Source organism: Streptomyces hesseae (assembly GCF_031845785.1).
GTDB classification, from domain to species: domain Bacteria; phylum Actinomycetota; class Actinomycetes; order Streptomycetales; family Streptomycetaceae; genus Streptomyces; species Streptomyces hesseae.
Window position 1 is genome coordinate 1 of sequence record NZ_JAVRFI010000015.1, and the last position, 115,343, is coordinate 115,343.

General features: G+C 71.1%; 97 protein-coding genes and 1 tRNA gene (1 of these 98 running past the window's edge). 60 read left to right on the plus strand and 38 right to left on the minus strand.

Annotated features, from left to right (window positions below):
• The first annotated feature begins 566 nt into the window (after nucleotides 1-566).
• The 4 genes from RM609_RS21820 to RM609_RS21835 all read left to right on the plus strand — a co-directional run bounded on the left by RM609_RS21820 (nucleotide 567) and on the right by RM609_RS21835 (nucleotide 5,513).
• Nucleotides 567-2,141, plus strand: a complete 1,575-nt coding sequence (locus RM609_RS21820) for a TraR/DksA family transcriptional regulator (protein WP_311613188.1) — start codon at nucleotides 567-569, stop codon at nucleotides 2,139-2,141.
• Between the two features lie 64 nt (nucleotides 2,142-2,205).
• Nucleotides 2,206-2,772, plus strand: a complete 567-nt coding sequence (gene lspA / locus RM609_RS21825) for a signal peptidase II (protein ID WP_311613189.1) — start codon at nucleotides 2,206-2,208, stop codon at nucleotides 2,770-2,772.
• Nucleotides 2,773-2,849: 77 nt separating this feature from the next.
• Nucleotides 2,850-3,791 carry an RluA family pseudouridine synthase gene (locus RM609_RS21830; RefSeq protein WP_311613190.1) on the plus strand — a complete coding sequence of 314 codons (942 nt, stop codon included), beginning with the start codon at nucleotides 2,850-2,852 and terminating at the stop codon, nucleotides 3,789-3,791.
• Nucleotides 3,792-3,920: 129 nt separating this feature from the next.
• On the plus strand, nucleotides 3,921-5,513 hold the full coding sequence (locus RM609_RS21835; protein WP_311613191.1) for a Na+/H+ antiporter: 1,593 nt from the start codon (nucleotides 3,921-3,923) through the stop codon (nucleotides 5,511-5,513).
• A gap of 30 nt (nucleotides 5,514-5,543) precedes the next feature.
• On the opposite strand, the gene RM609_RS21840 is transcribed toward RM609_RS21835, so the two are convergent.
• Nucleotides 5,544-6,647 (minus strand): mechanosensitive ion channel family protein, encoded by a 1,104-nt coding sequence (locus tag RM609_RS21840; protein WP_311613192.1) that lies wholly within the window; start codon nucleotides 6,645-6,647, stop codon nucleotides 5,544-5,546.
• Between the two features lie 79 nt (nucleotides 6,648-6,726).
• On the opposite strand from RM609_RS21840, the gene RM609_RS21845 reads away from it, so the two are divergent.
• Nucleotides 6,727-7,317 carry a dienelactone hydrolase family protein gene (locus RM609_RS21845; RefSeq protein ID WP_311613193.1) on the plus strand — a complete coding sequence of 197 codons (591 nt, stop codon included), beginning with the start codon at nucleotides 6,727-6,729 and terminating at the stop codon, nucleotides 7,315-7,317.
• A 59-nt stretch (nucleotides 7,318-7,376) separates the two neighbouring features.
• On the opposite strand, the gene RM609_RS21850 is transcribed toward RM609_RS21845, so the two are convergent.
• From RM609_RS21850 to RM609_RS21860, 3 genes are read right to left on the minus strand one after another with little or no spacing between them, the layout of a single operon-like run.
• Nucleotides 7,377-7,565, minus strand: a complete 189-nt coding sequence (locus RM609_RS21850) for a hypothetical protein (protein ID WP_311613194.1) — start codon at nucleotides 7,563-7,565, stop codon at nucleotides 7,377-7,379.
• A gap of 4 nt (nucleotides 7,566-7,569) precedes the next feature.
• Nucleotides 7,570-7,701 carry a hypothetical protein gene (locus tag RM609_RS21855; RefSeq protein WP_311613196.1) on the minus strand — a complete coding sequence of 44 codons (132 nt, stop codon included), beginning with the start codon at nucleotides 7,699-7,701 and terminating at the stop codon, nucleotides 7,570-7,572.
• A gap of 43 nt (nucleotides 7,702-7,744) precedes the next feature.
• Nucleotides 7,745-7,963, minus strand: coding sequence for a hypothetical protein (locus RM609_RS21860; protein WP_311613197.1), 219 nt, complete (start codon nucleotides 7,961-7,963; stop codon nucleotides 7,745-7,747).
• A 374-nt stretch (nucleotides 7,964-8,337) separates the two neighbouring features.
• Here RM609_RS21860 and RM609_RS21865 point away from each other — a divergent pair, with 374 nt between their 5' ends.
• Complete coding sequence (locus RM609_RS21865; protein WP_311613198.1) at nucleotides 8,338-9,546, plus strand: helix-turn-helix transcriptional regulator; 1,209 nt, start codon at nucleotides 8,338-8,340, stop codon at nucleotides 9,544-9,546.
• Between the two features lie 55 nt (nucleotides 9,547-9,601).
• Here the strand turns inward: RM609_RS21865 and RM609_RS21870 are convergent, their stop codons facing one another.
• The 6 genes from RM609_RS21870 to RM609_RS21895 form a co-directional block, all read right to left on the minus strand.
• A complete protein-coding gene (locus RM609_RS21870; RefSeq protein WP_438828503.1) occupies nucleotides 9,602-11,254 on the minus strand; it encodes an alkaline phosphatase D family protein in 1,653 nt (550 codons plus the stop codon).
• A gap of 136 nt (nucleotides 11,255-11,390) precedes the next feature.
• A complete protein-coding gene (locus tag RM609_RS21875; protein WP_311613200.1) occupies nucleotides 11,391-12,239 on the minus strand; it encodes a thioredoxin domain-containing protein in 849 nt (282 codons plus the stop codon).
• 49 nt (nucleotides 12,240-12,288) lie between these two features.
• The gene (locus tag RM609_RS21880) at nucleotides 12,289-12,942 is read right to left on the minus strand and encodes a hypothetical protein (RefSeq protein ID WP_311613201.1); all 654 of its coding nucleotides are present in this window, start codon (nucleotides 12,940-12,942) and stop codon (nucleotides 12,289-12,291) included.
• 87 nt (nucleotides 12,943-13,029) lie between these two features.
• On the minus strand, nucleotides 13,030-13,860 hold the full coding sequence (locus tag RM609_RS21885) for a thioredoxin domain-containing protein (protein ID WP_311613202.1): 831 nt from the start codon (nucleotides 13,858-13,860) through the stop codon (nucleotides 13,030-13,032).
• 90 nt (nucleotides 13,861-13,950) lie between these two features.
• On the minus strand, nucleotides 13,951-14,598 hold the full coding sequence (locus RM609_RS21890; RefSeq protein ID WP_311613203.1) for a hypothetical protein: 648 nt from the start codon (nucleotides 14,596-14,598) through the stop codon (nucleotides 13,951-13,953).
• A gap of 37 nt (nucleotides 14,599-14,635) precedes the next feature.
• Nucleotides 14,636-15,973, minus strand: a complete 1,338-nt coding sequence (locus RM609_RS21895) for a DUF2252 domain-containing protein (RefSeq protein ID WP_311613204.1) — start codon at nucleotides 15,971-15,973, stop codon at nucleotides 14,636-14,638.
• A gap of 159 nt (nucleotides 15,974-16,132) precedes the next feature.
• Here RM609_RS21895 and dnaE point away from each other — a divergent pair, with 159 nt between their 5' ends.
• A complete protein-coding gene (dnaE, locus tag RM609_RS21900) occupies nucleotides 16,133-19,678 on the plus strand; it encodes a DNA polymerase III subunit alpha (RefSeq protein ID WP_311613205.1) in 3,546 nt (1,181 codons plus the stop codon).
• 78 nt (nucleotides 19,679-19,756) lie between these two features.
• On the opposite strand, the gene RM609_RS21905 is transcribed toward dnaE, so the two are convergent.
• Entirely contained in the window at nucleotides 19,757-19,930 is a 174-nt protein-coding gene (locus RM609_RS21905; protein ID WP_311613206.1) for a hypothetical protein, read from the minus strand.
• A gap of 336 nt (nucleotides 19,931-20,266) precedes the next feature.
• Here RM609_RS21905 and RM609_RS21910 point away from each other — a divergent pair, with 336 nt between their 5' ends.
• The 4 genes from RM609_RS21910 to RM609_RS21925 all read left to right on the plus strand — a co-directional run bounded on the left by RM609_RS21910 (nucleotide 20,267) and on the right by RM609_RS21925 (nucleotide 24,263).
• A complete protein-coding gene (locus tag RM609_RS21910) occupies nucleotides 20,267-21,574 on the plus strand; it encodes an NYN domain-containing protein (RefSeq protein ID WP_311613322.1) in 1,308 nt (435 codons plus the stop codon).
• A gap of 127 nt (nucleotides 21,575-21,701) precedes the next feature.
• Nucleotides 21,702-22,676 (plus strand): ABC transporter ATP-binding protein, encoded by a 975-nt coding sequence (locus RM609_RS21915; protein ID WP_311613323.1) that lies wholly within the window; start codon nucleotides 21,702-21,704, stop codon nucleotides 22,674-22,676.
• A 31-nt stretch (nucleotides 22,677-22,707) separates the two neighbouring features.
• Complete coding sequence (locus RM609_RS21920) at nucleotides 22,708-23,562, plus strand: ABC transporter permease (RefSeq protein ID WP_311613207.1); 855 nt, start codon at nucleotides 22,708-22,710, stop codon at nucleotides 23,560-23,562.
• A 59-nt stretch (nucleotides 23,563-23,621) separates the two neighbouring features.
• Nucleotides 23,622-24,263 (plus strand): ABC transporter permease, encoded by a 642-nt coding sequence (locus RM609_RS21925; RefSeq protein WP_438828500.1) that lies wholly within the window; start codon nucleotides 23,622-23,624, stop codon nucleotides 24,261-24,263.
• 109 nt (nucleotides 24,264-24,372) lie between these two features.
• On the opposite strand, the gene RM609_RS34735 is transcribed toward RM609_RS21925, so the two are convergent.
• The 4 genes from RM609_RS34735 to RM609_RS21940 form a co-directional block, all read right to left on the minus strand.
• Nucleotides 24,373-24,447, minus strand: coding sequence for a 50S ribosomal protein bL37 (locus tag RM609_RS34735; protein WP_466319588.1), 75 nt, complete (start codon nucleotides 24,445-24,447; stop codon nucleotides 24,373-24,375).
• A 72-nt stretch (nucleotides 24,448-24,519) separates the two neighbouring features.
• Nucleotides 24,520-25,041, minus strand: coding sequence for a Cys-tRNA(Pro) deacylase (gene ybaK, locus RM609_RS21930; protein WP_311613208.1), 522 nt, complete (start codon nucleotides 25,039-25,041; stop codon nucleotides 24,520-24,522).
• A 16-nt stretch (nucleotides 25,042-25,057) separates the two neighbouring features.
• A complete protein-coding gene (locus tag RM609_RS21935) occupies nucleotides 25,058-25,795 on the minus strand; it encodes an LON peptidase substrate-binding domain-containing protein (RefSeq protein ID WP_311613209.1) in 738 nt (245 codons plus the stop codon).
• An 87-nt stretch (nucleotides 25,796-25,882) separates the two neighbouring features.
• Entirely contained in the window at nucleotides 25,883-27,484 is a 1,602-nt protein-coding gene (locus RM609_RS21940) for an oxidoreductase (RefSeq protein WP_311613210.1), read from the minus strand.
• A gap of 231 nt (nucleotides 27,485-27,715) precedes the next feature.
• Here RM609_RS21940 and hisD point away from each other — a divergent pair, with 231 nt between their 5' ends.
• From hisD to hisF, 8 genes are read left to right on the plus strand one after another with little or no spacing between them, the layout of a single operon-like run.
• Nucleotides 27,716-29,038, plus strand: a complete 1,323-nt coding sequence (hisD, locus tag RM609_RS21945) for a histidinol dehydrogenase (RefSeq protein WP_311613211.1) — start codon at nucleotides 27,716-27,718, stop codon at nucleotides 29,036-29,038.
• Nucleotides 29,035-30,141, plus strand: coding sequence for a histidinol-phosphate transaminase (locus tag RM609_RS21950; RefSeq protein ID WP_311613212.1), 1,107 nt, complete (start codon nucleotides 29,035-29,037; stop codon nucleotides 30,139-30,141). Before hisD ends, RM609_RS21950 begins: the two co-directional genes overlap by 4 nt.
• Nucleotides 30,138-30,731 (plus strand): imidazoleglycerol-phosphate dehydratase HisB, encoded by a 594-nt coding sequence (gene hisB, locus RM609_RS21955; protein ID WP_311613213.1) that lies wholly within the window; start codon nucleotides 30,138-30,140, stop codon nucleotides 30,729-30,731. Before RM609_RS21950 ends, hisB begins: the two co-directional genes overlap by 4 nt.
• Nucleotides 30,732-30,733: 2 nt before the next feature.
• Nucleotides 30,734-30,901 (plus strand): CG2302 family histidine operon protein, encoded by a 168-nt coding sequence (locus RM609_RS21960; protein ID WP_311613214.1) that lies wholly within the window; start codon nucleotides 30,734-30,736, stop codon nucleotides 30,899-30,901.
• A complete protein-coding gene (gene hisH, locus RM609_RS21965; RefSeq protein ID WP_311613215.1) occupies nucleotides 30,898-31,539 on the plus strand; it encodes an imidazole glycerol phosphate synthase subunit HisH in 642 nt (213 codons plus the stop codon). Before RM609_RS21960 ends, hisH begins: the two co-directional genes overlap by 4 nt.
• Nucleotides 31,539-32,264 carry a bifunctional 1-(5-phosphoribosyl)-5-((5-phosphoribosylamino)methylideneamino)imidazole-4-carboxamide isomerase/phosphoribosylanthranilate isomerase PriA gene (gene priA, locus RM609_RS21970; RefSeq protein ID WP_311613216.1) on the plus strand — a complete coding sequence of 242 codons (726 nt, stop codon included), beginning with the start codon at nucleotides 31,539-31,541 and terminating at the stop codon, nucleotides 32,262-32,264. The genes hisH and priA overlap by 1 nt, the downstream gene beginning before the upstream one ends.
• A complete protein-coding gene (locus tag RM609_RS21975; protein WP_311613217.1) occupies nucleotides 32,261-32,665 on the plus strand; it encodes a RidA family protein in 405 nt (134 codons plus the stop codon). Before priA ends, RM609_RS21975 begins: the two co-directional genes overlap by 4 nt.
• Complete coding sequence (gene hisF / locus RM609_RS21980) at nucleotides 32,662-33,417, plus strand: imidazole glycerol phosphate synthase subunit HisF (protein WP_311613218.1); 756 nt, start codon at nucleotides 32,662-32,664, stop codon at nucleotides 33,415-33,417. The genes RM609_RS21975 and hisF overlap by 4 nt, the downstream gene beginning before the upstream one ends.
• 33 nt (nucleotides 33,418-33,450) lie before the next feature.
• On the opposite strand, the gene RM609_RS21985 is transcribed toward hisF, so the two are convergent.
• Nucleotides 33,451-34,002: a DoxX family protein gene (locus RM609_RS21985; protein ID WP_311613219.1), complete on the minus strand. Its 552-nt coding sequence runs from the start codon at nucleotides 34,000-34,002 to the stop codon at nucleotides 33,451-33,453.
• Between the two features lie 134 nt (nucleotides 34,003-34,136).
• Nucleotides 34,137-34,769, minus strand: coding sequence for a TIGR03085 family metal-binding protein (locus RM609_RS21990; RefSeq protein ID WP_311613220.1), 633 nt, complete (start codon nucleotides 34,767-34,769; stop codon nucleotides 34,137-34,139).
• Nucleotides 34,770-34,875: 106 nt separating this feature from the next.
• On the opposite strand from RM609_RS21990, the gene hisI reads away from it, so the two are divergent.
• The 17 genes from hisI (at nucleotide 34,876) to RM609_RS22075 (ending at nucleotide 63,950) form a co-directional block, all read left to right on the plus strand.
• Nucleotides 34,876-35,244 carry a phosphoribosyl-AMP cyclohydrolase gene (gene hisI / locus RM609_RS21995; RefSeq protein WP_311613221.1) on the plus strand — a complete coding sequence of 123 codons (369 nt, stop codon included), beginning with the start codon at nucleotides 34,876-34,878 and terminating at the stop codon, nucleotides 35,242-35,244.
• 31 nt (nucleotides 35,245-35,275) lie between these two features.
• Nucleotides 35,276-36,835 (plus strand): anthranilate synthase component I, encoded by a 1,560-nt coding sequence (locus tag RM609_RS22000; protein WP_311613222.1) that lies wholly within the window; start codon nucleotides 35,276-35,278, stop codon nucleotides 36,833-36,835.
• A gap of 107 nt (nucleotides 36,836-36,942) precedes the next feature.
• Nucleotides 36,943-37,581 carry a TIGR02234 family membrane protein gene (locus tag RM609_RS22005; RefSeq protein ID WP_311613223.1) on the plus strand — a complete coding sequence of 213 codons (639 nt, stop codon included), beginning with the start codon at nucleotides 36,943-36,945 and terminating at the stop codon, nucleotides 37,579-37,581.
• Nucleotides 37,582-37,693: 112 nt separating this feature from the next.
• Nucleotides 37,694-37,927, plus strand: a complete 234-nt coding sequence (locus tag RM609_RS22010; RefSeq protein ID WP_311613224.1) for an HGxxPAAW family protein — start codon at nucleotides 37,694-37,696, stop codon at nucleotides 37,925-37,927.
• 105 nt (nucleotides 37,928-38,032) lie between these two features.
• A complete protein-coding gene (locus tag RM609_RS22015; RefSeq protein WP_438828501.1) occupies nucleotides 38,033-38,515 on the plus strand; it encodes a DUF2752 domain-containing protein in 483 nt (160 codons plus the stop codon).
• A 324-nt stretch (nucleotides 38,516-38,839) separates the two neighbouring features.
• Nucleotides 38,840-39,649 carry an indole-3-glycerol phosphate synthase TrpC gene (gene trpC, locus RM609_RS22020; protein ID WP_311613225.1) on the plus strand — a complete coding sequence of 270 codons (810 nt, stop codon included), beginning with the start codon at nucleotides 38,840-38,842 and terminating at the stop codon, nucleotides 39,647-39,649.
• Between the two features lie 9 nt (nucleotides 39,650-39,658).
• Nucleotides 39,659-39,910, plus strand: a complete 252-nt coding sequence (gene trpM / locus RM609_RS22025) for a tryptophan biosynthesis modulator TrpM (protein ID WP_311613226.1) — start codon at nucleotides 39,659-39,661, stop codon at nucleotides 39,908-39,910.
• A gap of 74 nt (nucleotides 39,911-39,984) precedes the next feature.
• Nucleotides 39,985-41,235, plus strand: a complete 1,251-nt coding sequence (gene trpB, locus RM609_RS22030; protein WP_311613227.1) for a tryptophan synthase subunit beta — start codon at nucleotides 39,985-39,987, stop codon at nucleotides 41,233-41,235.
• Nucleotides 41,235-42,050, plus strand: a complete 816-nt coding sequence (gene trpA / locus RM609_RS22035; protein WP_311613228.1) for a tryptophan synthase subunit alpha — start codon at nucleotides 41,235-41,237, stop codon at nucleotides 42,048-42,050. The genes trpB and trpA overlap by 1 nt, the downstream gene beginning before the upstream one ends.
• Nucleotides 42,051-42,115: 65 nt before the next feature.
• Nucleotides 42,116-42,904, plus strand: a complete 789-nt coding sequence (locus tag RM609_RS22040) for a DsbA family protein (protein ID WP_311613229.1) — start codon at nucleotides 42,116-42,118, stop codon at nucleotides 42,902-42,904.
• 200 nt (nucleotides 42,905-43,104) lie between these two features.
• Complete coding sequence (locus RM609_RS22045; RefSeq protein WP_311613230.1) at nucleotides 43,105-53,658, plus strand: LamG-like jellyroll fold domain-containing protein; 10,554 nt, start codon at nucleotides 43,105-43,107, stop codon at nucleotides 53,656-53,658.
• Nucleotides 53,659-53,686: 28 nt separating this feature from the next.
• Entirely contained in the window at nucleotides 53,687-54,202 is a 516-nt protein-coding gene (locus RM609_RS22050) for an SMI1/KNR4 family protein (protein WP_311613231.1), read from the plus strand.
• Between the two features lie 391 nt (nucleotides 54,203-54,593).
• A complete protein-coding gene (locus tag RM609_RS22055) occupies nucleotides 54,594-55,637 on the plus strand; it encodes a hypothetical protein (protein ID WP_311613232.1) in 1,044 nt (347 codons plus the stop codon).
• Nucleotides 55,638-55,730: 93 nt separating this feature from the next.
• Nucleotides 55,731-56,681, plus strand: coding sequence for a prolipoprotein diacylglyceryl transferase (lgt, locus tag RM609_RS22060; RefSeq protein WP_311613233.1), 951 nt, complete (start codon nucleotides 55,731-55,733; stop codon nucleotides 56,679-56,681).
• A gap of 199 nt (nucleotides 56,682-56,880) precedes the next feature.
• Complete coding sequence (locus RM609_RS22065) at nucleotides 56,881-57,612, plus strand: VIT1/CCC1 transporter family protein (protein ID WP_311613234.1); 732 nt, start codon at nucleotides 56,881-56,883, stop codon at nucleotides 57,610-57,612.
• Between the two features lie 316 nt (nucleotides 57,613-57,928).
• Complete coding sequence (gltB, locus tag RM609_RS22070) at nucleotides 57,929-62,497, plus strand: glutamate synthase large subunit (RefSeq protein ID WP_311613326.1); 4,569 nt, start codon at nucleotides 57,929-57,931, stop codon at nucleotides 62,495-62,497.
• Entirely contained in the window at nucleotides 62,490-63,950 is a 1,461-nt protein-coding gene (locus RM609_RS22075) for a glutamate synthase subunit beta (protein WP_311613235.1), read from the plus strand. The genes gltB and RM609_RS22075 overlap by 8 nt, the downstream gene beginning before the upstream one ends.
• A 46-nt stretch (nucleotides 63,951-63,996) precedes the next feature.
• On the opposite strand, the gene RM609_RS22080 is transcribed toward RM609_RS22075, so the two are convergent.
• The 4 genes from RM609_RS22080 to RM609_RS22095 all read right to left on the minus strand — a co-directional run bounded on the left by RM609_RS22080 (nucleotide 63,997) and on the right by RM609_RS22095 (nucleotide 67,337).
• Nucleotides 63,997-64,674 (minus strand): LamG domain-containing protein, encoded by a 678-nt coding sequence (locus RM609_RS22080; protein WP_311613236.1) that lies wholly within the window; start codon nucleotides 64,672-64,674, stop codon nucleotides 63,997-63,999.
• The gene (gene wecB / locus RM609_RS22085) at nucleotides 64,671-65,864 is read right to left on the minus strand and encodes a non-hydrolyzing UDP-N-acetylglucosamine 2-epimerase (RefSeq protein ID WP_311613237.1); all 1,194 of its coding nucleotides are present in this window, start codon (nucleotides 65,862-65,864) and stop codon (nucleotides 64,671-64,673) included. Before wecB ends, RM609_RS22080 begins: the two co-directional genes overlap by 4 nt.
• A 61-nt stretch (nucleotides 65,865-65,925) precedes the next feature.
• Nucleotides 65,926-67,176: a glycosyltransferase gene (locus RM609_RS22090; RefSeq protein ID WP_311613238.1), complete on the minus strand. Its 1,251-nt coding sequence runs from the start codon at nucleotides 67,174-67,176 to the stop codon at nucleotides 65,926-65,928.
• A complete protein-coding gene (locus tag RM609_RS22095; protein ID WP_311613239.1) occupies nucleotides 67,173-67,337 on the minus strand; it encodes a hypothetical protein in 165 nt (54 codons plus the stop codon). Before RM609_RS22095 ends, RM609_RS22090 begins: the two co-directional genes overlap by 4 nt.
• A 406-nt stretch (nucleotides 67,338-67,743) precedes the next feature.
• Here RM609_RS22095 and RM609_RS22100 point away from each other — a divergent pair, with 406 nt between their 5' ends.
• Together RM609_RS22100 and RM609_RS22105 are read left to right on the plus strand one after the other, a co-directional pair.
• Nucleotides 67,744-69,588, plus strand: coding sequence for a DUF2334 domain-containing protein (locus RM609_RS22100; RefSeq protein ID WP_311613240.1), 1,845 nt, complete (start codon nucleotides 67,744-67,746; stop codon nucleotides 69,586-69,588).
• 38 nt (nucleotides 69,589-69,626) lie between these two features.
• Entirely contained in the window at nucleotides 69,627-70,688 is a 1,062-nt protein-coding gene (locus tag RM609_RS22105; RefSeq protein ID WP_311613327.1) for a glycoside hydrolase family 113, read from the plus strand.
• 30 nt (nucleotides 70,689-70,718) lie between these two features.
• On the opposite strand, the gene RM609_RS22110 is transcribed toward RM609_RS22105, so the two are convergent.
• Complete coding sequence (locus RM609_RS22110) at nucleotides 70,719-71,585, minus strand: hypothetical protein (RefSeq protein ID WP_311613241.1); 867 nt, start codon at nucleotides 71,583-71,585, stop codon at nucleotides 70,719-70,721.
• 238 nt (nucleotides 71,586-71,823) lie between these two features.
• On the opposite strand from RM609_RS22110, the gene RM609_RS22115 reads away from it, so the two are divergent.
• From RM609_RS22115 to RM609_RS22135, 5 genes are all read left to right on the plus strand, one after another.
• The gene (locus RM609_RS22115) at nucleotides 71,824-72,612 is read left to right on the plus strand and encodes a S1 family peptidase (RefSeq protein ID WP_311613242.1); all 789 of its coding nucleotides are present in this window, start codon (nucleotides 71,824-71,826) and stop codon (nucleotides 72,610-72,612) included.
• Nucleotides 72,613-72,991: 379 nt separating this feature from the next.
• Nucleotides 72,992-73,816: a hypothetical protein gene (locus RM609_RS22120; RefSeq protein ID WP_311613243.1), complete on the plus strand. Its 825-nt coding sequence runs from the start codon at nucleotides 72,992-72,994 to the stop codon at nucleotides 73,814-73,816.
• Between the two features lie 206 nt (nucleotides 73,817-74,022).
• Nucleotides 74,023-74,703, plus strand: coding sequence for a response regulator (locus RM609_RS22125; RefSeq protein ID WP_311613244.1), 681 nt, complete (start codon nucleotides 74,023-74,025; stop codon nucleotides 74,701-74,703).
• A gap of 10 nt (nucleotides 74,704-74,713) precedes the next feature.
• Nucleotides 74,714-75,880 carry a sensor histidine kinase gene (locus tag RM609_RS22130; protein WP_311613245.1) on the plus strand — a complete coding sequence of 389 codons (1,167 nt, stop codon included), beginning with the start codon at nucleotides 74,714-74,716 and terminating at the stop codon, nucleotides 75,878-75,880.
• A gap of 82 nt (nucleotides 75,881-75,962) precedes the next feature.
• Nucleotides 75,963-76,688, plus strand: a complete 726-nt coding sequence (locus RM609_RS22135) for an MBL fold metallo-hydrolase (RefSeq protein WP_311613246.1) — start codon at nucleotides 75,963-75,965, stop codon at nucleotides 76,686-76,688.
• Nucleotides 76,689-76,737: 49 nt separating this feature from the next.
• Here the strand turns inward: RM609_RS22135 and RM609_RS22140 are convergent, their stop codons facing one another.
• On the minus strand, nucleotides 76,738-77,907 hold the full coding sequence (locus RM609_RS22140) for a trypsin-like serine protease (RefSeq protein WP_311613247.1): 1,170 nt from the start codon (nucleotides 77,905-77,907) through the stop codon (nucleotides 76,738-76,740).
• A gap of 129 nt (nucleotides 77,908-78,036) precedes the next feature.
• Nucleotides 78,037-78,441 carry a VOC family protein gene (locus RM609_RS22145; RefSeq protein WP_311613248.1) on the minus strand — a complete coding sequence of 135 codons (405 nt, stop codon included), beginning with the start codon at nucleotides 78,439-78,441 and terminating at the stop codon, nucleotides 78,037-78,039.
• Between the two features lie 116 nt (nucleotides 78,442-78,557).
• On the opposite strand from RM609_RS22145, the gene RM609_RS22150 reads away from it, so the two are divergent.
• Nucleotides 78,558-81,620: an endo-alpha-N-acetylgalactosaminidase family protein gene (locus tag RM609_RS22150; protein ID WP_311613249.1), complete on the plus strand. Its 3,063-nt coding sequence runs from the start codon at nucleotides 78,558-78,560 to the stop codon at nucleotides 81,618-81,620.
• Nucleotides 81,621-81,684: 64 nt separating this feature from the next.
• On the opposite strand, the gene RM609_RS22155 is transcribed toward RM609_RS22150, so the two are convergent.
• Nucleotides 81,685-83,484, minus strand: a complete 1,800-nt coding sequence (locus tag RM609_RS22155; RefSeq protein WP_311613250.1) for a glycoside hydrolase family 35 protein — start codon at nucleotides 83,482-83,484, stop codon at nucleotides 81,685-81,687.
• Between the two features lie 128 nt (nucleotides 83,485-83,612).
• Here RM609_RS22155 and RM609_RS22160 point away from each other — a divergent pair, with 128 nt between their 5' ends.
• Together RM609_RS22160 and RM609_RS22165 are read left to right on the plus strand one after the other, a co-directional pair.
• Entirely contained in the window at nucleotides 83,613-84,503 is an 891-nt protein-coding gene (locus RM609_RS22160; RefSeq protein ID WP_311613251.1) for a helix-turn-helix domain-containing protein, read from the plus strand.
• 10 nt (nucleotides 84,504-84,513) lie between these two features.
• A complete protein-coding gene (locus tag RM609_RS22165) occupies nucleotides 84,514-84,825 on the plus strand; it encodes a chorismate mutase (protein ID WP_311613252.1) in 312 nt (103 codons plus the stop codon).
• A gap of 151 nt (nucleotides 84,826-84,976) precedes the next feature.
• On the opposite strand, the gene RM609_RS22170 is transcribed toward RM609_RS22165, so the two are convergent.
• The gene (locus RM609_RS22170; protein WP_311613253.1) at nucleotides 84,977-85,531 is read right to left on the minus strand and encodes a F0F1 ATP synthase subunit B; all 555 of its coding nucleotides are present in this window, start codon (nucleotides 85,529-85,531) and stop codon (nucleotides 84,977-84,979) included.
• A gap of 245 nt (nucleotides 85,532-85,776) precedes the next feature.
• On the opposite strand from RM609_RS22170, the gene RM609_RS22175 reads away from it, so the two are divergent.
• Entirely contained in the window at nucleotides 85,777-87,216 is a 1,440-nt protein-coding gene (locus RM609_RS22175; protein WP_311613254.1) for a lysine N(6)-hydroxylase/L-ornithine N(5)-oxygenase family protein, read from the plus strand.
• Here RM609_RS22175 and RM609_RS22180 read toward each other — a convergent pair.
• Nucleotides 87,172-88,983 (minus strand): bifunctional metallophosphatase/5'-nucleotidase, encoded by a 1,812-nt coding sequence (locus RM609_RS22180; protein WP_311613255.1) that lies wholly within the window; start codon nucleotides 88,981-88,983, stop codon nucleotides 87,172-87,174. The genes RM609_RS22175 and RM609_RS22180 overlap by 45 nt on opposite strands.
• A gap of 148 nt (nucleotides 88,984-89,131) precedes the next feature.
• Here RM609_RS22180 and RM609_RS22185 point away from each other — a divergent pair, with 148 nt between their 5' ends.
• On the plus strand, nucleotides 89,132-89,821 hold the full coding sequence (locus tag RM609_RS22185) for an SIMPL domain-containing protein (protein ID WP_311613256.1): 690 nt from the start codon (nucleotides 89,132-89,134) through the stop codon (nucleotides 89,819-89,821).
• Nucleotides 89,822-89,953: 132 nt separating this feature from the next.
• Entirely contained in the window at nucleotides 89,954-91,390 is a 1,437-nt protein-coding gene (pyk, locus tag RM609_RS22190; protein ID WP_311613257.1) for a pyruvate kinase, read from the plus strand.
• A gap of 6 nt (nucleotides 91,391-91,396) precedes the next feature.
• On the opposite strand, the gene RM609_RS22195 is transcribed toward pyk, so the two are convergent.
• Nucleotides 91,397-92,185: a helix-turn-helix domain-containing protein gene (locus RM609_RS22195; protein WP_311613258.1), complete on the minus strand. Its 789-nt coding sequence runs from the start codon at nucleotides 92,183-92,185 to the stop codon at nucleotides 91,397-91,399.
• 88 nt (nucleotides 92,186-92,273) lie between these two features.
• A tRNA-Leu gene (locus tag RM609_RS22200) sits at nucleotides 92,274-92,357 on the minus strand.
• An 89-nt stretch (nucleotides 92,358-92,446) separates the two neighbouring features.
• Between RM609_RS22200 and RM609_RS22205 the strand changes: the two genes are divergently transcribed.
• Nucleotides 92,447-93,097: an ANTAR domain-containing response regulator gene (locus RM609_RS22205; RefSeq protein ID WP_311613259.1), complete on the plus strand. Its 651-nt coding sequence runs from the start codon at nucleotides 92,447-92,449 to the stop codon at nucleotides 93,095-93,097.
• A 68-nt stretch (nucleotides 93,098-93,165) separates the two neighbouring features.
• Here RM609_RS22205 and RM609_RS22210 read toward each other — a convergent pair whose 3' ends face one another.
• The 7 genes from RM609_RS22210 to RM609_RS22240 form a co-directional block, all read right to left on the minus strand.
• Nucleotides 93,166-93,882: an ABC transporter ATP-binding protein gene (locus tag RM609_RS22210; RefSeq protein WP_311613260.1), complete on the minus strand. Its 717-nt coding sequence runs from the start codon at nucleotides 93,880-93,882 to the stop codon at nucleotides 93,166-93,168.
• A complete protein-coding gene (locus tag RM609_RS22215; protein ID WP_311613261.1) occupies nucleotides 93,879-94,754 on the minus strand; it encodes an ABC transporter ATP-binding protein in 876 nt (291 codons plus the stop codon). Before RM609_RS22215 ends, RM609_RS22210 begins: the two co-directional genes overlap by 4 nt.
• Before the next feature lie 5 nt (nucleotides 94,755-94,759).
• Nucleotides 94,760-96,517, minus strand: coding sequence for a branched-chain amino acid ABC transporter permease (locus tag RM609_RS22220; RefSeq protein WP_311613262.1), 1,758 nt, complete (start codon nucleotides 96,515-96,517; stop codon nucleotides 94,760-94,762).
• A 5-nt stretch (nucleotides 96,518-96,522) separates the two neighbouring features.
• On the minus strand, nucleotides 96,523-97,455 hold the full coding sequence (locus RM609_RS22225; protein WP_311613263.1) for a branched-chain amino acid ABC transporter permease: 933 nt from the start codon (nucleotides 97,453-97,455) through the stop codon (nucleotides 96,523-96,525).
• Nucleotides 97,456-97,537: 82 nt separating this feature from the next.
• Nucleotides 97,538-98,782 (minus strand): branched-chain amino acid ABC transporter substrate-binding protein, encoded by a 1,245-nt coding sequence (locus RM609_RS22230; protein ID WP_311613264.1) that lies wholly within the window; start codon nucleotides 98,780-98,782, stop codon nucleotides 97,538-97,540.
• 311 nt (nucleotides 98,783-99,093) lie between these two features.
• Entirely contained in the window at nucleotides 99,094-99,555 is a 462-nt protein-coding gene (locus RM609_RS22235; protein WP_311613265.1) for a PaaI family thioesterase, read from the minus strand.
• A gap of 105 nt (nucleotides 99,556-99,660) precedes the next feature.
• Nucleotides 99,661-101,943, minus strand: coding sequence for an FdhF/YdeP family oxidoreductase (locus tag RM609_RS22240; protein ID WP_311613266.1), 2,283 nt, complete (start codon nucleotides 101,941-101,943; stop codon nucleotides 99,661-99,663).
• A gap of 228 nt (nucleotides 101,944-102,171) precedes the next feature.
• Here RM609_RS22240 and polA point away from each other — a divergent pair, with 228 nt between their 5' ends.
• The 4 genes from polA to RM609_RS22260 all read left to right on the plus strand — a co-directional run bounded on the left by polA (nucleotide 102,172) and on the right by RM609_RS22260 (nucleotide 106,367).
• The gene (gene polA, locus RM609_RS22245; protein ID WP_311613328.1) at nucleotides 102,172-104,829 is read left to right on the plus strand and encodes a DNA polymerase I; all 2,658 of its coding nucleotides are present in this window, start codon (nucleotides 102,172-102,174) and stop codon (nucleotides 104,827-104,829) included.
• A 177-nt stretch (nucleotides 104,830-105,006) separates the two neighbouring features.
• The gene (locus tag RM609_RS22250; protein WP_311613267.1) at nucleotides 105,007-105,141 is read left to right on the plus strand and encodes an SPW_0924 family protein; all 135 of its coding nucleotides are present in this window, start codon (nucleotides 105,007-105,009) and stop codon (nucleotides 105,139-105,141) included.
• A gap of 16 nt (nucleotides 105,142-105,157) precedes the next feature.
• Nucleotides 105,158-106,159, plus strand: coding sequence for a cell envelope lipid trafficking protein PgfA (pgfA, locus tag RM609_RS22255; protein WP_311613268.1), 1,002 nt, complete (start codon nucleotides 105,158-105,160; stop codon nucleotides 106,157-106,159).
• Nucleotides 106,160-106,175: 16 nt separating this feature from the next.
• Entirely contained in the window at nucleotides 106,176-106,367 is a 192-nt protein-coding gene (locus tag RM609_RS22260) for a hypothetical protein (protein WP_311613269.1), read from the plus strand.
• A 130-nt stretch (nucleotides 106,368-106,497) separates the two neighbouring features.
• Here RM609_RS22260 and hrpB read toward each other — a convergent pair whose 3' ends face one another.
• Together hrpB and RM609_RS22270 are read right to left on the minus strand one after the other, a co-directional pair.
• The gene (gene hrpB, locus RM609_RS22265) at nucleotides 106,498-109,029 is read right to left on the minus strand and encodes an ATP-dependent helicase HrpB (RefSeq protein ID WP_311613270.1); all 2,532 of its coding nucleotides are present in this window, start codon (nucleotides 109,027-109,029) and stop codon (nucleotides 106,498-106,500) included.
• A gap of 99 nt (nucleotides 109,030-109,128) precedes the next feature.
• The gene (locus RM609_RS22270) at nucleotides 109,129-109,932 is read right to left on the minus strand and encodes a class I SAM-dependent methyltransferase (RefSeq protein ID WP_311613271.1); all 804 of its coding nucleotides are present in this window, start codon (nucleotides 109,930-109,932) and stop codon (nucleotides 109,129-109,131) included.
• Nucleotides 109,933-110,355: 423 nt separating this feature from the next.
• On the opposite strand from RM609_RS22270, the gene rpsA reads away from it, so the two are divergent.
• The 6 genes from rpsA to RM609_RS22300 all read left to right on the plus strand — a co-directional run.
• Nucleotides 110,356-111,852, plus strand: coding sequence for a 30S ribosomal protein S1 (gene rpsA, locus RM609_RS22275; RefSeq protein WP_311613272.1), 1,497 nt, complete (start codon nucleotides 110,356-110,358; stop codon nucleotides 111,850-111,852).
• A 164-nt stretch (nucleotides 111,853-112,016) separates the two neighbouring features.
• Complete coding sequence (locus RM609_RS22280) at nucleotides 112,017-112,961, plus strand: PAC2 family protein (protein ID WP_311613273.1); 945 nt, start codon at nucleotides 112,017-112,019, stop codon at nucleotides 112,959-112,961.
• Between the two features lie 25 nt (nucleotides 112,962-112,986).
• The gene (gene coaE, locus RM609_RS22285) at nucleotides 112,987-113,595 is read left to right on the plus strand and encodes a dephospho-CoA kinase (protein WP_311613274.1); all 609 of its coding nucleotides are present in this window, start codon (nucleotides 112,987-112,989) and stop codon (nucleotides 113,593-113,595) included.
• A gap of 220 nt (nucleotides 113,596-113,815) precedes the next feature.
• Nucleotides 113,816-114,394 (plus strand): hypothetical protein, encoded by a 579-nt coding sequence (locus RM609_RS22290; protein ID WP_311613275.1) that lies wholly within the window; start codon nucleotides 113,816-113,818, stop codon nucleotides 114,392-114,394.
• A 53-nt stretch (nucleotides 114,395-114,447) separates the two neighbouring features.
• Entirely contained in the window at nucleotides 114,448-114,768 is a 321-nt protein-coding gene (locus tag RM609_RS22295) for a type VII secretion target (protein WP_311613276.1), read from the plus strand.
• A 7-nt stretch (nucleotides 114,769-114,775) separates the two neighbouring features.
• Nucleotides 114,776-115,343, plus strand: the 5' portion of a protein-coding gene (locus RM609_RS22300) for a WXG100 family type VII secretion target (protein ID WP_311613277.1). 167 nt of this gene lie beyond the right edge of the window; 568 of the gene's 735 nt are visible here — the first part of the coding sequence; its start codon is at nucleotides 114,776-114,778; its stop codon lies beyond the right edge, outside the window.

A 115,343-nucleotide genomic window follows, 5' to 3' on the forward strand; every position in this document is an offset into this window, starting at 1 on the left:
ACCCACTCGGGGCGGCCCTCGGACTGGTCGAGGGTGCGGGTGAAGGTCTTGTGCTCGCGCCAGAAGTCGAGCACCGCGTGCTCGAGGGCGGGCAGGTCGACCTGTGCGGGTACCTGGCGGTACTGCGTCATGGGCTTCCTCCGGCGGAACGTCATCGCACTGTCCGTCGGAGGGACGAGACGCGCTGCGCGCTCCCGCGGTACCACCCTCCTTGGCCGCAGACGCTCTCCGTCTCCAGCCCCCTCGTTAGGGTCGCGAAGCCGGTTCTACTGGCCCCTCGGCGGGACGTTCTTCCGGCGGCTCCGGGCTGATCCTCACTCCGCGCACACCTCCGGGCTCGCACCGTCCCCGGATCGCTGATGGCTGCGTGCGGCGCTACTGGTCCCTTCCACGCCTCTCGCTGCGCCCAGTGTACGGGGCGCGCGATGGGGCGGCCGACCGACAAGGGGCCGGAGGCGGGGCGTGGAGGGCGAGACCGGCGAGCCCCGTTGCCGAGGGGGCCCGGGCGATTTATCGTTCCCGCACGATTTGCGCCCAAGATCATAAAATGTGAAGGGATCGCGGCCATGGCGGAGAAGTCGACGGGTTCGGCTGCGTCTGCGCCTGCGCCTGCGCCTGCGGGGGAGGCGGCATCGGCCGCGAAGCCGGCCGCGAAGCCGGCTTCGGCCGGCGGGAAGGCGAACGCCTCGTCCGCGGCCGGGAAGGCGGCGAAGGCGGCGAAGGCCGCCCCGGCCAAGGGCGCTGCGGCGCCGGAGAAGACCGCTTCCGCGAAGCCAAAGGCCGCCGCGAGGACGACAGGGTCAGGGGCCGCGAAGAAGACCACGAAGAAGACCACGAAGAAGACCACGGGCGGGGCGTCCGCGCCCGGCAAGAAGCCGGCCCAGGCCAAGAAGGCCGCCAAGGCCGCCCCGGCGGGGAAGAAGAAGGCCACCGGCGGGAAGGCCGCCCCGGCGAACGGGCATGGCGCCGCCGAGGAGGGCACCCCTGCCCCGAAGGCGGCTCCCGCGAAGAAGGCTGCGAAGTCGGCGAAGTCCGCTCCGGCGAAGGGGCACGTCGCCGCCACGGAGGGTGCCCCCGTCCCGAAGGCCGCTCCCGCCAAGAAGGCCGCGAAGGCGGCGAAAGCCGCTCCCGCGAACGGGCGCGCCGCCGCCCCCAAGGCCACCCCCACCACCAAGAAGCGCGCCTCCGGCGCGAAAGCCGGGTCGGCCGCCGCGTCCAAGGCCGCGGCATCCTCCGGCGGTACGGCGGCCAAGGCGGCCGGAACGACCAAGGCCGCGGCCAAGACGGCCAAGGCCGCGAAGGCCGCCCCCTCGGGGAGCGCGCGAGGCGGCGCCGAGGCCGCTCCGGCGGGGGAGAAGGGGGCCCCGGCCAAGAAGGCGGCCGCGCCGGCGAAGGGCCGCGCCGCCGTCAAGGAGGGCACCCCAGTACCGAAGAAGGCTCCTGCCAAGAAGGCGGCGGCCGCCGCCAAGGGGCCCGCCCCGGCCAAAAAATCCAACCGCACGGGAGAAAGCGCCGCGGCGGGGAAGACTGCCACGGTGGCCACGGCCGCGGCGGCCCGTAAGGGCGGAGCCGCCGAGGTCACCGCACCAGCGAAGAAGGGCGGCCGGGCCCGGCAGGGCGCGGCCGCCGATGAGCTGTCCGCTGAGGAGACGGGAGCCAGGACGGTGGCTGCGAAGAAGACCATGGGGCAGGCCGCGAAGAAGGTGCCGGGGGCCCGCGCGGGCGCGGGCACGGCCGCGGTCGCGCCCGGCGAGCTCGCCGTACGACCGGGGGAGGAGCCCTGGTCCCCGGCGGAGGTGGCCGAGGCCCGCACCGAGCTGATGAGCGAGACGATGCGGCTGCGCAACGAGATCGAGGCCTCCCAGGCCGCGATCAGCGGCCTGATGCGCGACTCGGGCGACGGCGCGGGCGACGACCAGGCGGACACCGGCACCAAGAACATCACCCGGGAGCACGAACTGGCCCTCGCCGCCAACGCCCGGGAGATGCTGGAGCAGACCGAGCGGGCGCTGGAACGCCTGGACGCCGGTACGTACGGCCTCTGCGAGAACTGCGGCAAACCGATCGGCAAGGCCCGTATGCAGGCATTTCCCCGCGCCACGCTCTGCGTGGAGTGCAAGCAGCGACAGGAACGTCGCTGACCGGCCCCGCACCAAGTGCCGTACCCTCGTCCTCAGCCAGCAGGGACGACATCCAGGGACTCACGTGACTGAGGCGGAACAGGCCGGACGGCCCACCGAGCCCACCGGGGCGACGGCGACGGCCGGTGAAGAGAGCGCGCCCAAGGGCCCGCGGCGCATCGGGACGCTGCTGGCCGTGGCCGCCTTCGCGTTCCTCCTCGACCTGGGCAGCAAGCTCCTCGTGGTCGCCCAGCTGGAGCATCACGACCCCATCCAGGTGTTCGGCACCTGGCTCCAGTTCGAGGTGATCCGCAACCGGGGCGCGGCCTTCGGCATCGGCGAGGCGATGACGGTCGTCTTCACGGTCATCGCCGCCGCCGTGATCGTGGCGATCGCCCGGATCGCCCGCAAGCTCCACAGCATGCCGTGGGCGATCGCGCTCGGCCTGCTGCTGGGCGGTGCCTTCGGCAATCTCACCGACCGGCTGTTCCGCTCGCCCGGCGGCTTCCAGGGCGGCGTGGTGGACTTCATCGCGCCCGCCCACTTCGCCGTCTTCAACCTCGCCGACTCCGCGATCGTCTGCGGCGGTTTCCTGATCGTGATCCTCTCCTTCCGGGGCCTTGACCCGGACGGCACCGTCCACCAGGACTGAGCCCCCGGCCCACCGGGGCCGGGCCCCCGGCCGAGGCCCGGGGCGGGGATGCCGCGCCCGTCCGTCATACTCGACGGGTGAGCACCATTCCCGAGATCCGCGCCCTGCCTGTTCCCGACGGCCTTGAGGGCGAGCGCGTCGACGCCGCGATCGCCCGTATGTTCGGCTTCTCCCGCACCAAGGCGGCCGAGCTGGCGGCCGCGGGCAAGGTCCAGCTCGACGGGGCCGCGGCCGGGAAGTCCGACCGGGTCACCGGCGGCGCCTGGCTTGAGGTCGAGATGCCCGCGGCGCCCGCGCCGGTGCAGATCGTCGCCGAGCCCGTCGAGGGCATGGAGATCATCCATGACGACGACGACATCGTCGTGATCGTCAAGCCGGTGGGCGTGGCCGCGCACCCCAGCCCCGGCTGGACCGGCCCCACCGTGATCGGCGGCCTCGCCGCCGCGGGCTACCGCATCTCCACCTCGGGTGCCGCCGAGCGCCAGGGCATCGTCCACCGCCTGGACGTCGGCACCTCGGGCCTGATGGTGGTCGCCAAGTCCGAGCGCGCCTACACCCTGCTCAAGCAGCAGTTCCGCGAGCGCACGGTCGACAAGCGCTACCACTCGCTGGTCCAGGGCCACCCGGACCCGATGAGCGGCACCATCGACGCCCCCATCGGCCGGCACCCCAACCACGACTACAAGTGGGCCGTCATCGCCGACGGCAAGCCGTCGGTGACCCACTACGACCTCATCGAGGCGTTCCGGGCCGCCAGCCTGCTGGACATCAAGCTGGAGACGGGCCGCACCCACCAGATCCGTGTGCACATGTCCGCCCACCGGCACCCCTGCGTCGGCGACATGACCTACGGCGCCGACCCCACCCTCGCCAAGCGGCTGAAGCTCACCCGCCAGTGGCTGCACGCCGTGCGCCTCGGCTTCGAGCACCCCTCGGACGGCCGCTGGGTGGAGTTCGAGAGCGACTACCCCGACGATCTGCAGTACGCCCTGGACACGGTGCGCGCCGAGAGCGCGTAGCCGCCCGGACGGAGAACGGCCCGGAGAACCCCCGGAGAACGGCCCGGAGGGCGGGCGGCCGGCGGGTGAGGCAGGCTGGGGGAACGGCCCCGGCAGTCACACCCGTACCCACCCGCCCGGAGGGCATCCGTGGACCAGCTCGCCCTGCTGTTCGTCCTGCTGCTGGGTGCGCTCGTCACCGTGCCGCTGGGCGACCGGCTCGGGCTGCCGTCGCCGGTGCTGATGACGCTCGGCGGGATCGTCCTGGCGCTGCTGCCGTTCGTGCCGAACGTCGACATCCCGCCGGCGTTCATCCTCCCGCTGGTCCTGCCGCCCCTGCTCTACGCCTCCGCCCAGCGCACCTCCTGGCGGCAGTTCGCCGCCAACCGGCGGCCGATCTTCCTGCTCGCGGTCGCGCTGGTCTTCGTCACCACCGCAGCCGTCGCCGCCGTCGCCAACGCGATCGTGCCCGGGATCTCGCTGGCCGCCGCCGTGGCGCTGGGCGCGCTCGTCGCCCCGCCCGACCCCGTGGCCGCCACCGCCGTCGCGGGCTCCCTGGGGCTGCCCCGCCGCCTCGTCTCCATCCTGGAGGGGGAGGGGCTCTTCAACGACGTCACCGCCATCGTGCTCTACCACGTGGCCGTCGCGGCCGCCGTCAGCGGCAGCTTCTCGCTGCCCAGGGCGGCCGGCGAGCTGGTGTTCTCCGCCGTGGTGGCCGTCGGCGTCGGCCTGGCCCTCGGCTGGATCTGCAAGCGGCTGATGGACGTCCTCGGCGACCCCACGCTCCAGATCGGGCTCACCCTGCTCGTGCCGTTCGTCTCCTACGTCCTCGCCGAGGAGCTCAAGGGCTCCGGGGTGCTCGCCGTGCTGACCACCGCGCTCTTCCTCGCCGAGTTCGCGAGCGACGCCGACGACGTCCTGGGGCGGCTGGCGGGGCACACCTTCTGGGAGATCGTCGACACCCTCGTCACCGGCGTCGCCTTCGGCCTCGTCGGCCTCGAACTCCACAACGCCATCAGCACCGCCTACGGCCGCTGGGGCGAGATGCTCGGCATCGGCGGCGTCGTCATCGCCGTCGTGGTGGGCGTTCGCCTGGCGTGGCTCCTGCCCGCCGCCTGGCTGGCCAGGAGGCTGCACAAGGGCCGCGACATCGACGAGGAGATCCTGACGAACTGGCGGGAGACCCTCGTGATGTGGTGGTCCGGGATGCGCGGCGTGGCCTCCGTGGCCCTCGCCCTGGCCATCCCGCTGACCACGGACGACAAGTCGCCCTTCCCCGCCCGGGGCGAGATCCTCTTCATCGCTTTCGCCGTCATCGTCTCCACCCTCGTCGTCCAGGGCCTCACCCTGCCCCGGCTGGTCAAGCTGCTCGGCGTGCGCGCCGACTCCGACTGGACCCACGAGCTGGAGCGCCAGCTGGCCATCCGCGCCGCCAAGGCCGCCAAACACCGGCTGCTGGAGATCGAACGACAGGAGGAGCTTCCCGAGGACCTGGTGGAGATGCTCCACCGGCGCGCCTACGACATCGGCGCCCGCATCAGCCCCGAGATGGTCGACGAGGAACGCCGCGAGGCCCACTCCCAGCGCGTCCACCGGCTGCGCACCATCCAGACCATCCACTCCGAGCTGCTCTCGGCCGCCCGGCACGCGGTGCTCGACGCGCGCAGCGAGCCGTGGATGGACCCGGAGGTGGTGGACCGGGTGCTGCGGCAACTGGACATGCGGAGCCTGCGCGGGGCGTGAGCTGCCGTTTTACGCGTTTTTATGTCGCCTTTATGTCGTCCCCGGCCCCGGGCCGATGTCCCCCGACGTGGGCGGGGCCTGCCGGCGGTCCGGGGCCTCCTCCAGGCCGGGCGCGGGAGCGGTGTTGATCCGCGGCAGCGCGTACGGGTGCTCCCGACGCAGCCAGGCGATCAGGGCCTCGCGGACCACACAGCGCAGCGTCCAGATGTCGTCGGGGTCCTTGGCGGTGACCAGCGCCCGCACCTGGACGGTGGAGGGCGTGGTGTCGGTGACGACCAGGCTCCAGCCGCGCCCGTCCCACTCGGGGCATTCCTTGAGGACCTCGTGCAGCCGCTCGCGGATCAGGTCGATGGGGGCCGCGTGGTCCAGGTGGAGGAAGACGGTGCCGGTCATCCGGGGATTGCTCCGGGACCAGTTCTCGAAGGGCCTGCTGGTGAAGTACGACACCGGCATGGTGATGCGCCGCTCGTCCCAGGTGGTCACCACCAGATAGGTGAGGGTGATCTCCTCGACGGTGCCCCACTGGCCGTCGACCACGACGGTGTCCCCGATGCGCACCATGTCGCCGAAGGCGATCTGGAGCCCGGCGAAGATATTGCCCAGCGTCGACTGGGCGGCTATGCCCGCGACGACGCCGATCACCCCGGCCGAGGCCAGCAGGGACGTCCCCGCCGTCCGCATCGCGGGGAAGGTCAGCAGCATCGCCGCCACCGCCACGACGGACACGGCGGCCGTGACGACCCGCTGGATCAGTGTCACCTGGGTCCGTACCCGGCGCACCCGGTAGGGGTCCTGCGCGCCGGCGGCGTAGCGCGCGTAGCCGGACTCCACGACGGCGGCCGCCACCCGGACCGCCAGCCAGGCGCACGCCGCGATCAGTATCAGCGTCAGCACCTGCCCGACCGCGCCCCGGGACCCCTTCGGCAGCTCCGCCGAGGGATACCCGCCGCGCAGCAGCGCGGTGCACAGCACCAGCCGCAACGGCATCCGGCAGCGCTCCAGCAGCCCCCACAACGGTGTCTCGGGATGCAGCGCCGCCACGCGGCGCACCGCCTGGTCGGCCGCCCACCCCGCGATCAGGGTGATCAGGACCGCCCCGCCGAGCACCGCTAGGGGACGCAGTATGTGCTCCATGCAGCACCTCCGCTCCTTCGAACGTAACCGGCTGGCACGATGGGGGCACGTGATTCATGCCGTAAGGAAGTGACCTCCAGTGACGTCCCCTACCACGATTGTTCTATTCCATTCCGCATACGGCCTGCGGCCGGCCGTCCACGCCGCCGCCGACCGCCTGCGGGCCGCCGGGCACGAGGTCCATGTGCCCGACCTGTACGAGGGGCGCACGGCGGAGACCGTCGAGGACGGCATGGCCATCAAGGACGAGATCGGCCGCGAGGAGCTCTTGCGACGCGCCGTGACCGCGGCGGCCCCCCTGTCGGATCGGGGCCTGGTCTACGCGGGCTTCTCCCTCGGCGGCTCCATCGCCCAGAACCTGGCCCTGGCCGACGAGAAGGCCCGCGGCCTGCTGCTCCTCCACGGCACGTCCGACCTCCCGGAGGACGCCTCCATGGACGACCTGCCGGTACAGCTCCACGTCGCGGACCCCGACCCGTTCGAGCCGCACGACTGGCTGAACGCGTGGTACCTGCGCATGGGCCGCGCCGGCGCGGACGTGGAGGTCCACCGCTACCACGGCGCGGGGCACCTCTTCACGGACCCCGAGCTGGACGACTACGACGCGGAGGCGGCGGAGCGGACGTGGACGGTCGCGCTGGCGTTCCTGGAGGACGTCGCGGCGGGCTAGGACCCGTAATGGCGCTCAGCCCCGCCGGGGAGGTCCGGCGGGGCGGGTCGCGGGACGACTCAGACGAGGCTGATTCCGGCCTGGGCCTTGATGGTGTCCACGGCGTCACTGGTGAGCCACCGGAGCGGGACGACGGTCCAGCGGTCGCCCTTGCGCATGATCACGGCGTTGCCGTCCTTGGTGCGCCCGATGTGTACGAAGCCGTGGTCGCGCCCCAGATCTTTCGCCAGGTTCTCGCCGTGGATCACCGCGCTACTTCCCTTCGCGCTCCTCGTCGTCGGCCATGCTGCTGTAGACGTTACCGTTCTGGGAGACCTGCGTGTCGGGGTCGGTGACCTGGTCCCGGTTCTCGTTCGGGTCCCAGTCGTCGTCCTTCTTGCCCATGTCGTGCTCCTTCCTGGATGCCAGCGCTTTCGTGCGTTCCGCGCTAAACCGTGTGGTGATTCCTGCTGTGGTCCGCGAGGGCGGTGGCCTTGGCCCGCGCTCCGGTCTCGTCGCCGTGGGCCCGGCGCACGTTCCGCTCTGTGATCAGGTCCTTGCAGGTCTCGCAGGTCACGTGACCGAGGGATCCGACAGCCGACGTGTGCGGCAGGGAGATGACCGGCGGCCGGTAGGTGACCGGCATGCTGATGGGCAGGGGGATCATCACGAGCGGCCTCCGGGCGTGAGGGCCAGCACACGTGCGGCGAGGCAGCGATGCCCCGAGGTGCGCCCGCACCCGCAGGGCGGGAACCGCAACGGATCGTCCTCGATGGTCTTCGTGTCCTGTACGTAGCGCGTCGGCCCCCAGGAGCGCCCACCGTCCCGTGACACCCGCATCGTCATCCTCGCGGCATCCGGGTTCCCGTCCCGCTGTCTTGTCATGTGTTCGGGCCTCCGTGCGCCCGTGATCCGGAGCGTGTTCCCGTCCATGTGCCTGAGCCGCCTTCCGCCGACTTCTGTTGAGGTACCCAGCGTCCGCCCGCCCTTGATCTCCGACTAGCGGCCCCGTGTAGGCCAGTTGTCGGCCAGACTGGGGCTGTGGGAGGGAACATCGGGGCCAACATCCGACGCCTACGCGAACAGTGCGGGTGGAGTCAGGCACGCTTGGCCCGTGAGACGTGCCGTGCCGCCGGGATCGCGGGTGAACCGATCGGTCGCCAGGAGATCAGCCGGTACGAGACGGGGAAGCGCACACCGCGTGAGTGGCTGCCGTTCCTTGCGGCTGCCCTGAAGGTAACGGCGGAGGCGATCACCGGGCCTCCACCGGCCCTCGAACTGCCCGCACCGTCCCTGGCCGACTACCTGCCCGCCGGAGATCCGCTGGCGCTCTTGACCGCACGCGGTGGGCGCCGTATTGGTTCCGACGCTGTGGCCGGTCTCCGACAGCGGGTGCACGGGCTGAGGTTGGCCGACGACGTGATCGCGGGCGGTGATCTCATCCGGCCCGCCCTGCGGGAACTGCGCTCCGCCGTCAAGCTGTACCGCGAGACCAGTCACAGCGAAGAAGTGGGCACCGAGCTGCTGTCCCAGATCGGCGAGTTGGCCCAGATCACCGGATGGATCGCCAGTGACGCCGGTCAGTATGGCGAGGCGGAGACGGTCTACCGTCTCGGTATCGGCGCCGCACGGCAGGCAGGTGACCTGACCCTGACCGGGAACCTCGCCGGTTCGCTCGCCTATCAGCTCAGCAACACCGGGCGGGAGGCCGATGGGTTGAGCCTGGCCCGTGCCGCCCTGGAAGAGGCAGGTCCCGACGCTCCGCCGAAGGCGCGAGCCCTGTACCTGGACCGCGTCGCATGGGCGGAGACCAGGATGGGGCAGGGCCACGCCCAAGCGGCCATGCGGGTCCTCGGGCAGGCCGGCGAGGCACTGGCCAAGGACGCCGCCGGAGCCGGATCGCCGGGCTACCTCTACTGGGTGGACACTGGCGAGCTCCTGGTCATGGAGTCCCGCGTCTACACGGAACTGCGCCGCCCTCTCCGGGCCGTCCCGCTGCTCCGTGACGTGCTCGGTCGGTACGACGCGACGCATACGCGGGAACTGGCGCTCTACCTGTCGTGGCTGGCCGTCGCCTTGGCGGACGCGAACGAACCCGAGGAAGCGGCAGTCGTCGCGGAGCGCGTGATCTCCCTGTCCGCCGACGTCGCCAGCGACCGGACGACGCGGAGGGTGCGGGTCGTGCTGGACCGTCTTGCTGAGTTCCGCGACGTGCCGGAGGTCAGGTCCGTGCTCGACGGCGTGGCCTGACCGGGGCGCCGTCCCCCGGACGTGCTCCGCCCGGGGGACGGCGCCCCCGCAAACGTCAGCGCACCGGCGCGTCCACCCGCTCCACGCGCTGCGACCCCGAGCGCGTGGCGTACGAGCGCTCCCACGACGCCGTCGCCTTCGCGTCGCGCTTGTCCGACAGGACGTAGTAGTCCATCTGCGCCCGCTCCGCCGTGACGTCGAGGACGCCGTAGCCGTGGCCGTCCATGTCGAGCCACTTCACGTGCCGGTTGGAGGCCTTGATGGCCGCCGCCGCGGGCACGGACAGGGTGTGGGGGGCCACGTGCAGCAGGTCGTCGAGGTTGTCGGAGGACACGGACGTCACGACGAACTCCGTGGCGACGGACGACGACAGGGGATAGGTCGCGGCCTGCTTGGGCACGTCGTTGGCCCAGGCCATGTGGATGTCGCCGGTGAGGAAGACGGTGTTGCGGATGGCCCGTCGTTCCAGGTGGTCGATCAGCTCGCGGCGGTCCTGGGTGTAGCCGTCCCACTGGTCGGTGTTGACGGCGAGGCCGCCCGCCGGGAGGCCCAGGAGCTTGGCGATGGGCTCCAGCAGATGTGCCGGGAGGGCGCCGAAGGCGACCGGGGAGATCATGACGGGGTTGCCCACCAGCCGCCAGGTGGTGTCGGAGCTCGCGAGGCCTTCCTTGAGCCAGTCGAGCTGGGCGCGGCCGGTGATGGTGCGGCCGGGTTCGTCGACCTTGCCGCTGCCGGGCTTCGCCTGCTGCGAGCGGAAGGATCTCAGGTCCAGCAGGTGGAGGTCGGCGAGCTTGCCGAAGCGCAGCCGACGATAGGTGGTGCCCTCGACGGAGGGGCGTACGGGCATCCACTCGAAGTAGGCCTGCTTGGCCGCGGCGACGCGGTCCTTCCAGTCGCCCTCGGCGCCCGGGGTGTGGTTCTCGGCGCCCCCGGACCAGGCGTCGTTGGCGAACTCGTGGTCGTCCCAGATGGCCACCAGCGGGTGGGTGTGCTGCACGGCCTGGAGGTCGGGGTCGGTCTTGTACTGGCCGTGGCGGGTGCGGTAGTCGGCCAGGGTGATGATCTCGTGGGTGGGGGCGTGGGGGCGGACCACGTACTTGGCGGTGGGGTATTCGCCGGACCGGTACTCGTAGATGTAGTCGCCGAGGTGGAAGACCGCGTCCAGGTCCTTGCGGGCGGCCAGGTGGCGGTACGCGGAGAAGTGGCCGGACTCCCAGTTGGAGCAGGACACCACGCCGAAGCGCAGCCCGGTCGTGGCCGCGTCGTGGGCGGGGGCGGTGCGGGTGCGGGCGGTCGGGGAGGCGGTGTCCCCGGCGGTGAACCGGTAGAAGTAGGCGGTGGCCGGGCGCAGGCCGCGGACGTCCGCCTTGGCGGTGTGGTCGTGGGCGGCGGTCGCGGTGACGGTGCCCCGGGCGACGATCCGGGTGAAGCCGGCGTCCTCGGCCACCTGCCAGGCGACGTCCACGGCCGGGCCGCGCCCGGAGCCGGGCACGGCGTCGGGGGTGGGGGTGACGCGGGTCCACAGCAGGATGCCGTCGGGCAGCGGGTCACCGGAGGCGACGCCGTGGAGGAAGGCCGGGCGGGGCGGTCCGGGCGGGTCCGAGTCGGCGAGAGCGGCCGGGGCGGCGGCCAGCGGGATCAGGGCGGCGGTCGCGGTGGCGGCGACGGCCGTGACGGCGGTGCGGCGGGATATGTCGTGGGATATCACGGGGTCGTGGGATGTCACGGGCCGTCACTTTACTGCTGAGTAGAACCAGCGGTAAGTCCTGTGACAAAGGCGTGGGCGGACGATCATCGAGTGTTCGCCCGCCCGTCACCTTTATGACGGGCCGTCGGCCCGCCCGCTACTTCACGAGCGCCCCGTCGACCAGCGAGGTGAACGTCTTCGGGTCCTGCGGCGCCTGGCCGCGCTGGTCGCCCAGCACCTTGCCGTTGAGCTTCAGGCCCGGGGTGCCCTGGATGGGCTTGTTCGGGCCGACCTGCTTGTCGAAGGCGGCGGACATCTCCAGCGCCCACTTGTCGAAGGTGCCGTCCTCGACGTCCTTCTTGAAGGCGGCGTTGCCCTTGAGCGCGGGCACCTCCTGCGCGACGGACACCAGCTTGCCGTCGTCGGAGAAGGCGTCGTCCCGCTCGTCGGGGTGGTTCTTGACCGAGTAGAGCGCCTTCTTGTACTCCAGGAACGCGTCCGGGCTGACATTGAGGGCCGCGCCCAGCGCGCTCAGCGCGTTCTTGGAGCCCGAGCCCTTGATCATCGGGTTGCGGTCGAGGAAGGTGCCCACCTCGAACTGGGCCTTGTACTTGCCGTCCTTGACGTCCTTCTGGATGGTCCCGCCGACGGCCTGCTCGAAGCCGGAGCAGACCGGGCAGCGCATGTCCTCGAAGACCTCCAGGGTGTTCTTCGCGTCCTGCTTGCCGATGACGACCGTGGTGCCCTTGTCGCCGGTGGTGTTGGCGGGCTGCTTGAACTCCCGCTTCTTGGCGGCGGTCTCCCAGTCCTCGCTGCTGACCTTGGTGTTCTTGCCGCCGTCGGTGGCCTTGGAGACGGCCACGCCGATGCCGCCCGCCGCCGCCAGCACGACGACGATCGCGCCGCCGATGAGGAGCTGACGGCGGGTCTTGTCGCGCTTGGCCTGCTTCTCGCGCTCGGCGCGCAGGCGTTCGCGGGCGGCGGCCTTGTTCTGGGGGTTGCTCATGACTCGGCTCCGTGAGGAAGAAAGGTACGGAAGGGACGTGTTGCCGTGCTCAGGCGGATGCCGGGAGCGACGGCGGTCCCCGCCGTACGACGGAGTGGACGAGCAGGGGGAGCGCACGGGCGGCCAGGGTGTCGCGCACGGGCCGTACGGGCGCGGTGCCGGCGGGGCCGTACGGCCGGAGCGCGGCGGCCAGCAGCGGCGGGCGGAAGGCCAGCGCGGCCAGCGCGCGCAGCAGCCGGGCCACGGCCACCTCGCCGCGCCGCAGCCAGGCGGCCGCGATCAGCCCGACGGTGACGTGCGCGGCGAGCAGCAGCCAGGGCGTCGCGGAGCTCGTGGCGGCCGTTCCGGCGGCCAGCGGGGAGCCGAACTCGCCGCCCCGGCAGACCAGATCGACGCCCATCGAGTGGAGGGGGCCCGCGACCGGACCGCCGGCCTGGCCGTAACAGGCGTGCTGGCCGGTGGTGAAGACGGTGTCCGCCGTCAGCTCCAGCGGGACCAGCAGGGCCGCTATCGGCCAGAAGCCGCGCTCCCGGCCGGCCAGCGCGTAGGCGACGGCGAAGAAGGCGGCCGCCAGCACGGCGACCGTGGACAGCGGCAACGGGGCACGCGAGAGCAGCACATGGGCCGCCGAGGACAGCATGAGGCAGAGCGCGGTGAACAGCCCGGCGCGCATCGCCCTGAGCCGAACGCCCGTCCCCTCCATGAGGGCGAGTGTGCCACGGCGGCCGTCGGCTGTCTGGTCAAGATTCGGCATCGATGAGGGGCGGGCCGGGCCCGCCCCTCGGGGGCGCTACTTGAGCTGCGCGGCGACCAGTTCGCTGAACTTGTCGGCGGTGTTCGGGGCGCCCTCGCCGTAGGCGGTCTTCACGGACAGCTTCTTGCCGTCGAGCTTGAGCGTGGGCGTGCCGGTGACGTCCTTGTGGCCGTCGAAGGAGTCGGACATCTCCAGGGCCCACTTGTCGAAGGTGCCCTCCTTGACGTCCTTCTCGAAGGCGGCGTTGCCCTTGAGCGCGGGCACCTCCTGGGCGACCTTCAGCAGGACGTCGTCCTTGGCGAAGTCGTCCTTGGTCTCCTCGGGGTGGTTGGCCTTGGAGTAGAGGGCCTTGTTGTAGGCGCTGAAGGCCTCGGTGCTGACGTTCAGCGCGGCGCCGAGCGCGCTCAGCGCGTTCTTCGAGCCGTCGCCGCGGATCTGCGGGTTGCGGTCGAGGAAGGTGCCGATGTGGTACGAGACCTTGTACTTGCCGTCCTTGACGTCCTTGTTGATGGTGTCGCCGACGTTCTGCTCGAAGACGGAGCAGATCGGGCAGCGCATGTCCTGGAAGACCTCCAGGGTGTGCTTGGCGTCCTTCTTGCCGACGACGACCTCGGTGCCGTTGTCGCCGGCCGTGTTGGCGGGCTTGACGAGCGTCTTCTTCGCGGCGGCGGACCAGGCGGAGTCGCTCTTGCCGCCGGACTGCGTCACCGCGTAGCCGACGCCGCCGGCTATCGCGAGGACGCCGACGATCGCGCCGCCGACGAGGAGCTGGCGGCGGGTCTTGTCGCGCTTCGCCTGCTTCTCGCGCTCGGCGCGCAGCCGGTCGCGAGCGGACTGCTTGTTCTCCCAGTTGTTGCGCTTGCTCATGGTGGTCTTCTCCGTGGTACGTGTCGTGGCTGTCGAATCGCGTGCCGCCCGGCCCGCGCGGGGCCCGTCCGGGGGTGGACGGGCCTGCGGTCAGCAGGGCGTGGGCAGCGGGGCCGGCGGGCCGCGTCGTACGACGGAGTGGATCAGGAGCGGGAAGGCGTGGCGGGAGGGGGCCTCGCGGCGGGCCCGTACGGTCCGTACGGGACCGGCGCCGGCGCGGGCGCGCGCGTCCAGCACCGCGGCGGCGAGCCGCAGCGGGCGGAAGGCCACAGCAGCGGTGGCGCGCAGCAGCCCGGCGAGGGCGGCCTCGCCGCGCCGCAGCCAGGCGGCGGCCAGCAGGCCCACGGCGACGTGCCCGGCGAGCAGCAGCCAGGGGGCGGTGCCGGGGGCGGCCCAGCGGGCCAGCGGGCCGCCCATGCCGCCCTCGCACAGCCAGGTCAGCGCCCCGGCGGGGGCGGGGTGGCCGGGGCGGCCGTAGCAGGTGTCCTGCCCGGCGGTGAAGAGCGCCGCGGCGCCCAGCTCCAGCGGGACCAGGAGCGCGGCGATGCGCCCGTAGCCGCGCTCGCGGCCCGCGAGGGCGTAGGCGAGCGCGAAGACGGCGACGCCGGCCCCGGCGACGGTCGCGAGCGGCAGCGGCTTCCCGGACAGCAGCACATGGGAGGACGCGGACAGCAGTACGCACAGCGCCGCGAAGAGCGCCGCGCGCAATGCCCGCAACCGTGCCGCTGATATGTCCATGAGGGCCGAGTCTGTCATGCCGCGCGATAAACCTCGGCTAAAGCCCCGGAATGCGGCCGTTGCGGAAGAGATCGACGAAGATCTGGTGGTCCGCGCGGGCCCGGGCGCCATAAGTGTGGGCGAAGTCCACGAGGAGCTTTGCGAAGCCCTCCTCGTCGGCGGCGATCACGGCGTCGATGGCACGCTCCGTGGAGAACGGCACCAGCGAGTGACCGCTCTGGTCGTCGGCGGCCGCGTGCATGGCGGCGGTGGCCCGGCCCAGGTCGGCGACGACGGCGGCGATCTCCTCGGGGTCGTCGATGTCCGACCAGTCGAGGTCCACGGCGTAGGGCGAGACCTCGGCGACGAGCTGCCCGTGGCTGCGGCCGCCCTCCTGGAGCTCCGTCCAGCCCAGCCACGGGTCGGCGTGCGCCTGGAGCGCCCGCTGCGAGATCACCGTGCGGTGGCCCTCGTGCCGGAAGTACTCCCGTACGGCCCGGTCGGTGATGTGCCGGGAGACCGCCGGGGTCTGCGCCTGCTTCATGTAGATGACGACGTCGTTCTCCAGGGCGTCGCTGTTGCCCTCCAGGAGGATGTTGTACGAGGGCAGGCCGGCGCTGCCGATGCCGACGCCCCGGCGGCCGACGACGTCCTTGACGCGGTAGGAGTCCGGGCGGGCCAGGCTGGTGTCGGGGAGGGTCTCCAGGTAGCCGTCGAAGGCCGCGAGGATCTTGTAGCGGGTGGCGGCGTCCAGCTCGACGGTGCCGCCGCCGGGGAGGAAGCGCCGGTCGAAGTCGCGGATCTCCGTCATCGTGGCCAGCAGCCCGAAGCGGGTCAGCGAGCGGGCCTCGCGCAGGGCGCCGAGCAGCGGGCCGTCGGCGGTGTCCAGGGTGAAGGGCGGGAGGTCGTCGTCCTTGGCGCCGGTGGCCAGGGCGTGGATCCGCTCGCGGTAGGCGGCGGCGTAGATCCGCACCAGCTCGGAGATCTTCTCGTCGCTGAGGGCCTTGGCGTGGCCCAGCAGCGCCACGGAGGCGGCGAAGCGCTTGAGGTCCCAGGTGAAGGGGCCGACGTAGGCCTCGTCGAAGTCGTTGACGTTGAAGACGAGGCGGCCGTTGGCGTCCATGTACGTGCCGAAGTTCTCGGCGTGGAGGTCGCCGTGGATCCACACGCGGCTCGTGCGCTCGTCCAGGTAGGGGCCGGCGTCGCGCTCGTGCGCCAGGTCGGAGTAGAAGAGGCAGGCGGTGCCCCGGTAGAAGGCGAAGGCGGAGGCGGCCATCTTCCGGAACTTCACGCGGAAGGCCGCCGGGTCGGCCGCCAGCAGCTCACCGAAGGCGGTGTCGAAGACGGCGAGGATCTCCTCGCCGCGCTGTGCGGCCCGGTCGTGCTCGGTCGCCATCGCGGGGTCCTCCTGGGGTGGGGCATGGAACGAACGTGTGTGCTGACGTGCTCAACGCGTGAGGGTACCGGCGCGTGCCCCCGGCTGTCGGTGGGGGCCGGTAACCTTCAAAACAGTCCCGTCCGCCCCGCTGCCCGCTCCCGCCGGAGGTCTCCCACCGTGGCCAACAAGCCGCCCTTCACGCACCTGCACGTCCACACCCAGTACTCCCTGCTGGACGGTGCCGCGCGGCTCAAGGACATGTTCAATGCCTGCAATGAGATGGGCATGACACACATCGCCATGTCCGACCACGGCAATCTCCATGGGGCGTACGACTTCTTCCATTCCGCCCAGAAGGCCGGAATCACCCCGATCATCGGCATCGAGGCCTATGTCGCGCCCGAGTCCCGGCGCAACAAGCGACGCATCCAGTGGGGCCAGCCGCACCAGAAGCGCGACGACGTCTCCGGTTCGGGTGGTTACACCCACAAGACGATCTGGGCCTCCAACGCCACCGGCCTCCACAACCTCTTCCGGCTGTCCTCCGACGCCTACGCCGAGGGCTGGCTGACCAAGTGGCCCCGGATGGACAAGGAGACCATCGCCCAGTGGTCCGAGGGCCTGATCGCCTCCACCGGCTGCCCCTCGGGCGAGGTGCAGACCCGGCTCCGCCTCGGCCAGTTCGACGAGGCCGTCCAGGCCGCCAGCGACTACAAGGACATCTTCGGCGAGGGCCGGTACTTCCTGGAGCTGATGGACCACGGCATCGAGATCGAGCGCCGCGTCCGCGACGGCCTGCTGGAGATCGGCAAGAAGCTCGGCATCCCCCCGCTGGTCACCAACGACTCCCACTACACCTACGCGCACGAGGCCGAGGCCCACGACGCCCTGCTCTGCATCCAGACCGGCAAGAACCTCTCCGACCCGGACCGCTTCCGCTTCGACGGCACGGGCTACTACCTGAAGTCCACGGACGAGATGTACGCCATCGACTCCTCGGACGCCTGGCAGCAGGGCTGCGCCAACACCAGGCTGGTCGCCGAGCAGGTCGACACCGAGGGCATGTTCCAGTTCCGGAACCTGATGCCCAAGTTCGACATCCCCGAGGGCTACACCGAGGTCACCTGGTTCCGCGAGGAGACCATGCGCGGGATGCACCGCCGCTTCCCGGGCGGCATCCCCGAGGACCGCATGAAGCAGGTCGAGTACGAGATGGACACGATCATCTCGATGGGCTTCCCGGGCTACTTCCTCGTGGTCGCCGACTTCATCATGTGGGCGAAGAACCAGGGCATCGCGGTCGGCCCCGGCCGAGGCTCCGCGGCCGGCTCGATCGTCGCGTACGCCATGGGCATCACCGACCTCGACCCGATCCCGCACGGCCTGATCTTCGAGCGGTTCCTCAACCCCGAGCGCATCTCCATGCCCGATGTCGACATCGACTTCGACGAGCGCAGGCGCGCCGAGGTGATCCGGTACGTCACCGAGAAGTACGGCGCCGACAAGGTCGCCATGATCGGCACCTACGGCACCATCAAGGCCAAGAACGCGATCAAGGACTCCGCCCGCGTCCTCGGCTACCCGTACGCGATGGGCGACCGCCTCACCAAGGCGATGCCCGCCGACGTCCTCGGCAAGGGCATCCCCCTCTCCGGCATCCTCGACCCCAAGCACCCGCGCTACAGCGAGGCCGGCGAGATCCGCGGGATGTACGAGAACGAGCCGGACGTCAAGAAGGTCATCGACACCGCGCGCGGCGTCGAGGGCCTGGTCCGGCAGATGGGTGTGCACGCCGCCGGCGTGATCATGTCCAGCGAGACGATCACCGACCACGTCCCGGTCTGGGTCCGGCACACCGACGGCGTCACCATCACCCAGTGGGACTACCCGAGCTGTGAGTCGCTCGGCCTGCTGAAGATGGACTTCCTCGGCCTGCGCAACCTCACGATCATGGACGACGCCGTCAAGATGGTGAAGGCCAACAAGGGGATCGACATCGATCTCCTGGCCCTCCCGCTCGACGACCCCACGACCTTCGAGCTCCTCCAGCGCGGTGACACCCTCGGCGTCTTCCAGTTCGACGGCGGGCCCATGCGGTCCCTGCTGCGGCTGATGAAGCCCGACAACTTCGAAGACATCTCCGCCGTGTCCGCCCTGTACCGGCCGGGCCCGATGGGCATGAACTCGCACACGAACTACGCGCTGCGCAAGAACGGCCAGCAGGAGATCACCCCGATCCACAAGGAGCTGGAGGAGCCGCTCCAGGAGGTCCTCGGCGTCACCTATGGTCTGATCGTCTACCAGGAGCAGGTGCAGAAGGCCGCGCAGATCGTCGCCGGGTACTCGCTCGGCGAGGCCGACATCCTCCGCCGCGTCATGGGCAAGAAGAAGCCCGACGAGCTGGCGAAGAACTTCGTCTTCTTCCAGGAGGGTGCCCGGAAGAAGGGGTTCAGCGACGAGGCCATCCAGGCCCTGTGGGACGTGCTGGTCCCCTTCGCCGGCTACGCCTTCAACAAGGCCCACTCCGCCGCGTACGGCCTCGTCTCGTACTGGACGGCCTATCTCAAGGCCAACCACCCCGCCGAGTACATGGCCGCGCTCCTCACCTCGGTGCGCGACGACAAGGACAAGTCGGCGATCTACCTCAACGAGTGCCGCCGCATGGGCATCAAGGTGCTCCCGCCGAACGTCAACGAGTCCGAGGCCAACTTCGCCGCCCAGGGCGACGACGTGATCCTCTTCGGCCTCACCGCCGTCCGCAACGTCGGCGCCAACGTCGTCGACTCGATCATCCGCTGCCGCAAGGCCAAGGGGAAGTACACCTCCTTCCCCGACTTCCTCGACAAGGTCGAGGCCGTCGTCTGCAACAAGCGCACCGTCGAATCGCTGATCAAGGCCGGCGCCTTCGACACCATGAACCACACCCGTAAGGGCCTCACCGCCCATTACGAGCCCATGATCGACAACGTGGTGCAGGTCAAGCGCAAGGAGGCCGAGGGCCAGTTCGACCTCTTCGGCGGCATGGGCGACGACAGCGGCGACGAAGGTCCCGGCTTCGGGCTGGACGTGGAGTTCTCCGACATCGAGTGGGAGAAGTCCTATCTGCTCGCGCAGGAGCGCGAGATGCTCGGCCTCTATGTCTCCGACCACCCGCTCTTCGGTATCGAGCACGTCCTCAACGACAAGGCCGACGCCTCGATCTCCCAGCTCACCGGCGGTGAGCACGCCGACGGCGCCATCGTCACCATCGGCGGCATCATCTCCGGCCTCCAGCGCAAGATGACCAAGCAGGGCAACGCCTGGGCCATCGCCACCGTCGAGGACCTGGCCGGCGCCATCGACTGCATGTTCTTCCCCGCCACCTATCAGCTGGTCTCCACCCAGCTCGTCGAGGACGCCGTCGTCTTCGTCAAGGGACGGCTCGACAAGCGCGAGGACATCCCCCGGCTGGTGGCCATGGAGCTGATGGTCCCCGACCTCTCCAACGCCGGCACCAACGCCCCGGTGATCATCTCCATCCCCACGGTCAAGGTCACCCCGCCCCTGGTGGAGCGACTGGGCCAGGTGCTCAGCCACCACCGGGGCTCGACCGAGGTACGGATCAAGCTCCAGGGCGCCCGCAAGACGACCGTTCTGCGGCTCGACCGCCACCGGGTGACACCCGATCCGGCGCTCTTCGGCGACCTGAAGCAGTTGCTCGGCCCGTCCTGCCTGGCCGGCTGAGCCGACACCACCATGTACGCGCTTGAGGGGCGTGCCCGCTGATGCGGGCGCGCCCCTCAAACGCGTCGAAGCGCCGGATCAGTTGTGCCCGAAGCGCTTCTGCTTGCTCTTACGGGCGAGATCGCCCGGGGTCACCTGCGTCGACCGCTGCTCGCTCTGGGCCTCGATCGACGACTTCTGGGCCTGCTGCTGGCCACGTTCCGCCGCGCTGGACCGCTGCTGGCTCCGGTCCTGTTTCTTGTTCTTCGCCATTGCTGCTGTGCCTCCGGATCGGGGTGACGGCCCCCTACACGTCACCCTTGCACGCCCCCACGAAGCCCGCATTTCGGGTCATTACCTTCGGTGACAGGAGTACTTCTCCGCCGTCGCCCGTATCCGCCACGCCGAAGATCCAGTTCGGACTGATAACCCCCGCGCGGTCGGGCAGACTCCTGGCAAGCCGAGGAGACCGGGGGCACCGCCGTGCCGGGGCGACCGCACCTTGTGAACCCAGCAGAACTTTGCGAACTCAGCAGCACCGACCAGAACTCAGCCGAACCCGTCCGAACTCATTTGATGTCATTTGAACTCACGGAAAGAGGGTGGAACGTGGACCGCTGCGTCGTCCTGGTGGACGCCGGCTATCTGCTGGGCGCCGCCGCGAGCCTGCTGGCGGGGGAGCCCGCCAGGTCGCGCATCACCGTCGACCACGCGACCCTCATCCAGGGGCTGCGCGAGCGCGCCGAAGCCGACACCCAGCGTCCGCTGTTGCGGATCTACTGGTTCGACGGCGCCCCCGACCGGGTGCCCCAGCCCGAGCACCGGCGGCTGCGCGTGATGTCCCGTGTCACGGTCCGGCTGGGCGCGCTGACCCGCAGCGACGGCCGCTGGGCCCAGAAGGGCGTGGACGCGGCCATGCACGCCGAGCTCACCGAGCTCGCCCGCAACCGCGCCTGCTCGGACATCGTGCTCGTCACCGGCGACGGCGATCTGCTGCCCGGCCTGATGTCCGCCAAGGAACACGGCGTCGCCGTCCACCTATGGGCGGTCCAGGCCGCCGACGGCGACTACAACCAGTCCGAGGACCTCGTCGCCGAGGCCGACGAACGACGTGTCCTGGACCGCACCTGGATCACCCGCGCGGTACGGCCCAAGGAGCTCACCGGCCCCTGCGCCCCGCCGCCCGTGCCCCGGCCCGAGATCGCGGCGATCCTCTCCGCGCCCCTGCCCGAGACCGCCGCCGCGGCCGCTGCGGCGGCCTCCGGTCACGGAGGGGAGAACCACCCCGTCGCCGAGCGCAACGGCGACCGGCCCGCGACGGCGGCCCCGGCGGACGGCAATGACACCCCCGCCACGCGCGGCGTGCCCACCCCGAAGGACCTCGCCGGCCTCGGGCGCGGCCCGGCGGGCGCACAGCCGGCCGGCACCTCGGCGCCGGGCCCCGGCACGGGCCCGGCCAACGGGCAGTCCGGCGCCGGGGCGACCCCCAACGCGACCCTGCGCTGGTCCTCCGACAAAGGCTGGATCGACCGAGGCGCGGGCAGCGGTCTGGGGGAGTCCCCCGAGACGGCGTCCCTGCCCATGCTCGCCCTGCTCACCAGCGCCGAGCAGCGCTGGGCCGACCGCGAGGAGGACATCACCACCGTCGGCGGCGACCCCTTCGAGGTCGGCCAGGTCTTCGCCCGCCGCTGGTCCGAGCGCCTGACCGACTCCGTCCACCTCCAGCACCTCTCCACCGAGTACCCCCGCATCCCCCACCGCATCGACGGCGAGCTCCTGCGCTACGCCGCCCGCTTCGGGCTCCTCGCCCACAAGGACGACCAGATCGACGAGCACGACCGCTATGCGATCCGCGCGGGCTTCTGGCGCGAGATCGACGCCCGGACGGCGGCGGAACACGCGCAGGCGGGGGACTGACCCACAGGCCGGCGGCGGAAGCGGCCCCGCAACCGTGCCCCCGAGCGAGCCGCAGGCGTCGAGGCGCGTACCCTCATAGCTCGTGAGAACGGTCGGGAAACAGGCGGAGCGTGCCGCGGGCGCCACGGTGTGCGCCGTGCGGGGGCTCGTCAAGACCTACCCGGCCGCGCGCGGGCGCCGCGGGCGTCCGGGCGCGGATCCCGTCCGGGCCACCGACGGCATCGACCTCGACATCCGGCGCGGTGAGATCTTCGGGCTGCTCGGCCCCAACGGCGCCGGCAAGACCACGCTCGTCCGCCAGCTCACCGGGCTGCTCCGCCCCGACGCGGGCAGCGTCGACCTCCTCGGCCACGACCTCGTCCGCCACCCCGAGCGCGCCGCGCGCCTCGTCGGCTACCTCGGCCAGGAGTCGACCGCGCTGGACGAGCTGACGGTGGCCCTGGCCGCCGAGACCACCGGCCGGCTGCGCGGCCTTGACCTGGGCACGGCCCGGGCCGAGCGGGACGCCGTCCTCGACGAGCTGGGCCTCACGCCCCTGGCCGGCCGTCCGCTGAAGAAGCTCTCCGGCGGCCAGCGCCGCCTCGCCTGTTTCGCCGCCGCGCTGGTCGGCGACCGTCCCCTGCTCGTCCTGGACGAGCCGACCACCGGCATGGACCCCGTGGCCCGCCGGGCCGTGTGGGCCGCCGTGGACCGGCGCCGCGCCGAGCGGGGCACCACCGTGCTGCTGGTCACCCACAACGTCATCGAGGCCGAGACCGTGCTGGACCGGGTCGCGGTCCTGGAGCACGGGCGGATCATCGCCTGTGACACCCCGTCGGGGCTCAAGGAGCTCGTCGGCGACGAGGTCCGCGTCGATCTGGTCTGGCGCACCGAGCCGCCGCTGGACGTGCCCGAGGTCGCCGCGCTGCGGGACGCCGCCCTGGAGACCGGCCGCCGCTGGTCGCTGCGGCTCGGCCCGGCGGAGGCGCGTGCCGCCGTCGCCGCGGTGACCGGCGGCCCCGCCTTCGCCGCGCTGGACGACTTCACGCTCGCCACGCCGAGCCTGGAGGACGTCTACCTCGCGCTGGGCGGCGGCCGGGCGCAGGGGCTGGTGAAGGCGTGACGAGGTCCGTAGCGAACAGGAGCTGTGCCGCGTGAGTGCCGTATCCGCAGAGGCGGTGTCCGGGAAGGTCCGGGACCGGGATGGGGACCGGACCGGGGCCGGGGCCGGGGCCGAGGACGGCGGCGCCGTCGCCGCCCCCCTCGCGCCCGGGGCGCGGATGCTGCCCGCGCTGGCGGCCGTCTACCGGGCGCAGCTCTCGCGCGCCCGCGTGGCGCGGATCCCGCTGCTGTTCGTGGCGACCTTCCAGTCCGTCGGCATCATGGTCATGATGCGCGGCGTCGTCGACGGCGGTGCCGAGGCCCGGTCCGTCGTGGCCGGCTCCAGCGTCCTGGTCGTGGCGTTCGTCGCGCTCAACCTCCTCGCCCAGTACTTCGGCCAGCTGCGCGCCGGCGGCGGCCTCGACTACTACGCGACGCTGCCGGTGCCGCCCGCGGCGGTCGTGCTGGGGGCGGCCGGGGCGTACGCGTCCTTCACCGCGCCCGGCACCCTCGTCACGGCGGTGGTGGGCAGTGTGCTGTTCAAGCTGCCGATGGCGCATCTGTGGGTGCTGGCGGCCGTGATCCCGGTGTCGGGCGCGGCCCTCGCCGGGCTGGGCGCCGCCCTGGGGCTGCTCGCCCCGCGCCAGGAGCTCGCCACGCTGGGCGGTCAGCTGGGCATGTCGGCGGCGCTGCTGCTGGGCGTGCTGCCGGCCGCGCACATGCCGGCACCGGTCGCGTTCGCGCGGGACCTGCTGCCGTCGACTTATGGCGTGGAGGCGTTCGCGCGGTCGTTCGACGCGCACCCGGACTGGCTGCTGGTGGCGGCCGACCTCGGGGTGTGCGCGGCGGTCGGCGTGGTGTCGTTGGCCGTGGCCACCTGGGCCTACCGCCGGGCGGCCGTGCGGTGACGCGCCGCACCGACCCTCCTGGCGCCGAGGTGCCCGCGCCGACCTGGCACGATGGCGGGGTGACCGCACCGCTGACACCGCAGGACGACTCCTCCGACGACCGGGCCCCCGCGCCCGCCCCCGCCCCCGCCGAGCAGGACGACCTGGCGCGGGAGCAGGACCGCCGGCAGGCCCGGGAAGAGGCGCGCGCGGAGCTGCGGCAGGGGGCGGTGGTGCTCGTGGCGGTGACGGTGGCCGGTGTGCTGCTGGGGCTGCTGTGGGCGTGGCTGGCGCCCCGGGTGCCGCTGATCTCCGACGGCAAGGCCGTCTATCTGAAGAACACCGAGGGCGAGCAGGCCATCGGCGCGGACGGCTGGTTCGGGCTGCTGGGGCTGTGCCTCGGCGCGCTGAGCGCGGCCCTGGTGTTCCTCTTCCGCCGGGCCGGTGGCATCGCGATCGTCGTGGGCCTCGCGGTCGGCTCGTTGCTGGCCTCGCTGGTCGGCTGGCGCCTGGGCATCCGGTTCGGCCCCACCGGCGATGTGGTGGCCCACGCCCGGGCCGTCGGCAAGGGCGTCGTCTTCGACGCGCCGCTGCGGCTGGGGGCGAAGGGGATGCTGCTGGCGTGGCCGCTGGCGGCGATGGCCGCGCATCTGGGGCTGACGGCGCTGTTCGGGCCGCGGGATCCGGAGCCGGCGGTCGTGCCGCACTGGCCGGAGGCCTGACCCCAGCCCGCCCTTTCACCGTTTCGTCCTCAAGCGCCGGACGGGCTGCTGTGCTTTGTCCTCAAGCGCCGGACGGGCTGGCCCCAGCCCGTCCGGCGCTTGAACATCTCTATGCCGGCCTACGGCCGTGGTTGGCGCGGCCCTTCTTCAGCCGCCAACGCCGCTTACGGGTGCGCTTCGACACGGGCGTCCCCTCCCTCTGCGGGACGCCGGACGCGGCCCGCCCCCTCGGTCGTAGCGAAGGCCCGTAAGACCGTCAAGGGCGCGCGATCGGCGCCACCACCGCCCCCGTCAGCGCCGCCAGGTCCTCCGGCGCGAGCTCGACCTCCAGCCCGCGCCGCCCCGCCGACACACAGATCGTGGGGTGCGCCCGCGCGGACGCGTCCAGCGCGGTCGGGAGCCGTTTGCGCTGCCCGAGGGGGGAGATGCCGCCCCGGACGTACCCCGTCGTGCGCTCGGCCGCGGCCGGGTCGGCCATCGCGGCCCGCTTGCCGCCGACGGCCGTGGCGAGCGACTTGAGGTCGAGGGAGCCCGAGACCGGTACGACGGCCACGGTCAGCGCGCCGTCGACCTCGGCGACGAGGGTCTTGAAGACCCGCCCGGGCTCCACCCCCAGCGCCTGCGCGGCCTCCTCGCCGTAGGAGGGGGTGGCCGGGTCGTGCTCGTAGGCGTGGACGGTGAAGGCGGCGCCGGCCTTCTCCAGGGCGACGATCGCGGGCGTCGCGCCCGCGGCCTGTCGCTTGCCGTTGCCGCCTGCTTTGCCGTTCTTCTTCGCCAAGGACTCGTCCCGTCGGCTAGTTGGGGCTGGTGGGCCGCCGGGTGAGTTCGACGGCGGGCAGGGAGGGGAGTTTGCTCATGACGGCCGTCTCGGCGCGCAGCAGCCGCAGCTCCTCCGCGAGCCGCGAGGTGGTGTCGGGCGCCTGGAGCAGCCGCTGCTTGGCCGGGGTGTCCAGCACGGCCGCCGCCGCGACCAGGTAGGACAGCACCCGGGGCTCGCCCGGCAGATCCGCGCGGCCCGCCAGCGAGGCGTCGTTCGCCCCGGCCAGCCGCTTCTGGTAGGCGCGGAAGGCCCGGACGACGCCCGAGGCGAGCGCCCCGGCCTCCTCGCCCTGCCGCTCCTCGACGTGCTCGATCTCGGCGGTGAGATACGGGCCGGAGGAGTCGACGGACAGCAGCTTGAAGCGGGTCGTGCCGGTGGCGAGGACCTCGTACGTGCCGTTGGGCCGCTTGCGGATGGTGGCCGCGTCGGCGACGACGCCCATGGCGTAGAAGGACGCGATCGGGTCGGTGCCGAAGCCGGAGGACGGGCCCGGCTCGGGGCGGGACTCCTCCGGCAGGCCGGGGGCGCTGGGGGCCACCTCGTGGCCGTCGCGGATGGCGACGACGCCGAAGCGGCGCGGTGTGTCCTCGGGCAGCTCCGCCAGGTCGCGCATCAGCGCGCGGTACCGCCGCTCGAATACGTTCAGCGGGAGCACAAGGCCCGGGAACAGCACCGAGTTCAGCGGGAACAGGGGAAGGCGCTCGGTGGTCACGGGCGGTAAGCCTAATGGCCGGGCGGCCCACTGGAGCGGGGATTTCACCGGGGGCGGAGCGGCCGCGGCCCGCGCCGGCCGCTCCGGTCACTGCCTGCGCAGCAGCCGGGACGCGCCCGCCGCGACCGTGGTGGCGAGGATCCAGCCCAGCAGGTTGAGCATCGCGACGACCCATTGGGCGGCGCCGGTGGGCCGCCACGCCGTGCCCTGTCCCAGGTCGATGACGGGCAGCAGCAGGTCCAGGGAGTACAGCTCGGGGTTCCACGCCGGGCCCTCGCCCTCCTTCAGCGGGGGCAGCGGCCGGTAGGAGAAGTAGCAGGCGCCGATCGCCCACAGGATCGCCATCCACACGGCGGCCCGGCCCGGCCGGTAGCCGTAGGCCACCGTCCAGTCCTGGAGGTAACCCCAGGCCTTGCCCGCCGGCGGCAGCGTCTCGCGTCTGCGGCGCTGCTTGGCGAGCAGGACCTCCCGGGCGTCGGCGTCCTCGCCGCTGGCGCGCAGGGCGCCCGCCAGCCGTTCGTAGGGCTCGGGCGCGTACTCCGGGGTGGCCGCCGCCAGCCAGTCCAGGCGGCGGGCGAGGGGGAAGGAGCCCGTAGGGATCAGGTTCTCGTAGGTGAAGCCGGCCATGGCCAGCCCGCCGGGGCCGGGCCAGCTGTCGAAGCGGTCGACGAGATTGACCACGCGCGCCCCGGACAGCACCACCCGGCCGCGCTGCTGCCGCTCGCCGAGGAAGCGCAGCTCTGGCGTCTGCACCCGGCGCAGCGACAGCTCCTGGTCGGCCTCCATCACGAAGCGGGCCTCGCTGAGGTCCACGGCGTCGCCGAACCGCCCGTCGTCCAGCCGCGCCCCGCCCAGGCATTCGAAGCGCCGCTGCCGGTCCTGCTCGGGTGTGGTGGTGGCGATGCCGAACGGGGGAGTGGCGCCGCTGGTGTAGCGGGCGTAACCGAGGCCCGCCGAGGTCAGGTAGAGGGTGCGCTCGACCGTCAGCTGGGGGGCGTTGAGCGCGCGGCGGCCGAAGGGGTTGTTGAGGGTGGAGCCGCGCAGGCTCAGCGAGGCCCCGATGGTCGCGCCGCGCATGCTCAGCTCGCCGTGGGAGCGCATCATCTCGGCCTGGAGGTCCTGCCCCACGGTCATCCCGTCGGCGGCGATGGACAGCCCGCGCCGGTCGCGGCGCACCACCAGCTGGTTGAGCAGCAGGTCCGTGCCGATGTGGGCGTCGGTGAGCCGGATGCCGTGCTGGACGACGCAGCGCGGCAGATGGAGATCGCCCTCGGTGCGGATCCGGGCGGCCTCGACCCGGGGGATGGCGCAGCCGACCAGGCGCAGGGTGGAGAAGGTGCTCTCGGGCAGCAGCAGCTGCTGTTCGAACCGGCAGTTGTGGAGCTCGACGTAGGGGGTGACGGTGCCGCCGGAGAGATCCAGGGTGCCGGTGATCCGTACGCCGTTGAGCTTGAGCGCGGCCACCCGGCCGGGGTGCGGCGGAGGCCCGCTGAGCAGCAGCAGGGCCACGACCCGGGCGCGCACGGTGCGCTCGGGGCCCCAGGCGTGCTGCCCGCCGGGGTCGTTGAGCTCGGGGCGTGGGCTGCGCAGATCGAGGGTGGCGCCCTTGCGGAAGGCCTCCCACATGTCCCGCTCGGCGGTGGTGAGCTCAAGATCGGCGGGCGGTGCGCCCACGGCTCCCTCGGTCACGGTCTCCCCCCTCTCCCCACCACGGCGGCGCGCGCCCACGACGGCGCGCCGGAGTGCGCGTCCTCTGCGGCACCGCGTGTACCCGCCCCATTCCCGCCGGGTGACCGTTCGAACACCGGCGGTGAATGGCGATTGTCCGTCCACCGTCAGTCAAAGATCAACTCTTTGGCGGCATATCAGTGGGTGGTACGGGGAGCGGTGCGACAGGACGGGTCTGAGACAATTGACCGCGTGATCTCCCGAATCGATCTGCGCGGCGACGCCTTCCCTGTGAACGGCATCGACCGCGACCTGCTGCCCCGTGCCGAGCTCGACGTCGAGGCCGCCCTGGAAAAGGTGCGGCCCATCTGCGACGACGTGCATCATCGCGGCACCGCGGCCCTGATCGACTACGCGGAGCGCTTCGACGGAGTGAAGATCGACCGGGTGCGGGTCCCCGCCGAGGCGATCACCAAGGCCCTGGAGGAGCTCGACCCGGCCGTGCGCGCCGCGCTGGAGGAGTCCATCCGCCGCGCCCGCCTCGTCCACCGCGAGCAGCGCCGCACCGACACCACCGTCCAGGTCGTGCCCGGCGGCACGGTCACCGAGCGCTGGGTGCCCGTACGGCGCGTCGGCCTCTACGTCCCGGGCGGCCGGTCCGTCTACCCCTCGTCCGTCGTCATGAACGTCGTCCCGGCCCAGGAGGCCGGCGTCGGCTCCATGGCCGTCTCCTCCCCGCCCCAGAAGGAGTTCGGCGGCCTGCCGCACCCGACGATCCTGGCCGCCTGCGCGCTGCTGGGCGTCGACGAGGTGTACGCGGCCGGCGGCGCCCAGGCCGTCGCCATGTTCGCCTACGGCACCGACGAGTGCCGCCGGACCGACATGGTCACCGGCCCCGGCAACATCTGGGTCGCCGCCGCCAAGCGGCTGCTCAAGGGCCGTATCGGCATCGACGCCGAGGCCGGCCCCACCGAGATCGCCGTCCTCGCCGACGCCACCGCCGACCCTGCGCACGTCGCCGCCGACCTGATCAGCCAGGCCGAGCACGACCCGCTGGCCGCCTCCGTCCTCGTCACCGACTCCGAGGAGCTCGCGGACGCGGTGGAGAAGGAGCTCGCCGTCCAGGTCGCGGCCACCAGGCACGTCGACGACCGGATCCTCCCCGCGCTCGGCGGCCGCCAGTCCGGCATCGTGCTGGTCGACGGCGTCGAGCAGGGCCTGGAGGTCGTGGACGCCTACGCCGCCGAGCACCTGGAGATCCAGACCGCCGACGCCGCCGCCGTGGCCGCCCGCGTCCGCAACGCCGGCGCGATCTTCGTCGGCCCGTACTCCCCGGTGTCCCTGGGCGACTACGCCGCCGGCTCCAACCACGTCCTGCCCACCGGCGGCTGCGCCTGCCACTCCTCGGGGCTGTCCGTGCAGTCCTTCCTGCGCGGCATCCACGTCGTGGACTACACCCGCGAGGCGCTGGCCGACGTCGCGGGCCACGTGGTGACGCTCGCCGAGGCCGAGGACCTGCCCGCCCACGGCGCGGCGGTCAAGGCCCGCTTCGATTGGACGGTGCCGGGTACGTGACCGGAATCGACGACCTCCCCATCCGGGACGAACTGCGCGGCAAGTCCCCGTACGGCGCCCCCCAGCTCGACGTGCCCGTACGCCTGAACACCAACGAGAACCCCTACCCCCTCCCCGAGCCCCTCGTGGCCCGGATCGCCGAGCGCGTCGCCGAGGCCGCCCGGCACCTCAACCGCTACCCCGACCGGGACGCGGTCGAGCTGCGCACCGAGCTCGCCAAGTACCTCACCCGCACCACGGGCCACGAGGTCACCATGAGACACGTCTGGGCCGCCAACGGCTCCAACGAGGTCCTCCAGCAACTGCTCCAGACCTTCGGCGGACCCGGCCGCTCGGCGATGGGCTTCGAGCCCTCGTACTCGATGCACGCCCTGATCTCCCGAGGCACCGGCACCGGCTGGATCTCCGGACCCCGCCGCGCCGACTTCACCATCGATGTCGACGCCGCCGAGGCCGCCATCGCCGAGCACCGGCCCGAGGTCGTCTTCATCTGCTCGCCGAACAACCCCACGGGCACGGCGGTCGAGGAGGAGACGGTCCTGCGGCTGTACGAGGCCGCCCAGGCGGCCCGCCCGTCGCTGGTGGTCGTCGACGAGGCGTACGGCGAGTTCAGCCACCGCCCCTCGCTGCTGCCGCTGATCGAGGGCCGCCCCCACCTCGTCGTCTCCCGCACCATGTCCAAGGCCTTCGGCGCCGCCGGGCTCCGCCTCGGCTACCTCGCCGCGCACCCCGCCGTGGCCGACGCCGTCCAGCTCGTCCGGCTGCCGTACCACCTGTCGGCCGTCACCCAGGCCACGGCGCTCGCCGCCCTGGAGTACACGGACACGCTGCTCGGCTACGTCGAACAGCTCAAGGCCGAACGCGACCGTATCGTCACCGAGCTGCGCGCCATGGGCTGCGAGGTGACCGATTCCGACGCCAACTTCGTCCAGTTCGGGCGCTTCGACGACAGCCACGCCGCATGGCAGGCCATCCTCGATCAGGGTGTCCTGGTACGGGACAACGGCGTCCCCGGCCGGCTGCGGGTCACCGCGGGCACGCCCGAGGAGAACGACGCCTTCCTGGACGCAGTACGCGCCATTCGCAAGGAGAGCAACACATGAGCCGCGTTGGGCGCGTCGAGCGCACCACCAAGGAGACCTCCGTCCTGGTCGAGATAGACCTCGACGGCACCGGGCAGGTCGATGTGTCGACCGGGGTCGGCTTCTACGACCACATGCTCGACCAGCTCGGCCGGCACGGCCTCTTCGACCTCACCGTCAAGACCGACGGCGACCTCCACATCGACACCCACCACACCATCGAGGACACCGCCCTCGCGCTGGGCGCCGCCTTCAAGCAGGCCCTCGGCGACAAGGTGGGCATCTACCGCTTCGGCAACTGCACCGTGCCCCTGGACGAGTCCCTCGCCCAGGTCACCGTGGACCTCTCCGGCCGCCCCTACCTCGTGCACACCGAGCCCGAGAACATGGCGCCGATGATCGGAGCGTACGACACGACGATGACCCGGCACATCCTGGAGTCCTTCGTCGCCCAGGCGCAGATCGCCCTCCACGTCCACGTCCCGTACGGGCGCAACGCCCACCACATCGTGGAGTGCCAGTTCAAGGCCCTCGCCCGCGCCCTGCGCTACGCCAGCGAGCGCGACCCGCGCGCGGCCGGCATCCTCCCGTCGACGAAGGGCGCCCTCTAACCGTGAACGGCACCTCCACCGCGCTCATCCTCGTCGGCCTGTTCCTGGTCGGCGGCATCATCTCGTTCCTCAAGCAGGGCATGCCCAAGGGCCTGATCGTGCTGCTCGGCATAGGCGCGGCCATGTGCCTGGCCGCCGGCCTCCTGCGTGTCGAAGGGCTGTGGTCATGAGCACCCCAAAGAAGGTCGTCGTCTTCGACTACGGCTTCGGCAACGTCCGCTCCGCCGAGCGGGCCCTCGCCCACGTCGGCGCGGACGTCGAGATCACCCGCGACTACGAGACCGCCATGAACGCCGACGGGCTCCTCGTCCCCGGCGTCGGCGCGTTCGCCGCCTGTATGCAGGGCCTGCGCTCCGTCCGCGGCGACTGGATCGTCGGACGCCGGCTGTCCGGCGGCCGCCCCGTCATGGGCATCTGCGTCGGCATGCAGATCCTCTTCGAGCGCGGCATCGAGCACGGCGTCGAGACCGAGGGCCTCGACGAGTGGCCCGGCACGGTCGAGCCGCTCAAGGCCGACGTCGTCCCCCACATGGGCTGGAACACCGTCACCCCGGCCGAGGACTCCCGGCTCTTCGCCGGCCTCGACGCCGACACCCGCTACTACTTCGTGCACTCCTACGCCGTGCGCGAGTGGAGCCTGGAGGTCGGCAACGCCAACATCCGCGCCCCCAAGGTCACCTGGGCCACCCATGGCGAGCCGTTCGTCGCCGCCGTGGAGAACGGCCCGCTGTGGGCCACCCAGTTCCACCCCGAGAAGTCCGGCGACGCCGGAGCCCAGCTGCTGACCAACTGGATCGAGACCCTCTGATGCCCAAGCTCGAACTCCTTCCCGCCGTCGACGTCCGTGACGGCCAGGCCGTACGCCTGGTCCACGGCGAGTCGGGCTCGGAGACCTCCTACGGCGACCCGCTCACCGCAGCCCTCGCCTGGCAGCGGGCCGGCGCCGAGTGGCTCCACCTGGTCGACCTGGACGCCGCCTTCGGCACCGGCGACAACCGCGCCCAGGTCGCCGAGGTCGCCCGCTCCATGGACATCAAGGTCGAGCTCTCCGGCGGCATCCGCGACGACGCCTCGCTCGCCGCGGCCCTCGCCACCGGCTGCACCCGCGTCAACCTCGGCACCGCCGCCCTGGAGTCCCCCGAGTGGGTCGCCAAGGTCATCGCCGAGCACGGCGACCGCATCGCGGTCGGCCTGGACGTCCGCGGCACCACCCTGCGCGGCCGCGGCTGGACCCGCGACGGCGGCGACCTCTACGAGACCCTCGCCCGCCTCGACGCCGAGGGCTGCGCCCGCTACGTCGTCACCGACATCGCCAAGGACGGCACCCTTCAGGGCCCCAACCTGGAGCTGCTGAGAGGTGTCTGCGCCGCCACCGACCGCCCGGTCGTGGCCTCCGGCGGGGTCTCCTCTCTTGACGACCTGCGCGCGATCGCCACCCTGGTACCGGAGGGCGTCGAAGGCGCGATCGTCGGGAAGGCCCTCTACGCCAAGGCGTTCACCTTGGAAGAGGCCCTGGAGGCAGTGTCCGTATGAGCGATACCCCGGCCCGGCGGCACGTCCAGACGAACAGTCCTTGGGAAGCGGAGATCGGCTTCGCACGTGCCGTCGCGGTCGGGGACCGGGTGCATGTCGCCGGGACGATGCCGCTGGTGAACGGCGTCCTCCACGGCGAGGGCGACCCCTACGTGCAGGCCCGCACGGCCTTCGGTAACGCGCTCGCCGCGCTGGAGGAGTTCGGCCTCGGCCCGGAGTCCGTCGTCCGCACCCGGATGTATCTCACCCACGCGCGGGACGTGGACGCGGTCGGCCGCGCCCACAAGGAGCTGTTCGACGCCGTCCGGCCCGCCGCGACCCTGGTCGTGGTCTCCGGCTTCGCCGACTCCCGTGTGCTGGTCGAAGTAGAAGTAGAAGCTTTCAGAGGAGCAACGGCGTGACCCTCGCGGTCCGAGTCATCCCCTGCCTGGACGTGGACAACGGCCGGGTCGTCAAGGGCGTCAATTTCCAGAACCTGCGCGACGCGGGCGACCCCGTCGAAATGGCCAGGATCTACGGCCAGGAGGGCGCCGACGAGCTGACCTTCCTCGACATCACGGCCTCCTCCGGCAACCGCGAGACCACCTACGACGTGGTGCGCCGCACCGCCGAGCAGGTCTTCATCCCGCTGACGGTCGGCGGTGGCGTCCGCACCGCCGAGGACGTCGACAAGCTGCTGCGGGCCGGCGCCGACAAGGTCGGCGTCAACACCGCCGCGATCGAACGGCCCGAGCTGATCCGTGAGATCGCCGAGCGCTTCGGCCGCCAGGTCCTGGTCCTGTCGGTGGACGCCCGTCGTACGGCCTCCGGCTCCTTCGAGGTCACGACCCACGGCGGCCGCCGCGGCACCGGCCTGGACGCCGTGGAGTGGGCCCACCGCGCCGCCGAACTGGGCGCCGGCGAGATCCTGCTGAACTCCATGGACGCCGACGGCACCAAGGACGGCTACGACACGGAGATGATCACCGCCGTGCGCCGCCATGTCACGGTCCCCGTCATCGCCAGCGGCGGCGCGGGCCGTCTGGAGCACTTCGCCCCGGCGGTCGAGGCGGGCGCGGACGCGGTCCTGGCCGCGTCGGTCTTCCACTTCGGCGACCTGCGCATCACGGACGTGAAGCAGGCGCTGAAGGGTGCGGGGCACCCGGTCCGCTAGCGCACCGGGGGTCCGGGGGCATAGCCCCCGGACCTACTTCCGGATCAGCAAGAAGATCGCCCCGACCACCAGCGCCAGCGCGATCGCCGCCACCCCGTAAGCGACCCGGTGAGCCCGCAGCACGGGCAGATAGTGGTCGACCGCGTACGCCCCCGGCCCGGTCAGCGCCAGCGAAGCCGCCGCGACGGCCACCAGAAGCGTGAACTCCACCCCACTGGGCAGCAGGAATCCCCCCTCCCAGGTCACCCCCAGCGCGTTGACCATCGTCCCCAGCACCGCCGCCGCGGCCAGCGGTGTCAGCAGCCCCAGGAACAGCCCGGCCCCGCCGAGCGACTCACTGAGCCCGGCGATCACGGACATCGCCTTCGGTGCCGGATAACCGGCCTGCTTGAAGTACTGGGCCGTCCCGTCGATGCCCGCCCCGTCGAACCACCCGAACAGCTTCTGCGTACCGTGCGTGACCATGATGATGCCGAGCATCATGCGCAGCAGCAGGAGTCCCAAGGAATAGCCGGTCAGCGCCGACGACGGCTGGTCGCCCCCCTGCCCGGCGAAGATGTGCGTCGTTCTGCTCCGGAAAGCCATGATCGGCACCTTCTTCCACCCTCGGTACCAGTGTCACCCCGGGTCACGGGGGTCCGCCATACGCCAGGAGAAGCAAAGACGCCAGTCGGGCCCGGCGGGTGCCCGGAGCCCCAGCGGCCCAGAGCCCCAGCGGCCTAGAGCCCCAGCGATGCCGCCTTGAGCTTGGCGATCGCCGTGTCCTCGCCCGCCAGCTCCACCCGTGCCGCGTCCTGCCGCCCGAAGGCGAACAGCAGCAGCTCGCCGGGCTCCCCGGTGACCGTCACCACGGGCGCGCCCTTCTGGGCGACCGCCGTCCGCCCGTCCGGGCGCCGCAGCACCAGGCCCACCGGCGACTTCCGGCCGGCCAGCCGGGCGGTGCGCTCCAGCCGGCTCCACAGCGCGTCCGCGAAGACGGGGTCCAGGTCACGGGGCGTCCACTCCGGCTGGGCCCGGCGCACGTCCTCGGTGTGGACGTAGAACTCCACGGTGTTGGCCGCCTCGTCGACCTGCTTGAGAGCGAACGGCGAGGTGCGCGGCGGCCCGGTACGGATGAGCTGGATCAGCTCCTCGTACGGCTTGGCCGCGAATTCCGCCTGCACCCGCTCCAGCCGGCCGGCCAATGGCTTGAACACGACGCCGGCGGCGGCGTCGGGCCGTCGCTCGCGCACCACGGTGTGGGCGGCGAGATCACGGGCCCGCCAGCCCTCGCAGAGGGTGGGCGCGTCGGGGCCCACCGTCTCCAACAGATCGGCGAGGAGCAGACGTTCGCGCTGCGCATGGGTTGACATGGCGTCAGCCTACGACCACGGTCCGGCCGAAGCCACGGGGCCCGCGCCCAGGCGTGTCCGGCCACCGGCGGCGGCGCCACCGGCGCGGACGGGGGACAATGGAGCCATGACCGGCAACACCCGCCCCCTCTCCGGCCTCGACCCCGCCATCGCCGCCCGGCTCAAGCGGAGCGTCGACGGCCTGATCCCCGCCATCGCCCAGCAGTACGACACCGGTGAGGTGCTCATGCTCGGCTGGATGGACGACGAGGCCCTCCACCGCACGCTCACCACCGGCCGCTGTACGTACTGGAGCCGCAGCCGCCAGGAGTACTGGGTCAAGGGCGACACCTCGGGGCACGCCCAGCACGTCAAGTCCGTCGCCCTGGACTGCGACGCGGACACGATCCTGGTCAAGGTCGACCAGGTCGGCCCGGCCTGCCACACCGGCACCCGGACCTGTTTCGACTCCCACCAACTGCCGCTGGGCGGCTAGACGGCCGCCGCAGCCAGTAGGCTCCGCTGCCATGGCTGCCACGTCCGCACACGCTTCCCACGGCCCCGGCGGAGCCGGCGGGGATGTCACCCCCGACGCGGGGACCTTCCGCACGCTCGCCAAGGACCGCCGGGTCATCCCGGTCACCCGCCGCTTCCTCGCCGACGGCGACACACCCGTGGGCCTCTACCGCAAGCTCGCCGCCGAGCGCCCCGGCACGTTCCTGCTGGAGTCCGCTGAGAACGGCCGCACCTGGTCCCGTTACTCCTTCGTAGGCGTCCGCAGCTCGGCCGCCCTGACCGTGCGCGACGGCGAGGCCCACTGGCTGGGCACCCCGCCTGTGGGCGTCCCCACCGGCGGGGACCCGCTGGCCGCCCTGCGGGCCACCGTGGCGGCGCTGCACACCCCCCGCGACCTCATCGAGGGCACGGGACTGCCGCCCTTCACCGGCGGCATGGTCGGCTACCTGGGCTACGACATCGTGCGCCGCCTGGAGAAGATCGGCGAGCACGGCGAGGACACCCTCGGACTGCCCGAGCTGACCATGCTCCTCACCTCGGACCTCGCCGTCCTCGACCACTGGAACGGCACGGTCCTGCTGATCGCCAACGCGATCAACCACGACAACCGCGATTCCGGCATCGACGAGGCGTACGCCGACGCCGTCGCCCGCCTCGACGCCATGGCCGCCGACCTCCGCCGGTCGGTGCCCACCCAGCCCACCGTCCTGCCGCCCTCCGAGCTGCCCGAGTACACCGCCCGCTGGGGCGGCCCCGACTTCATGACGGCCGTCGAGGACATCAAGGAGCGCATCCGCGCGGGGGAGGCCTTCCAGGTCGTGCCCTCGCAGCGGTTCGAGACCCCCTGCACCGCCTCCGCCCTCGACGTCTACCGGGTGCTGCGGGCCACCAACCCCAGCCCGTACATGTACCTCTTCCGCTTCCCGGACGGCGACGGCGGCGCGTTCGACGTGGTCGGCTCCAGCCCCGAGGCCCTGGTGAAGGTCGAGGACGGGCGCGCCATGGTGCACCCCATCGCCGGCACCCGCCCGCGCGGCGCCACCCCGCAGGAGGACGCCGCCCTGGCCGAGGAGCTGCTGGCCGACCCCAAGGAGCGCGCCGAGCACCTGATGCTCGTCGACCTCGGCCGCAACGACCTGGGCCGGGTCTGCGAGCCCGGCAGCGTCGAGGTCGTCGACTTCATGTCGGTCGAGCGCTACAGCCATGTGATGCACATCGTCTCCACCGTCACGGGCCGTCTCGCACCGGGCCGCAGCGCCTTCGACGTCCTCACGGCCTGCTTCCCGGCCGGCACGCTGTCGGGCGCGCCCAAGCCGCGCGCCATGCAGATCATCGAGGAGCTGGAGCCCTCCCGCCGGGGCCTGTACGGGGGCTGTGTCGGCTACCTCGGCTTCGCCGGGGACTCCGACACCGCCATCGCCATCCGCACCGCCCTCCTCCGGAACGGCACCGCCTACGTCCAGGCCGGCGCGGGCATCGTCGCCGACTCCGACCCGGCGGCGGAAGACGCGGAATGCCGCCACAAGGCCGGCGCGGTCCTTAGGGCGGTACACACGGCGAACCGGCTGTAGGAAGGGGGGTGTGGGCAATCGTTCCGCAGGGCGGAACGGGTGGGCACACCCCACACGGCCCGCACCCGCCCACCGGCCCGCACCCCCGACAAGGGATAGTGGTACCCGTGACCGCAGCAGCACCCACCCCCCGCACCACCCCCACCCCCGGTGGACGCAAGAGCGTCGCCGCCGCCCTCGCGCTGGGCGCGCTCGGCGCCGCCCTCGTCCTCCTGGCCGGCGGCCGCACCTGGTCCACGGGCACCGCCGCCGCCGAGCGGGGCATCAGCATGGCCCAGCAGGCCAGCGGCCAGGAGGTCACGGCCCTGCCCGACGCCCTGGCCGTCGTCGGCCTCGCCGCGCTCGTCGCCGTCTTCGCCGTGCGCGGCGCGGGCCGCCGCCTCGTCGCCGGGCTGCTCGTGATGAGCGGCGCCGGCGTGGTGGGCGCGGCGATCACCGGCCTGAGCGACACCTCCGCCCTGGAGGAGAAGGCCGCCAAGGTCGCGGGCCTGACTCAGGCCTCCATCGACGACGTCGGGCACACCGCCTGGCCGTGGGTCGCCGTCGCCGGCGGCGTCCTGCTCCTCCTCGCCGGGCTGCTCGCCCTGCGCTTCGGCCGGCAGTGGCCCGCCATGTCCGGCCGCTACGAGCGCGGCGACGCCCCCGCCCCGCGCCGGGCCAAGGCCCCCGCCGACCCGGACCGGCCCGAGGAGCTGTGGAAGGCCCTCGACCGGGGCGAGGACCCCACGGGCGCCCCCGGACGGTGACACGCCCGGGCCGGACGCCAACCCCGGCGTACGGCCGCCCGGCGCGTCGGGGACAATGGCCCCGAGCGATCTCCGCGCCCGCGGGCGCGACACAGCAACGAGGAGTCAACTCATGTCGGGTAGCGACCACGGACACACCCCGGCCGCCTGGACCGGTGTCACCATCGCCTTCATCGGCTTCTGCATCTCGGGCGCGTTCGTCGTCATGGCCAAGCCCGTCGGTTTCTGGGCCGGCATGGTCGTGGTGGTCCTCGGCGGCGTCGTCGGCGGGGTCATGCGGATGATGGGCATGGGCCAGGCCCCCAAGAAGGCCCTGCGGACCCAGGCCGCCGAGAGCCGGGCCTGATCAGCCCCGTCCTTCGGCGCCGAGGCGCGGCCCGGGACCGTACGGGATACCCCGTACGGACGTCCTGAGCTGCGCCTTCGTGCTATCGGGCGGAGACTGTGCGGTGTGACGACGGATCCCGCACGGCACGGCGGCCGCGCCGCCGCCCCGCTCGAGTCCCTGCCGCAACCCCTGCCGCCCCTGCCACAGCCCTTGCCGCGCCGCCTGGCCGCGCCGCTCGGCGTCGCCGCCGGGCTGGGGGCGGCCGTCGCCTGGGTGGCCGTCCGGGACCCCAGCCGTCCCGGGTTCTATCCCACCTGCCCGTTGCTGCGCTGGACGGGGCTGTACTGCCCCGGCTGCGGCGGGCTGCGCGGCCTCCACGCGCTGGCCCACGGCGACCTCGCCACGGCGCTCGGGGCGAACGCGCTGGCCGTCGCCGGGTACGCCGCCTTCGCCGTGCTCTGGACGCTGTGGCTGGTCCGGGCGGCCCGGACGGGCGGGGGCATGCCCGTCGCGTTCCGGCCAGAACACGTCCGGGCGCTGGCCGCGCTCGTCCTGTTGTTCACGGTTGTACGCAATCTGCCGTGCGGCTCGGCACTCGTGCCGTAGATCCCACCCGTGAGCCGTACGTTCGGTGACGGATGCACTCCGGCGGCGGCACTGACCGGTGCGGATCGATATGGATCGACAGCGGCCGGTACGGACCGATGCTGATCGTTCGCGTACGGTGTGCGTAGCGTGAACACCGCGCGCAAGCCCCGCGCCACGGACCGTGGGCGCCGGAGGGTATTCCTCCGGTCGTCCGATGGGCGGGATGCGCGTCAACCGGATGCGAAACCTTCGCCCTCCGGCAAGTACCATCGCAATTGCCTGATGTGGTGAAGTCGTGCCGCATCAGACCTGACCAGCCGATTCCGGAAGGGGGCCGCTCGCGTGAGTGTGCTCGACGAGATCATCGACGGAGTCCGTGCGGACCTCGCGGAGCGGCAGGCGCGCGTCAGCCTCGACGATCTCAAGGAGCGCGCGGCCCGGGCCCCGCAGGCCAGGGACGGCGCCGCCGCCCTGAGCGGCGAGAACGTCAGCGTGATCTGCGAGGTCAAGCGGTCCAGCCCCTCCAAGGGCGCCCTCGCCGCCATCGCCGACCCGGCCGGCCTCGCCGCGGACTACGAGGCGGGCGGCGCGTCCGTCATCAGTGTCCTCACCGAGCAGCGCCGCTTCGGCGGCTCGCTCGCCGACCTGGAGGCCGTCCGCGCCCGGGTCGACATCCCGATCCTGCGCAAGGACTTCATCGTCACGGCCTACCAGCTGTGGGAGGCCCGCGCCTACGGCGCCGACCTGGCCCTGCTGATCGTCGCCGCGCTGGAGCAGGAGGCCCTCGTCTCCCTCATCGAGCGGGCCGAGTCCATCGGGCTCACCCCGCTGGTCGAGGTGCACGACGAGGAGGAGGTCCAGCGCGCCGTCGACGCCGGCGCCCGCATCATCGGCGTCAACGCCCGCAACCTCAAGACCCTCGAGGTGGACCGGGGCACCTTCGCCCGGGTGGCCCCCGAGATCCCCGACAACATCATCAAGATCGCCGAGTCCGGCGTCCGCGGCCCCCACGACCTCATCGCCTACGCCAACGACGGCGCCGACGCCGTCCTCGTGGGCGAGTCCCTGGTCACCGGCCGCGACCCCCGGACGGCCGTGGCCGACCTGGTCGCCGCCGGCGCCCACCCCGCCCTCCGGCACGGACGGGGCTGACGAGCGGAGATGACCACCCGCCGCGCACGCCACAGGGGACCGGGCCGACACCCGGCCCCCGTCGGCGTGCCCGCGGCCGGGCGGCCGGGCATCGGCCCGGACTCCCCGCAGTACTACTGCGCACGGCTGGCCCGGGGCTGCCGCCCCCGCGGCTGCCGGGCGCCCGCGCGCCGCGTCCGCGGCCGCCGGGTGCGGTACCACATCGGCTGTGAGCCGGGTCAGATCAACGGGATGCGATGGCGTCGCGGCGTTCAGCCGTAACCTTCCGTCATCACCGGGCAGGGCACCCTCAAGGCGCCGCACCCGGAACTTCCGCACATCCCAGGAGTGCTCACATGTCCTCCGGCTTCTTCGTACCCGACCCCGAGGGCCAGGTGCCGAACGCGTCCGGCTACTTTGGCGCCTTCGGCGGCAAGTTCATCCCCGAGGCCCTCGTCGCCGCCGTCGACCAGGTCGCCGCCGAGTACGACAAGGCCAAGGCCGACCCGGCCTTCGCCGCCGAGCTCGACGACCTGATGGTCAACTACGCGGGCCGCCCCAGCCCGCTCACCGAGGTGCCGCGCTTCGCCGAACACGCGGGCGGCGCCCGGGTCTTCGTCAAGCGCGAGGACCTCAACCACACCGGCTCCCACAAGATCAACAACGTGCTGGGCCAGGCGCTGCTCACCAAGCGCATGGGCAAGACCCGTGTCATCGCCGAGACCGGCGCGGGCCAGCACGGCGTCGCCACCGCCACCGCCTGCGCCCTCTTCGGTCTCGAATGCACCATCTACATGGGCGAGGTCGACACCCAGCGGCAGGCGCTGAACGTCGCCCGGATGCGGATGCTCGGCGCCGAGGTCATCTCCGTGAAGTCCGGCAGCCGCACGCTGAAGGACGCCATCAACGAGGCCTTCCGCGACTGGGTCGCCAACGTCGACCGCACCCACTACCTCTTCGGCACGGTCGCCGGACCCCACCCCTTCCCGGCCCTGGTCCGCGACTTCCACCGCGTCATCGGCGTCGAGGCCCGCCGCCAGATCCTCGAGCGCACCGGCCGGCTCCCCGACGCCGCCGTCGCGTGCGTGGGCGGCGGCTCCAACGCCATCGGCCTCTTCCACGCCTTCCTGCCCGACGAGGGCGTCCGGCTGATCGGCTGCGAGCCCGGCGGCCACGGCGTGGAGACCGGCGAGCACGCGGCCACCCTCACCGAGGGCACCCCCGGCATCCTCCACGGCTCGCGCTCCTACGTCCTCCAGGACGAGGACGGCCAGATCACCGAGCCGTACTCGATCTCCGCCGGCCTCGACTACCCCGGCATCGGCCCCGAGCACTCCTACCTCAAGGACATCGGCCGCGCCGAGTACCGGGCCGTCACCGACGCCCAGGCCATGGAGGCGATGCGGCTGCTCTCCCGCACCGAGGGCATCATCCCGGCCATCGAGAGCGCCCACGCGCTCGCGGGCGCGCTGGAGATCGGCCGCGAGCTGGGCGAGGACGGCCTGATCCTGGTGAACCTCTCCGGGCGGGGCGACAAGGACATGGACACCGCGGCCCGCTACTTCGGGCTGTACGACACGGCGGACACCGCCGAGGGGGCCGAGTGATGGCGGGCAACATCGAACTCCTGAACTCGGTCCTGGCCGCGGCCAAGTCCGAGAACCGCGCCGCGCTGGTGGGTTACCTGCCGGCGGGCTTCCCCTCCGTGGAGGACGGCGTCCGGGCCGTCACGGCGATGCTCGACGGCGGCTGCGACATCGTCGAGGTCGGGCTGCCGCACAGCGACCCGGTCCTGGACGGGCCGGTCATCCAGACCGCCGACGACATCGCCCTGCGCGGCGGCATCAAGATCGTCGACGTGATCCGTACGGTCAAGGAGGCCCACGAGATCACCGGCGCGCCCGTGCTGGTGATGACCTACTGGAACCCGGTCGACGCCTACGGCGTGGAGCGCTTCGCCGCCGACCTGGCCGCCGCCGGGGGAGCGGGCTGCATCCTGCCGGACCTGCCGGTCGAGGAGTCCGAGACCTGGCGCAAGGCCGCCGAACAGCACGGCCTGGCCACGGTGTTCGTCGTCGCCCCGAGCAGCCGCGACGACCGCCTCGCCAAGATCACGGCGGCGGGCAGCGGCTTCGTCTACGCCGCCTCGCTGATGGGCGTCACGGGCACCCGGGAGTCGGTCGGCCGCGAGGCCCAGGACCTGGTGCGCCGCACCCGGGCCGTCACCGAACTGCCGGTCTGTGTGGGCCTCGGCGTCTCCAACGCCACGCAGGCCGAGGAGGTCGCCCAGTTCGCCGACGGCGTCATCGTCGGCTCGGCATTCGTCAAGCGCCTGCTGGACGCGCCGGACCTGGAGTCCGGCATCGCGGCGGTCCGCTCCCTGGCGGGCGAGCTGGCGGAGGGCGTCCGCAAGCGCGCGTAACTCTTTTGAAGGAAACGGCGACCGGGGGCGCGCTTGGGCGTGCCCCCGGTTCGTTGTAGGGGGATGTGAGCCAGAAGAACAACGACGGTAAGCGCAGCGCCCGCGAGCGGCTACAGGAACAGCGCCGGAAGGAAGAGTCCCGTGCCAAGCGCAAGCGGACCCTGATCGCGGTCGTAGTGGTGGCCGCCGTCCTGGGCGCCGGCGTGGGCATCGCGGCGCTGGTGGCGGGCTCCGGCGGCGGCAAGGACAACAAGCGCAAGACGGCCGGCCCCCTCCTCGCTCCCCAGGGCGCCATCGGCAAGGACAGCCTCGCCATCCCGGTCGGCAACCAGGCCGCCAAGGCGAACCTGGTCGTCTTCGAGGACTTCCGCTGCCCCGGCTGCGGCCAGTTCGAGAACGGCTTCCGCGACACCATCCACGAACTGGAGGGCAAGGGCGAGCTGAAGGCCGAGTACACCCTGGTCACCCTCATCGACAAGAACCTCGGCGGCTCCGGCTCCCTGTACGCCGCCAACGCGGCGGCCTGCGCCCAGGACGCCGGCAAGTTCCTCGCCTACCACGACGAGCTCTACAAGAGCCAGCCGCCGGAGACGGTCGACGCCTACGGCAAGAAGGCCAAACTGCTGGAGATCGCGAACAAGGTCCCGGGCCTCAACACCGCGTCCTTCCAGAAGTGCGTCGAGGACGGCCCCCACAACAGCTGGGTCCAGAAGTCCCAGGACACCTTCAGCAAGTCCGGCCACCGCGGCACCCCCACGGTCATCCTCAACGGCAAGAGCCTGTACGACGACCCGACGCACCCGCTGACGCCGCAGAAGCTGCGGGAGCTGGTGGCGGCGGCTCAGAAGGGGTAGGAGCGGTTTTGCGGGGGATTGGCCTCAACTGACCGGAGTCCAAGGTTCCGAATGTGTAATGGAACTGCAAATTCCGTCTCGCGCCGATCCGTTATGCCCGCTATGGGGTTGAGTGAAGATCGTCTAAGTAGTAGACATGGGCGATTTTTGTTCACTCCATAGGGAAAGTCGTGCGTTTTACGCGGTTTATATCTTTCGCCATGGCGATTGTCATGGCCCTGCTATGCGGGACCGAGCAGGTCGCGCTGGCAGTCGATCGTTGGAATCGAAGTTCACTCAGAGGCCCCGGCGCCCCCGGTCAGCGCTGGGGCTCGGCGGCGGGCCGTGGACACCGGACCACCGGTGGCGCCACGGAGGCCTCGGCCAGAGGCGGCCGGCCAGGGGCCCTCGAGGCACCGGGCCAGCTGCCGCCGGAGCACAAGCTCACCGAGCGGGAGCTCGGCGGCAAGCCCTCGCGGCCCGGCATGGGCCCGGCGGAGCACGTCACACCACCCGGCGCCCCTGCTCCCCAGGGCTTCTCGGAGAAGACAAGCAAGGAGCTGCCCGCCGAGCGGCAGGAGCGCCGCCGCACCTTCCTCAACGAGGACGGCACCTACACCACGCGCTTCTACAACGAGCCCGTCAACTTCAAGGACCGTGACGGCTCCTGGAAGCCGATCGACTCCACGCTGATCCGTCCCGATCGCAGCATTCGCGCCGCGACCCCGACGGGCCCGCTGTGGGAGACCCGCTCGACCCAGGTCGCCATCACCTTCGCGCCCACGGCGGACGCGAACCCGGTGATGAGCATGAAGCTGAGCGACGGACCGTCGCTGGGCTACGGCCTCTCGGGCAGCGCACCCGCACCGGGCAAGGCCGACGGCAGCGTCATCACCTACTCCGACGTACGGCAGGCCACCGACCTCCAGTACATCGCGAGCAGCGACTCCGTGAAGGAGACCCTCCTCCTCAAGAGCAAGGACGCGCCGACCGAATGGCGCTTCCCGCTCCTGACGGACGGTCTGACGGCCAAGCTCGACGACCAGGGCGGGGTGGTGTTCGTCGACAAGGACGACCGCACACGTGCCCGGATGCCGGAAGGCTGGATGGAGGACTCGCACCTGGCGGAGAACGCCAACCAGGGCGAGATCTCCTCGGGTGTGCGCTATCGCCTGGAGACCGAGAACGGCCGCCAGGTGCTGGTCGTCTCCCTCGACAAGGAGTGGCTGAGCGCGCCCGAGCGGGTGTTCCCGGTGAAGGTGGACCCGTCGGTCAGCGGCATCGACGCCACGTCCGGCACGTATGTGCAGACCCCGTACACCCAGGACTTCTCGAGCGACACCATTCTCAAGGCGGGCACCTACGACGGCGGTACGCACAAGGCCGCCTCGTTCCTGCGCTTCAACGGTGTCGAGAACTCGCTGAAGAACGCGTGGGTGCTGGACGCGAAGCTGGCGCTGTACAACACGTGGTCGTACTCCTGCGACGCGCGGCCGGTGACGGTGCACGCCATCACCTCGGACTGGTCGGAGTCGTCGACCAAGTCCTACCCGGGCCCGGACACCGGCCCCTCCCTGGTGTCGAAGAGCTTCGCGCACGGCTGGCGCCCGCCGAACACCGCCTCCTGGTCCTGTGACCCCGCATGGGAGTCCATAGGCCTCGGTTCCGACGGCCGCCAGGTCGTCGACGACTGGACCCACGGCCGCAAGAAGAACTACGGCCTCGCCGTGAAGGCCTCGGACTCGGACACCAAGGCGTGGAAGCAGTTCGGCTCCGACAACTACCCGAACGGCAAGCCGAGCCTGGACGTCACCTGGACCCGGTACGGAGCCACGTACAAGGTCGGTGACTTCACCAAACCAGTCACGGCCACCACCCAGGGGTCGATGAAGGTCACCGTCACCAACCAGGGTCAGGACACCTGGACCAAGGGCGGTCACATCCAGCTGCGCTACAACCTCTACGACGAGTCGGGCAAGGAATACAACGACACGTCGCACGTCGTCTGGACCCCGATGCCGCAGGATGTCGCCCCGGGTCAGAGCGTCACCCTCGACGCGAAGATCGCGGCGTTGCAGCCGGCCACCTACACCCTGGTCTGGACGATGGATGTCCTCGACGGGCCCCGGTTCACCAGTGAAGGAGTGCCGGGATCGGCGATCAAGTTCGCCGCCGTCAACCTCCCGCCGCAGCTGACGGCCGAATCCCCGGCCGGTGGCGCGACGCTCGACTCCCTGACCCCGACGCTCTGGGCGTCGGGCAAGGACGAGGACCACTCCCCGTCCGGCACCTTGCAGTACTCCTTCGAGGTCTGCGAGGTCGAGGGCAAGGACGCCCGGAAGAACTGCCGCAGCAGTGATCGTGGCACCGCCCAGCAGTGGGCCGTCCCCAGCGGCTGGCTGTCCTGGAGCAAGAACTACGCCTGGTACGCCTACGCCTACGACGGCAAGGACACCTCGAACCGTCCCGGTCCCGCCTACTTCACCACCCAGGTCCCGCAGCCCGCTGTGACGGCCCACCTCGGTGGCGACGGCGGCCGGGAGTTCGGCAGCCGCTCGGGCAACTACGCCACAGCCGCGACGGACGCGTCCGTTCCCACGGTCGGCCCGGAGCTGGCGGTCGTCCGCTCCTACAACTCGCAGGATCCCCGGACGGACAATGTCTTCGGCAGTGGCTGGTCCACCCGCTGGGACATGCGCGCGGTCGCCGAGACCACCGGCAACGTCGTCGTGACGACCGCCGGTGGCAGTCGCGTCCGGTTCGGCCGGAACACCGACGGCACCTACGCCGCACCGTCCGGCAGCGCGATCACCCTCACCTCCGTCGGTGGCGGCGGCTGGGTGCTGCGCGACAAGTCGGCCAGCACGTACTCCTTCGACCCCTCCGGACGGCTGACGAAGATCACCGACGGGGCGGGCCGGGAACAGCGGCTGACCTACACCGACGGCAAGCTGACCGAGGCCCGCGACACGCTTTCGGGGCGCTCGCTCGCCTTCACCTGGAACGGCGGCAAGGTCGCCACCACGACCGCCAAGGGCACGGGGCCCGGCGCCGACGGCCTGACCTGGACGTACACCTACACCGGTGACCGTCTCGGCAAGGTCTGCCCGCCGGGAACGACCGACAAGTGCACGGCGTACGAGTACGGCGACGGATCGCTCTACCGCAGCATGGTGCTCGACCAGAACCCCCTCTCGTACTGGCGACTGGGCGAGGCCCAGGGCGCGATCGCCGCCAGCGACGCCCCCTCCCGCACCGGCCTGAACCAGGCCCTCTACCGGGACGTGAAGCTGGGCTCCGCCGGAGCCGTGGCGGGCACCAGTGACACGGCGGCAGCCTTCGACGGCACCAACTCCTACGTGGAACTGCCCGAGGACACCATCCGGACCTCGACCTCCCTGACGACCGAGCTGTGGTTCAAGACCACCAAGCCCGGCGTCCTGGTCGGCTTCCAGGACGGCCGGCTTGCCGACGGCCAGCCCAACGACTGGACCCCGACGCTGGCGGTCGACAAGGACGGCAAGCTCGTCGGCCAGTACTGGACGGGCCGGGTCCAGCCCATCGTCAGCACGGGCACCGTCACCGACGACACCTGGCACCACGCCGCGCTCACGGCCGCGGGTACGACGCAGTCGCTGTACCTCGACGGTTCGCTGGTCGGTACCCTGACCGGCCCGATCGATCACCGGAAGCAGTCGTTCACCTACCTGGGTGCCGGATACTCCAGCACCGGCTGGGACGGCCTGCCCTACGCTGTGCGCCGTTTCACCGGTCTCATGGACGAGGTGGCCGTCTACCAGCAGCCCCTCGACGCGACCACCATCGCCGAGCACTACCGTGCCCGGGCCGCGTCGGGCCGGTTGACCAAGGTCACACTGCCCTCGGGACGCGTCCACGCTCAGGTGTCGTACGACTCCGGCACCGGCCGGGTCACCGGGACGACGGACGAGAAGGGCGGCACCTGGAAGGTATCCGCACCGGTCTACTCCGCGGGCTCTGCCGCGTACGCCGACACGGTCCGTACGTCCGGGCCCGTCGAGTACTGGCGCCTCGGTGACCGGAGCGGCTCCACGGCGGCCAACGAGATCACCGGCGGCGCCGACGGCGCCTACCGCGACGGCGTGACGCTCGGCGCGGTCGGTGCCTTCTCCGATGGCGACGACGGTTCGGCGACGCTCGACGGGTCCGCAGGGGCCGTCGAGGTGCCCACGGACCCGCTGAAGGGCGCGAGCGCGCTCTCCTTCGAGCTGTGGTTCCGCACCGGGAAGCAGGGCGTCCTGCTCGGCCTGCAGAACGCCGAGCTGGGCAAGACGCCGACCGACTGGAACCCGAGCCTGCTGGTCGATCAGGACGGCAAGCTGCGCGGCCAGGTGTGGCACGGCGGCTCCTGGCAGCCGATCGTCTCCGGCAAGAAGGTCACCGACAGCGAGTGGCATCACGCGGTGCTCACCGGCGGCACCACCGGGCAGACCCTCTACCTCGACGGTGCCAAGGCGGGTTCCCTCGCGGGCGCCGCGAAGCCGGAGACGCTGGACCACGCCTACCTCGGCGCGGGCTACTCCAGTGAGGGCTGGGACGGTCAGAGCGCCGGCACTCGTTACCTCACCGGTCAGCTCGACGAGGTGGCCTTCTACACGAAGGAACTGACGGAAGGGACGGTCGCCGAGCACTACCGCTCCCGCACCGGCCTGGTCTCCGGCGACGGCGCCCACTACCGGGGCGTGGTCACGGCCGACGCGCCCTCGGGCTACTGGCGTCTCGACGAGTCCACCGGCGACAAGGCCCACAGCAAGGCCGCCGTGTACGCCGGTGACGGCACGTACACCAAGGCCAAGCTCGGCACCACGGGCGCCTTCGGTCCCGGTGACAACGGCGCGGTGACCCTGGCCGGCGACGGCTCGGTCGAGCTGCCGTTCGGAATCATGGGCAACACCCCGGCCATGACGGCCGAGATGTGGTTCCGCACGGGCAAGCCGAGCGGTGTGCTGCTGGGGATGCAGAACGCGGATCTGGGCAAGACACCCACCGACTGGAACCCGAGCCTGCTCATCGACGCCGACGGCAAGCTGCGCGGCCAGCTGTGGCACAGCGGCTCCGGAAAGCCGATCGTCTCGGGCACGGCGGTCACCGACAATCAGTGGCACCACGTCGTCATCACCGGCGGCAGCACCAGCCAGTCCCTCTACCTGGACGGGACGAAGGTCGGCGGCCTCAACGAGCCGTCCAAGCCCGAGACCATGGCCCACACCTACCTGGGCGGTGGCTACTCGAGCGAGAGCTGGGACGGACAGAAGCCCGGCACCCGCTACTTCAGCGGTGACCTCGACGAGGCGGCCTTCTACCCGAAGGAGCTCACCGAGGACCAGGTGGCCGAGCACTACGGTGCCATGCGCTCCTCCGGCATGTCCTCGCTGACATCCACGATCAGCGTCACCGACCCGGCCGGCCGGACCAGCAGCGTCGCCTACGACGCCCTGCGCGGCCAGCGCCCGGTGACCGCGACGGATACCGAAGGGGGCCGTACCACCTACGCGTACGACACCGGCGGCTTCCTCCACACGGTGACCGACCCCAACGGCCACTTCGCCGTCACAGGGCACGACGCCCGCGGCAACACGGTCTCCAGGACCACGTGCCGTGACGCCAACTCCTGCTGGACGTCCTTCACCGACTACTACCTGAACACCGCCGACCCGCTCGACCCGCGCAACGACAAGCCCACGGCCACCCGCGACGCCCGCTCCACGAGCGCTCGCGACGACCGTTACCGCACGTCGATGACGTACACGGCGCTCGGCCTCCCGGACACGACCGTGCTCGCGGACGGCCGGAAGTCGGTCACGACGTACACCACCGGGCAGGAAGCCGCCGTCGGCGGCGGTACCGTCCCGGCCGGCCTGGTCCGGACGACCGCCGCTCCGGGCGGTGCCGTCACGGAGTACGGCTATACGGCACAGGGCGACCTCGCCCAGGCCACGGCCCCGTCCGGCCTGGTAACGCGCTACGCCTACGACGGCATCGGCCGGAAGCTGACCGAGACCCAGGTCTCCGACAGCAGGCCGGACGGTGTGACCACGGCCTTCGCCTACGACGCCATGTCGCGGATCGTCTCCGAGACCGGCGCCGCGGTGAAGAACGAGATCACGGGCGTCACCCACACCGCGAGGACCACGCGCGCCTTCGACCCCGACGGCAAGCTGCTGACCGAGATCACGGAGGACACCACGGGCGGCGACGCCCAGCGCACCACCGTCCACCACTACGACGAGCACGGCCTCGAGGACAAGACGACCGACGCCGAGGGCAACGACACGGTCGTCGCCTATGACGCGTTCGGCCGCACCGCCCGTACGACCGACGCCCTCGGGACGACGTACGAGTACCGCTACACGCCGGGCGGCCGTCTCGCGGAAACCGTTCTGAAGGGCTGGAGGGGCGATCCCTCCGGTGAGGCCAAGGACCTGGTGGTCGCCTCCAACGCGTACGACCCGGCGGGCCGCCTGGCCTCGTCGACCGACGCGATGGGCGCCACCACGGCCTACGCCTACTTCGACGACGGCAAGCTCGCGTCGAAGACCGCGAAGAGCGTCACCCAGGCCGACGGTGGCAAGCACGACATCGTGCTGGAGGCCGACGTCTACGACGGCGCGGGCAACCTGATCCAGCGGACCGGAGCCGGTGGCACCGCCACCGTCGCCAACGAGGTGGACGCCACGGGCCGCGTCACGCGCAGCGTGCTCGACCCGAACGGCCTCAACCGCTGGACGACCTACGCCTACGACGACGCCGACCGGCCCGTCGAGCAGAAGACCGCGCTGAGCACCCAGCGCTTCACCTACGACAAGGCGGGCAACAAGCTCACCCAGAGCGTCGTCGACGGCGACCGCACGCGTACGGCGACGTTCGCCTACGACCAGCGCGGCCTGACCGTCGCGGCGACGACCCCGCGCGGCAACGAGACCGGCGCCGACGCGCCGGCCTTCACCACCACCAACCGCTACGACGCCCTCGGCCACCTCGTGGAGCAGACCGCCCCGCAGATCCAGGCCGAGCAGCAGGGCCAGCAGCCCCAGGCCGTCAAGCCCAGCACCCTCAGGGGGTACAACACCTTCGGCGAGGCCACCGAGGCCCGCGCCGCGAACGGGTCGGTGACCCGTACCGCGGTCGACAAGCTCGGCCGGGCCACCGCCGTCACCCTGCCCGATTACACTCCGCCGGGCGGGGAGAAGATCACCGCCGTCTCCCGGGTCGCTTACGACGCCCTGGGCCACCGGACGGCAACCACCGATCCGCTGGGCCGGACGATCAGCTACGCCTACGACCAGCTGGGCCACCTGATCCGCCAGTCGCTCCCGGCGACGAGCCTGCTCAACGCCAACCTCAACACCGGCCTCGGCGGCGACGGCAACCCGTTGCAGCCGGCGTCGACGGACGATCAGGCGAATCGATTCACCTGGACGCCCACGGGACTGCGCCTCTCCACCACCGGACCCACCGGCGCGCGGACCGAGGCCACGTACGACGAGCTGGGCCGGCAACTGACGGCCACGGCCGTCGAGCGCTACCCGGCCGCGCAGAACCTCACCACGCGCTACGCCTGGGACGACGCGGGTCGCCAGACCTCGTCCACCAGCCCGGCGGGTCTGATCACGTCGGCCGCGTACGACGTGGCGGGCGAGGTCCTGAGCGCCACCGAGCCCGGTGGCGGCACGTCGAAGTTCGCGTACGACGCCCTGGGCCGGCAGGTCCAGACCGTCGACGCGACGGGCCGGAAGAGCGTCACGCGCTACGACGGCTTCGGCGGTGTGGCGGGCACGACCGACTACGGCACCGGTGACACCGCCCTGCGGTCGACCGCCGTGGAGTACGACGCCGACGGCAACCGAATCTCCGCCACCTCGGCTTCGGGGGCGAAGACCACCTTCGCGTACGACGCCGTGGGCCGGATGACGCAGCAGGTCGAACCCGTGGCCGACGGCAAGTCGATCACTACGGGCTTCGGGTACGACGTGATGGGCAAGCGCACGCGCCTGACGGACGGCCGTGGCAACACCACGACCTATACGTTCACGCCGTGGGGCCTGCCCGAGTCCACGATCGAGCCGACGACGGCGGCACAGCCGAAGGCCGCCGACCGCACGTGGACCAAGGTCTACGACGCGGCCGGCCAGAACGTGGCCGAGCTGATGCCCGGTGGTGTCGAGCGGCACAGCACCTACGACGTCCACGGTCAGCTGACCAAGGAGACGGGCACGGGCGCCGAGGCCACCACCACCGACCGGACCCTGGAGTACGACCTGGTGGGCCATCTCACCAAGGCCGGCTCGGGCGACGTCCTCAACCCGAACACCTACACCTACAACGACCGTGGCGAGCTGCTGACCTCGAACGGTCCGGGAGGCAAGTCCACCTACACCTACGACGACGACGGCAACATGACGTCCCGGACCGACAAGTCCGGCACCACCACCTACGGCTATGACGCCGCGGGCCGTCTGAACCGCACCGAGGACGCCCTCACCGGCGGTCAGACCGTCACCGCCTATGACGCGGCCGGCCGTGTGCTGCAGGAGCAGTACGCGTCCAAGCCCGCCGGCGCGACGGACTGGCGGACCGGCGGGCGACGTGGCTACGTCTACGACCAGCTCGGCCGCCTGACCGAGTCCAAGGTCACCGGCGCGGACGGCACGACCGAGGTCATGTCCACCGCGTACGACTACGACCTGGACAACCGCCTCACCACGAAGACCACCAGCGGCGTCGCGGGCGCCGGAAAGGAAACGTACGCATACGACAAGGCCGGACGCCTGACGTCCTGGACGGGCGACGGCAAGACCACGTCGTACGCGTGGGACGACGCCGGCAACCGCGTCAAGGCCGGTGACACCACCGCGACCTTCGACGAGGCCAACCGTCAGCTGACGGACGGCACCACGCGCTACGGCTACACGCCGCGCGGCACCCTCGCCTCGGTCGACACGGGCAGCGGCAAGCCGCGCGCCCTGACGTACGACGCCTTCGAGCGGCGCATCGCCGACGGGGACACGACGTACGGCTACGACTCGCTCGACCGCGTCGGCCGGAGCGGCAACGCCGCGTTCACGTACGACGGCGGTTCCAACAACCTGGTGTCGGACGGCACCAGCACATACAGCCGGACCCCCGGCGGCACGCTGCTCGGCAGCACGGACGGCACGACCGCGCAGCGGTCGGTGACGGACCGGCACACGGACGTCGTCGCTGGCCTGTCGGCCGACGGGACGAAGCTCGTGGGCTCGGCGTCGTACGACCCGTTCGGGTCGGTACGGGCCAAGTCCGGCGCCCGCTCGTCGCTCGGCTACCAGTCCGGCTGGACCGACCCGTCGACCGGCGACGTCAACATGGCCTCCCGCTGGTACCAGCCGGGCACGGGCCGCTTCGCGTCCCGCGACACCTGGCAGCTCGACGCCTCGCCGTCGGCGCAGGCGAACCGGTACGGATACGGAAACGCGTCGCCGCTGAACGGGACGGACCCGTCGGGGCATTGCATCGAGGACCTGTGCATCGGCGAGGGTGTCCTCTTCGGCGCGGCCTGGGGGCTCGGCGCGGCTTGCGCCGCCTACTGCCAGGGCTTGTCGGACAGCCTGGGTGGCGTTGGGGACTGGGCCCGCGACAGGTGGAACGACTGGACCAGTGACGACACGGACTCCGGAGGATACGAGGGCGCGGCTGATATCAGCGGGACCCTTGAGGCCGAGAACGACCTCCTGGCCGCCCGCCTGCTCGAGCAGGCCGAGGCCTTTGAAGCCCAGGCGGAGGACGAGGCCGCCGGCGACGACGGAGGCGACGGCGGAGGCGACGGCGGAGGCGATGGTGGAAGCGACGGTGGAGGCGACGGTGGCGATGGCCCCGAAGGCGGCTACGACGAGCCGGTCTACCGCCCGTCGTACCGCGGCGGCCGCGGCGGCCGAGCGGGAACCCGCACCCGCCCGGCCCGCCCTCCGCGCCCGCGCATCGAGCAGAACCCCAACCGCGGCCGCTTCCCGAAGCCCGCACCCAACCGCCCGCCGCTGAAGCCGGGCCTCGACCCGAACGGTGGCTGGAAGTTCGGCGACGTGGTCAACACGGTCATCACCGCCGCGCGAATCCTCGACCTGTTCAACAGCGACTCGTACGATCCGAATCGAGAGCCGGGAGCGGCCCCTCAGCCAGCACCAGGCGTGGACCCCTCTCACGGGGGTCGAGGGAGTGGTGCCCAGGCCGACGACGATGTGGACTGCACCAAGCTCCTCGAGATGAACACGGAATCGAAGGGGATGTCAGGGCCTGTATGTTTCCGTGCCCCCAAGGGGGCCACTGCTGCTCAAATTGCAGAGTTGAAGGATCACATAGCCGCTATCAACGCAATTCCTGGTTACTGGTCTCCAAAGGGGCGCGTGTCGCCCAGCAATGAAATGGTCGGTAACGAGACTCTCAGTTCGGTGGCAGGTAAGTACCTGAGGGCCCACAAGAAGGAACTGGAGGGCACTCCCTACGAGTACAACGGTAATGTGGCCGGTCATCTTCCGGACACGACCTGGTCCGGGAAGGAGAGGCCGTACTGTTGGCATCAGCAGGACGGAAGGGTGAACTCTACGGTCGGTTCGTATGCCAATAAGTACCCGGTAGGTTACAAGCCGACTGGCTTCTACTATGCCGGTGTGCGAGAAGATCCCAGTACTTATACGACGGAGTATGAATCCGGATCCGTGTCCGTGGGGTCCTACGGGCTCTGTCAGATCAGCAGGAATCCATGATGGATCGGCCGTCCTCGACCCTTGAATATTGGAGGTGGAGAGTTTGCGAGAAATGATTGCGCGGCTTATGGAGAAGCGGGCGCAGGAGGTTGCGGAGGATCCGACTATCTATAGCCCCATGAAGCTTCGCCCGCCAGCCACTCAGGAGCAGCTGGTGGAGCTGGAGGGTTTGGTGGGGCAGGCGCTCGAGCCGAGATATCGAGAATTTCTCTCGATCAGTGATGGCCTGGAGAATTTCCACTTCGAGATGCCCGTCCTGGGGTGCCAGGACTGGCCTGATAGTTCAGCGCTGGCCCGTGCTCAATCATTCTTTGAGCTGATTCTCGACATGGGTACGCCGGAAGACGAAGGCCTTCCTTCTACTGCAAGGCTGGTTCCTGTCTCTGTCGATGAAGACGAGACCACCGGAATCTTTATGATCGATGCTCAGGGTGTAATAGCGGAGCGCTTTTGGTGGGTGGGAGACGGATCAAGTCTACTTTTCCCTGATTTCGCCGACGTGATCTCTTACGTGGTCGATCCCGCCAGCTACCTCTCGCGATAGCTCCTTCGATCCCGCGAGTTTGCATGATTCGACTCGACGTAACTGTTTGACGGCAGCCCGTCCTGGTTCACCAGGGCGGGCTGTCGTGCGTGAATGCCACCACTCGCGGGCGCCTCGCGCGCCTCTGAGGTACGTGTGTGCTCCGGTCCTTTTGAATGGAGGGGCTGCCGCCGACCCGGTTGGCGATCTTGTGAGTGGCGTGGTCGCCGGTGTCGCGGAGTAAGTGCTCAATCTGCCGTCCGGACTGGGCGCAGCCCGCTCGGCTGACCTTACGGAGCGACCGTGGGCGGCCGGTTACCGGGAGGAGTACCCGCCGCCCACGCCGCCCGTTTCGCGCGCCTCTACAGTTCTCCATCTGACCTGATGGACCGTAAGAGCAAGAGAGCGTGCGGTGTCGGCCGAACCACAATCCGAGCAATCCGAGAAGGATGCCCCGCCCCAGCTGCCCCCGGGCTGGCGCACCGGCCCCGCGTGGCGGGAGATGGACGGGCGGGCCGCCCGTAGGCGCCGGGTGCTCGGCGGGGTCGCGGGAGTCCTGGCCGTCGGTGCTGTGGGGGTGCTCGTGCTCAATCCCGGCGGCGTCGTCGACCGGTTCCGTCAGGACAAGGCGTCGCATGCCCACCCCGCGCCCCTCGGCCCCGAGACCGGGAAGCCCAGCGGGGCCCCGGAGTCGCCCGAGGGTTCGGCGACCCTCGACAGGCCGTTCGCCGGTTCGCCGGCCGAGCAGTACGCCGACGGCGCGGCCGGCATCGTCCCGCCCGAGGCCGCGCCCGTGGGGGAGTCGTCGAAGGAGCAGGTCGCCTCGGCCCTGAAGCTGACCAAGGACTTCCTCGTCGCCGCCGACCTCGATCCCGCGACCCTGCGCGGTGAGCGACCGGCCGCCGCGCTGGACCTGCTGGAGCCGGGGCAGGAGAAACTGATCGCCAAAGTGAACGCGGGGCTCGCCAAGCCCGGCGAGGAGAACGACCCGCTCCTCCTCTTCAGCCGCTTCGACCCCAACGAGGTCCGCATGGTCGGCGGCACCGTCAAGACGCGGGGCCGGATGACCTTCGCCGAGCGGAAGGGCGGCGTCGTGGCCGTCCACGCCGACTACACCTTCGTCTATCCGCTGACGAAGAAGGACAAGGGATCCCGGCAGGTCGCGCGCGCCATCGTGCGCCGGGTCCTGGACGCCGAGGTCTTCGACCCGGCCCGCTTCCATGTGGTGCCCGGCAAACTGTTCGTCCGCCATCACGCGGCGGACATCGGCAATACCACCTGCGAGGCCTCGGACGGATTCATCCACCCGATGTTCCCCAGGCTCAGGCGGCGGCACGGGAAGCATGACGAGACGGACCGGTCCGGCCCCACCGTCGACCCTTACGACCGCAGTCGCGACCTGGGGAAGGGCGACTCGGCCCATCACAGCGAGTGCGGAACGATCACCCGGACGTGAGCCGCCGGCGGCGAAACCACCCCGGTGTTACGCAGACGTAGCTCCGGGCGGGGTGCCACCTGGCCGCTCCGGCAAGGTAGCGTCGGGGGTGCCATGAATCTCGCATACATCCCCAGCCCCTCGACCGGTGTCGTCCACCTCGGACCGATCCCGCTGCGCGGCTATGCCTTCTGCATCATCATCGGCGTCTTCGTCGCCGTCTGGCTCGGCAACAAGCGCTGGATCGCACGTGGCGGCCGGTCCGGGACGATCGCCGACATCGCCGTGTGGGCGGTGCCCTTCGGGCTCGTCGGCGGGCGGCTGTATCACGTGATCACGGACTACGAGCTGTACTTCGGCTCGGGCCGGAACTGGGTCGACGCCTTCAAGATCTGGGAGGGCGGCCTCGGTATCTGGGGCGCCATCGCCCTGGGTGCCGTCGGCGCCTGGATCGGCTGCCGCCGGCGCGGGATCCCGCTGCCGGCGTACGCCGACGCCATCGCGCCCGGCATCGCCGTGGCGCAGGCCATCGGCCGCTGGGGCAACTGGTTCAACCAGGAGCTCTACGGCCGGCCCACCGATCTGCCCTGGGCGCTGAAGATCGACCCGGACCCGGCCATCGGGCGGGTCGGCGGCACGTACCACCCGACGTTCCTGTACGAGTCGCTGTGGTGCCTCGGTGTCGCGGCGCTGGTGATCTGGGCGGACCGGAGGTACAAGCTGGGCCACGGGCGGGCCTTCGCGGTCTACGTCGCCGCGTACACCGTCGGCCGGTTCTGGACCGAGTACCTGCGGGTCGACACGGCCCACCACTTCCTGGGCCTGCGGCTCAACGGCTGGACCGCCATCCTGGTCTTCCTCGCCGCCGTCGCGTACTTCGTGATCTCCTCGAAGAGGGTTCCCGGGCGGGAGCTCGTCGTGGAGCCCGGCGCGGCCGAGGACATCGCAGAGGGTGCCTCCGAGGACGGGTCCAAGGAGGGCGAGGCCAAGGTCGGTCTCACCAAGCCCGCCGCCGAGGCGAAGCCCGCGCCCGGCGCCGAGGCGCCCGGCGCCGAGAAGCGCTGACGCCCACTCGCGTCACCCCAGCCCCCTGCGGCCTCAGCCGCAGGGGGCTTTTTGGTAAACCCGCAGGTCAGCGAGGTAAGTTCGGCCTTCCTTGCTAGCGGATCATGGCACTTCGCGCATACCTTCGACTCGTACGCGTTTTGCGAGAGGGAACGTGGGCGATCCGTCCGCGTACCTGGGGAAGGGAGCATCTGGAGACATGGCTGTCCTCGATACGGCCGCGGCAACGCACATAGCCCACCGCGACAATCACACCCACCGTGATGTGAACGGCGGCTGGCTGCGGCCCGCCGTGTTCGGGGCCATGGACGGACTGGTCTCCAACGTGGCCCTGATGACGGGCGTGGCCGGTGGCAGCGCCTCGTCCGACGCCATCGTGATCGCCGGTCTGGCCGGGCTCGCGGCCGGCGCGTTCTCGATGGCCGCCGGTGAGTACACCTCCGTGGCCTCGCAGCGCGAGCTGGTCCTCGCCGAGCTGGACGTGGAGCGGCGTGAGCTGCGCAAGCACCCGGCGGACGAGCTGGAGGAGCTGGCCGCGCTCTACGAGTCGCGCGGGGTCGAGCCCGCGCTGGCCCGTGAGGTCGCGCGGCAGCTGTCGAAGGACCCGGAGCAGGCGCTGGAGATCCACGCCCGCGAGGAGCTGGGCATCGACCCGTCCGACCTGCCCTCGCCCACCGTCGCCGCCGCCTCGTCGTTCGGCTCGTTCGCGCTGGGCGCCCTGCTGCCGCTGCTGCCGTACCTGCTCGGGGCCACCGAGCTCTGGCCCGCCGTGCTGCTCGCGCTGGTGGGACTGTTCGCCTGCGGCGCGGTCGTGGCCCGGGTGACGGCGCGGACGTGGTGGTTCAGCGGGCTGCGGCAGCTGCTGCTCGGCGGTGCCGCGGCGGGTGTGACGTATCTCCTCGGTATTGCCTTCGGGAGCGCAGTGGGGTAATTCTTATGCGCGCTGCCGTATAACGTGCGTGTTTCTCCACGGTTTCATTTCCCTGGTGGCAGGGCACAATCCGGTAGCGCTGCGGGCAATGCCGCCCGTGCCGCACTGTTTCTCAGGCGCGGCCGGGCCTGGTGATCCCAGGAAGCCCGGAGCGCCCCCCGAACACCACTTGGTGTCCACATGATGGACTCCCCCTTCCGCTCCTTGAGAAGCGAACCATCATGTAAGCCTGCACCACCTTCTTTCGGCGAGGGCCAACGTCGTCCCTCGGCACATGCATCACGACATGACTGCCAAGACGACGACGGGAGCGCCGATGCGCCACGCATCCCACCCCGCCCAGCAGGGGATGTACGACCCGCGGAACGAGCACGACGCCTGTGGCGTGGGCTTTGTCGCGACTCTCACCGGCGAGGCGAGCCATGAGCTCGTCGAACAGGCGCTCACCGTCCTGCGCAATATGGAGCACCGCGGCGCCACCGGATCCGACCCCGACACCGGTGACGGCGCCGGCATCCTGATGCAGGTCCCCGACGCCTTCCTCCGGGAGAGCGTCGAGGGATTCGAGCTCCCCGCCGCCGGCTCGTACGCCGTCGGCATCGCCTTCCTCCCCGCCGACGACGAGGAGGCGGCCACCGCCGTCTCGCGGATCGAGACGATCGCCGCCGAGGAGGGCCTGACCGTCCTCGGCTGGCGCACCGTCCCCGTCACCCCCGAACTGCTCGGCGCCGACGCCCGCGCCACGATGCCCGCCTTCCGGCAGCTCTTCGTTTCGGATCAGCACAGCGTCACGGACGGGGGCAGCGAAGGACTCGTCCTCGACCGCAAAGCCTTCGTCCTCCGCAAACGCGCCGAGCGCGAGGCGGACGTCTACTTCCCCTCCCTCTCCGCCCGCACCCTCGTCTACAAGGGCATGCTCACCACCGGGCAGCTGGAGCCGTTCTTCCCGGACCTCTCCGACCGCCGCTGCGCCACCGCCATCGCGCTGGTCCACTCGCGGTTCTCCACCAACACCTTCCCTAGCTGGCCGCTCGCCCACCCCTACCGCTTCGTCGCCCACAACGGAGAGATCAACACCGTCAAGGGCAACCGCAACTGGATGCGGGCGCGCGAATCCCAGCTGGCCAGCGAACTGTTCGGGGACGCGCCGCTGGAGCGGACCTTCCCCGTCTGCGCCCCCGACGCCTCCGACTCCGCCTCCTTCGACGAGGTCCTGGAGCTGCTCCACCTCGGCGGCCGGTCGCTCCCGCACAGCGTGCTGATGATGATCCCCGAGGCCTGGGAGAACCACGCCTCCATGGACCCCGCCCGGCGGGCCTTCTACCAGTACCACTCCACCCTGATGGAGCCCTGGGACGGCCCGGCCTGCGTCACCTTCACCGACGGCACCGTCGTCGGCGCCGTCCTCGACCGCAACGGCCTGCGCCCCGGGCGCTACTGGGTCACCGACGACGGCCTCGTCGTGCTCTCCTCCGAGGTCGGCGTCCTCGACATCGACCCCGCCAAGGTCGTCCGCAAGGGCCGGCTCCAGCCCGGCAAGATGTTCCTCGTCGACACCGAGGGCCACCGCATCATCGAGGACGACGAGATCAAGGCCGCCCTCGCCGCCGAACAGCCCTACCAGGAGTGGCTGGAGGCCGGTCTCATCGACCTCGCCGACCTCCCCGAGCGCGAGCACATCGTGCACACCCACGCCTCCGTCACCCGCCGCCAGCAGACCTTCGGCTACACCGAGGAGGAGCTGCGCGTCATCCTCGCCCCGATGGCCAAGGCCGGGGCGGAACCCATCGGTTCGATGGGCACGGACTCGCCGATCGCGGCGCTGTCCGAGCGGCCGCGGCTGCTCTTCGACTACTTCACCCAGCTCTTCGCGCAGGTCACCAACCCCCCGCTGGACGCCATCCGCGAGGAGCTCGTCACCTCGCTGATCTCCTCCCTCGGACCGCAGCGCAATCTGCTGGACCCCACCGCCGCGTCCTGCCGCAGCGTCACCCTGCCGTTCCCCGTCATCGACAACGACGAGCTCGCCAAGCTCATCCACATCAACGCCGACGGCGACCTGCCCGGCCTCAAGGCCGCGACGCTCTCCGGCCTCTACCGCGTCGCCGGGGGCGGCGAGGCGCTCGCCGCCCGCCTTACGGCCATGTGCGCGGAGGCCGACGCCGCCATCGAGAACGGCGCCCGGCTCATCGTGCTCTCCGACCGGCACTCCGACGCCGAGCACGCCCCCATACCGTCCCTGCTGCTCACCTCGGCCATCCACCACCACCTCATCCGCACCAAGCAGCGCACCCAGGTCGGGCTGCTGATCGAGGCCGGGGACGTCCGCGAGGTCCACCACGTCGCGCTGCTCATCGGTTACGGCGCGGCGGCCGTGAACCCGTACCTGGCGATGGAGTCCGTCGAGGACCTCGTCCGCGCCGGCACGTTCCTGCCGGACACCGCCCCCGAGGACGCCATCCGCAACCTCATCAAGGCACTCGGCAAGGGCGTCCTGAAGGTGATGTCCAAGATGGGCATCTCCACCGTCGCCTCCTACCGCGGCGCCCAGGTCTTCGAGGCCGTCGGCCTCGACGAGTCCTTCGTCGACACCTACTTCCACGGCACCGCCACCAAGATCGGCGGCGCCGGGCTGGACGTCGTCGCCCGCGAGGTCGCCGCCCGCCACGCCAAGGCCTACCCCGCCACCGGCATCCCCGCCAGCCACCGCCGCCTGGAGATCGGCGGCGAGTACCAGTGGCGCCGCGAGGGCGAGCCGCACCTCTTCGACCCGGAGACCGTCTTCCGGCTCCAGCACTCCACCCGCGCCCGCCGCTACGACGTCTTCAAGCAGTACACCCGGCGTGTGGACGAGCAGTCCGAGCGGCTGATGACCCTGCGCGGACTGTTCGCCTTCAAGGGCGACCGCGACTCCATCCCCCTCGACGAGGTCGAGCCCGTCAGCGAGATCGTCAAGCGCTTCTCCACCGGCGCGATGTCCTACGGCTCCATCTCCCAGGAAGCCCACGAGACCCTCGCCATCGCCATGAACCGGCTGGGCGCCAAGTCCAACACCGGTGAGGGCGGCGAGGACCCCGAGCGCCTCTACGACCCCGCGCGCCGCTCCAGCATCAAGCAGGTGGCCTCCGGCCGCTTCGGTGTGACCAGCGAATACCTCGTCAACTCCGACGACATCCAGATCAAGATGGCCCAGGGCGCCAAGCCCGGCGAGGGCGGCCAGCTGCCCGGCCACAAGGTCTACCCCTGGGTCGCGAAGACCCGGCACTCCACCCCCGGCGTCGGCCTGATCTCACCGCCCCCGCACCACGACATCTACTCCATCGAGGACCTCGCCCAGCTCATCCACGACCTCAAGAACGCCAACCCCGCCGCCCGCGTCCATGTGAAGCTGGTGTCCGAGGTCGGCGTCGGCACGGTCGCCGCGGGCGTCTCCAAGGCCCACGCCGACGTCGTCCTGATCTCCGGCCACGACGGCGGCACCGGCGCCTCCCCGCTCACCTCCCTCAAGCACGCGGGCGGCCCCTGGGAGCTGGGCCTCGCCGAGACCCAGCAGACCCTCCTCCTCAACGGCCTGCGCGACCGCATCGTCGTCCAGACCGACGGCCAGCTCAAGACCGGCCGCGACGTCGTGATCGCCGCCCTCCTCGGCGCCGAGGAGTTCGGCTTCGCGACCGCGCCCCTCGTCGTCTCCGGCTGCGTCATGATGCGCGTCTGCCACCTCGACACCTGCCCGGTCGGCATCGCCACCCAGAACCCCGTCCTGCGCGAACGGTTCAACGGCAAGGCCGAATTCGTCGTCAACTTCTTCGAATTCATCGCCGAGGAGGTCCGTGAGCTCCTCGCCGAGCTGGGCTTCCGCACCCTCCAGGAGGCCGTCGGCCAGGCCGAGCTCCTCGACGTCACCCGCGCCGTCGGCCACTGGAAGGCCCAGGGCCTGGACCTGGAACCGCTGCTCCACGTCCCCGACCTGCCCGCCGGCGCCGTGCGCCACCGCACCACCGCCCAGGACCACGGCCTGGCCAAGGCGCTCGACAACCAGCTGATCAAGCTCGCCGCCGACGCCCTCAACACCGTCGGCGACGAGCCCCCCCACCCCGTCCGCGCCCAGGTGCCCATCCGCAACGTCAACCGGACCGTCGGCACCATGCTCGGCCACGAGGTCACCAAGAAGTACGGCGGCGCGGGCCTGCCCGACGACACCGTCGACATCACCTTCACCGGCTCCGCCGGCCAGTCCTTCGGCGCCTTCCTGCCGCGCGGCGTCACCCTGCGCCTGGAGGGCGACGCCAACGACTACGTCGGCAAGGGCCTCTCCGGCGGCCGGATCGTCGTCCGCCCCGACCGGGGCGCCGACCACCTCGCCGAGTACTCCACCATCGCCGGCAACACCCTCGCCTACGGCGCCACCGGCGGCGAGATGTTCCTGCGCGGCAGCGTCGGCGAACGCTTCTGCGTCCGCAACTCCGGCGCCACCGTCGTCTCCGAGGGCGTCGGCGACCACGGCTGCGAGTACATGACCGGCGGCCGGGCCGTCGTCCTCGGCCCCACCGGCCGCAACTTCGCGGCAGGCATGTCCGGCGGCGTCGCCTACGTCGTCGACCTCGACCCCCGCAACGTCAACAACGAACTGGCCGGAGCCGTCGAACCCCTCGACGACGCCGACCGCCGGTGGCTGCACGACGTGGTGCGCCGCCACCACGAGGAGACCGCCTCCACCGTCGCGGCCGGCCTCCTCGCCGACTGGGACACGGCAGCGACCCGCTTCCGCAAGGTCCTGCCCACCACCTACAAGGCAGTGCTCGCCGCCAAGGACGCCGCCGAGCGAGCCGGTCTGACCGAGACCGAGACCCACCGGAAGATGATGGAGGCGGCGACCCATGGCTGACCCGAAGGGCTTTCTCACCACCGACCGCGTCCACGCCCGCACCCGCCCCACCGAGGAGCGGGTCCGCGACTGGAACGAGGTCTACGTCCCCGGCTCGCTCCTGCCGGTCATCAGCAAGCAGGCCGGCCGCTGCATGGACTGCGGCATCCCGTTCTGCCACAACGGCTGCCCGCTGGGGAACCTCATCCCCGAGTGGAACGACTACGCCTACCGCGACGACTGGCAGGCCGCGTCCGAGCGCCTCCACGCGACCAACAACTTCCCCGAGTTCACCGGCCGCCTCTGCCCCGCCCCCTGCGAGTCCGCCTGTGTGCTGGGCATCAACCAGGCGCCCGTCACCATCAAGAACGTCGAAGTCACCATCATCGACAAGGCCTGGGAGTCCGGCGACGTCACCCCCCAGCCGCCCGAGCGGCTCTCCGGCAAGACCGTCGCCGTCATCGGCTCCGGCCCGGCCGGCCTCGCCGCCGCCCAGCAGCTCACCCGCGCCGGCCACACCGTCGCCGTCTACGAGCGCGCCGACCGCGTCGGCGGCCTGCTGCGCTACGGCATCCCCGAGTTCAAGATGGAGAAGCGGCACATCAACCGGCGCATCGAGCAGATGCGCGCGGAGGGCACCAAGTTCCGCACCGAGGTGGAGATCGGCCGCGACATCGACGCGGCCAAGCTGCGCCGGCGCTACGACGCCGTCGTCATCGCCGCCGGCGCCACCACCTCCCGCGACCTGCCCGTCCCCGGCCGCGACCTCAAGGGCGTCCACTACGCCATGGAGTACCTGCCCATGGCCAACAAGGTGCAGGAGGGCGACCTGACGGTCTCCCCGATCACCGCCGAGGGCAAGCACGTCGTCGTCATCGGCGGCGGCGACACCGGAGCCGACTGCGTCGGCACCGCCCACCGGCAGGGCGCGGCCTCCGTCACCCAGCTGGAGATCATGCCCCGGCCGGGGGAGGAGCGCGCCCCCCACCAGCCCTGGCCGACCTTCCCCATGCTCTACAAGGTCACCTCGGCGCACGAGGAGGGCGGCGAGCGGGTCTACTCCGTCTCCACCACGCGCTTCGAGGGCGACGAGGACGGCAACGTCCAGTGGCTCCACCTGGTCGAGGTCGAGTTCATCGAGGGCAAGCTGACGCAGAAGCCGGGCACCGAGCGTCGCATCCCGGCCCAGCTGGTCACCCTCGCGATGGGTTTCACGGGAACGGACCGGCAGAACGGTCTCGTCGAACAGTTCGGCCTGGAACTGGACGACCGCGGGAACATCGCACGCGACGCGGACTACGCCACCAACGTGGCGGGCGTCTTCGTCGCCGGTGACGCGGGCCGCGGCCAGTCCCTGATCGTCTGGGCCATCGCGGAGGGCCGCTCCGCCGCACGCGGTGTCGACCGCTTCCTGACGGGTTCCAGCACGCTGCCCGCGCCGGTCCTCCCGACCGACCGCGCGCTGACGGCGTAGCGGAACCGCACACCGGGCGGGCTGACGACGGCGTCAGCCCGTCCGGTTATTCCGCCGGTTCCGCCGGCTCCGCCATGATGTCGCTGAACACCACCCGGGCGTCCTCCGTGTACGCCCCGATGCCGCCCCGCAGATACGGGCGTTCCTGGTCCTCGTAGGCGACCAGCCCCTTGCCGTCGACGCTCACCTCCATGTGCGCCCCGCGCTGGGCCACCTTCACCCCCGACCAACGGCCGATCGGGAAGCCGTCCGAGCCCGTGGCCAGAAACCGCTGCCCACCGGGGTACGCCGGATCACGCTTGCCCAGCTCCCAGCCGTTGGGCTTGAGGGTGATGTAGTAGAAGTGCTCCGGGTCCTTGTACGCCCACACCAGCCACGGCACCTCCCAGGGATTGGGCTTGGGGGTGCGCAGCTGGGCGACCGTGCGCATCCGGGCCTGGAGGTTCATGTCGCCGTACTCCTGGGTCGACACGATCAGCCCGGCGTGGGTCTCGCCCGGCTCCCGCGAGGGCTTGGGGGAGAGGGCCAGGCCGTCGTGGCGGCCGATGTTCTCGCCGTGCCCGTCGAAGACCGAACGCCACGGGCCGTGGACCGATCCCTCGGTCCACGGCCGGGCCGGCTCGCCGTCCCCGCCGCCCCGGATCGCGTTCACCGCGAAGGCGAGCCCCGCCACAGCGGCGGCGCCGAACAGAGCGAGGGCGAGGAGCCGGTGAACTCTCGTCATGCCGTCGAGTATGACCCCGGACCGCCGGGCTGGGGGACGATCAGCGGCTCCGGCGTGGGCGCCGCGCCGGCGTCCGCGCCGAAGTCCTCGGCCAGCTGCGCCACGATCCGCTCGGTGGCGAGTCCGTCCCCGAAGGGATTACCGGCCTTCGCCATGCTCGCGTACGCCTCCTCGTCGTCCAGCAGCTGCATGGCGGCTTCCAGGATGGCCTGCGGTTCGGTGCCCACGAGCCGGGCCGCGCCCGACTCCACCGCCTCGGGCCGCTCGGTGGTGGTGCGCAGCACCAGGGTGGGCTTGCCGAGGGTGGGGGCCTCCTCCTGGATGCCGCCGGAGTCGGTCAGGACGAGGTCGCAGCCGGCGAGCGTGGCGGAGAAGTCCACATAGCCCAGCGGCTCGACGATCCGGACGGCCGGGTGGTCGGACAGCTCCGGCAGCAGGGCCTCGCGGACGGCGGGACTCTTGTGGAGCGGCAGGACGATCTCCACGTCGCCCCGGTCGGCGAGACGGCGCAGGGTGCGGCCCATGGCGCGCATCTTGTCGCCCTGGTTCTCGCGACGGTGGAGGGTGATCAGGACGCGCCGCAGATCGCTGTGGAAGAGGTTACGGCCGTTGCCCTGGTCGAGCACCCACAGCAGGTTGTCGATGACGGTGTTGCCGGTGACGAACACCTCGGCGGCCGGCACACCCTCCGCTGTGAGGTGGCCGGCCGCCCGGGTCGTGGGCGCGAAGTGCCAGCGCGCCATGCGCCCTATGAGGCGGCGGTTGAGCTCCTCGGGGAAGGGGTTGTCCAGCACTCCGGTGCGCAGTCCGGCTTCCACGTGGGCGACGGGCACGTGCTCGTAGAAGGCGGCGAGGGCGCCGGTGAGGGCGGTGGTGGTGTCGCCCTGGACGACGACGAGGTCGGGCCGCTCGGCGCGGACGACGTCGCCGAGGCCGTCCACCAGCCGGGCGGTGAGCTTGGAGAGTTCCTGCCGGTCGCGCATCACGTCGAGCTCGACGCTCGCGGGGACCTGGAGGAGCTCCAGCATCTGGTGGAGCATCTCGCGGTGCTGACCGGTGGTGACGACGACGGGTTCGAAGAGCGGGGAGGCGGCCATGGCGCGGGCCACGGGCGCGAGCTTGATGGCTTCCGGCCGCGTGCCCAGGACGAGCATGGCGCGCACGGGCGTGGTGATGACGTTCGGGGACATGGTTCTCCCTCGGAAGGTGCGTGCTTGACCGATGAGTGGAGATGCGTGGAGGAGTCGCGCGTCAGGTGCGCGCGGTCTTGAGCCAGGTCTGCTTGCCCGTGAGCATGCGCCACAGGCCCCACCAGCCGGCCGCGAACCAGATGTAGCCGTAGATGACGAAGAGGTGGGAGAGGAGGACGGCGCGGACGATTCCGAGCCCCCGCTCGCGTCGTGAGTAGACCCAGCCGTAGGCGTACGCCGCGGCGAAGGACAGGACGTACGGGCCGACGATCCACATGGGGGACACCAGCGGGCGTCCGGCCTCGACGGAGCCGACGACGGTGCCGCCCACGGCGACGACGAAGGACAGCGGCAGCAGTGAGGTGAGCAGGATCAGGACCGGGCTGGAGAGGTGGTACAGCAGGTCCACGGCGGCCTTGGTGGGCACCTCGCGCAGGATCATGGGCACCAGTCCGGCGGACTGGAGGTGCCCCTGGAACCAGCGGGAGCGCTGGCGCACCAGGCGGCGTACGTCGAGCACCGCCTGCTGGCTGACCGCGGCGGTGGTGCAGTGGTGGTTGGTCCAGCCGCGTGCGATCAGGCGTACTCCGAGATCGAGGTCCTCGGTCAGGGAGTCGCTCCAGGGGCCCTTGCCGTCCTTCATCAGGGTGTCGAGGGCGGCGAGCCGCATGAACTGGCCGTTGCCGCCCATGCCGACGCTGCCGAAGTAGCGCCGGGCGGTCTGGAAGATGTCACCGTAGATGACGAATTCCATGTCCTGGAGCCGGGCGAGGACGCCTTGGTGACGGTTGTACATCCGCACGCCGACCTGGGTGGCGCCGGTGCGCGGGTCGTCGAAGTAGGGGTCGACCGCCTGGACGATGTGGGGGTCGAGGCGGCCGTCGGCGTCCACGACGCAGACGATGACGTCGGTGGGGTCGCGGCCGTCGAGGATGCCGGAGTCCCGCAGGTGGCGGATGCCCGCGTTGAGGGCCGCGCCCTTGCCCTTGCGGGCGTTGGGCAGCTGCCGCTGGAGGAGCCTGACCCGTTCGGGGTCGGCGGCGCGGGCGATCTCGGCCGTGCGGTCCTCGGAGGCGTCGTCGATGACGAGGGCCATGAAGTTCCCGGCCGGTAGTGAGGTGATCCGGGCCAGGCTCTCGGTGAGCACCTTTTCCTCGTTCAGACAGGCGAGGAGAAAGATGTAGAGGCGTTCGGCGCGGGGACCGCGGTCACGGCGTACTCGTCGTCTGGACAGGACGAACAGGGTGGAGTTGTAGCAGCCCGCCATCACGATGATGGCGATGCTGGCCCAGAGGAGGACCTCCGTGATCATGAATGTTCACCGGAGTTCCGGAGAACGAACCAGAATTTCGCCGTAAGCAGCGCCACGGCTATCGCGCAGTAGAGCAGGAATCCGGCACCGGCCGCTTCCTGGAGTCCCCTGGCAAAGGGTATGCCCGGCAGAACTTCTGGGGCTGCCGTCAGTCCGGCCATGGGCAGGACTGTCCCCAGAGCGGGTTTTCCGTACATGAGTTCCCCCCGGATTGCGCCTCGTTCGTCGTGCCGAGGCATGCGCAGGGAAGGTATCAGATGACTAGCTGCAATTAACCCTTCATGGTGAGAGATGTTGAATCGGAATAGAGAATTCTGTGGACCGACCGGTAGTTATGCCTGATTGTGTGGCGCATGTGACTGGTGGGGTTGAAGGTCTGCACCAATTGGGTTGTTAGGAATTGCACGGTACGGACCATCGTTCGCTATTGACACTCCTCTAACGGGCCACAAGAATCAGCCAACTGTCGGGGCTTCACATCGGCGGTCCGCGCTGTCATCGCACGGCGTCCCGGGTGAAGGGCCGGCCAATAGCCGGCAAAGGCCGGCCAATCAGGGGGGAACGAAAATGAAAAACAAGCGGGGAAGAGCGCGACTTTCCCGGGTCTCACTCATCCTGTCCGTCATAGCCGCCCTGCTGGGCGGCTTCGCTCTTTCGACGGGTGCCGAGGCCGCGATAGGCGGCGGCGGTGGCTGGAAGCCCCGCCCCTCCTACGGCCTCAAGGGGGTCGACAAGGCCTCGCTGTCGGCGGCCAGCACCAATGACCTCAAGGCGTGGGTCGCCGCCCGGCTGGCGAACGACCGCAAGCGCCGCGCGCACACCCTCACCATCACCCCGGCCAAGGCGCCGGCGACCGTCAAGTCCGCCGCCTTCCAGACCCTCGCCGCCTCGACCGGCCCCTCGGCCCTCGTCCTGTACGACAACACGGGGCCCTACGGCTACCTCGGCGAGCTCTACGCGATGGCGATCGCCAATCTCTCGGGCCACTTCGGCACCGTCACCTCCAAGCCCGTCTCCGCCTACACGGCGGGCATGGTGGAGCAGTACACCGCCACGATCTACGTGGGCTCGACGTACTACGGCGGGACGATCCCGGACGCCATTCCGGCCGCCTTCTACCAGGACGCGCTGAAGACCAGTAAGCCCATCGACTGGATCGGCGACAACATCTGGAACATGGCGAACGCCGTGGGCATCGAGACCTTCAAGCAGAAGTACGGCTGGGACCCGACCAACTCCTACTTCGACAACGGCAGTGGCGTCGGCAACATCACCCAGGTCGCGTACAAGAACCAGACGCTGACCCGGAAGATCCCCACGGGCTACGACGGCGGTGTGCTCCACCCGGCCATCTCCGGCGGTGCCTACCCGCAGGTCACCACCCTCGCCACGGCCACGGACGCCAACAGCGGGGCCACCAGCCCCTGGGCGATCCGCTCGGCCAACCTCACCTACCTGGGCGAGATCCCCTTCGCCTACGTCTCCGAGTCGGACCGCGTGATCGTCTTCGAGGACCTCCTCTTCGACGCGCTCGCCCCGGCGACCGCCGATCGCCACCGGGCGTTCGTCCGGCTGGAGGACATCAGCCCCAAGTCCGACCCGACGGAGCTGCGGGCGATGGCCGACTACCTGGCCTCGCAGAACATCCCCTACGGGATCAACGTCATCCCCGTCTACACCGACCCCAAGGGCGTCTACAACAGCGGCAAGGCCGAGACGATCACCCTGGCCCAGGCCCCGCAGGTCGTCTCCGCGCTCAAGTACATGCTCCAGCACGGCGCGGTCCTGATGGATCACGGCTACACCCACCAGTACAGCAACATCAACAACCCCTACACCGGCGTCACGGGCGACGACTTCGAGTTCTTCCGCGCCCACGTCGACGCGAGCGACAACGTGATCTACGACGGGCCGCCCGCCGAGGACAGCACGGTCTGGGCCCAGAGCCGGGTCACCTCGGCCCTCGCCGGTTTCACCGCGGCCGGCCTGCCCAAGCCCACCCTGTGGACGACCCCGCACTACGCCGCCTCGGCCGCCGACTACAAGGTTTTCGGCCAGAACTACACGGCACGGCTGGAGCGTTCGCTGTACTTCGCCGGAACGCTGAGCGGCGGAACGGTGAACCCCGCACGCTACATCGGCCAGTTCTTCCCGTACTCGGTCAAGGACGTCTACGGTACGACCGTGCTCCCCGAGAACATCGGGAACTATGAGCCCGTGCCCTACAACAACCACCCGGCACGGCTCCCCGCCGACCTGATCGCCTCCGCCAAGGCCAATCTGGCGGTCCGGGACGGAGTGGCCAGCTTCTTCTACCACCCCTACTACGCCGTGGACCCGCTGAAGCAGACGATCGAGGGCATCAAGGCCCTGGGCTACACCTTCGTGGGCCCGACGGCTCTCGCTCAGTGAACAGCTCGGTGAACAGGAGCCTGACCTAAGTGAACGTGATGAGGAGGACGGCCGCCGCCCTGGCGACGGTGGCCGTCCTCCTCGTCGCCGGATGCTCGTCGTCCGGCGGCGAGGACCCCACCCCCGGCCCGTCCACGAGCGACCGGAACGGCCGGCCCGACGACAGGAAGGTGAGCGGGTTGCGGGGCATGACGCTCCCCTCGTGGAACACCGACGACTACGCCAGTCCCAAGGCCGAAACGTATCTTCGGCAGATCGCCGCCACCGGCGCCCGGTGGGTGACCTTCACCCCCACCTGGTACCAGGACCGCGTCACCGACTCGGCCATGCGCACCACGGGCGAGACGGCGAGTGACGACAGCCTGCGGCACATCGTCAAACTCGCCCATGACTCGGGGCTGAAGACGATGATCAAGCCCCATGTGGACCTGACCAAGGGCGGCGACCGCGCCGAGATCAAGCCCAAGGACCGGGACGCCTGGTTCGCGGCGTACGGACGCTTCATCACCCACTACGCCCAACTGGCCGCCGAGGCGGGCGTCGAGCAGTTCTCCGTCGGCACCGAGCTCGCGGGCACCTCGCGGGACGGCGAGCGCTGGGGAAGGACCGTCGCCGCGATCCGTGAGCACTACAAGGGCCCGCTGACGTACGCCGCCAACTACGACGAGTACCAGAAGATCCCCTTCTGGAAGGACCTCGACGTCATCGGCATCGACGCCTACTGGCCGCTGGCCGACAAGGCCACCGCGGACCCGGCCCGGCTGCGGGAGGGCTGGCGGCCCATCGTGGACGAGCTCGCCGCCTTCTCGGCCCGGCAGCACCGGAAGATCCTCTTCACCGAGGCGGGCTACGTCAGCCAGCGCGGCACGACCACGGCTCCGTACTCCTGGACCGTCAGCAAGCGCGACGGCGACGCCGAACAGGCCGCCGCCTACGAGGCCCTGTTCGCGGCCTTCGACGGCAAGCCCTGGTGGGCGGGCGTGTGCTGGTGGATGTGGGACGACTGGCCCGACAGCGGCGAGACGGCGAAGCGGTTGGCGTACACGCCGCACGGAAAGCCGGCGGAGAAGGTTCTGCGGAAGTGGTGGGGTAAGCAATAGCGGGGGTCCGGGGGCGCAGCCCCCGCAAACCTACGTGTCGCACTCCAACTCCGTCCGGCACAACGCGCACCGCGCCCGTACGCGCCCCCGCACCGGCACGCGAATGCGCTGACAGCACGTGGGACACGGAAAGACGACCCCGGCGTCCTCGAAGGCGTACCCCGCCTCCGCCGACGCCGCGCCGGTCCGCCGGTCCCGCGCGTACCGGTGGCGTCCCAGCCGTCCCGCCCCCGCCAGCGGCGGCCGCCGCTCGTCGCGGCGCGCCCGATCCCGCCCGCGGGTGTACGCCTCATACGCCTGCGGGCTGGTGAACCACGGCGACGGGTCCTCCCCGAAGAGCAGGGCCCGCTTCGCCAGTACGTACCCGAACTCCTCCGGCGTGAGGTACCCGAGCTTCTGCGTGGCGGCCGACGACTCCCGGTACGCGTCCAGCAGCAGCCACCCCGCCCCCAGATACGCGGCGGCCGTGTCCGTGAGGATCTCGTTGTCCCGGGTGCCGGGGAACTCGAGCCCGAGCCGGTGCAGATAGACGTGCATGACCTCGTGGGAGAGGGCGGCGCCGACGTCCCTGCGGTGCTCCTTGAAGCGGGAGTTGAGCTCGATGAAGTACTCCGGCCCGGCCGCGAGCTCGACGTTCCCGGCGTGCCGCATGTCGCGGAAGCTGACGATCATCCGGGCGTCCGGCAGCCGCAGGTGCCGCACCATCTCGCGGGCGACGCGCTGCACCCCGAGGTAGGGGTCCTCGTCGTCGGAGAAGGCCACGTCCACCGGGAGCACGCTGGCGGCGAAGGCGTGCACGCCGTCGTAGGAGAGCCGCCGGTAGAGCGCCGTGATCGCCGACCGTACGGTCTCGGCGTGCGGGAATCCGTGCTGGATCTCGATGCCGTCCGAGCCCACGCGTGACCACCCCCTGAGGTTGGCGCTGCCCTTCCACTGTAGGGGCGGAACCGGGGCCTCGACTGTCCGAAAAGGCGGCTAGGTCGCAGCCGTCCCCCGGCCCGATAATCACAACACGCATTGTCATGAGCCCAACAAGGCCATGGAGGGCCGCCCGGACCCCGTGGGCCCGGCACCCCACCGCCCCCCGGCCCGCTCATCGGCGCGATGCGCACAACCTCCCACGAAAGGAAGAGCGTTGCGCAACCACCTCAAAGCGCTCAGGAGATGCACGGCCGCCGGCGCGGTCGCCCTCGCCGCGCTCAGCCTCCAGCCCGGCACCGCCCAGGCGGCGGACCCCGGCCCCGGTGTCGTCGGCGGCGTCCGCGCCGCGCAGGGCGAGTTCCCGTGGATGGTGCGGCTGTCCATGGGCTGCGGCGGAGCCCTCTACACCCGGCAGATCGTCCTCACCGCGGCCCACTGCGTGAACGGCAGCGGCGCCGACACCTCCATCACCGCCACCGCCGGCGTGGTCGACCTCAACTCCGCGCAGGCCGTCAAGGTCAAGTCCACCCAGGTCCTCCAGGCCCCCGGCTACAACGGCAAGGGCAAGGACTGGGCACTGATCAAGCTCGCCAAACCCATCGACCTGCCCACCCTCAAGATCGCCAACACCACCGCCTACAACCAGGGCACCTTCACCGTCGCCGGCTGGGGCGCCGACCGCGAGGGCGGCAGCCAGCAGCGCTACCTGCTCAAGGCCGACGTGCCCTACGTCGACGACGCCACCTGCCAGGGCGCCTACGGCGACAGCCTCACCCCCGGCGAGGAGATCTGCGCCGGCCTCATGGACACCGGCGGCGTGGACACCTGCCAGGGCGACTCCGGCGGCCCCATGTTCCGCAAGGACGACGGCGGCGCCTGGATCCAGGTCGGCATCGTCAGCTGGGGCAACGGCTGCGCCCGCCCCGGCTACCCCGGCGTCTACACCGAGGTGAGCACCTTCGCCCCGGACATCGCCTCCGCCGCCACGAGCCTCGGCGGCTGAACCGGCGACCAGACCGGCGACCGGACCGGCGATCCGCCCGGACCGGAGACCCGACCCGCCCGGCCCGCACCGCGCGTCCGGCCTGTACCACGCGACCCGCGCCCCGACCGTCCGACCCGGCCGGTGCCGCGTGGTCCTCACCCGTACGCACGGCCGTCCGCACCCGGACGGACCAGCGCCGGCGCGGGTTCCGGCGGCACGCCCCCGACCCCGCCGAGCCGCACTTTGGTATGACGCGGGAGGGGCCCCGTCATCCTTTCGGCCGAGACGAGAATGGTCGGACAGTCGAGGTGTGGGGCGGATAAACGTCCGTAACGTAAAGGACGCGGCTGCCGAGGACCGGCGGCCGACCGAGCCGCCCGCCATGGAAAGGCACCCCGTGTCCGTCAAGTCCCGCCTCGCCGCCGCCACCGTCCTCGCCGCCGCCGTCGCGGCCGTGGCGTACCCGGCGGCGACCGCCGTCGCGGCGGACCGGGACACCGGCGTCATCATCGTGGGCAAGCCCGCCGACACCGCCCCCGCCGTGGCGGCCGTACCGGCGGACGGCGCGACCGGTACGCCCGGCCGCGCCGACCACGACACCCGCCCGGGCCGTCCCGGCACCACCGTCCGGCAGGTGCTCCTCCCCGACGGCAGCCGGGCCCGGCTGACCTCCGGCAACGGACCGGCCACCGTCACCGTCACCCACGGCGGAGCGCGCCACACCATCGACGCGAGCCGCCCCTCGGCCGAGCTCGACCGGCTCCACCTGCGGATCCTCGGCGCCGACACCACCCACCCCACCCTGCGCGCCCAGCTCGACGGCAGCCGGCTGCCGAACTACTACGACTTCGCCTCCGGCTCCCTGCGCCACACCCTCGACGGCACCGACCTCGACCGCCTCGCCGCCACCGGCGACACGATCAAGGACTACCGCAAGGCCCCCGCCGCCGGGCACACCACGCACGCCGCGCACCCCGGCGACGCCCGGGCCAAGGCCTCCCAGGACGTCCAGGTCAAGGACCGGGGACACGCCAAGCCGCCCCACGACACCTCCGGCAACCCCGTCAAGCGCGTGGTCGAGGCCGGCCAGGTGATCAAGGCCAGCCATGACGCCGGAGAGGTCGGCACCCCCGTCATCGTCGGCGGTATCGCCCTGCTGGCCGCCGGCGGCGCCTACGGCGTCCGCGTCGCGCTGCGCCGCAACGGGCGGAGCGCCGACTGACCGGACCTCCGTAGAGGGGGGCACGGCCGGGGGGCCGGGGGAGCTGCGGTTGCGGCACCCCCGCGCCCCCGGTGACATGGAGGGACCCGGCAGCGTGGCCATGGCTCTCCGAGCGGCACCCCACCATGGCGGCCGAGCCATGGCTTCTTCTTCAAGGTTTCCGATCAAGGTCGCCGATCAAGGCTTCCGAGGAGCGAGGGCACAGTATGGCGGTCAGCGTGGTCATCGCGGACGACCAGGAGATGGTCCGCACGGGGTTCCGGATGATCCTGGAGAGCCAGCCCGACATCGACGTCGTCGCCGATGTCGTCGACGGCGAGGCCGCCCTGGCCGCCGTCGAGGAGCACGACCCCGACGTCCTCCTCCTCGACATCCGCATGCCCAAGGTGGACGGCCTGGAGGTCACCCGCCGGCTGTCCGCCCACGCCGCCGCCCACCCCGACCGGGCACAGCGCCCCCGCATCGTCATCGTCACCACCTTCGACCTCGACGAATACGTCCACACCGCGCTGCGCAACGGCGCCTCCGGCTTCCTGCTGAAGGACGCCAGCCCCGCCATGCTCGTCGAGGCCGTCCACGCCGCCGCCGTCGGCGACTCCCTGATCTCCCCCGCGATCACCGTCCGGCTGCTGCGCGACATGGCCCCCGCGAGCACGAGCGCGCCGGCCGCCCGGCGGCCCACCGAACCCCTCACCGACCGCGAGGCCGACGTCGTGCGCTGCCTCGCCCGCGGCGCCACCAACGCCGAGATCGCCGCCGAACTCTTCGTCTCCCTGTCCACGGTCAAGACCCACCTGGCCAATGTGCAGCTCAAGCTCGACGCCCGGAACCGCGTCGAGATCGCCGCCTGGGCCTGGGAGAGCGGGCTGGCCACGGGCGGCACATGAGCGGCGGCACATGAGCAGATGGGCCGGATGGGCCGTCCGGTACCCCCGGCGGGCCACAGTCGCCAAGGCCGTCCTGGGGGCGGTCCTGCTCTGTCTCGTCGGCCTGGAGGGCATCGCGCTGGCCCGCCAGCCGAGCCGGCCGCACGCCATCGTCCTCGCCTCCGGCGTCCTCGTCTGCCTGTGCGCCGTCCCCTACAGCTGGATCCCGCTGACCGTGCGCGCGAGCATCGCGACCGGCATCTCCCTCGTCGCCTCCGCCGTCCTGATGATCGGACAGCATCCCCGGATCGTCTGGGGCATGGGCGAGGACGTCGCCCTGCTCGTGCTGTTCACCGTCGTCGTCAGCCGCGCCTCCAACCGCGCCGCGGGCGTCCTCGGACCGCTGCTCGCCGTGGCGATCGTCGCCGCGCCCATGCGCGACCTCAACCCCCAGTGGTTCACCGCGCTCTTCTCCATGCTGCTGGTGGTCGTCGGCACCTACTCCCTGCTGCTGCGCGGCCACGCCCGCCAGCGCGTCCGCGACCTGGCCGCCGTCCGCACCGCCGAACGGCTGGAACTCGCCCGGGAACTCCACGACCTCGTCGCCCACCACATCACGGGCATCGCGGTGCAGGCGCAGGCCGCCCGCTTCACGGCCCTGGAGGGCCCCGCGGCGGCCGGCGCCTTCCAGCGCATCGAGACATCGGCGAGCGAGGCGCTGGGCGCCATGCGCCGCCTGGTCGGCGTGCTGCGCGAGGGGGAGGCCGAGACCGAGCCCGTCGCCGGGCTGCCGGAGGTCCGCGCCCTGACCGAGGAGTTCGCCCGTACCGGCCCGCCCGTCGCCCTGTACATCGAGCGGGGCATGGAGAACTGGATCCCGGGCGAGGTCGCGGCGGGCGTCCATCGCGTCGTCCGCGAGTCGCTCACCAACATCCGCAAGCACGCCGCCGACGCCACGGCCGTACGGATCGGGGTGCGCGGCGTCCCCTCGGGCGTCGAACTGCGCATCGCGGACGACGGCAAGCGGGGCGCCCAGCTGGCGGAGAAGGCCCGGGGCGGCGGCTTCGGGCTCGTCGGGCTGACCGAGCGCGCCAAGGCGATGGGCGGCTCGCTGCGGGCCGGGCCGGCCCCGGAGGGCGGCTGGCAGGTGACCGCGCTGTTCCCGGTGGACCGGGCGGCCCGGGGCGAGCCCGCCTGACGTTCATGCGTTCGCCGGGGGCTCAATCCGCCGACGGCGCAAAGCCTGGGATCTTCACGTGACGCGCGCCTAGCGTGACCGTATGACGGAGACGACGATCGAAACCTCTCAAGTGACGCCCAACGTATGGATGATGACGTTCGCGGTGGGCCAGTCGTACGCGGTGCGCCTGCCGGGCGCGGAGGGCTGGGCGCTGGTGGACACGGGGCTGCCGGGGCACGCGGAGCGGATCCTGGACGAGCTGGCGAAGCTGGGTGCCCGCCCGGGGGACGTCCGGGAGATCGTGCTGACCCACTTCCACGTGGACCACGTGGGCTCGGCGGCCGATCTGGCCGAGGCCACGGGGGCGAGGGTGCTGGCGGGCGCGGGGGACGCGGCCGTGATCCGGGGCACGGTGCCGGGGCCGCCGCCGGTGCTGGAGGACTGGGAGGTCCCGCTGTTCGAGTCCGTGCAGGCGGGCCTCGTGGACGTGCCGCCGGTGCGGCCGTGCCGGGTGGACCGGGAGCTGGGGGAGGGGGACGTCCTGGAGTGGGGCGAGGAGGTCCGGGTCGTACCGGTGCCGGGGCACACGGAAGGCAGCACGGCCCTGCACCTGACCCGGTCCGGGGTGCTGTTCACGGGTGACACCATCGCCAACGTGGGCGAGCTGATGATGGGCGTCTTCAACACCGACAGGCCGAGGGCCGTCGCCTCCTTCCGCCGTCAGTCGACGCTGGGAGTTCAAACGGCCTGTTTCGGTCATGGCACGCCGATCGTGGGCGGGGCGGGGGAGGCCCTGAAGGCCGTGGCCGACCGGCTGACGGCATAAGGAAGCGGGGGGCGCCACCGGCGCCCCCGCACTCACCGAGCCCTGGGGCTCAGATCTTCCAGACCTGGTCGGCCCAGGCCGGGTTGCAGTCGTACTGAGCGGCGGGCGAGCCGTTCTCGCTGTCCCGGGAGAAGACGACGAGGCACCGCTTGCTGTGGGTGTTGCGGATCTGGTAGCCGCCCGTAGCGACCGGCACGAGGTCCCACACCTGGTCGGCCCAGGCGGGGTTGCAGTCGTGCTGGGCGGCGGGGGAGCCGTTGTCCTGGCCGTTGGCGTAGACGACGAGGCAGCGCTTGCTGAGGGAGTTGCGGATCTGGTAGCCGCCGGTCGCGACAGACTCCAGCTCCCACACCTGGTCGGCGTAGGCGGGGTTGCAGTCGTACTGCGTCGCCGGGCCGCCGTTGTCCGGCGTCCGCCAGGAAACCACCAGGCAGCGCTTGCTGAAGTCGTTCATCAAGGACGCGGTCTTCAGCCGGGCCTGCTGGACCCACGGGCCGAGGTCGTCCACACGGGTCCCGGTGACGCCCTTGCGGGTCTCGGTGGAGCCGAGGCAACCGGTCTGCCAGGAGGCGGTGGTGATGGCCGTCAGCTCGGCGCGGCCGTCCTTCTCCCGGAACGCCGGGCCGCCGCTGTCGCCCTTGCAGACGCTCGCGTCGGCCGGGGCCTTGGCGACGAGGCCGGTCGTGGTGCCCTGGACCGACGCCACGGTGAAGGTGGCCGAGTGCAGCCGGGAGGGCGCCCACTCGTCCTTCGTCCGGCCGTAGCCGGCGACGCGCAGCACCTCGCCCTGGCCGGGCGCGGCCGTGCCGATGGCGACCGGGGCGACATCGGTGACGGGCTCGGCCAGCTTGGCCAGGACGACGTCACGGTCGTCACGGGTGAGCAGTTCCGTGACCGCCACTGTGCGGCCCTTGTCGGTGCCCAGGTCGGTACGGCCGACCGTCACCGTGGTCTTCAGCTTCGGCGCCCCGGCGGTGGGCTTGGTGGTGCCGTCGGCGAAGCAGCCCGCCGCGGTCATCACCCAGCGCTGGTCCACCAGCGCGCCCGAGCAGCTCCGCTTGCCGTCGCCGATGTCCACCTTCGCGGTGAAGGCGTAGGCGCCGTCGGCGGCCGGGTCGCCGACGACGGCGTGCGCCGGCGCCGAGGTGAGCAGGCCGGCGGCGAGGGCGGCGGGAAGAAGAGCCGTGAGCCATGCGGCACGCGGACGTCTGCCAGACATCATCGAGGTCCTTAGTGGTACGGATGAGGGAGAAGCTGGCACGGTCCGGACGGCCAGGACGATGATCCCAGAAGTGGATCAAGGTCGGCCAGTCCTGGGAAACAAGTGATATGGCGCATTCCTGATGCCTCAGGACGGCACCGCCCCCTGCTGTCCGTAGCAGAGGCAGAAGGGGTGCCCGGCCGGATCGGTGAACACCAGGAACCCGCGCTCCCGGCCGCCACTGTCGTGCAGGAACGTCGCACCGAGCGCGACGACCTCCCGCTGGGCACGCTCCACGTCCTCACGGGTGTCGACGTCGAAGTCCAGGTGCATCTGCTGCGGATGAGCGGGATCCGGCCAACGGGGCGGGACGTACTCCCCCTCCACCCGCTGGAAGGCGATCCGCTGCCGCGTGCCCGGATCGGTCAGCCACACCCAGCCGGGGTCGCTGTCGTCGGCGTCCACCCGCCAGCCGAGCACGGCGGAGTAGAAGCGCGCCAGGGCGAGCGGATCGGGACAGTCGACGACGACACACTGCAATTTCGCGATCATGAGGCCATCATGCCGCGCCGCGCCCGCACCCATTTCCACGCGCGGCGTCGTTAGTCCAAGACGACAACAGGCTTTGTCCATGGTCACCTTCGCCCCTGCCGTCACACAGTGACGGCGTGACCGTAGAAGCCACCGGCCCCAGCCGTCGCGCCGTCGTCGTCACCGCGGCCGCCCTCGCGGGCGCCGGGGCCCTCCCGGCCCGCGCCACGGCACAAGGCGCCGAGGCACTCCTGCGCTCCGAGACCCTGGACGTACACGTCGACACGGCCTTCCCCCGGATCATCTCCTACACCGACCGCACCACCGGCGCCGTCCTCCACGGCCAGGAGGACCCCGTCACGACCCTGCTCGTCGACGAGACCGAGCACACCCCGGACGTCACCGTCTCCCTCACCGCCGACCGCGCCACGTACACCCTCACCCTCCCCGCCGGCACCCGGATCGACGTCGAGATCCACGTCCACGGCTCCCGCGTGGACTGGCGCGTCACCCGGATCACCGAGACCCCCTCACTCCCCGTCGGCACCCTGCGCGTCCCCGGCCTCGCCTTCCTCTCCGTCCGCAGCACCCAGCCCGGCGCGGAACTCCTCGCCGCCCGCCTCCAACTGGACGCCGCCAAGAGCGGCGACACCCACATCCGCCCCACCCCCACCACACCACCCGACGCCACACCCACCGGCTGCGCCTACGCCGTCGTCGCCACCGGCGAACTCGGCGGCGGCATCGAGACGAACACCGTCCACGACCGGCCCGACGCCGCCACCGCCTGGGAGAACGGCCGCTTCCGCCGGCAGGTCCTCGCCCGCGACGGCTACACCAAGGCCCAGATCGCCTGCGGCCAGTGGACCCACCGCGCCGCCGGCGCCCCCGCCCACGACACCGAACCCCTGCCGTACGTCCACGTCGTCGTCACCCGCGACCGCAACGGCGACGGCCGGGCCGACTGGCAGGACGCGGCCATCGCCACGCGCGACATCATGACCGACCCCCTCGGCGCCGACGAGCAGCACCTGCGCGTCGTCCCCCACATCCCCTTCAACTTCGCCAGCCAGGCCACCAACCCGTTCCTCGCCGTCCTCGACAACGTCAAACGCGTCCACCTCGCCACCGACGGACTACGGCAGTTCACCCTCCTGAAGGGCTACCAGTCCGAGGGCCACGACTCCGCCCACCCCGACTACGGCGGCAACTACAACACCCGCGCCGGCGGCCTCACCGACCTCAACACCCTGCTGCGCGCGGGAAAACGCTGGAACAGCGACTTCGCCGTCCACGTCAACACCACCGAGTCCTACCCCGTCGCCCACGCCTTCTCCGAGACGCTGGTCGACCGGAACGACCCCCAATGGGACTGGCTCGACCAGTCCTACCGCATCGACCCCCGCCGCGACCTCCTCTCCGGCGACATCGTCCGCCGCTTCCGCCGGCTGCGCGAGGAGACCGACCCGGCACTCGACACCCTCTACATCGACGTCTTCCGCGAATCCGGCTGGACCTCCGACCGCCTCCAGCGCGAACTGCGCGCCCAGGGCTGGCGCATCACCACCGAATGGGGAAACGGACTGGAACGCTCCAGCCTCTGGTCCCACTGGGCCGCCGAGACCGACTACGGCCCCGACACCTCACGCGGCGTCAACTCCAAGCTCATCCGCTTCATCCGCCACCACCAGAAGGACGTCTTCGCCGGCAAATGGCCCCTCCTGGGCACCGCCCGCCTCGGCACCTTCGAGGGCTGGCAGGGCAAGACCGACTGGACGGCCTTCCACCGCCTGATCTGGACCGACAACCTCCCCGCCAAATACCTCCAGGCACACCCGATCCTCACCTGGACCGACCACGAGATCACCTTCGCCGGCCCGGCCGGGACCTCCGTCTCGGACACCGACGGCACCAGGACGATCGTCACCGACGGACGTGTCGTCTACCGCGGCGGCACCTACCTCCTCCCCTGGGAGCCCCGCCGCGCCACCGACCCCGACAGGCTCTACCACTACAACCCGCACGGCGGCACCACCACCTGGACCCTGCCCCGCGCCTGGTCCCGGCTGCGCACCGTCGCCCTCCACCGCCTCACCGACCAGGGCCGCGCCGACACCCTCCGGCTGCCGGTACGGGACGGCCGCGTCACCCTCCGGGCGGCCCCGGACCAGCCCTACGTCCTGACCCGCCCGGACGGACGCCCGGCCCGCCGCGACCCCCGCTGGGGCGAGGGCACCCCCCTGCGCGACCCGTCCTTCACCTCCGGCACCCTCGACGCCTGGCGGGTCAGCGGCCCCGCCCGCGTCGAACGCAGCGCGCTCGGCGACCATGAGCTGGTGATCGGCGCGGGGGAGGCGGCCACCGTGAGCCAGCGGCTCGCCCGGCTGCGGCCCGGCACCTACGCGGCGTCCGTCCAGGTCGAGGTCGGCGCCGTCACGGGGGAGCGGCGCCGGGCCGCGCTGACCGTCCGCACCGCCGACGGGATCACCGCGACGAACTGGACGGACACCTCCACGGCCGGCAATTTCGTGGCCGCCGACAGCAAGCACGGCACCCGCTTCCAGCGGATGTTCACCTGGTTCACCGTGCCGGAGGGCGGCGGGCCCGTGACCCTGGCGCTGACGGCCGGACCCGGCCGGGCGCGGGTGCGGTTCGACGCCGTCCGCGTGGTGCCCGGCCAACGGACCGACGCCGGGGGCGCCCTCGTCCTCGAGGACTTCGAGAACGTGCCCCAGGGCTGGGGCCCCTTCGTCAAGGGGGACGCGGGCGGGGCCACCGACCCGCGCACCCATATCGCCCAGCGGCACGCGCCCTACACCCGGCGCGGCTGGAACGGCAAGGCCGTCGACGACGTCATCGATGGCACCCAGTCGCTGAAGTCGCGCGGCGAGAACCCCGGAGTGGTCTACCGCACCGTCCCCCACACCGTGCGCTTCGCGGCGGGGCGCCGTCACCGGGTGTCCTTCCGCTACGAGAACGAGCGGGCGGGCCAGTACGCATGGGTGACGGCCGTCGACGAACCGGGAGCGCGCGAGCTGGTCCGTACGCCCCTCCCCGTCGCCGAGCGACCGGCCACATTCTCATACGAGTTCACGGCACCGGATACGGGTGAGGCGTGGGTGGGACTGCGGAAAGTGGGGGACAACGGGACTGCTGAGTTCTGCCTGGATGGCTTCATCGTGCAGGTAGTAGGGCAATAAACAACCACGGGGTTCCGTCCCGTTGGCCACCGTCATCGGCCGGTGGCCAGCGGGACGGATGCTCTCAGACCCCGTCGTGGCCGGGCACTCCGCCCAGCCGGACCTCCGGCTCGCCCGGCCCCTCCAGCTCCAGCACCAGCACCTCGTTCTCCCCCTCGCGCAGCACCGGCCCCGGCACATACAGCGGACGGCGCGGACCCCGGTCCCAGTAACGCCCCAGACAGAAACCGTTCACCCACACGAACCCCCTCACCCAGCCGGGCACCTCCAGCACCGCGTCCCCCGCCCCCACCACGGGGAACGTCCCCCCATACAGCCCCGGCCCCCCACCCGGCCCCGCCCGCCACGGCACTTGCCCCAGGGCCCCGGGCTCCTCCAGCGCCGCGAGCCGCAGCCCCCGCGCCCGTACCCCGTGCACATACTGCCGCTCGTGCAGCAGCCCGCCCGTGACGCCCTTGGCCTCCCCGAGCCGCGGCCCGTAATTGACCCGGCCCAGCGACTCCACCCACAGCTCCACCACGGCCGGCCCCGCCACCTCACCGATCAGCACCGGATCCGAGGCGCCGTCGACCACCGCGACCCGCGCCCCGTCCACGGACACCACCGCCACATCACGCAACCCCATCACCCACAGCGGCGACGCCTTCCGGGGCCCCGGAATCCCGAAGCGATACCGCACCAGCCCCCGGTCCACCCCCAGCTCCTCGAACGACGGGGGCAGCGCCGTCTCGCTCTCCGCACCCCCCAGCGCGTCCACGACCCCGTCCAGCGGCGCCCACCGCTCCAGCCGCGCCACCACCGGAGCGCCCAGCACCGGCGGCGCGGGCGGCGGCTCCGGCAGCGGACCCGCCACCCCGCCCGGGACGGCCGCACCGTCCCGGAACCCGGCCAGCACCTCCCGGAACGCCCAGAACTTCGCCGTCGCCCGCCCGTACTCGTCCACCGGCGCGTCGTAGTCGTACGACGTGACCACCGGCCGCAACGCGCCGAGATGATCCTCACCGGCCCGGTTCGCCCCCGCCCAGCCGCCGAAGTTCGTCCCACCGTGCGCCATGTACACATTCACCGACGCCCCGCACTCCAGGACCTCCCGCAGCGCCCCCGCCGCGTCCTGTGCCCCGCGCACGGCCTCCTCCGCGCCCCAGTGCGTGAACCAGCCGCACCAGAACTCCATACACATCAACGGACCACCCGGCCGGAACCGCCGCAGCACCCCGAACGCCTCACGCGCCCCCGAACCGAAATTCACCGTCGCCGGCACGCCCGGCACCGAACCGCCCGACAGCATGTGCTCCTCCGGACCGTCCGACGTCACCAGCGGAACCGTCACCCCCAGCGCCTTCCACCGTTGGACGAGCCATTCCAGATAAACCCGGTCACTGCCGTACGACCCGTACTCGTTCTCCACCTGGAGCAGCACCACCGGACCGCCCCGGTCCACCTGCCGTCCCACCACCTGCTCCGCCACCAGCGGCAGCCAGCCGTCCACCGCCCGCAGAAACCCCTCGTCCCGCGTCCGCACCCGCGCCCCGAGCCCCCCGGTCACCCACGCCGGCAGCCCCCCGTTCTCCCACTCCGCGCAGATGTACGGACCCGGCCGCACGATCGCGAACATCCCCGCCGCCGCCACCGCGTCCAGGAACCGCCCCAGCGGCCCCATGTCCACCGGCCCACCCTCGACCGGCGCATGCCAATTCCAGGGGACATACGTCTCCACACACGTCAGCCCCATCGCCCGCAACATCCCCAGCCGATGCCCCCACAGCCCCTCATGCACCCGGAAGTAGTGCAACGCCCCCGACAACAGCCGCACCGGCCGCCCGTCGAGCTCGAAATCCTCGTCCCCCACCACGAACCCCGGCACGACCCCGCCTTCCCTCACACCACCCGGACAGCGCGAACGGCGACCATCCTCGCCCTCTGGCGGGAGCGAGGGCCATGGACAAAGATCAGCCCTGATTGGACACCCGGCGGCTGTGGAGGCGGACACGCGTGTACCACACCTGGATGCGCTACTTCACGCCGGGACCGGTCCACCACCGGCTCGGCCTCGTCTGCCTCGGCGTCGGCCTCCAGCACGGCGCCCTCCCCACCGTCGGCCCCCGCACCCTCGACCACCACGTCGCCGTCGTCATCAGCGCGGGCACCGGCTGGTACCGCACCCCCGACCACCACGTCCACACCGTCACCGCCCCCGCCCTCATCCAGCTCCTCCCCGGCGTCCCCCACCACTACGGCGCCGCCCCCGGCCCCGGCTGGGACGAAAGCTTCGTCGACTTCACCGGCACCGCCGTCACCGCCTACACCGAACTCGGCTACATCGACCCCGACCGCCCCGTCCTCCCCCTCACCGACACCACCGCCGCCCGCGCCGCCGTCACCCGCATCGCCCGCGCCGCCCGCCGAGGCAACCCCCACCTCGAAGTCGAGACCTCCGCCGCCGTCCACGAACTCCTCGTCGCCCTGCGCCGCTCCCGCGCCGACACCACCGGCGAGGTCGACCCCCTCCTCCACGCCCTCGCCCGCGACGCCTTCCTCCCGCTGTCCGTCGCCCAGCACGCCGCCCGCCACGGCATGACCCCCGCCGAACTGCGCACCGCCGTCCGCCGCGGCGCCGGATGCAGCCCCAAGGACTACCTCCTCGGCATCCGCCTCGGCCGCGCCAAGGAACTCCTCGCCGCCACCGAGCTCCCCGTCGCCGCCGTCGCCCGCCGCGTCGGCTACACCGACCCCGCCTACTTCAGCCGCCTCTTCACCCGAAGGGTGGGCACCGCCCCCGTCCGCTTCCGCGAACGCCAGGGCAGGTCCGTACCGGGCGGCTGGAGCAGCACCGTCCCCGATCCGGAGCACCCACCGGTCATCGGACCCCGCCCGTCCGCATAGGGTCGTCACTGTGGAGAACAACAACAACGTCATCGACGAGTCCGTACGCGCCGAGCTGAGCCGGCTCCGCGACAGCATCGACAACATCGACGCGGCGGTGATCCACATGCTCGCCGAACGGTTCAAGTGCACCCAGCAGGTCGGCCACCTCAAGGCCGAGCACAAGATGCCGCCCGCCGATCCCTCCCGCGAGGCCCGCCAGATCGCCCGGCTGCGCGAGCTCGCCGAGAACGCCAAGCTCGACCCGGCCTTCGCCGAGAAGTTCCTGAACTTCATCATCGCCGAGGTCATCCGCCACCACGAGACCATCGCCCGCGCCTGACCCCGGCCCCGGGCCCCGGCCCGGAGGCGACGGCCGGCCCGGAGCGGCAACCCGGCCCGGAGGCGACGACCCGGCCCGGAGACGGCAAAAGGCTCCCGCACCCCCTCACAGGGGTACGGGAGCCTCAAGGCCTATGGCTTGCCGGTGGTCGTCAGCCGCGCGCTTCGCCCGCCGCCGCGTCCGACGCCTTCGCCGTACGCAGCTCCTCCAGGTAACGGTCGACGACGCCGCTCTGCCGGGCGAAGTCCGTCATCGGCTCGCCGACGATCCGGCCCGCCAGCTCCGTGGCCAGCGTGCCCACCTGGTCGCGCAGCTCGGCCTCGGCCACCGCGCGCTCGGCGTCGATCACCGCGTGACCCGCGGAGATGATCTCCTCACGCTGACGCTGACCCTCGGCACGCAGCTCGGCGATGATCGCGTTGCCCTGCTCGACGGACTCCTGGCGCAGCCGCGCCGCCTCGTGGCGGGCCTCGGCCAGCAGCTCCTGGTACTCGGCGTGGACCCGCGCCGCCTCGGCGCGCGTCTCCTCGGCCTCGTCCATCCGGCCGTCAGTGGCCTGCTCGCGCTCGTCGAGGACCTTGTTGATCCGGGGAAGGATCGCCTTCGCCATCACGGCGAAGACGAGGAAGAACAGCACCAGGCCCAGAACGAGCGGGGCGAGCTCGGGCTTCAGGGGCCCTACGTCGAGAGCGAAAGTCATGGCCATGGTGTGCACATTACCTTGCGACACCGCCCGGCCCAGCCCCCCACCCCGCCGAACCCCACCCGAACGCGCCCGGCCGCCCGCGCGACGAAGACCCCAACTCGCCCCCGCCACAAGGCATGGCCGCCCCAATACCCACCATCGGGCGAAACCTCCCGCACCCCGGGTCACGACACGTGCACAGCCGGTAGCTTGGCCGGTCGGTGCTGCCCGTGCCCGCAGGAACTCGTGGAAGGCCACTCGCCCCGATGACCACCCCCCAGACCCCCGCATCCGCCCCGGACCAACCCCTGGACCTCGTGGGCATCGGCATCGGCCCCTTCAACCTCTCCCTCGCCGCCCTCGCCCAGCCCCTCGACGACCTCCGCGTCGCCTTCTACGACCAGAACCCCGCCTTCCACTGGCACCCCGGCCTGCTCATCGACGGCACCACCCTTCAGGTCCCCTACCTCGCCGACCTCGTCACCCTCGCCGACCCCACCAGCCCCTGGTCCTTCCTCAACTACCTCAAGACCCGCGAGCGCCTCTACCCCTTCTACTTCTCCGAGCGCCACCACATCCACCGCGCCGAATACGACGCCTACTGCCGCTGGGCCAGCCAGAACCTCCCCGGCCTCCACTTCAACCACCACATCGACGCCGTCCGCTGGAACCCCGAGCGCGTCCTCTTCGAGATCGACTACACCCAGCTCGACCCCGAAGGCGAAGCCGACGCCCTCGGCCGCGCCTACACCCGCAACCTCGTCCTCGGCGTCGGCACCGCCCCCTACATCCCCGAGCCGCTGCGCCCCCTCGCCGAAGCCCCCAACGTCCCCGTCACCCACTCCGCCGACTACCTCGACCACCGCGACAAGATCCTCGACGCCGAACACATCACCGTGATCGGCTCCGGCCAGTCCGGCGCCGAGATCTTCCTCGACCTCCTCCGCAGCCGACCCGTCGGCCGCGAACGCCTCCACTGGCTCGCCCGCACCCCGGCCTTCGCGCCCATGGAATACAGCAAGCTCGGCCTGGAGCACTTCACCCCCGACTACACCCACTACTTCCGCGCCCTGCCCGAACCCGTCCGCGACCAGGTCCTGCCCCAGCAATGGCAGCTCAACCAGGGCATCGACCGCCACACCATCGCCGACATCCAGGACGAGCTCTACCGCCGCAGCCTCCACGGCGGCTGGCCCGACGCCGTCCTCACCCCCGGAGTCTTCGTCCGCACCGCCGGCCGCGTCGGCACCACCCGCGTCGAACTCCACCTCGAACACACCCAGCAGGGCAGCCGCTCCCGCCTCACCACCGACGCCGTCGTCCTCGCCACCGGCTACCGCGAACGCCGCGTCGACACCCTCCTCGCCTCCCTCGACCCCTATATCCGCCGCGACTCCAACGGCCGCGCACGCGTCGACGAACAACACCGGCTCGTCCTCGACCCCTCCGTCAAGGGCGCCATCCACGTCCAGAACGCCGAAACCCACACCCATGGCGTCGGCGCCCCCGACCTCGGACTAGCCGCCTGGCGCAGCGCCGTGATCCTCAACGCCCTCATCGGCCGCACGGTCTACTCCCTGCCCCACCGCACCGCCTTCACCACCTTCGGCCTGGAGCCGCGGACCCAGCCACGGCCCCAGCACGCCGTCGGCGGCCCCGGCTCAGAAAACCGGCACACCATCCCGCGTCAGCTTCCAGTCCACTGACGCGAACGCCCCCACATCAATGGCACCCTTGGCCTTCACCCAACCGATGATCGTGTTCCGGATCTCCTCCGAATTCGCCCACAACTGCTTGGCCCGAGCCACATGCGGGAAGTTCCCGCCACCACTCGCCCGATAATTGTTCACCGCCAGCACAAACTGCGCCGCGTCATCCAGCGGCTTCCCCTGGAACGACAGATTCACAATCCGCGAACCCGGCTCCTTCGCGATGTCGATCTCATAGGAGAGACCGCTCACCACGTCATAGTTGTAATCCGGAATCGACTCGGCATTCGTCAGCTTCGCCGGGTCGACCGGCACGCCCGCGGCCGTCCGCACGTAATAGTGCGCCGAGAACTCCAGATACGCCCGCAACTGCGCACCGGTCAGCAGCCGCGCCTCCAGCGTGTTCTCGAACGGATAAAGACCCGCCACCTCGCGAATCGTCACCTTCCCCGACGGCACCGACGCCGTCCGCGAAAAACACGACGCCTGCGACAGAACAGGAAGCGAGGCATAGGCCGAGCCCGCCAGGGCCGTCTTCACCGTCTCCGCCTGCACATGATTGATGAAATCAATGATCGGCGTGTCCTTGTACGCCGCCTCCGCCGCACTCATCACCGCCGACGACGTACCGATCACCTGATTCACATACGTCACGACCTTCCGGTGCTCCTTGCCCAGCAGATCCGTGATCCGGCGATCCTCGGCCACCGTGTTGGAATTCAGCACCTTCGCCGACACCGACTCCACCTGCCAGCGGCCCCGCTCCCACACCAGACCGAAGTCGAACAACGTCAACCGCTGCCCCCACTTCAGCGGCTCCGAAAGCACCACCTGCTTACCGGACTCCTTGTTCGTCACCCGGTACTCGGGAATCTCCGTATGCGCGTGCCCCACCAGAATCGCGTCGATACCCGGCACCCGCTCCGCCACCAGCGCCGCCGCGTTCTCCACATACGGCAACTGATCACCGTACGACGACGTACCGCTCGAACCCGAATGCGCCGCCACGATCACCACATCCGCACCCATGGACCGCAGCTTCGGCACCCACTTCGCCGCCTGCTCCTCCAGCCCCGGGAACACCATCTTCCCCTGCACATTCGCCTTGTCCCAGATCGCGATCCCCGGATTGGTCAGACCCAGGATCGCCACCTTCACATCACGACCGTGCGGAGTGCACACCCGCTTGATCACATACGGACGGAACGCCGGCCGCAGCGACTTCGCATCCAGAGCGTTCGCCGCCAGTAGCGGGAAATCACACTGCTCCTCGAACTTCCGCAGCGTCGGAATGCCGTAGTTGAACTCATGGTTTCCGACCGCCGCCGCGTCATACCCGATCGTGTTCATCGCCCGCGCCATCGGATGAACCGGGCCACCCGCACCCGTGATCGGATCCACCTTCGCGTAGTAATACGAAAGCTGCGTACCCTGGATCGTGTCACCCGCGTCGATCAGCAGAGTGTTCCGCCGGCCCTTCTCGGCCCGCACCTGCCGCACCAGCGTCGAGATCTTGGCGAGCCCCACATCGTTGTGCGCCTTGTCGTCGAACTCGGCATCGGTGAAGTAATCCCAGTTGAAGACATTGCCGTGAAGGTCGGTCGTCCCCATCACGGTCAACGCGTACCGCTTCCTCCGGCGAGCGCCCCCGTCCCCGGCGAGCCCCTCCGCCTCGGCCGGCACGGCCCCCACGGCCCCCGCCAACGCCACACCGGCGCCCGTCACGGCCGTACGCTCCAGGAAATTCCTACGGTTGAGCGGCATATGTTCTGTTCTCCCCATTCATATCCAGAACCAACGCGCGTAGATTCTGGCCCACCCCCCACGCCCACCAACACCCTCAACCCCCTGCGATTCCCATCACCACGCGCCGTCCCTCCCCACCGCCACCCCCACCTGAGACGCTGACCCCATGACCGACCTGCCCTACGGAACCCCCGACGCCCCCCGCGTCGCCGTCCGAGGCGAAGCCCGCCTCCAAGTCGACCCCGAAATCGCACGCATCGGCATTTCCGTCAGCGCCCGCGGCACCGACCGCCGCAACGCCCTCCAGGACCTCACCCGCCGCAACAACCAGGTCCTCGATCTCCTCAAGTCCTATGGCGAAGCCGTCGAGAAAACCGAGACCGGAACCTTCAGCATCACCCCCCAGCTCACCGACAAAGGCCGCCACGAACGCGTCCGCGCCTACCACGGCCACGTCCACATCACCGCCACCCTCGCCGACTTCACCGCCCTCGGCGAACTCGCCACCCGCCTCGCCGAACTCGACCTCACCAGCGTCGACGGCCCCTGGTGGAGCCTCCGCCCCGACTCGCCCGCCCACCGCGAAGCCCGCCAACAAGCCGTACGCGAAGCCGTCCAGCGCGCCCGCGAATACGCCGCCGCACTCGGCGCGGAACTCGCCGCCGTCGTCGAGATCGCCGACATCGGCGCCGAGAACGCCGTCCCGGCCATGCCCGCCGCCCCCGGCGGCATCATGCGCTCCGCCGGCTACGGCGGAGCCCCCACGCCGCCGCCCGCGCTCGACCTCGAACCCCAGCGCCAAACGGTCTACGCCAGCGTCAACGCCCGCTTTACGATGACCCGCCCGACGCTCTAGCCCCCGATAGGGGTGCTCATCAGAGCACCCCTCTGCACGTTTCACAAGGTGTCAACAAGCTTTTACCGAAAGGACGTTGGCCCGTTGCGGCGGGCCAATTCTCTACCCACCGGTAGGTCATAAGGTCGTGCCATGCGCCGAGCGAAAATCGTCTGCACCCTTGGGCCCGCCACCGACTCGTACGAGCAGATCAAGGCACTCGTGGAAGCGGGCATGGATGTCGCCCGCTTCAACCTGAGCCATGGCACGTACGCCGACCACGAAGCGCGGTACCAGCGGGTACGCAAGGCAGCGGAGGAAACCGGCCGCAACGTCGCCGTCCTCGCCGACCTTCAAGGCCCGAAGATCCGCCTGGGCCGATTCCGCGAAGGCCCCGTACTCCTTGAACGCGGCGACGAATTCACCATCACCGTCGAAGACGTCGAAGGCGACCGCCACCAGTGCGGCACCACCTACAGCGGCCTCGCCTCCGACGTCACCAAGGGCGAACGCATCCTCGTCGACGACGGACGCGTCACCCTCGAAGTCGTCCAGGTCACCGGCCCCCGCGTCAAGACCCTCGTCCTCGAGGGCGGCATGGTCTCCGACCACAAGGGCCTCAACCTCCCCGGCGTCGCCGTCTCCGTCCCCGCCCTCTCGGAGAAGGACATCGAGGACCTTCGCTGGGCCATCAGGACCGGCGCCGACGTCATCGCCCTCTCCTTCGTCCGCAGCGCACGCGACATCGAGGACGCCCACCGCGTCATGGGCGAGGAAGGCCGCCGCCTCCCCGTCATCGCCAAGATCGAAAAGCCCCAGGCCGTCGAAAACCTCGACGGCATCGTCGCCGCCTTCGACGGCATCATGGTCGCCCGCGGCGACCTCGGCGTCGAAATGCCCCTGGAATCCGTCCCCATTGTCCAGAAGCGCGCCATCAAACTCGCCAAGCGCAACGCCAAGCCGGTCATCGTCGCCACACAGATGCTCGACTCGATGATCGACGCCTCCCGCCCCACACGCGCCGAGGCCTCCGACGTCGCCAACGCCGTCATCGACGGCACGGACGCGGTGATGCTCAGCGGTGAGACGAGCGTCGGGAAGTACCCCGTCGAGACCGTCCGCACGATGGGCCGCATCGTCATCGCGGCGGAGGAGGACATCCTCGCCAAGGGCCTCCCCCCGCTGACCGAGCGCAGCAAGCCCCGCACCCAGGGTGGCGCGGTCGCCCGCGCGGCGGCCGAAATGGGCGACTTCCTCGGTGCGACGTTCCTTGTAGCCTTCACTCAATCCGGTGATACGGCCCGTCGCCTTTCGCGCTACCGCTCACCGATTCCCCTGCTGGCGTTCACACCGGAGCCGGCGACGCGGGCGATGCTGAATCTGACGTGGGGCGTGGAGACGTTCCTCGGCCCGGTCGTCGAGACGACGGACGAGATGGTCGACCAGGTGGACGAGTACCTGTTGCGGATCGGGCGCTGTCGCCAGGGCGACATGGTCATCATCACGGCGGGCTCCCCGCCGGGCATGGCGGGGACCACGAACCTGGTGCGGGTGCACCACATCGGGGAGGACGACGCGCCGAAGGAGTAGGGGCTCCTAATACTTGGGGCCTATGTGGGTGTCCATGAGGGCGACGGATGCCTTGCGGGCCACGGAGATATTGAAGGGGTCCTTGCCGCGTCGGGTGACCTTCCACTCGACACCGACCTTGTCCAGCGTGTCGGAGCAGAGCTTCCTGATGTCGTCGGACTTGTTGGTGAAGAAGTAGCGCGTGTACTCGTAGCGCTTGCGCTCACCGCGTACGAGGCGCGTGGCCCAGTTGGTGATGCGGCAGCCGTCGGAGTGCACGAGACCGCGCAGGAACTCCCAGGGGTGAATGTCGACGATTCGTTGCTGCCAGGGTTCGAGGGCGATGGACCTCTCGTGCTTCCTGCCGGGGCCGTGCTGGGGGAACATGCACCACAGGTGCTTCGAGTAGACCTTCACGTTGTGGCAGCCGGTCCTGCGGACCCGGCACACCGAGTTGTCGGGGAAGACAGCCTGCATCGCTGCGTGGCACGCGTCCATCAGACCCGGCCATGTGTCGCCGCAGGCGATCATCAAGCTGGGTACTCGGTGCTGGGAGTACTGGATGATGTGTCCATCTCCCAGGTACAGCCCCAGTAGGTACGAGTAGGCCGCTTCGTCGAGCTCCCGGCCGTCGTATCGCGGACAGCTCGGTCTGTGGGGGCCCGGGCACTCCCCGCGTTTGGACCGGTCCATGTGAAGCCAGTAACCGACCGTGCCTACCGGGACGCCGAGCCGTCTGGCGACCTCCGCGTTGGCGACACCGGAGGCGATGAGATCCAGTGCTTTCTGGCGCGTCGTAGCGCCGCGAAACTCCATGCCTTCACTGTGCGCGACAGAGGCTTCACGGTGTGGCGATTCCGTGAAGGTTCACGCGATGGTGAAAGTCCGCTTTGCGGACCTTGGGTGCCCGGTGTGGGATTCGAACCCACATGCCCAAAGGGCACGAGTGTTTGAGACTCGCGTGTCTGACCAGTTCCACCAACCGGGCGGGTTGCTCGGGACACAATACCGCGTGCGCGTTGGGAGCTGCCGCTAGGTAGGCTCATATGGCACCACCTGCCCTGAGCAAGGAGACCCGTGACCGCCGCCGAGCCCCAGCCGCCCGTCGACGACGAGCCGCAGCACACCCCTCCGCACGTCACCCGTGTCGTGATCGCCGAGGATGAGGCCCTGATCCGTCTCGACCTCAAGGAGATGCTCGAGGAAGAGGGCTACTCCGTCGTCGGTGAGGCGGGCGACGGCGAGACCGCCGTGGCGCTGGCGCGGGAGCACAAGCCGGATCTGGTGATCCTGGATGTGAAGATGCCGGTCCTCGACGGGATCTCCGCCGCCGAGCGGATCGCGTCCGAGTCGATCGCCCCGGTGCTGATGCTCACCGCGTTCTCGCAGCGCGACCTCGTGGAGCGGGCCCGGGACGCCGGGGCCATGGCCTACCTCGTGAAGCCGTTCAGCAAGAGCGATGTCGTGCCCGCCATCGAGATGGCGGTCTCCCGCTTCACCGAGATGAAGGCGCTGGAGCAGGAGGTCGCCGACCTCGCGCAGCGCCTGGAGACGCGGAAGCTCGTGGACCGGGCGAAGAGCATTCTCCAGACGCAGTACGGGCTGACCGAGCCCGCCGCGTTCCGGTGGATCCAGAAGACGTCGATGGACCGTCGGCTGTCCATGCAGCAGGTGGCCGAGGCGGTCATCGAGGACGCCCGGGAGAAGAAGGCGTCCAAGGAGCAGTAGGCCCCGGAATCCGTGAAGCGAAGGGCCCGTGTCTTCGGACACGGGCCCTTCCGCGTTCGTCGGCGCGGTCAGTCCTCGCCCAGGTACGCCTTGCGTACCGACTCGTCGTGCAGCAGCTCCGCCCCCGTCCCGGAGAGGACGATCCGGCCGGTCTCCATGACGTGTCCCCGGTCGGCGAGGCCGAGCGCTGCCTGGGCGTTCTGTTCGACGAGCAGGATCGTGGTGCCGCCGGCCTTGAGCTCGGCGATGGTGTCCATGATCTTCTGCATCATGATCGGGGAGAGGCCCATGGAGGGCTCGTCGAGCATGAGCAGCTTGGGGCGGGACATCAGGGCGCGGCCCATGGCGAGCATCTGCTGTTCTCCGCCGGAGAGGGTGCCCGCCGCCTGGCGTGCTCGTTCGCCGAGGATCGGGAAGAGGTCGTAGACGCGTCGTACGTCCTGTGCGATGCCGTCGGTGTCCTTGCGGAGGAACGCTCCGAGCTGGAGGTTCTCGGCGATGGTGAGGCGGGGGAAGATGTGGCGGCCTTCGGGGGAGTGGGCGAGGCCGCGGGCGACGACCTGGTGTGCGGGGACGCCCGTGAGGGATCGGCCGTCGAAGCGGATGGCGCCCGAGCGCGGTGTGAGAAGGCCGGAGAGGGTGCGGAGGGTCGTCGTCTTGCCGGCTCCGTTGGTGCCGATGAGGGTGACGACCTGGCCGGTGTCGACGGTGAACGAGATGCCTTTGACGGCTTCGATCTTGCCGTAGGCGACGTGGAGGTCCTCGACCTCCAGGAGCGCGGTCATCGGTCGGTCTCCTCCGTCGAGTGGGCCTCCGTCGCGTGGGCCTCGGCCGCCCGGACCTCGGCGGCCTCCTCCTCGCCGGGCGCGCCTTCGAAGGGGGTGCCGAGGTAGGCGGCGATGACGCGTTCGTCGCGCTGGACGGTCTGTGGTGTGCCTTCGACGAGTTTCTCGCCCTGGACGAGGACGGCGACGTGGTCGCAGAGGTTGAAGATGAAGCGCATGTCGTGCTCGATGACGAGGACGGCGGTGCCCTGGTCGCGGATGGCGAGGACGAGTCCCTCGGTGTCGCGGGTCTCCTGGGGATTCATTCCGGCGGTGGGTTCGTCGAGGAGGAGCAGGCCGGGGTCGCTGGCGAGGGCGCGGGCGATTTCGAGCCTGCGTTGTTCGCCGTAGGGGAGGTTGCGGGCGAGGTGGTCGCGTTTGGCGGCCAGGCCGGTGAATTCGAGGAGTTCCATGGCGCGTTCTTCGGATGCCTTTTCGGCGCGGCGGAAGGCGGGGCCGCGGAGGAGGGCGGAGAGGAGGCCTTCTTTGGTGCGGGTGTGGCGGCCGACGAGGACGTTTTCGAGGACGGTCATATTGGCGAAGAGGCGGATGTTCTGGAAGGTGCGGGCGATGCCGGCCTGGGTGACGAGGTGGGGTTTGGGTGGGAGGACGGTGTCGCGGTAGGCGACGGTGCCTTCGGTGGGGGTGTAGAGGCCGGTGAGGCAGTTGAAGAAGGTGGTTTTTCCGGCGCCGTTGGGGCCGATGAGTCCGACGATCTGGCCTTCGTGGACGGTGAGGTCGACGGCTCGTACGGCGGTGAGTCCGCCGAAGCGCATGGTGACGCTGGTGGCGGTGAGGACGGTGGCGGGGGCGGGGGCGGTCGTGGTGGTCATGGTGGTTATGCCTCCGCCGTGGTGGGCCGGGTGGCGCCGCCCGTGCCGGGCGGGTTTGCCGGGGCCGCGTCGGTCTCGTGGAATTCAAGGCGGTTGCGGCGGTTGGGGATGATTCCTTCGGGGCGGAAGCGCATGAGGAGGATGAGGGCGAGGCCGAAGGCGAGGAGTTGGTAGTCCTGGAGGAATTGGAGTTTGGCGGGGATGAGGTAGAGCAGCGCGGCGCCGAGGAGGGGGCCGGTGATGGTGCCCATGCCGCCGAGGATGACGGCGGCGAGGAGGAACGCGGAGTTGGGCGGTACGGGTCCGGCGAAGACGTATTGCTCGGGGACGACGGTGTAGGCGACGTGGGCCTGGACGGTGCCGGCGAGTCCGGCGAGGGTGGCGCCGAGGGCGAAGGCGATGAGTTTGAGGCGGAAGCCGTTGATGCCCATGGCGGTGGCGGCGGTTTCGTCCTCGCGGATGGCGACCCAGGCGCGGCCTATGCGGGAGTTTCCGGCGCGGCTGAAGACGAGGACGACGAGGGCGGTGAAGAAGAGCATCAGGAGGTAGTAGTTGGCGAAGGGGGTGAGGGTGAGGCCGCCGAAGGAGTGGGTGGCGCCGAAGTCGTAGCCGAGGATGGCGAGGTCGGGGATGTTGGGGATGCCGTTGGGGCCGTTGGTGAGTGAGGGGCCGGATTCTCCGTTGAGGTTTCCGACGGTGATGCGGAAGATCTCGCCGAAGCCGAGGGTGACGATGGCGAGGTAGTCGCCACGCAGGCGCAGGGTGGGGGCGCCGATGACGACGCCGAAGACGAGGGAGGCGGCGGCGCCGGTGAGGACGGCGGCCCAGAAGGGGAAGTGGATGTGGAGGGTGGAGGCGGTGGAGCCGGAGACGAGGGCGGCGGTGTAGGCGCCGACGCCGAGGAAGGCCACGTAGCCGAGGTCGAGGAGGCCGGCGAGGCCGACGACGACGTTCAGGCCGAGGGCGACGGTGGAGAAGATGAGGATGTTGACGATGATGAGGGTGTATTCGTCGGTGTCCTGGGTGAGGGGGAAGAGGACGGCGGTGACGAGGGCCGCGGTGAGGGTGACGCGGCGGTGCCGGTGGGTGAGGGCGGTGAGCCGGGCGCCCAGTCCGCTGGTGAAGAGCGCGGCGGTGGTGAAGCCGGTGAGCAGCAGGAAGCCGGTGAAGAGTTCGCCGTAGGCGGTGCCGATGCCGTAGGTGAGGACTTGGAGGGCGAGTCCGAACACGACGGCGATGATGAGGATTTCGGCCCATGCGGGGAGGGCGCGCGCCGGTGGTAGGGGGCGTGGGGGGCCGCTGGGGAGCGCGAGGGCGCCGGTGAGGGTGGCGAGGGCGGCTGCTCCGGCGAGGTAGCCGCCGGGTTCGAGGTTGACGAGTCCGCCGAGGCGGGTGGCGATGGCGATGAGGGTGTACCAGGTGGTGGCCAGGGTGCCGGCGGCCAGGTGGAGAGTGGCGGTGTGGCGGCCGGAGGGGGTGAGCCAGCGGAGGCCGGGGAGGCCGGCGGTGGCGAGGACTTGGGCGAGGGTGAGGGCGGCGCCGGTGAGGGTGAGGATCTGGAGGCCGCCGGGGTAGCCGGTGACGGTGAGGTTGCCGGGGAAGGCGCGGGTCCAGGTCCAGGGGAGGAAGGTGGAGAGGAGGGTGAGGAGGGCTCCGCCGGCGGTGAGGATTCTGGCGGTGGAGAGGGGGAGGGGGACGAGGGGGAGGGTGAGCCGGGGGATGGCGCGGTTGACGGCGGTGGTGTGGTGGTGTTGTGGGGTCATGGGTTTCACGCCCGATCCGCGACGCGTTCGCCGAGCAGTCCTTGTGGCCGTACGAGGAGGACGACGATGAGCAGGACGAAGGCCCAGACGTCCTTCCAGCCTCCGCCGCCGAGCTGCTGCATTCCGGGGATGTGCTGGATGTAGGTGGTGGAGGCCGTTTCGGCGATGCCGAGGACGACGCCGCCGAGCATGGCGCCGTAGATGTTGCCGATGCCGCCGAGGACGGCGGCGGTGAAGGCCTTGAGGCCGAGGATGAAGCCCATTTCGAAGTTGATCTGGCCGGCGCGGAGTCCTTGGGCGACGGCGGCGACGGCTGCGAAGGCGCCGCCGATGGCGAAGGCGAGGACGATGATGCGGTTGGTGTCGATGCCCATGAGCCGGGCGGTGTCGGGGTCCTGGGCGGTGGCTTGCATGGCGCGTCCGGTGCGGCTTTTGGCGACGAAGAGGCCGAGGGCGAGCATGCACAGGGGTGCGGCGACGAGGACGAAGACGTCGTCGCGCTGGAGGTGGACATTGCCGGTGAGTTCGAAGGCGTCGCCGTGGAATTGCGGGAAGCCGCGGGATTTCTTGGCGTCGGGGTAGAAGGCCCAGACGAGTTGCTGGAGTGCGATGGACAGGCCGATCGCGGTGATGAGGGGGGCGAGGCGGGGGGCGTCGCGGAGGGGGCGGTAGGCGAAGCGTTCGGCGGCGGTGGCGACGGCGACGGAGGCGAGGGCTCCGCCGAGGAGCATCAGGGGGAGGGCGGCGGCGAGGGGGACGCTGTCGGGGAGCCAGAGCCGGACGGTGAGGGCGCCGAAGCCTCCGATCATGACGATCTCGCCGTGGGCGAAGTTGATGAGCTGGACGATGCCGTAGACCATCGTGTAGCCGATGGCTATGAGGCCGTAGAGCGTTCCCAGTGCGAGCCCGCTGACCAGTGTCTGCGGCAGTTCGTGCACCGCGTGCCTCCCCGTCGGGTGTGGTGGACGGTGCCGCGCGAGGGTGTGCGCGGGTGCGGGTGCCTTCGCGCGGGCGCCCCGGTCAGTCCTGGAAGGTGGCGCTCTTGAGGGATTTCCAGGCTCCGCCTACGACCTGGTAGACGGTCAGCTGTTTGTTGGTGGTGTCGCCGTACTGGTCGAAGGAGACTTTTCCGGTGACGCTGTCGAAGGAGACCTTGCTCATGGCGTCGAGGACTTTGGCGCGGGCGTCGGCGGGGAGTTTGCCCTTGTTGTCCTCGACGGTTTTCTTGACGGCCTGGACGATGGCCCAGGCGGCGTCGTAGGAGTATCCGCCGTAGGTGGCGTAGGGGTCCTTGTAGCCGGCGTCCTTGTAGCCCTGGACGAATTTCTTGGCGGAGTCGAGTTCTTCGACGGGGTAGCCGACGGAGGTGGCGAGGTCGCCGTCGTTGGGTTCGCCGGAGGCGGTGATGAAGCCGGGGTTGTAGATACCGTCGCCGCCCATGAGGGGGATGCGGGCGCCGGCCTTCTTGACCTGGTCGGAGAGGAGGCCGGCTTCGGGGAACTGGCCGCCGAAGTAGACGGAGTCGGCTCCCGAGTTCTTGATTTTGTTGGCTATGCCGGAGAAGTCGGTCTCCTTGACCGTGAGGTGGTCGGTGCCGGCGATGTCGCCGCCGAGGCGTTTGAATTCCTCGGCGAAGATGGTGGCGAGCCCGACGCCGTAGGTCTGTTTGTCGTCGACGACGAAGGCCTTTTTCTTCTTGGCGTCCTTGTAGAGGTACTGGGCGGCGAATCGGCCTTGGATGATGTCGGTGGTGGCGGTGCGGAAGTAGGTCTTGAAGGGACGGTTCTTCTCGCCCTTGGCCCAGTTGTCGCCCTGGGTGAGGGCGGGGTTGGTGTTGGCGGGGGAGACCTGGGTGAGGTCGGCCTTGGCGAAGACGCCCTGCATGGACTGGGCGACGCCGGAGTTCATGGGGCCGACGACGCCGAGGACGTCCTTGTCGGCGACGAGTTTGGCGGCGTTCTGCTGTCCGGTGCCGGGGACGGCCTGGTCGTCGAGGGCGGTGGTCCTGAAGGTGACGCCCTTGACCTCGTTGTTCTTGTTGGCGGTGCGTACGGCGAGGTCGACGGAGTTCTTGATGCCCTGTCCGAACGGGGAGAGCGAGCCGGTCAGCGGGGCGTCGACGCCGATGGTCACGGTGGTCTTCGCGCCGCCGTCGCCGGTGCCGTTGTCCTTGGCGCTGCCGGCGTCGCGTGATCCGCAGGCGGTGAGGGTGAGGGCTCCGGTGGTGAGCGCGGCGGTGAGGATGACGAGGGAACGGTGGCGCACGCTGGGTCCTTTCCCTGGCGCGGTGGCCTGTGGAGAGGTGCCGTGTCACTCGCCGGGCGGATCGGGCGCGGGTGGGGGAGGTGCTGTGCCGGATGGCTGCGGTGTGCTGGACGAACGGCCCGGCGGTCATGGTGTGCCGTGACTTTAGGGGGTGGGCGCGGGGGTCGGGCAGAGGTGACGACGATGCTGTGACTTTCTTGTTATGACGGAGATCACACTCCGCTTTTCGGTCGTCGTCGGGCGCCTGGATGCGCGACGGCCGGCCGCGGGGTCCCGTGGCCGGCCGTTGTGGCGGTGGTGCGGTGTGTCCGTCAGCCGGTCGCCTGTTCGCGGATGACGCAGGTGAGGCGGGCGGAGCAGACGCGGCGGTCCTGCTCGTCGGTGATGACGATCTCGTATGTGGCGGAGGTGCGTCCGCGGTGGACGGGGGTGGCCACGCCGGTGACGAGGCCGGAGCGGACGCCGCGGTGGTGGGTGCAGTTGAGGTCGACGCCGACGGCGATCCGGGTCGGCCCGCCGTGGAGCATGGCGCCGACCGAGCCCAGGGTCTCGGCGAGGACGGCGGAGGCGCCGCCGTGCAGCAGGCCGTAGGGCTGGGTGTTGCCCTCGACGGGCATGGTGCCGACGACGCGTTCGGGGGAGGCCTCGACGACGGTGACGCTCATGCGCTCGCCCAGGTGACCGGCGGAGAACAGGGCGTTGAGGTCGAGCCCGCTGCCGGTCCACCGGTCGAGGATCTCCTGCGGGAACGTGGTCTTGCTGTGCTCGCCCATGACGCGCGGCTCCGATCACCCTGGTCGTTGTGGTGTGAAATTTTTTTCAGCTCGACGGTGCCGCCGTCAACCGTTGCGATCTTCCATTCCCGCAACCGGCTTCCGTCACCGGCCGGTGCTCGGCTCGAGCCGGATGACGACGGACTTGCTGGCGGGGGTGTTGCTGGTGTCGGCGGTGTGGTCGAGGGGGACCAGGACGTTGGTCTCGGGGTAGTAGGCGGCGGCGCAGCCGCGGGCCGTGGGGTAGTGGACGACGCGGAAGCCGGGGGCGCGGCGTTCGGTGCCGTCGGTCCATTCGCTGACGAGGTCGGCGTAGGCGCCGTCGGCGAGGTCGTGGGCGCGGGCGTCGTCGGGGTGGAGGAGGACGACGCGGCGGCCGTTCTTGATGCCGCGGTAGCGGTCGTCGAGGCCGTAGATGGTGGTGTTGTACTGGTCGTGGGAGCGGAGGGTCTGGAGCAGCAGCCGGCCCTCGGGGACGTGGGGGTGTTCGACGGGGGCGGCGGTGAAGTTGGCCTTGCCGGTGGTGGTGGGGAAGGTGCGGCTGTCGCGGGGGGCGTGGGGGAGGGTGAAGCCGCCGGGGCGGGCGACGCGGGCGTTGAAGTCCTCGAAGCCGGGGATGACGCGGGCGATGCGGTCGCGGATCGTCGCGTAGTCGGCTTCGAAGTCCTCCCAGGGGGTGTTGCTGGTGTCGCCGAGGGCGCGGCGGGCGAGGCGGCAGACGATGGCGGGCTCGGAGAGGAGCTGGGGGCTCGCGGGTTCGAGGCGGCCGCGGGAGGCGTGGACCATGCCCATGGAGTCCTCGACGGTGACGAACTGGTCGCCGGTGTGCTGCCGGTCGCGTTCGGTGCGGCCGAGGGTGGGGAGGATCAGGGCGCGGGCGCCGGTGATCACATGGGAGCGGTTGAGCTTGGTGGAGACGTGGACGGTGAGCCGGGCGCGGCGGACGGCGGCTTCGGTGACGTCGGTGTCGGGTGTGGCGGAGACGAAGTTACCGCCCATGGCGAAGAAGACCTTGGCCTGTCCGTCGCGCAGGGCGCGGATGGCGCGGACGACGTCGAGGCCGTGTTCGCGGGGCGGGGCGAAGCCGAATTCCCTCTCGAGGGCGTCGAGGAACGCGGGGGCGGGGCGTTCGAAGATGCCCATGGTGCGGTCGCCCTGGACGTTGCTGTGGCCGCGGACGGGGCAGACGCCGGCGCCGGGGCGGCCGATGTTGCCGCGCAGGAGCAGGAAGTTGACGACTTCCTTGATGGTGGGGACGGAGTGCTTGTGCTGGGTGAGGCCCATGGCCCAGCAGACGATGACGCGCTTGGAGTCCAGGACCATGCGCAGGGCGGTTTCGATCTCCTCGCGGCGCAGTCCGGTGGCGCGGAGGGTCTCGTCCCAGTCGGCGGCGCGGGCGGCTCGGGCGAAGTCGTCGAAGCCGTGGGTGTGCTCGTCGACGAAGGCGGTGTCGACGGCGCCCTCGGTCTCCAGGATCAGGCGGTTGAGGAGGCGGAAGAGCGCCTGGTCGCCGCCGAGGCGGATCTGGAGGAAGAGGTCGGTGAGGGCGGTGCCGCCGGCGGCGAGGCCGCGGGCGTTCTGCGGGTTCTTGAAGCGTTCCAGGCCCGCCTCGGGGAGCGGGTTGACGGTGATGATCCGGGTGCCGCCGTGCTTGGCCTTCTCCAGGGCGCTGAGCATACGGGGGTGGTTGGTGCCGGGGTTCTGTCCGGCGACGATGATCAGATCGGCCTTGTAGAGGTCTTCCAGCAGGACGCTGCCCTTGCCGATGCCGATGGTCTCGGTGAGCGCCGAGCCGGAGGACTCGTGGCACATGTTGGAGCAGTCGGGCAGGTTGTTGGTGCCGAACTCGCGGGCGAAGAGCTGGTAGAGGAAGGCGGCTTCGTTGCTGGTGCGGCCGGAGGTGTAGAAGACGGCTTCGTCGGGGGTGCCGAGGGCGTGGAGCTCCTCGGCGATGATGTCGAAGGCGCGTTCCCAGGTGACGGGTTCGTAGGCGGTGGCGCCCTCGGCGAGGTACATGGGGTGGGTGAGGCGGCCCTGTTGTCCGAGCCAGTAGCCGCTGCGCTCGGCGAGGTCGGCGACGGGGTGGGTGGCGAAGAAGGCCGGGGTGACGCGGCGGAGGGTGGCCTCCTCGGCGACGGCCTTGGCGCCGTTCTCGCAGAATTCGGCGGCGTGGCGCTTGTCGGGCTCGGGCCAGGCGCAGCCGGGGCAGTCGAAGCCGTTCTTCTGGTTGACCTTGAGGAGGGTCAGGGCGGTGCGGCGGACGCCCATCTGTTCGTGGGCCACGCGCAGTGAGTGGGCGATGGCGGGCAGCCCGGCGGCGGCGTGCTGCGGGGCGGTGACGCTGGGTGCGTCCTGTACGGGATCGCCGGTGGGCGGCTTGCCTGCCATCTCGCTCTCCCTTGAGCGCTCGGTGGATCTTGGGACGTGCGTGCGGTGCCGATCCTGTCACGGGGGTGCGGCGGCGGCCGTGGTGAGGGTGACCGGGGCGCGGGGCGGTCGGGATTGTCAGTGGGCCGTGGCAGGATCGGGGGCGTGGCATCCAAGGCATCGAATACCCCGACCGAAGCGAACGACCCGACCGGCGACGCCGGGGGAGGCCGTCCCCGTCTGCTGTTGATGGACGGGCACTCCATGGCCTACCGGGCGTTCTTCGCGCTGCCCGCGGAGAACTTCACGACGGCGTCCGGTCAGACGACGAACGCGGTGTACGGCTTCGCGTCGATGCTGGCCAATACGCTGCGTGATGAGCGGCCTACGCATTTCGCGGTGGCGTTCGACGTGTCGCGCAAGACGTGGCGCTCGGAGGAGTTCCCGGAGTACAAGGCGACGCGGTCGGCAACCCCGGACGAGTTCAAGGGGCAGGTGAAGCTGATCGGCGAGCTGCTGGACGCGATGAGCGTGCGGCGTTTCGCCGTCGACGGCTTCGAGGCCGACGACGTCATCGCCACGCTGGCGACGGAGGCGGAGGCCGAGGGCTTCGAGGTCTCGATCGTCACGGGCGACCGGGACTCCTTCCAGCTGATCACCGACGCGGTCACGGTGCTGTACCCGACGAAGGGCGTCTCCGAGCTGACGCGTTTCACGCCGGAGAAGGTGCAGGAGAAGTACGGGCTGACCCCGGCGCAGTATCCGGACTTCGCGGCGCTGCGCGGCGACCCGTCGGACAATCTGCCGGGCATCCCGGGTGTCGGTGAGAAGACGGCCGCGAAGTGGATCAACCAGTTCGGTTCGTTCGCGGAGCTCGTCGAGCGGGTCGACGAGGTCAAGGGCAAGGCCGGGCAGAATCTGCGTGACCATCTGGAGGCGGTCAAGCTCAACCGCCGGCTGACGGAGATGGTGCGGGACGTTCAGCTGTCCACGCATCCGGACGATCTGGAGCGCGGGGCCTACGACCGGGCGGCGCTGGTGGCGTTCCTGGAGGGGCTGGAGATCCGCAACCAGGGGCTGCGGGACCGGCTGCTGGCGGCCGACCCGGGTGGGGAGTCCGCCGAGGAGGCGGCGCCCGAGGCGGGCGCGGAGGTCGACGGTGTGGTGCTGGGCGCGGGCGGTCTGGCGCCGTGGCTGGCCGAGCACGGCGCGGGCCCGCTGGGTGTGGCGATCGTGGACTCGTGGTCGCGGGGCAGTGGCCGGGTCGCGGAGATCGCGCTGGCGACGGGCGAGGGCCCGGCCGCATGGTTCGACCCGGCGGAGCTGGACGAGGCCGACGAGCGGGCGTTCGCCGCGTGGAGCGCGGACCCGGAGCGTCCCAAGGTGATGCACGACGCGAAGGCCGCGATGCGGGTCTTCGCCGATCACGGCTGGTCGGTCGAGGGCGTCACGATGGACACGGCGCTGGCCGCGTACCTGGTCAAGCCGGGGCGCCGGTCGTTCGCGCTGGACGCGCTGTCGGTGGAGTACCTGGGGCGTGAGCTCGCCACGGCCGCGGCCGGTGACGGCCAGCTGGCGTTCGGCGCCGACGAGCAGGCCGAGGCGGACGCGCTGATGGGCCGCGCCCGTACGGTGCTGGACCTGGGCGGCGCGTTCGAGGGGCGGGTCGCGGAGGTGGGCGCCGCGAAGCTGCTGACCAATGTGGAGCTGCCGACGAGCGCGCTGCTGGCCGGCATGGAGCGCGCGGGCATCGCCGCCGACCGGGGCTGGCTGGAGCGCATGGAGCAGCAGTTCGCCGCGGCCGTGCAGCAGGCGGTGAAGGAGGCGCATCTGGCGGCGGGCCGCGAGTTCAACCTGGGCTCGCCCAAGCAGCTCCAGGAGGTCCTCTTCGGTGAGCTGGGCCTGCCCAAGACGAAGAAGACCAAGACCGGTTACACCACGGACGCGGACGCGCTGGCCTGGCTCGCCGCGCAGACGGACAACGAGCTTCCGGTGATCATGCTGCGGCACCGTGAGCAGTCCAAGCTGCGGTCCACGGTCGAGGGCCTGATCAAGGCGATCGCCACCGACGGCCGGATCCACACCACGTTCAACCAGACCGTGGCGGCCACGGGCCGGCTGTCCTCCACCGACCCCAATCTCCAGAACATCCCGGTGCGGACGGACGAGGGCCGTGCCATCCGCCGGGGTTTCGTGGTCGGTGAGGGCTTCGAGTCGCTGATGACCGCCGACTACAGCCAGATCGAGCTGCGGGTGATGGCCCACCTCTCGGAGGACGAGGGCCTGATCGAGGCGTTCGCCTCGGGCGAGGACCTTCACACCACGGTCGCCTCCCAGGTGTTCGGCGTCGCCAAGAGCGAGGTCGACCCCGAGATGCGCCGCAAGATCAAGGCGATGTCGTACGGCCTGGCGTACGGGCTGTCGGCGTTCGGGCTCTCGCAGCAGCTGAACATCATGCCGGACGAGGCGCGTCGTCTGATGGACACGTTCTTCGAGCGGTTCGGCGGGGTGCGCGACTATCTCCAGCGCGTCGTCGAGGAGGCCCGGGCCACGGGCTACACGGAGACGATGCTGGGCCGTCGCCGTTATCTGCCGGATCTCAACAGCGACAACCGGCAGCGGCGCGAGATGGCCGAGCGGATGGCGCTGAACGCCCCGATCCAGGGCACGGCCGCCGACATCGTCAAGATCGCGATGCTGCGGGTGGCCGAGGCCCTGACGGCGGAGAAGCTCACCTCCCGGGCGCTGCTCCAGGTGCACGACGAAATCGTGCTGGAGATCGCGCCGGGGGAGCGGGAGAAGGTCGAGGAGCTGGTCCGTCGCGAGATGGCCGGCGCCGTCGAGCTGCGCGCCCCGCTGGACGTGTCGGTGGGTGTCGGCGGGGACTGGGAGTCCGCCGCGCACTGACGCCCGCGCAACCGGTGCCGTACGGCCCGTCCCCGGAGGATCGTTTCCGGGGGCGGGCCGTACGGCTGTTTCCGGGGGCGGGCCGTACGGCGTTGTTCTCTTCCGTGCCGGGCGTTGCTACCGTGCCCCATCTCTGACGCCTCGTCAGGTCCAGGGGAATCCGCCGGGAGGCTCCGCATGCGCGCACTGGCCGCCGCGGCCATCGGACTGGCCGCCGCCTTCGCCCTCGTCCTCGCCGTCACGGCCATCGGCCCACCCCAAGGCGAGACCTCCCCCGAGCCCCTGCTCACCTCCGCCCCCGCCCGGCCCTAGCGGAAGCGGCCCCGCCATGCGCCGACGGGCGAGCCTCGTACTGCTGGCACTCGCGGTCTTCTGCGCCGCGCTGTCACCCCTGCTGCGCTGGTACGCCTTCCCCCGCCTCGCCAAGGTCCCGGCCGGCCAGTACCGGACCGCCGTCATGGAGGCCGAGAACGCCACCCTCATCGACTACGGCACCCTCAAGCCCCGTACCGTCCCCCGCCTCACCGTGGTCCAGACCCTCAAGGGCAACGTCGAGAAGGCCCGCGAGGTCCGCGACGAGACCGGCCGCGACGTCGTCGTCTGGGACACCCTCTCCTACGCGGCCGGCCCCGACGGCGCCATGGTCTCCACGATCCCCGAGCGGTACGTCTTCGACGCCCACAGCCAGGAGCCCGTCCACGCGGGCGGCGAACACGTCGACGGCACCCCGGTGCGCCGCGACGGCATCGAGTTCAAATGGCCGTTCCTCGTCGAGAAACGCGACTACCGCTACTTCGACGCGATGACCCGCACCTCCGCACCCATCCACTACAAGGGCACCCGTACCTTCCACGGCCTGGACGTCTACTACTTCGAGCAGACGATCCCCTGGACCAAGGTCCCCCTGCCCAGAAAACTGCCGCTGGGCATCGGCCCCGACACCGTCCGGCAGCTCGGCCTGGAACGCTGGTACACCACCCGGCGCATGTTCTGGGTCGACCCCGTCACCGGCGCCCCGGTCAACGGCGAGGAGATCCACCGCGAGGAGATGCGCTGGACCGGCGCCCCCGGCAAGGAACCGATCCCCGCCTTCTCCGGCCATGTGAAGATGCGCCCCGCCGACGTCGACTCGGCCGTCGCCCTCGTGGCCACGCAACGACAGCTCGTCCTCCTGATCACCAGCTACCTCCCCTGGGGCCTCCTCGCCCTCGGAGGCGTCCTGCTCGCGCTCTCCCTCGCCCTCGAAGCCCGAGATCGTCGTGCGTTCGCGGCGCACCGGGCACACGATGGAGGGAAACCCGAACGGGTGACCCCGAAAGGGGTCGCCTGAGCAGAGGAGGCCCGCCGTGAAGGAGACCCCGGAGGACGCGTCAACCCCGTCCCGCCCCAGCCGGCTCTACACCGGCGCCGAGCGGCCCTTCGACCCCGAGGACCTCGTCATGGCCTCCGGCCACGACGTCACCCCCGAACGCGTCGAGGCGGCCCGGCGCCGCATAGAGGAGAAGGGAGCCGCCGCCCTGGAGCGCTACCTCCCCTGACGGAAGGGCCGGCGGACGGGTCGAACGACACAAGGAGCGGCAGCGCCCGAAGGGGCGCGGGGAACTGCGCGACCAGCCACGACGGCGCCGCAGCCGATCGACGCCCGCCGTGGCGCCTCCCGCGGAGCGCTTAGCGCCTGGCGTTGGCGCGGCGCGTCGCGACGGCCGTGGCCGGGTCCTCCGGCCAGGGATGGCGCGGATACCGGCCGCGCAGCTCGGCCCGTACGGACCGGTAGCCCTCCCGCCAGAACGACGCCAGATCCGCGGTGACCGCCGCCGGACGGCCCGCCGGGGACAGCAGATGGACGAGCACGGGTACCCGCCCTCCCGCGACCCGGGGCGTCTCGTGCAGCCCGAAGAGCTCCTGGAGCTTGACCGCCAGCACGGGCTGCTCACCGCCGTAGTCCACCCGGATCCGTGAACCGCTCGGCACCTCGATGCGCTCCGGCGCCAGCTCGCCCAGCCGCACGGCGTCACCGCTCGCCCACGGCAGCAGCCGCTCCAGCGCCGCGCCCGCGTCCAGCCGCTCAAGATCCGCGCGCCTGCGGGCCCGGTCCAGCTCCACGCCCAGCCACTCGTCCGCCCGCGCCAGCAGCGCCTCATCGGACACCTCCGGCCACGGCTCGCCCAGCTCACGGCGGAGGAACGCCAGCCGCTGCCGCAGCGCCGTCGCCTCCGCGCCCCACCGCAGCAGCCCCAGGCCCTCCCGCCGCAGCCCCTCCAGCAGCGCGGCCCGCACCAGCCCCGGATCCGGCGCACCCAGCACGCTCGCGGTCAGCTCCACCGCGCCCAGCCGGGCCACGCGGCGCGCCACGACGTCGCGCCGCTCCTCCGACCAGCGCACCTCCTCGCCCTCGCCGTACAGCGCCCCCGCCGCCGCCCGCGCCGTCCCCTCGTCGATCACGGCACCCAGCCGCACCCGCGCCGACGCGGCGGCGACGGGCCGGTCCGCCACGGCCACCGCGAGCCAGGGCGCGGTACGCAGCCGGGACCCGTCGCCCAGCTCGGCGCCGGTGCCCGACACCATCAGGTACGAGGCCCCGCCGCGCAGCCGCGCCACCCGTTCGGGGAACGCCAGGGCGGCGATCAGGCCGGCGACGGCGTCATCGGTGTCCGATACACCGCCCGTGGGGGCTGGGGGCTCCTCGGAGACGCTCCGCAGCGCGCTCTCCAGCCTGCGCGCCTCGACGCGCCAGCGGGCGCCGTAGGCGTCGTTCCCACGCCGGGCGGAGCGCCATGCCGCCGCCAGATCGTCCCCGTACTCCCTCGGCGGTTCCTCGCTCAGCAGCGCCACGACCTCCGCCGCCCGGCGCGCACCGACCTCGCGCGCGCCGTCCAGCAGAGCGCGCGCGAGACGGGGGTGCACACCCAGGCGCGCCATGCGCCGGCCCCGGTCGGTGGGCCGCCCGTCGGCGTCCACCGCGCCCGTGGCCGCCAGCACCGACCGGGCGGCCGCCAGAGCACCGGCCGGCGGGGCGTCGAGCAGCGCGAGCCCGGTCGCGTCGGGATCGCCCCAGCAGGCGGCCTGGAGGGCGAACGCCGTCAGGTCCGCCACCGTGATCTCCGCCGCCGGGAACGCGGACAGCCGCGTCTCGTCGGCCTCCGTCCAGCAGCGGTACACCGCCCCCGGGGCCTCGCGCCCCGCGCGGCCCGCCCGCTGCCGCCCGGACGCCCGGGACGCCCGTACGGTCGTCAGCGCGCTCAGCCCCCGGGCGTGGTCCATGCGCGGCTCCCGGGCCAGCCCGGCGTCCACCACGACCCGTACGCCCGGCACGGTCAGGCTCGACTCGGCCACCGAGGTCGCCAGCACCACGCGCCGCGCACCGGTGCCACCGGCCAGCACCGCGTCCTGCACGGCGGCCGGGGCCCGCCCGTGCACCTGGAGCACCTCCGCCCCGCCGGGACCCGCGCCGAGGAGCCCGGCCACCCGGCCGATCTCGCCCACACCGGGGAGGAAACAGAGCACGTCGCCCTCCCGCTCGCGCAGCGCCCGCCGCACCACGGCGGCCACGTGCTCCAGCAGCGCGGGATCCACGCGCATGCCGTGCGGCGGCCGTATCGCGCGCTCCGGCGGCGCCCACACCACCTCCACGGGGTGCGACACCCCCCGCGCCTCCACCACGGGCGCGCCGCCCAGCAGCCGGGCCCAGCCCTCGGCGTCCGTCGTCGCCGACGCGGCCACCAGCCGCAGCTCCGGGCACAGCGCGGCCCGCACGTCCAGGAGGAAGGCGGCCGCGGTGTCGGCGTCCAGATGCCGCTCGTGGCACTCGTCGAGCACCACGACGTCGACCCCGGCCAGCTCCGGGTCGCGCTGGAGACGCTGGAGCAGCACACCGGTGGTGACGACCTCCACCACGGTCGACGGCCCGGCCCTGCGCTCGCCGCGCACGGTGAAGCCGACCCGGCCGCCGGCCTCCTCGCCCAGCAGCCACGCCATGCGCCGCGCGGCGGCGCGCGCGGCGATGCGGCGGGGCTCGGCGACCAGGACCCGGCGAACCGGCCCGGAGCCGGTCAGGCCCGCCAGCACCAGCGGTACGAGCGTCGTCTTGCCGGTGCCGGGCGGCGCGCACAACACGGCCGTCCCGTGCCCGTCCAGCGCCTCCTTAAGCGCGGGCAGCGCGGACCGCACGGGCAACTGGGCGAGGGCGTCGTCACGGATCACGTGGCCAAGTCTCGCCTACGCGGAAGTCCGTCGGCCGCGGGCCGTCCGTGGCTGGTCACGCAGTTCCCCGCGCCCCTTACGGGGCGTGCCCGGGAGCGATCAGTCCCGCTCACAGACGAAGATCGCCGTCCCCGGAATCAGATGCCCCCGCAGCGGGGACCAGCCGCCCCACTCCTGCTGGTTCCACGCGGGCCACTCCGGCTCGACCAGGTCGACCAGGCGGAAGCCCGCGGTCACCACGTCGCGCACCCGGTCACCGAGCGTCCGGTGGTGCTCCACATAGATCGCCCGGCCTGTTTCGTCCTGCTCCACGTACGGCGTGCGGTCGAAGTACGACGCGGCCACGGACAGCCCCTCGGGCCCGGGCTCGTCCGGGAACGCCCAGCGGATGGGGTGGGTCACGGAGAAGATCCAGCGGCCACCGGGCCGCAGCACCCGCCGCACCTCGCGCATCAGCCGCACCGGGTCGGCGACGAACGGAACCGCCCCGTACGCCGAGCAGGCCAGGTCGAAGGAGCCGTCCGCGAAGGGCAGGGCGCAGGCGTCGGCCTCCACGAGCGGGAAGTCCGCGCCGATCCGCAGGGCGTGCTGGAGCTGCCGGTGGGACAGGTCGAGGGCCACGGGGCGGGCGCCCCGCGCGGCCAGCCAGCGCGAGCACTGGGCCGCGCCGGCGCCGATCTCCAGGACGTCGAGGCCCCTGAGCGACTCCGCCGGGCCCAGCAGGGCGGCCTCCGCCTCGTCGAGGCCCTCCGGCCCCCAGACGAAGCGGTCGTCGCCGAGGAAGCCGCCGTGCTCGTTCTGGTACTCGTCCGCGTTGCGGTCCCACCAGCCACGACTGGCCCGGCTGCTCTCCGTCTCGCCGGTCTCACGGCGGGTGGCCTCGGGCTCGTATTCTTGGGTCATCTGATCATCCCGGCGGTCGCGCTTGATCCTTACAGGTTCTCGCCCGAGCATGACGCCATGGAGCCCTTTGGGCGGCCCCGGGGGGTGACGCACCGGGGTGTTTCGGGGCCCTGTGGCCTCGCACAACCCGAGTTGTGCCGGAATTGCTGCGATTCGTCCCGGGTGTGCGCCTTCGCGCATTGACCGTGTCCCGCTGCCCCCGTATGCTACAAGTTGCGCTGCGGGCCTGCGCGCCTCAGACAGAGCAGGCCGCGCTCGCATCTGTTGTATGTCCCTCGGTTGTCGAGGCGCTCCCGGTTCCGCCGGGTCAAAGCTCTTTACGGAGAGTGCGCCTCCAAGGCTGTCCGGCTTCGGCGATGCGATACGGGCTCTCGGCGTAGCAGTACCTACGACTTCAATGTCCGTACCGGAGCCCTTTCCCACATGACGAGCAGCACCGAGACCACCGCCACCACCCCGCAGGTTGCGGTCAACGACATCGGTAACGAGGAAGCCTTCCTCGCCGCGATCGACGAGACGATCAAGTACTTCAACGACGGCGACATCGTCGACGGCGTCATCGTGAAGGTCGACCGGGACGAGGTCCTGCTCGACATCGGTTACAAGACCGAGGGTGTCATCCCCTCGCGCGAGCTCTCGATCAAGCACGACGTCGACCCGAACGAGGTCGTCAAGGTCGGCGACGAGATCGAGGCCCTGGTTCTCCAGAAGGAGGACAAGGAAGGCCGCCTGATCCTCTCGAAGAAGCGCGCCCAGTACGAGCGCGCCTGGGGCACCATCGAGAAGATCAAGGAAGAGGACGGGATCGTCACCGGTACCGTCATCGAGGTCGTCAAGGGTGGTCTCATCCTCGACATCGGCCTCCGTGGCTTCCTGCCGGCCTCCCTGGTCGAGATGCGTCGTGTCCGCGACCTCCAGCCCTACGTGGGCAAGGAGCTCGAGGCCAAGATCATCGAGCTGGACAAGAACCGCAACAACGTGGTCCTGTCCCGCCGCGCCTGGCTGGAGCAGACCCAGAGCGAGGTCCGCCAGACCTTCCTCACCACCCTCCAGAAGGGTCAGGTGCGCTCCGGCGTCGTCTCCTCCATCGTCAACTTCGGTGCCTTCGTGGACCTGGGCGGCGTCGACGGTCTCGTCCACGTCTCCGAGCTGTCCTGGAAGCACATCGACCACCCGTCCGAGGTCGTCGAGGTCGGCCAGGAGGTCACGGTCGAGGTCCTGGACGTCGACATGGACCGCGAGCGCGTCTCCCTGTCGCTCAAGGCCACCCAGGAAGACCCGTGGCAGCAGTTCGCCCGGACCCACCAGATCGGTCAGGTCGTCCCGGGTAAGGTCACCAAGCTCGTTCCCTTCGGTGCGTTCGTGCGCGTCGACGAGGGCATCGAGGGCCTGGTCCACATCTCCGAGCTGGCCGAGCGCCACGTGGAGATCCCGGAGCAGGTCGTCCAGGTCAACGACGAGATCTTCGTCAAGGTCATCGACATCGACCTCGAGCGTCGTCGCATCAGCCTCTCGCTGAAGCAGGCCAACGAGTCCTTCGGTGCCGACCCGTCCGTGGTCGAGTTCGACCCGACCCTGTACGGCATGGCCGCGTCCTACGACGACCAGGGCAACTACATCTACCCCGAGGGCTTCGACCCCGAGGCCAACGACTGGCTGCCGGGTTACGAGAAGCAGCGCGAGGAGTGGGAGCGCCAGTACGCCGAGGCGCAGCAGCGCTTCGAGCAGCACCAGGCGCAGGTCATCAAGTCCCGCGAGGCGGACGCCGAGGCTGCCGCCGCCGGTGACCAGGACGTCGCGTCGCAGGCCGCTCCGGCCGGTGGCTCGTACTCCTCCGAGTCGGCCGACACCTCCGGCGCCCTGGCGTCGGACGAGGCTCTCGCCGCCCTGCGCGAGAAGCTCGCCGGCGGCCAGAGCTGAGGCTCTGACCGACAGCACGGCTGAATAGCCGGCTGACCGACGTAAGGCCCGCTCTCCTTGGAGAGCGGGCCTTACGCGCGTTTGCCCTCCATTGAACCGGGGCGGGAATGGTCACGGCCCTCAAGAGCGTTCTCTCCCAAGGAACATGAGGAGGAACGGTCACCGTGATGGATCCGCAGGGTTTGTACGAATGGGAGCCCAAGGGGCTCGCCGTGGCCGACCTGGCTCTGGCCCAGGACACGGCCGGACTGGTCATGCTCTACCACTTCGAGGGCTACATCGACGCCGGTGAGACGGGCGAGCTGATCGTCAAGCGGCTGCTGGGCGACCTGCCCCACCAGGTCGTGGCCCGCTTCGACCACGACCGGCTCATCGACTACCGCGCGCGGCGTCCGCTGCTGACGTTCCAGCGCGACCGCTGGACCGAGTACGAGACGCCGAAGCTGGAGCTGTACCTGGTGCAGGACGCCACGGGCGCCCCGTTCCTCCTGCTCACCGGCCCCGAGCCGGACGTGGAGTGGGAGCGCTTCGCCGCCGCCGTACGCCTGCTCGTGGAGCGGCTCCGCGTACGACTGGCCGTCAACTTCCATGGCATCCCCATGGGCGTCCCCCACACCCGTCCCGTCGGCATCACCCCCCACGGCAACCGCACGGACCTGATGCCCGGTCACCGCAGCTACTTCGACGAGGCCCAGGTGCCCGGCAGCGCCGAGTCGTTCGTCGAGTACCGCCTCGCCGAGGCCGGCCACGACGTTCTGGGCGTCGCCGCCCACGTCCCCCACTACGTGGCCCGCTCGCCCTACCCCGACGCGGCTCTGACGGCCCTGGAGGCGGTCACCGCCGCCACCGGGCTCGTCCTGCCCGACGCCGCGCACGCCCTGCGCACCGCGGCGCACCGCACCCAGGAGGAGATCGAGCGTCAGCTCGGCGAGGGCGACGAGGAGCTGATCGCGCTCGTCCGGGGCCTTGAGCACCAGTACGACGCGGTGGCCGGGGCCGAGACCCGGGGCAACCTCGTCGCCGAGCCCGTCGAACTGCCCTCCGCCGATGAACTGGGCGCCGAATTCGAGCGTTTCCTCGCCGACCGGGAGGGCGACGGAGGCCGCTGACACCCGGCCCGATAGCGTGGGGCCCATGCTGAAGGTGGGCCTCACGGGCGGGATCGGCGCGGGCAAGAGCGAGGTGTCGCGGCTCCTCGCGTCGTACGGAGCGGTCGTCGTCGACTCGGACCGGATCGCGAGGGAAGTGGTGGAGCCGGGCACGCCCGGACTGGCGGCGGTGGTCGCCGAGTTCGGCCCCGGCGTCCTCACCGGCGAGGGCACCCTCGACCGGCCCGCGCTGGGCGCCGTCGTCTTCGCCGACAAGGACCGGCTCGCCGCCCTCAACGCCATCGTGCACCCCCTGGTCCGCGCCCGCTCGGCCGAGCTGGAGGCCGCCGCCGGCCCGGACGCCGTCGTCGTCCACGACGTCCCCCTCCTCGCCGAGAACGGGCTCGCCCCCCTCTACGACCTGGTGGTGGTCATCGACGCGAGCACCGGGACCCGGCTGGAGCGGCTCGTCCGGCTGCGGGGCATGACCCCCGACGAGGCCCGCGCCCGGATGGCGGCCCAGGCCACACGGGAGCAGCGCCTGGCCGTGGCGGACCTCGTCATCGACAACGACGGCCCGCTGGAGGCGCTGGAGCCCCAGGTCAGGGCCGTCTGGGAGCAACTGCGCGAGCGGGCGGCGATGCGGTCCGGCTGAGCCGTTCATCAGATCGGGTGAGGCCGGGTGCGCACCGCCGATGGACGGTGGCGCTCGGCCGGCCCTCGGCGAGCCCTTCGTACGGGGCCTCCACGTTCGTACGCCGATGACGCGAGCGGTCGTCGGGCCGTCGCACCGCGTCATCACCTCCCCTCCGCGTCGCTAGCGTGTCGCCCCGAACGGCGTCACAACGCGGCTGCTCCGAAGGGGAACGACGACCATGGCCATGCCGGAACTGCTCGGCGCGAGCCCCTTCGCGCCCACACCCCGGCCGAGGATCAAGACCCGCCTGGGCGGGGTCTGCCTCGTCGTGGCCGGACTGCTGCTCATGGAGTTCACCGCCGCGTCCGCGGTGAAGGCCTTCGGCTACGCGGACCATCAGGGGACCATGACCATCGGCCACTGCACCATCACGCACCGGGGCAGCGGCCATGAAGGCACCAGCTGCGACGGGGTGTTCCGCCCCTCGGACGGCGGCACGGTGCTGACGGACGCCGAGATCGACGGCGCGTACGTCCCCGGTGAACGGGTGAAGGTGTACCGGGAATGGGGCTCCTATTCCCTCATCAGCCTGCGGGCCTTCTGGGAATGGCTGATCCTTCTCTTCATGGCGCTTCCGGTCATGGCCCACGGCGTCATGCTCGTCGTCGCCGGATTCCACCCCAGGACCATCGGGCAGTTCAAGGCGGTCCGGGAAATGCTGCGCAAGGCCAGGGTGGTGGAACACGTCCGATGGCTGCGCAGGGTGGGAGGCATGGGCATGCTGGCGTGCTTCCTACTGGCGTGCGTATCACCGTGACGGGCGTTCAGAGGGTTCGGGCCGGGTTTCACATCGACAGGGAAAGGGCTGCCGTGTCAGGGCGACTTCAGGTGGAGACGGAACGGCTGGAGGAATTCTCCCGGCAGATGGGAAGAGGCGCGGAGGACGCCTCGGAAATGGCCTCCTACACCAAGGGATTCACCTCGCTCGACTTCATGGAACACGGACTGCTGGGGTTATGCGCGGGGCAGCACACCGAGGTACGGGACAACGTGCTGCGCACGCTCGACCGCTTGTCCGCCGTGCTCCGGGAGTCGGCACGGGAACTGGGCGCCGCGGCCTCGTACTATCAGCGCACCGATCTCGGGGTCGCCGCCGAGACGGACGCGGCCTACGGCCGGACGAGGCGCTGACCCGGACATGGACTTCGCCGACGTGACCGAGCCGACCCGGCACCTCAACCCGCCCCGGAAGCCCCCGGAGTTCGTCCACCCGCTGAAACCCGTCAACGACGTCGGGGACTTCCTCAGCCCGGGCGGCTGGTTCGTGAAACTGGCCGAGCTCGTGCTGAAGCGCGACCCGATGGACTACGCCAAGCACGCCCTCGCCGGAGACTGGGAGGCGTATGCCCGGTGTGCCGACGTCTGGCGGAACCTGGGACATTCCTGCGACGCCCTCGCCCGGAACCTCAAGTCCGGAACCGGGGCCGTCAGCGCGACCTGGCAGGGGAACGCGGCCGACGCCGCGCACGGCTACTTCGACGCCCTGCGCAAGAACCTGGAGGACGCGCGGGACTCCCTGTACGCGATCGACGACGAATACCGGGAGATCGCCCGATCGGTGGCGTACACGGGCGAGGCCGTCGCCGCGTGCCTCGGCGCGATGCTCGACGCGCTCATCACCCTCTCCATCGCCATCGCGGCCTCCGCCGCCTCCGGATGGACGGGATGGGGCGCCGCGATGGGATACGCGCTCGGCGCGGCCGAGG

Excerpts from the sequence above, each read along its gene's own strand:
- RM609_RS21975 (WP_311613217.1), top strand. The coding sequence starts at position 32,261 with ATGAGCGATACCCCGGCCCGGCGGCACGTCCAGACGAACAGTCCTTGG.
- rpsA (WP_311613272.1), top strand. The coding sequence starts at position 110,356 with ATGACGAGCAGCACCGAGACCACCGCCACCACCCCGCAGGTTGCGGTC.
- RM609_RS22175 (WP_311613254.1), top strand. The coding sequence starts at position 85,777 with ATGACCACCCCCCAGACCCCCGCATCCGCCCCGGACCAACCCCTGGAC.
- RM609_RS22240 (WP_311613266.1), bottom strand. The coding sequence starts at position 101,943 with ATGGCAGGCAAGCCGCCCACCGGCGATCCCGTACAGGACGCACCCAGC.
- RM609_RS22100 (WP_311613240.1), top strand. The coding sequence starts at position 67,744 with ATGAAAAACAAGCGGGGAAGAGCGCGACTTTCCCGGGTCTCACTCATC.
- coaE (WP_311613274.1), top strand. The coding sequence starts at position 112,987 with ATGCTGAAGGTGGGCCTCACGGGCGGGATCGGCGCGGGCAAGAGCGAG.
- hisI (WP_311613221.1), top strand. The coding sequence starts at position 34,876 with ATGACCGGCAACACCCGCCCCCTCTCCGGCCTCGACCCCGCCATCGCC.
- RM609_RS22080 (WP_311613236.1), bottom strand. The coding sequence starts at position 64,674 with ATGACGAGAGTTCACCGGCTCCTCGCCCTCGCTCTGTTCGGCGCCGCC.
- RM609_RS22010 (WP_311613224.1), top strand. The coding sequence starts at position 37,694 with ATGTCGGGTAGCGACCACGGACACACCCCGGCCGCCTGGACCGGTGTC.
- RM609_RS21855 (WP_311613196.1), bottom strand. The coding sequence starts at position 7,701 with ATGGGCAAGAAGGACGACGACTGGGACCCGAACGAGAACCGGGACCAG.
- RM609_RS22000 (WP_311613222.1), top strand. The coding sequence starts at position 35,276 with ATGGCTGCCACGTCCGCACACGCTTCCCACGGCCCCGGCGGAGCCGGC.
- RM609_RS21860 (WP_311613197.1), bottom strand. The coding sequence starts at position 7,963 with ATGATCCCCCTGCCCATCAGCATGCCGGTCACCTACCGGCCGCCGGTC.
- RM609_RS21880 (WP_311613201.1), bottom strand. The coding sequence starts at position 12,942 with ATGGAGGGGACGGGCGTTCGGCTCAGGGCGATGCGCGCCGGGCTGTTC.
- lgt (WP_311613233.1), top strand. The coding sequence starts at position 55,731 with ATGAATCTCGCATACATCCCCAGCCCCTCGACCGGTGTCGTCCACCTC.
- RM609_RS21895 (WP_311613204.1), bottom strand. The coding sequence starts at position 15,973 with ATGGCGACCGAGCACGACCGGGCCGCACAGCGCGGCGAGGAGATCCTC.
- RM609_RS22170 (WP_311613253.1), bottom strand. The coding sequence starts at position 85,531 with ATGGCCATGACTTTCGCTCTCGACGTAGGGCCCCTGAAGCCCGAGCTC.
- priA (WP_311613216.1), top strand. The coding sequence starts at position 31,539 with ATGCCCAAGCTCGAACTCCTTCCCGCCGTCGACGTCCGTGACGGCCAG.
- RM609_RS22065 (WP_311613234.1), top strand. The coding sequence starts at position 56,881 with ATGGCTGTCCTCGATACGGCCGCGGCAACGCACATAGCCCACCGCGAC.
- RM609_RS22215 (WP_311613261.1), bottom strand. The coding sequence starts at position 94,754 with ATGACCACCACGACCGCCCCCGCCCCCGCCACCGTCCTCACCGCCACC.
- RM609_RS21890 (WP_311613203.1), bottom strand. The coding sequence starts at position 14,598 with ATGGACATATCAGCGGCACGGTTGCGGGCATTGCGCGCGGCGCTCTTC.
- gltB (WP_311613326.1), top strand. The coding sequence starts at position 57,929 with ATGCGCCACGCATCCCACCCCGCCCAGCAGGGGATGTACGACCCGCGG.
- hisH (WP_311613215.1), top strand. The coding sequence starts at position 30,898 with ATGAGCACCCCAAAGAAGGTCGTCGTCTTCGACTACGGCTTCGGCAAC.
- trpA (WP_311613228.1), top strand. The coding sequence starts at position 41,235 with ATGGCGGGCAACATCGAACTCCTGAACTCGGTCCTGGCCGCGGCCAAG.
- RM609_RS22270 (WP_311613271.1), bottom strand. The coding sequence starts at position 109,932 with ATGACCCAAGAATACGAGCCCGAGGCCACCCGCCGTGAGACCGGCGAG.
- RM609_RS22095 (WP_311613239.1), bottom strand. The coding sequence starts at position 67,337 with ATGGCCGGACTGACGGCAGCCCCAGAAGTTCTGCCGGGCATACCCTTT.
- wecB (WP_311613237.1), bottom strand. The coding sequence starts at position 65,864 with ATGTCCCCGAACGTCATCACCACGCCCGTGCGCGCCATGCTCGTCCTG.
- RM609_RS22290 (WP_311613275.1), top strand. The coding sequence starts at position 113,816 with ATGGCCATGCCGGAACTGCTCGGCGCGAGCCCCTTCGCGCCCACACCC.
- RM609_RS22220 (WP_311613262.1), bottom strand. The coding sequence starts at position 96,517 with ATGACCCCACAACACCACCACACCACCGCCGTCAACCGCGCCATCCCC.
- RM609_RS22140 (WP_311613247.1), bottom strand. The coding sequence starts at position 77,907 with ATGTCTGGCAGACGTCCGCGTGCCGCATGGCTCACGGCTCTTCTTCCC.
- trpB (WP_311613227.1), top strand. The coding sequence starts at position 39,985 with ATGTCCTCCGGCTTCTTCGTACCCGACCCCGAGGGCCAGGTGCCGAAC.
- RM609_RS22105 (WP_311613327.1), top strand. The coding sequence starts at position 69,627 with ATGAGGAGGACGGCCGCCGCCCTGGCGACGGTGGCCGTCCTCCTCGTC.
- RM609_RS22250 (WP_311613267.1), top strand. The coding sequence starts at position 105,007 with ATGCGCGCACTGGCCGCCGCGGCCATCGGACTGGCCGCCGCCTTCGCC.
- RM609_RS22135 (WP_311613246.1), top strand. The coding sequence starts at position 75,963 with ATGACGGAGACGACGATCGAAACCTCTCAAGTGACGCCCAACGTATGG.
- RM609_RS21840 (WP_311613192.1), bottom strand. The coding sequence starts at position 6,647 with ATGGAGCACATACTGCGTCCCCTAGCGGTGCTCGGCGGGGCGGTCCTG.
- RM609_RS21990 (WP_311613220.1), bottom strand. The coding sequence starts at position 34,769 with ATGTCAACCCATGCGCAGCGCGAACGTCTGCTCCTCGCCGATCTGTTG.
- polA (WP_311613328.1), top strand. The coding sequence starts at position 102,172 with ATGGACGGGCACTCCATGGCCTACCGGGCGTTCTTCGCGCTGCCCGCG.
- pgfA (WP_311613268.1), top strand. The coding sequence starts at position 105,158 with ATGCGCCGACGGGCGAGCCTCGTACTGCTGGCACTCGCGGTCTTCTGC.
- RM609_RS22235 (WP_311613265.1), bottom strand. The coding sequence starts at position 99,555 with ATGGGCGAGCACAGCAAGACCACGTTCCCGCAGGAGATCCTCGACCGG.
- RM609_RS22180 (WP_311613255.1), bottom strand. The coding sequence starts at position 88,983 with ATGCCGCTCAACCGTAGGAATTTCCTGGAGCGTACGGCCGTGACGGGC.
- RM609_RS21885 (WP_311613202.1), bottom strand. The coding sequence starts at position 13,860 with ATGAGCAAGCGCAACAACTGGGAGAACAAGCAGTCCGCTCGCGACCGG.
- RM609_RS22210 (WP_311613260.1), bottom strand. The coding sequence starts at position 93,882 with ATGACCGCGCTCCTGGAGGTCGAGGACCTCCACGTCGCCTACGGCAAG.
- RM609_RS21875 (WP_311613200.1), bottom strand. The coding sequence starts at position 12,239 with ATGAGCAACCCCCAGAACAAGGCCGCCGCCCGCGAACGCCTGCGCGCC.
- RM609_RS22145 (WP_311613248.1), bottom strand. The coding sequence starts at position 78,441 with ATGATCGCGAAATTGCAGTGTGTCGTCGTCGACTGTCCCGATCCGCTC.
- RM609_RS21820 (WP_311613188.1), top strand. The coding sequence starts at position 567 with ATGGCGGAGAAGTCGACGGGTTCGGCTGCGTCTGCGCCTGCGCCTGCG.
- RM609_RS22075 (WP_311613235.1), top strand. The coding sequence starts at position 62,490 with ATGGCTGACCCGAAGGGCTTTCTCACCACCGACCGCGTCCACGCCCGC.
- RM609_RS21985 (WP_311613219.1), bottom strand. The coding sequence starts at position 34,002 with ATGGCTTTCCGGAGCAGAACGACGCACATCTTCGCCGGGCAGGGGGGC.
- trpM (WP_311613226.1), top strand. The coding sequence starts at position 39,659 with ATGACCACCCGCCGCGCACGCCACAGGGGACCGGGCCGACACCCGGCC.
- RM609_RS22125 (WP_311613244.1), top strand. The coding sequence starts at position 74,023 with ATGGCGGTCAGCGTGGTCATCGCGGACGACCAGGAGATGGTCCGCACG.
- RM609_RS22130 (WP_311613245.1), top strand. The coding sequence starts at position 74,714 with ATGAGCAGATGGGCCGGATGGGCCGTCCGGTACCCCCGGCGGGCCACA.
- RM609_RS22195 (WP_311613258.1), bottom strand. The coding sequence starts at position 92,185 with ATGGAGTTTCGCGGCGCTACGACGCGCCAGAAAGCACTGGATCTCATC.
- pyk (WP_311613257.1), top strand. The coding sequence starts at position 89,954 with ATGCGCCGAGCGAAAATCGTCTGCACCCTTGGGCCCGCCACCGACTCG.
- hisB (WP_311613213.1), top strand. The coding sequence starts at position 30,138 with ATGAGCCGCGTTGGGCGCGTCGAGCGCACCACCAAGGAGACCTCCGTC.
- RM609_RS22090 (WP_311613238.1), bottom strand. The coding sequence starts at position 67,176 with ATGATCACGGAGGTCCTCCTCTGGGCCAGCATCGCCATCATCGTGATG.
- RM609_RS21905 (WP_311613206.1), bottom strand. The coding sequence starts at position 19,930 with ATGGCGAAGAACAAGAAACAGGACCGGAGCCAGCAGCGGTCCAGCGCG.
- RM609_RS22045 (WP_311613230.1), top strand. The coding sequence starts at position 43,105 with ATGGCGATTGTCATGGCCCTGCTATGCGGGACCGAGCAGGTCGCGCTG.
- RM609_RS22185 (WP_311613256.1), top strand. The coding sequence starts at position 89,132 with ATGACCGACCTGCCCTACGGAACCCCCGACGCCCCCCGCGTCGCCGTC.